Source organism: Paenibacillus sp. 01T431 (assembly GCF_056398625.1).
Genome location: NZ_JBFTPT010000019.1, coordinates 1 through 110,698 on the forward strand (window position 1 = coordinate 1; position 110,698 = coordinate 110,698).

Sequence of the window (110,698 nt, forward strand, 5' to 3'; positions counted from 1 at the left end):
AGCCAAGCGGTAAGGCAACGGACTTTGACTCCGTCATTCTCAGGTTCGATCCCTGAATCCCCAGCCATTTATATGCGGAAGTGGCTCAGCGGTAGAGCATCGCCTTGCCAAGGCGAGGGTCGCGGGTTCGATTCCCGTCTTCCGCTCCATTTATTTGGCGCCATAGCCAAGTGGTAAGGCAGAGCTCTGCAAAAGCTCTACCCCCAGTTCGAGTCTGGGTGGCGCCTCCACAGATTTCTTTTTGCAAAAAATATGTGCCCTTAGCTCAGCTGGATAGAGCGTTTGACTACGAATCAAAAGGCCAGGAGTTCGAATCTCTTAGGGCACGCCATCTTTACTGAAATGCCGATGTGGCGGAATGGCAGACGCGCGCGACTCAAAATCGTGAGGGAAACCGTGGAGGTTCGAGTCCTCTCATCGGCACCAACTTTTCTAACACAAACTCTTAAGATCATTATGATCTTAAGAGTTTTTTTGTGTTTTAGTTTTATAATAGGCAAAATCGACCTGAAAATTGCCCCTTTACATCTATTTAGACCTAGTGTACTATTTAACTAGAACACTAAGACGATGGAGGTAAGGAAATGATGAAATCATCTTCTGAAATAAAGGGAACAATCCCCGTACTTTCTTTAAAAAATGTAACCAAACGTATTGGAGGCAAAGCAATCGTAGATCGAATGTCATTTGATATTCACAAGGGAGAAATCGTAGGGTTGCTTGGGCCAAATGGTGCAGGCAAAACAACGACAATCCGAATGATTGTTGGTTTGATTCAAATGTCCGAGGGTGATGTGCTTATTCAAGGAAAAAGCATACGTAATGATTTTACAGGAGCCATTAGGCATATCGGAGCTATTATAGAAAATCCCGAGTTTTATCCATATATGACAGGGTATGATAATCTAAAGCAATATCAGAGAATGTCATCAGGCATTACGGAAGAACGGATAAAAGCAGTTACGGAGCTGGTAGGTTTAGAGGCAGCAATGAACAAGAAAGTAAAAGCATACTCTCTTGGAATGAGGCAGCGTCTAGGCATTGCACAAGCACTATTAGACAATCCATCGTTGTTAATACTGGATGAACCAACTAATGGCTTAGATCCAGCAGGCATTCGTGAAATGAGGCAATATTTGCAAAGAATAGCAGTCCAAGAAGGGATATCGATTCTTGTATCGAGTCATCTGCTCTCAGAAATGGAGCTCATGTGCAGCCGAGTCGTTGTTATTCAAGAAGGTAAATATGTGACTCATCGTTCACTAAGCGATAAGGAAGAGCAATCCAAGCAACTATCCGTTGTTGTTCGTGTAGATGATATTGAGCGAGCAAGCCAGATTTCTACAAGTATAGATGGGGTTGAAGTTATTCAGCTTTTAAAAGATAGCAACGAGCTTGTATTAGCTCTTCAGAATGAACTTATTCCTCAGGTTGTAAGCAAGCTAGGGGAAGACAATATTAAAATTTATCGAATCACTGAAACGAAGATATCACTGGAAGACGAGTTTTTGAAATGGACTGGAGGTAGTCGCATTGCTTAATTTTAACGGACTAGTATTAAATGAATGGTTGAAAATGTCAAAGAAACGCAGCTTCTTCATTGCATACGCAGTAATGCTCCTTACGATTGTAGGTTTCACCTATTTAATCTGGAAAATGTCTGGCGATCAATATCCAACTATGCTAGAATTTGCTGGATCGATCATGGCAACAAATGGAGTCGGACAGATCGTAACGATTGTAGCCATTATTTTCACAGCTGGTATCGTCGCAAAGGAACATCAATTAGGAACCGTTAAGTTTTTGCTCATACGAGCTCATGGTAGAAGCAAAATTTTAGCATCAAAATATACAGCAGTTATATTTTTTGTTTGTTCGCTCATCATTTTCACAATAGCTGCTGCTCTTGCAGCAGGAGGAATCGCATTTGGATTTGAAGCGACAGGGGAAGTATCCTGGTTGGATGTTGCGAAATCAATGTTATTTCAAACGGTTTATACAACCATCTATGTAACTTTAACGTTTATGTTCGGCATTTTAACAAGATCATCTGGAGCGACAATAGGAATAGGCATGACTGCTGTCTTATTGGAAGGCTTAATGAAAATGTTATTATCAAGCTACGATTTCTCCAAATATCTACTCTTTATGAATACAGATCTATCGTTATTTACAGGTAATGAATCGTCATCTGGCGGAATGTTATTCCCGAGTGTTGTGTGTGCAGCATATGTGTGTTTGTTTTTGGTCATTAGCTTTGTTACGTTTAAAAAACGGGATATTGCCTAACATGCAACGTTTTCGAGTGGGCAGTTGAGGGGAGAAGGACATATTGTGAGCATAGAATTTGATAATAATTTGCCAATCTACTTGCAGATCATGAATTATATTAAGAAAGAAATTGTCATTGGCAAGTTGAAGGCTGGGGATAAAATACCGGCGGTACGAGAACTTGCATTAGAACTACAAATCAACCCGAATACGATACAACGAACCTTTCAGGAGCTTGAGCGAGAACAAATCGTTGAAACGAAGCGCGGGCTTGGCCGATATGTCACTAGTGAGGAGTCGAAAATAATGGATATCAAAAAAGAAATGGCAGGAGATTTGCTCGGTCGCTTTATTCAAGGGATGCAGGAGCTGGGCTTTGCAAATAACGATATCGTAACGATCGTTTCACAAGCGGTAAAAGAAGAAGATAAAGAAAAGGAGTGATAGGACTGTGGAAAGCATTTTGAAGCTGACTGAGGTATCAAAGTCATTCGCCGGCAAGAAGGCGCTAGACCAAGTATCACTCACGTTGGCGCCTGGCAAGATTGTTGGTCTGTTAGGAAGCAATGGCAGTGGCAAAAGCACATTGATGAAAATAGCTGCAGGACTCATTCATCCAGGTTCGGGCACGGTAACGATTAACGGGCAACTTGTAAGCAACGAGACAAAAGCAATTACATCTTTTATGCCAGATCAACCGCTCACAGAGAGCTGGATGCGGGTAGAGGACGCAATAGATTTTTACAAGGATTTTTATGCCGATTTTGATCATAAGAAAGCAGATGAAATGCTTGCTTTCATGAATTTGAATAAACGCGATCGGGTAAGCGCGTTATCTAAAGGGATGAATGAACGTCTTCAGCTTACACTGGTATTATCACGAAATGCGAGGCTGTATTTGCTTGATGAGCCAATCGGAGGCGTAGATCCAGTAGCAAGAACGAAAATTTTGGATGCGATTGTTAACTACTATAACGAAGAAAGCAGCTTAATCATTTCAACCCATCTTGTACGCGATATTGAGCGGATCTTCGATGAAGTTGTTTTCATACGCGAGGGTAAGATTGTATTGCAGGATGAGGTAGAAAATATACGACTGACTCACGGTAAAAGCGTTGATGAAATGTTTAAGGCGGTGTTTGGGGAATGATTAAGCTGTTGAAATACGATTGGAAGCGAAGCAACGATGGTATCCTCAGCACGCTTGCAATCTTTATCATACTAGAAGCAGCGTTCAGTATTACGGGATTGACGCGCAACTGGGATGAAGGTCTTATTACTGCGTTTAGTATTTTCGGCTATGTAATGGTCTTTATCTTGTTGTTCATCCATTGCTGTCGGACGTTTGAACGAAACATTAAATCCTACAGCCGGCGCTTACTGCCGCTGCACCCAATCAATGGAATAGGTGCTGCTATCCTTCTAGGCTGGATCATCATGCTGCTCGTTTTGATTATAGCAGCTATTCATATCGCGATCTTCATTGCTTTTTCGGATATGGATATTCAATATTTTAAAGAACATGTTTCTTTAGAGAACGGCGCTTTATTCGGAATGGTAATAAGCTATATTTGGATGTACACCTCCTTTATGCTCTCGATTCTATGTTCCATTACAGTGGCACGCAGCTTCCGAGTGAAGCATTCTACATGGATCGGGATTGTCTTTTTCTTTGGAGTACAAAGCATTGCTTCTTGGTTAACGTATCAGTTATTTGACCAAAGAGAAGGTATGATGGGTATAGTTTCAGTCAATGTACCTCAATCGAATAGCGGATCAGTAACCTTTGGTTCATCATTTAATGTGGATTTTTTATTCGGACCATTTTTACTGGATTTAGCGTTTACTTTAGGTTACTTGTTTCTAATGATTTATTTGTTAAAAAAGAAAGTCGAGATTTAAAAAAGAATGACGTTGGCGCATGTGGGGTGAAAATCCTATATGCGCTTTTTTATGTTTTAAATAGATTTGAAAAAAGGGTAGGCATATCGATTTTAAGTGATTTCAAGAAAACGCTTTAAATGGTAATATGATTATGATTCAATCGATATTAGGGGGAAGCGGAGCGTGAGGTTCGGTAAATCGATTAGAACTCGTCTTATTATTGGGTTTATGGCAGTTATGCTGCCGGTAGTTATTTATATGCTCATTAACAACAGTTACTCACGTGAGATCGTTCGAGAGAAAGTATCTGAGACCTATCGAAACACACTCGATATTTACGTGGGGCAAACGGATCAAAATCTATTGCAGATTAATGATTATCTTTATAAAATGTCAGTGCTTGATACCGACGTAGGTTTGCTAATGTCCTTCCCTATGGATAGTGACGGTTATACGTTAACGAAAATTAGAATTGATGGGAAGCTAAATCGCGACGTTGGTGTCTATAATCTGATTGATGCTGTATTTCTATATCACGATAAAGATATTATTTTTGGAACAAAAAGCGTATATAACGATACAAAAAAAATAATAAAGACGCATATGGATTCAATGACAAAGGAAGAAAATCTGCTTATGAATGATCAACATTTATGGGAGGTCAGAGCAGATGAGCGGTTGCCAGGGAAGTTTTTTTTGATTAATTTCATTAAGGTGTCAGATGATTTATACGTCGGCGCAATCATTAAAGTACAGGATATAAACAGAATGTTATCGATTCAATGGAGTGACGGAGATATCGGCCATAACGGCATTTATTTACGCGCTGGCGATCAACTTGTTCAGTCATTGACGGAAAACTTAGCGCCGCTGGAACTCAGCTATAAAATATCGAAGAAACCGTATGAATCGCTAACTGATCGAAATACAGGCGAAACCTATCTTGTTATGAATAGAATGAGCGAAATGGTGGATATCGCTTATCGAGTCGTTATACCAGAGCGGACGCTGCTGCGTAATTTATTATTTTTTAGAAATGCGACGTTGTTTGCTCCAATTGGGTTTCTAGCTATTTTGCTTATTTATTTGTTCTTTATGAGGAATATGCTGTTTAAGCCGCTGCATGAGCTTATTCTAGGAATGAAGAAAATCTCTTTAGGAATGCTGGATGTTAGATTGAAGAAAAACAAATCGCTTGAATTTGAGTTTCTAGGAAACACCTTCAACATCATGGCTGAACAAATTAAAACCTTGAAAATTGATGTTTACGAGGAGCAGCTCCGCGTGAAGCAAGGAGAGCTTAAGCAGCTCCAAGCGCAAATTAATCCGCATTTTTATATGAACAGCTTAAATATTATTTATAATTTAGCAGCATTAGGCGATACGGAATCGGTGAAAAAGATGTCGCTGCATCTCGCTGATTATTTCCGATTTATTATGAAAGCCAATCGGGACACGATTACACTTAAGGAAGAACTAATGCATATCGAAAACTATATGACGATTCAAAAGATTAGGTTCCCTGAGAAGCTGCAATGTACCTATGAGGGAATCGATGACATTTTGCATTATCCAATTGCTGCATTAACCATTCAGCCTTTTGTAGAAAACTCCATCATTCATGGGTTCAAAAACAGGCGGCAGCTTTTCCAAATCAAAATATGTGCGGAAATGGACTCCGAGCATGGATTTACGTTATCGATCAGCGACAATGGTACGGGCTTTAGTCCTGAGGTGCTGGAGAAGCTGCAAAACAAAGAACCGCTGCAGGAAGGGGAATCGAGCAGCTTAGGCATCATGAATGTTATTCATAGACTACAGCTGCTGTATGGCGAGCGGACATCAATTACTTTCCGCAATCAAGCGGAGGGCACTGGAGCAATTGTCGTTATCGTATTTCCTAAGCTTACGGAGGGAGTGAAAGCAGTTGTATAACTTATTGGTTGTAGATGATGAGGAGATAGCAATTCGAGGCATCGTGAATGGCATAGACTGGTCAACGCTGCCGATTGCGAGTATTTATACGGCTATAGATGCGGAAGAGGCCCAGGCGTTGCTGACTGCGCATACGATTCACATTATGATATCGGATATTGATATGCCAAATCAAAGCGGAATCGAATTGCTAGAGTGGGCGAATGAGCATTCCCCTTCCAGCGTAACAATCTTTTTGACCGGTCATGCGGATTTTAAATATGCGCAGCAGGCGGTTCAGCTTGACTGCTTCGATTACTTGCTCAAGCCGATTGATCATAACGCTCTAAAAGCATGTGTGAATGAGGCGCTGGAAAAAGCTCGTGATTTGGAGCAGCTGGCAAAAATTCGCGGGACTTACAACTTATTTTATGAGCAATGGAGCAAGCAGCAGCCTATATTAATTGAGCGGTTCTGGCAAGATATCATTCACTATCGTTTATCAGCGGCATCGCAGCAGCTCAATTTCTCATTGCAAACCTATGGTTTACCGCTTGAATCGGACAGTTTGATTCGCGTCGTGCTTATCAGCATCGAGCAGTGGCGGGAGGAATGGTCGGCCCGTGATGAGGAGATCATGACATATGGTATTAAGAATGCAGCTGAAGAGATCGTGCTTCAAGGTGAATCTGGCCATATTGTTCAAGATGGCAGCGGGATTTTATATGCAATATTTTATAGTGGAGTGTTCGATGACAAGCAAGGCAATAATGATCTGCATGCCAGATGCAAAACATTTATTGATCAATGTAAAACGATGCTGAATTGCTCGTTATCCTGTTATATAAGTGAAGCAGCGGAAGTGAAGCAGCTCCGTACTACAATACAAACGCTGCTTACCTTAGAGAGAAGCAACGTCAGCAATACTTGTGCGATTATAATGGAGCGTGATCATACACAGAAGCAAGGACTGAATACACTTCAGCAAGCCCCCTTCGCTGACTGGGCACTATTGCTGGAGTCCGGCAAGCAGACGGAGTTGTCCTTGCGAATAGATGAATGCTTCGACCAGATGTTAGAGCTGAAAGTTGATTATACCCATATGGCATCGTTTTATTATGGATATATGAATATGGTGTTCCAATGGTTGAATAAAAAGTCGGTACAAATGACGGACGTGTTTGTACATAGAGAATGGGAGGTAGGCGAGAACATTCTCAAATCATTGCCGCGCATGCGAACATGGACACAGCAATTGAGCCAGCAGATAACGGACTATGCCAACCAAAACGGCAAGGACGTGTCACAAGTTGTGGAGAAGGTTCAGCGCTACATGGAAGAGCATATGGGAGAGGAATTCAGTCGTGAGCAAGCGGCAGAGTCTGTTTATTTGAATCCAGCTTATTTATCTCGTTTGTTCCGAAGGGAAACGGGTTACTCTTTAACGGATTATTTGGTTCGAATGCGTATAGCTAAGGCGAGAATCGAGCTTGAAAAAACAAATAACCGAATAAGTGATATTGCCATAAACGTGGGATATAGTAATTTCTCGCACTTTTCTAAGCTGTTTAAGAAAACGACAGGGCTTACACCGCAAGAGTATCGTAAAAACTTTCAGGATGTATGATTGAAAAGTCACTGTACCGTTAATATGGTCACGGCGCCGACAGATGTCGGCGTCTTTTTTTTATACAATTATACCTAGATGAAACACAAGAGTTTTAGAAAGAGGAGGGGGAAGGCGTTGGCGAAACATACGTCGGAAGCGATAACAACAGCTGCCTATATTCCGAAGAGTTCAATGAAAAAAATGTCTCAACTCCGTATTTTTCGCAAGTATTGGATGTTCTACCTAATGATGCTGCCAGCCATCGTATTGCTGCTGCTGAACAATTACATTCCGATGTTCGGAATCATAATTGCGTTCAAAAACATTAATTACGCGGATGGAATATTTGGAAGCGCCTGGAGCGGGTTAAGAAATTTTGAGTATTTGTTCAAAACGTCAGACGCTTGGATCATTACAAGGAATACGCTGCTGTACAACTCAGGTTTTATTGTATTGAACTTGGTATTCCCGCTCTCTTTTGCGATCATGCTTAATGAAATCAGAAGCCGTTTTCTCGCTAAGCTTCATCAAACGATTATGTTCCTGCCCTACTTTTTATCGATGGTCGTCATTAGTTATTTGGTCTATGGCTTCTTGAGCGATCAGCATGGGTATTTGAACACTTCGCTGCTGCCGGCGCTTGGACTTGAACAGGTTCAATGGTATTTCACCCAGAAAGTATGGCCTTACATTTTGCCAATCGTTAACACCTGGAAAAGCATGGGGTACTTTACCGTCATTTATATGGCAGCCATCATTGGCATAGATGATGAGTATTACGAAGCCGCAACCATAGACGGAGCAAGCAAGTGGAAGCAAATGACGAGTATTACGATCCCGCTCATCATGCCGATCATTACGATTATGACGCTGCTCCAGATCGGAAAAATATTTAACGCGGATTTCGGTTTGTTTTTCCAAGTGCCAAGAGAATCGGGTGTGTTGTTCCCGGTAACGAATGTTATCGACACCTATGTTTATCGCACATTCCTAACGGTTGGTGATATTGGCTTATCCTCAGCGGCAGGGTTGCTGCAATCCGTAATCGGCTTCGCATTAGTATTTTTCTCGAATTGGGTGGTCCGCCGAATTAATAAAGATAATGCGTTATTTTAGAGTCGTGCAATCGAAGTATATTTACGAAAATTTTGTTTGGAGGTGATCCTATGGAAGCAGCTGAGATTGAGAAAATACCTTCCGGATCTAATATCAAAAACCAATTATCACTTCCGGCTTCTCTAGGCATCAATATATTTTTTATAGTGTATTCGTTGCTTTGTATCGTACCGCTCATTTTAATTATTATGGTTTCGATCTCCGATGAAAGTACAATTGTCAGGGAAGGGTATCAATTTATTCCATCAAAGTTTGATTTGGCAGCGTACCAGTTCCTATTTAAGGATGCTACCCAAATTTTTCGATCCTATGGTATCTCTATCTTTGTAACGATTGTCGGAACTTCACTTAGCTTAATGATCATGGCGCTGTACGCTTATCCAATATCCAGATCAGACTTTCCTCATGCCAAGTTTTTTACCTTCTTCGTATTTTTTACGATGCTTTTCTCAGGGGGCTTAGTTCCTTGGTATCTCGTATATGTTCAAATGCTCGATTTGAAGGATACGATAATGGCTCTTATTGTACCGCTTTTAGTTGCTGCGTTTTTTGTTCTAATCATTCGAACGTTTTTCCAAACGACCATTCCTGTTGCCATTCTGGAGTCTGCAAAAATTGATGGAGCGGGAGAGCTGACGATCTTTTTCAAAATTGTTTTGCCGTTATCGCTTCCGGTACTTGCCACAGTAGCACTCTTCCAGACGTTAACGTATTGGAATGATTGGTTTCTCAGCCTTGTGTTTATAACGAAGGAATCGAACATAACTGTTCAATACCTCATGTATAAGACGATGCTGAACATTCAGTTTTTAGCTAATAACAGTACGGCGGCGGCGGCTATTATTGCGGCTGGAGGCACCTTTAAGTTTCCGAGCGAGACRGTTCGTATGGCAATGGTTGTTGTTGGAATCGGTCCTATCATTTTTGCATACCCATTCTTTCAAAAATATTTTGTAAAAGGGCTGACTGTCGGCGCTGTAAAAGGTTGAATTCATGGCTATCAGCAATCATACGGCTGTAATCGGCAACGCCGATTTAGCATATAATCCAAATTTTTGAGGGAGGTCCACCCGCTATGAAGCAAGTTAAACAAAAAACATCGATGCTTCTTCTCATGCTGATGTCCATCGTACTGATTGTATCCGCATGTTCAGGAAACAACGGGAAAAACAACGCAGAGCCAACAAAAGCGCCAGCTGCCGAAACGGATAAACCAGTCACTAAGGATGAAGAGCCGCCAGCATCAGATTTGAAGCCATATCAGATTTCTCTCGTATATCCTGGCACACCGCAAACGGATGAGAAAAAAGTAGAAGAAGCACTCAACAAGCTGCTTACTGAAAAAATCAACGCAACGATTGATCTCAGGCCAATTGATTGGGGTGCATGGGATGATAAAATCAATTTGATGGTTGCTTCGAGGGAAGAAGTGGACATTGTGTTCACGGCGCAGTGGAATGGTCATGCTAAATATGTTGCCAAAGGCGCATTTCTGGATCTAGGTGAGCTGATTGATAAATACGGTCAAGGCATTAAAGATTCATTAGACCCTGCGTTTCTGGAGGGGGCAAAAATTAGCGGCAAAAACTACGGTGTTCCAACGAACAAGGAACTCGCGGCTGCTGGCGGAATCGTCTACCGCAAAGATGTTACCGATGAGCTCGGCATTGATATGAGCAATGTGAAAACACCAGAAGATCTTGATGCTGTATATGCCGTCGTTAAGGAGAAAAAGCCGGAATTAATTCCGCTGTATACAACGGCAGGCGCTTTCAACTCGCACTTCTTCGCCAATTACGACTTCTTGGGCGATTCAACGATTCCTGGCGCCATTCTTAAAGATAAAGACGATACTAAAGTGATGCCTATGGAGCAGCTTGACCGCTACAAGCAATATTTAAATCTGACTCGTGACTATTTCAAGAAAGGCTACATTAATGCAGATGCTGCGACTACACAAGTTGCTTCAGCAGACGCTTGGAAGGCAGGCAATGTATTCTCTACGATTGAGCCAATGAAACCAGGCAAGGACGCAGAGATTGCAAGCGCTTCTAACCTGACTGGGAAGCTTGCTCAAATCATGATGACAGAAAAAACAGTCGCCACATCTGAAACTGCTGGTTCGATGCTAGGTATCTCTTCCACTTCTAAGGACCCAGACCGTGCGATGATGTTGATTAATTTGCTTCATACTGACAAGGAAATCAATAACTTGCTTAACTTCGGTATTGAAGGCGACCATTATACACGCAGTGGAGAAATCATAACAGCTACAGGAAATACAGCTAACTATAACCCAGGCTCGGCTTGGATGTTCGGCAGTCAGTTCTTGAACTATGTTTGGAATACAGAGGACCCAGATAAGTGGGCCAAATTTAAAGAGTTCAACCAAAATGCGAAGGTTTCTCCAGGCCTTGGTTTCGTATTCGACAGCGAGCCAGTGAAATCGGAAGTTGGAGCATTGGCAAACGTAATCCGTCAATATCAAAGAGCGCTTGAAACAGGCTCGGTCGACGTCGATAAAACGTTAGCTGAATATGATAAGAAATTGAAGGAAGCAGGCGTTGATAAAGTGGTTGCGGAGAAACAAAAGCAATTTGATGCGTTCCTAGCCAGCAAGTAAACAACCTGTTGTTACGATCAATGAAACCCGCGCCTTCTAAAGGCGCGGGTTTTTCTTGCTTGCAATTTTTTGTGTATTCCTTACAATTAAGCTAACAAATGCAATTCATCCATGCAGTAGGGGGCTATGCGGGTATGACTCGATCGATGTACCATTTGATGCGTGCAAGGATGCTCCTGCTGACCTGCTTCTTTCTAGTCATAGCTTGTTCAAATGAATCAGGCACAGAACCGGCATGGAGCAACAGTGAAGCCAAGAGCCAACTTGAAATCAATAATGAAAGCGTTTCATTGGATACGGGAGAAATGGATGAAGCTGATAACTCTGACATTCATCAATTAAAAGCGTACACGCTTAAGTTTGTATATACAGGTGCACCGCAGAAAGATGAAGAAGAAATAGAAGCGGCCATGAATGACTACTTATTAACGAAAATAAATGCAAAAATAGACCTCATTCCAATTGACTGGGGACCGTGGGACGATAAAGTCAATCTGATGATCGCATCACGTGAAAAGATTGATATTTTATTTACAGCGCAATGGAATAAACACGCGATTAATGTGTCAAAAGGTGCTTTTTTAGTCGTTGATGAGCTTCTAGATCAGTATGGTCAAGGCATTTTGCAATCGCTTGACCCTGTATTTCTGGCAGGCGCCAAGATTGAGGGACATAATTATGCCGTTCCAACAAACAAGGAGCTTGCTGCGCAGGGAGGCATTATCTATCGCGCGGATATAGCTGAAGAGCTTGGAATAGATATGACTAAAGTGAAAAGTATAGAAGACTTAGATGAAGTTTATCAGATTGTCCGAGAGAAAAAGCCGGAGATCACACCCCTTTATCTGAAGATGGGGGAATCATTTAATACACATTACATTGGGAATTTTGATGCATTAGGAGATACATCGATTCCTGGGGTCATTTTGAAGGATGGAGAAAGCACTAAGGTTTTGCCTGCCTATGAAGTGGGACGTTATATAGATACACTGCACGTAACACGCAAGTTTTTTCAAAAAGGGTACATTAATAAAGATGCGGCTACGAATCAGACGATGAACAGCGAGGCGCTGAGATCCGGCGATGTTTTTTCAATAACTGGCGCATTGAAGCCCGGCAAAAGTGAAGAGCTGGCGATTCAGACGGGTATGATTGGAAAGCTTGCACAGCTGCCGTTAAATGTGAAGACGATAGCAACGTCAGAGACCGCGGGGGCCATGCTGGCTATCTCTTCGACCTCACAAGATCCAGCGCGAGCGATGATGTTTATTAATCTGCTGCATACGGATGTTTATTTAAACAATTTATTGAACTACGGAATTGAAGGCAGGCATTATATAAAGGTTAGTGAGAATGTGATTAGGCCTACGGAGTATACGCAAAATTATAATCCAGGAACCACTTGGATGTTCGGCAATCAGTTTTTAAATTATGTATGGGAAAGTGAAGACCCAATGAAGTGGAATAGCTTCAAACAATTTAACCAAGAGGCAAAAGTTTCACCAGGTCTTGGCTTCGTATTTAATGGAGATACGGTAAGGGCTGAAGTAGCTGCGGTCGGCAATGTGGATAGGCAGTACCAAACTGCGCTTGAAACAGGATCTGTAGATGTGGATAAAATACTGCCCGAGTATATCGAGAGGCTGAAAGCGGCTGGTATCGAGAAAATAATAGCGGAGAAGCAAAAGCAATTCGATCAATTTCTTACAAGCAAATAAGCCTTCAAAGCTTATAAATTGTGCCGGCCATGCGCTTTCGTTGCTGGACCGGCACTTTTTAATGATAAGAAAACGGCTAGAGAGCGCTTCCGCCAAAAACAAAACGGTACTCCCAATGCGTATTGTCGATGTTGTCGATTCGTACACCGCCGCTTTCCTTAGAATAAGTATCCAGCATTTTTCCGTTGCCTAAATAAACGCCTACATGAGTAATCGTTTGTTTTGACTTCGTTAAACGCGAATAACCTGCCGTACTGCTGCCGTGATAGGACATAAAGAACATGAGGTCACCGCGCTTTAGGTTTTTCCAGTCTGTTTGAATCGCTGAATTTTTCTTAATATAAGCTGCTTGCAGAGCAGAGGTAGAAGGAAGCGTTACGCCCGCTGCTTTTTCAAATATGTGTTTGGTGAAATCTGAACAATCAAATGTTTTCGTTGTGCTTCGATCAGAGCCGAACTCATAGGGTGTCCCTAAGTATTTCATTCCTGTTGCAATTATTTTCTCCACCGATGATGATGCTGCATAGACATGTCCATTTGTTTGGAAAGGAATGGTCCCAGTATTTAATAATACGGTAGTCAAAAAGCCAGCTACAATGAGTTTCTTAATGGAATAGTTTTTCATTGGCAGCGTATACACCTCCTGTGTGATAATAACGTAACACAGGGATATTAGTAGTTTAAGCTGTAAAATATGGGTATTAACCCGCATTTGACCCTAGAGGCGGGCTGCCCACTCGACCTAAGTCTAGTGAGAAAACCGCCGAAAGTCCGTTTTATAAAAGGAGAAATTGATCTAAACTAAGTACATAAGCAAGAGCAACACACGTAAGGCAAGAAAAGAAAAATGAATAAATTCTAATAGTCGAAAGGAGTTGGAAATGGAGATGAATGGAAAAAGCGCTTTGGGCGTGTTGCTTGTCATCGTCGGCAGTATCGCGGTACTTAATTTTGTCGGAGTTCATTTCGGTGCAATATTCGGATTTTTGCTACCGTTCATACTAATCGGATTGGGGGTTGTCGGTTGGTCGAACAATAAGAAATGGATTGGCGGAATACTTATTGCAATCGGCGGCATGATGATTTTCGGTAAACTCGGCGGTATCATCTTACTGCTTCTAGCAATCGGCTTAATCGTTGCTGGTGTGAGCCTCTTTAAGAAAGACAAACGCAGAGCATTCTAGTTGCTGCGAATCATTATAAAATGTAAAGATAGATGAAGCTGGTTTTGCACCGCAAAACGTTAAGGAGGACATTGAATGAGCATTATGAAGCGAGTTCGCGACATTACTGTCGCTACATTAAATGAACGGCTTGAGAAATCAGAGGATCCAGTACGGTTGATTGATCAATTCCTCTGGTCGACAAGAGAAGATATTATCCAAGCTGAGAAGTTGTATCAGCAGTATGCAGGACATAGCAATCACCTGAAAGCACAATGGCTGCAAGCTGAAGAGCAAAAGGAACGCCGTGAGAATCAAGCGTTGACAGCTCTGAAGGCTGGCGAGGAGCAAATGGCAAGAATCGCATTGCATGAGAAAGCTAGCTGCGAAGAGCGTTCAATTCAATACCGTGAGCTGTTCGAGCAAAGCCGTCAAAACACGCTTGATCTTGAAGAACAGCTGCGCGAGATGCGCAGCGAATACCAATCGGTATATGACAAGCGTGAATATTATGCAGCTCGTATGGAATCACTAAGGCTTCAACAACGAATGAACGCTCGATATACGAGCGGCTTCGGTGATCAAGGCATTCAATCGGGTTCTGTGTTTAGAAAGCTGGAGGATCGTATAAGCGGCATGGAGCATGAAGCAAAGAGTCTTCGCGACATTCGCAAAATGGGTCAAGAATTCGTATCCGAAGCGGGCAATACATTGCAAACGGTTATTGAACGAGAGCTTGAGCAGCTGAAACGTAAGCTTGAGAAAGAGGGATGGTCGTCTTGAAAAAACTGTATCGATCTTCTCGAGACAAAAAATTATTCGGTCTTTGCGGTGGATTAGCAGAAATGTTGAATGTGGATGCGACGCTGCTGCGGATTCTACTTATAGTCGTTACGATCTTCACAAGCGGAGCTGTTATTCTGATCTATATTATTGCAGGCTTGGTTGTTCCTAAAGAACCGCCAGTCTACTCCGGCTTTGGTCCAAACGGCTTTGGTAACGGAAACGGAAACGGTTATGGCGGAGGTTATAACCCTGGATTCGATCAACATACAAATTCGCCTTTCGGCGGTCCTTACAAAAACCCGCCGCAAGCGCCAGGCTCTTGGAGTGCACCGGCACCTTCATCCCAGCCTACAACTTCGTCACAGTTCGATAGCATGATGGATGATTTGGAGAAAAAAGCACTACGTCGTGAAATTGAAGAATTGAAAGCCAAAATTGCTAAATACGAGAAGGGGGATTTTTAATATGGGAATTTTCAAACGCATGAAAGACATGACTAAGGCATCGGTAAATGAGGCATTGGACAAAATTGAAGATCCGATTATTATGTTGAATCAATACTTGCGTGACATGGAATCTGAAATTCATCAAGCTGAAGTAACAGTAGCTAAACAAATGGCGAATGAGCGCCGGATGAAGCAGCGCTTGGAAGAAACAGTACGCAGCGCGGCAGATCGTGAATCAAAAGCAGAAGCGGCTCTAAGAGCTGGACAAGAAGAACATACGCGCAAGCTGCTTGAAGAGAAGCTTTATTTTGACCAAAAGGTAACAGAATATACTGATTTGCACGCACAATCGAAGACTCAGGCTGAGGAATTGATGCAACAGCTGCACGCAATGAAAGAAGAGTTCTACCAGCTTCGCAACAAGCGCAATGAGCTTGCTTCCCGTGCACAAGTAGCAAAAGCTCAAAAGCAAATGGCGCAATTGACTACAAACAACACGATTGATAGCGGTTCGGCATCACGCGGCTTCTACCGGATGGAAGAGAAAATTATGCAGCTAGAGGCTGAAGCAGATGTATTGCGCACGCCTTACTCCTATAACAGCTCTTCGAACAGCTTTAATGCAGCAGATGCTGAGAAAAAAAATAAAGTGGATGAGCAGCTGCAAGCACTCAAAAACAAGCTAAACCCAACAACTTCATTAACAAAGGCTCCGACTGAAGAATAAGACTATAGGCTATGAAGGAAGCGGACCGTTTTGCGGTCTGCTCTTTCATATGTTTTTTGCTTCATCGTGGTTAAAATAGCGAAGAGAAGGAAGTGAGCCGTATGGAGCAAGGCAATAAGAGCGACCATTCGAATCATGCGGCCCGCAAGCGTCTGGTAACGGAAACGATATTGTGGCTGCTGATCATTGTCAGCTTGGTTGTTATCATATTGCAAGGAATCGGTTATGTTGATCTCTTCACGCTTCAAGGGAAATGGGCAATTATCGGACTAGCTTTCGTTGGCGCAGGTTTAGCGGCTGCTACATTAAACGGTTATTTGCAAAACTCCAAGCTAAAGGAATCGCTGAAGCGGCTGACCGAGCAGCAAAAAAAACGTCGATTTACAGTTACGCTAAGCAATGGGGAGACGACGGAAAACGAAATTTCAGAACAAGAGCAGGTTGATCCTAACTGGGCGAAGAAGGTCAAGTTCACCGCAGTAATCGAAGAGCGCCAGCGGCTTGCGCGCGAGCTGCATGATGCAGTAAGCCAGCAGTTATTCGCCATATCGATGACAGCGACTGCTGTTAGTCGAACGATTGAGCGAGATTGGGAGCGAGCCAAACGTCAGGTACAGCTTATTGAGGAAATGGCTGCCGTTGCTCAATCAGAAATGCGTGCGTTGCTGCTACATCTTCGGCCCGTCCACTTGGACGGAAAAAATCTGGGGCAGGCGCTTACTGTTCTAGTGGATGAGCTGAAGCAGAAAGTACCGATGAAGATTACACTTGAGGTTGATGATACGATCCTGCTTCCTCCTAATGCTGAGGATCATTTATTCCGCATCGCTCAGGAGGCATTATCGAATACGCTCAGGCATTCGAAAGCGGAAAGCATGGATATCAAATTGCTTCAATTCGGCAATCAAGTACACCTGAGTCTGAAGGATAGCGGCGTTGGATTCGATCTTGAGGCGAAGAAGCAAACGTCCTATGGCTTACTAACTATGGAAGAGCGGGTAATTGAAATTGGCGGCTCCTTGCAGATGATTTCAAGACCTGGCGAGGGAACTGTCATTGAAATTTGGGTGCCCACTGATGTTTCATAAGAGAATGTAATATAATTAGAGATAATGATGAGCTTTACGAAAAAATGAGGGCGGTGTAAGGTGTGGAAGCAACCCAGCAATTGAGTCGGCCTATAAAGGTTCTGCTTGTAGATGATCATGAGATGGTGCGCATCGGACTTGCAGCGGTGCTTGATACCGAGGATGGAATTGAGGTTGTCGGTGAAGCGAGCAACGGCTTGGACGGCATTCGATTAGCACAGGCATACAGACCGGACGTTGTACTTATGGATTTAGTTATGGATGGCATGGATGGTGTCGAGACGACAGCAAAACTGCTCGAGCTGTACCCGGAATGCAAGGTAATTGTATTGACGAGCTATTTGGATGATAGCAAGCTCTACCCTGTTATTGAAGCAGGCGCATTCAGTTATTTGCTGAAGACCTCGCGAGCGACCGAGATCGCGGATGCGATAAGGGCCGCTGCTCGCGGACAATCGGTACTGGAGTCGCAGGTAGCAGCTAAAATGATGAATCGCTTCCGGCAGCCAAAGCAGCAGGAGCAAGCTCCGCTGCATGATGAGCTGACTGAGCGCGAGATGGATGTATTGAAGCGGGTTGCACAGGGACGCTCCAATCAAGAAATTGCCGACGAGCTGTTTATAGGTGTGAAAACAGTGAAGTTTCATATTACTAATATTTTTAATAAGCTTGATGTGGATGATCGCACGCAAGCAGCCATTTATGCACATAGACAAGGAATTGCCGAATAAGTGTAGAGCTATGGCTTAGCGGATATCGATAATACTTTTTGGTATAGCTGCTCGATATCATCTACATCGATTACTGGGATGGACGGGTGAACTATTGTTCCAGAGCTGGCATTACCCCAAGCCGCGGCTGCAAGAGGGTTTGAAACACTGTGGAACAGCTCGGAATCTACCGCTGTTCGGATCATAATGATTTTTGGGTATGAGGCATCTTTGAAACCTTCGATAAGAATAACGTCGGCCTCGGTCATTTGTGAAATTAACAGCTGAAGCGGTTCAGCATGCTGTTTCATAATTGCTGTACGCTTTGAGGATGTGATAGCTGTTATATCAGCCCCTGCTTCTTGATGCCTCCATGTATCCGTTCCTGGTGTATCGATCTGAAAATCATGCGCGTCGCGTTTGATTGTCCCAACTTTATATCCTGCTTGTTTGAAGCGTTCTGTTAGCCGGCAAACCAATGTGGTTTTGCCGGTATTTTTGTATCCAACGATTTGAACGATTAATGGCATGGGCTTCTCCTTCATGGCGCTTGATGACCGTAATTGCCAATAGTTTAACATACATTGTAAAATGGATGCTGAACAAGCTGCCGAAGGTTACGTAAGGCGGCGAGATGAGCGGAGGTTGAATATGACTGAGAGTGGCGAGGCGAGCGGAAGTATGGATATGGTTGATCGTGGTGAGGCGAGTGGGAGTAGAGATATGGCTAATCGCGGTGAGGCGAGTGAGGGCATGGATAAGGCTGATCGCGGTGAGACGAATGAGGGCATCGATAAGGCTGATCGCATTGAGGTGAGCGGAAGTAGGGATAATGCTAATCGCATTGAGGCGAATGAGAGGAAACAGATGAGCCGGTTCAAACGGCAGGCTGTGAAGGTGGAAGAAGCGCAGCAGCGGCTGCTTGCAGCTGCGGATGGGCTAGCCCTCGGCAGCGAGCTTGTGCCGCTGCGGGCTAGCGGCGGCCGATGGCTTGCGCAGACGATAGCTGCGACAAGCGACTGGCCGCCCTTCGCGCGCTCGGGCCTCGACGGCTACGCCGTGCGCGCGGCAGATATCGCGTCAGCGTCGCCAGGTACGCCGGCGACGCTGCGCGTGGTTGATTCGGTTGCAGCGGGCGAGCTCGCCCTTGCGACCGTGCAGAAGGGCACTGCCGTGCGCATCATGACTGGCGCGGCTGTGCCTATGGGGGCTGACGCGGTCGTCATGCTTGAGCAGACCGCGGAAGCGATGCTGGCTGATGGCTCGCCGGCGGTGCTGATTAAGCACGCCGCCGCGGCAGGCCAGCACATTGCGCCCCAAGGCGAGGAGTTTCGCCTTGGGGGCGTTTTGGCTTGTCCCGGGACGCTTGTGCGACCGGGACATATTGCGCTGCTAGCCACCTTCGGCTATGCCGAGGTGGCGGTTGGCAAGCGCCCGCGCGTAGCGATATTTGCGACCGGCAGCGAATTGCTGGCGGTCGAGGCTCCGCTGGCGGCGGGGCAGATCCGCGACAGCAACAGCTTTATGGTCGCTGCTATGGTGGAGCAGAGCGGCGGAGTAGCGGTTATGTGCGGATCATTGGAAGACAAGCCTGATGCTGTTGAGGCTGCTTTGGCGAGTGTATGGGATGATGTTGATTTGATTGTCACAACAGGCGGTGTATCTGTAGGGGACTTTGATGTCATGTCAGACATCATAAGGTCGATAAAGAACAATAGTGTATCTGGCAGCGAAGATGCAAGCCGAGTGTTCTTCGACAAAGTTGCGATGAGACCGGGCAGTCCAACGTCAGCGGCAATGCTTAACGGCAAGCTGCTGCTCGCCTTGTCCGGCAATCCCGGTGCTTGTTTTGTTGGATTTGAATTATTCGTTCGTCCGGTGCTGCTGCGATTGCAGGGAGCAAGTGAAGCATTGCCTCGTAAAGTAAAAGCAAAACTGCGGACAGCTGTGAATAAGCCAAGTCCCCATGATCGTTTTGTGCGCACAACACTCATCAGCACGGAAGATGGAAGCTTGGATGCTGACCCGCTAGCCTATTCCAAATCGAGTATGATGGCTTCCATTCCGGATGCAGAAGGATTAGCAATCATTCCGTCAGGCTCGAGAGGAGCAGAAGCGGGTGATATCATTGAGGTCGTTCTTATCCCTTAACATGGAATTTAGTGAAAATAAAGGTTTTTATTATATAAAACGGGAGGATATAGTCGGTACGGAGCCGAATATATCACTTACATAGAGTGACAAGAAGCAGCTTTGCGAACGTGGCATGCCCTTTCGGATTTAACTTTAAAGGAACCGATTCAAGACTAATCCAACATATGGAATTGGCGAGTAGGTTTGCATAGAACTGTAGTAAGCAGCGTAAGGAAGAGTTGATGTTAGAGGTGACTGGAGCAGATCAACGGCCTTATGCTGCTCGGCATAGGTAAGTGCATATTTTATGCCAGTAAGCATACCTTCTGATCCAAGCATTAGCCTCTGCATACGGCTGGAAGAGTACGACAGCTTTTGTTTTTGCTCCATATGGATGGAAGTTGGCAGCAAACTCTTGCTGATTTCGTTCTGAACAGAAATAAGGCTAGCTGTTCGATCTCTATTTTCTGATGAAATGCTATAGGTAGAATCCGCAATCCACTTGCCGTCTGTTGTACTGCGTCGCAGTCCGATCTCCTCCGCTGCGGGATGCCTCAAAGCCAGCTCAATACTTTCCCACAGCTCTGGTTTCAAATCATCAGCATGTGCTCTGTAATGATCCTCCAACTGATTGAGCATTGCAGTAAGGCGATGCAAACTGCCTGCAATTGGCTTGTCCGTGTACAATTCGTTACTTAATTGCTTGTTTATCTGCTCGATGTCGTACTGAGCTTGTTTAGCCTTATTAAGCCAAGAAGCAGCACTGTTAGCAGCTTGCTGGAAATCGCGCGTTAAGCTCTTGTTATATTCTGGGGCTTGCTGAGCTTCGCCATCCCGATAAGGATAATAAGCATAAGGGCTAATGGCTTGTACGGTGGAGTATGCATAGGATCGTTCAATGCCTCGAATGGAACGTATCGATGTGCTCATTAGAAAACTCCTTTCTCACTCCATTGGTATATGTTGTGTCAGCGTACTATACGGTGATTAAAAAGACTGGCGAAAGCTGTCAGCAGCATCAATAAAATAAATAAGCGGCGCATCTCCGCTGAGCTCGCCGCTTTGCCATTTACAGCAATAGAAACAAGAATGCGATTGAAGCCAAATCAAGAGCGAGCGCGTCGCCCCATGGATAATAAGGCCGTTCTCCATAATAGTAAGGATCATAAGGGTAAGCTTGCGTTTGAACTTGCGTTGAAGCGGATTTATGAGCCATCTCTTTTTTACCTTTACCGCCTTTTTTGTTTTTTGAAACTTGCGGCTTTGCATTTGCGGTCGCGGCTTCCGTTTCGCCGGAGCCTGCGTTTAAATGCAATCTGCCGCTTTCGCAGGAGCTAAGTATGCCAAAGTGGCGCATGCCGTCATTCATAATCACACATACTGGATACCCGCAAAAACGACTGACGACTTCTTCGTGCAATGGATAAATGCGTTCCATTTGCTGATGACACCTCCAAAGTGTAATGGGAATAAAGCGCTTGAGCGTGTTGTTTTGGCATTTTGCTATGAGAGGCTAGACTCAAAGCATTTATTCCAGCATTCCTGCAACCAGTGTATTCACCTACAGGCAAACGTGTATGGATGTTTACCCATTTGGAAGAGGACAGGAGTGAATAATAATGTATATTCCGAAAAACACACCTCCCGCTCGCCACCGTATGTCAGCAAAGCAGCGAGCCAAACAAACGAAGGTTGGAATCATGCTAGCGATGCTCGTGATTTTGATATGTGCAGCATGGGCGATGTGGCAGGCCGACAGGGAACCGAAGGAAGCAACTTCAGCGGAACAGCTTCTTCAGCATGATTTGGGAGAGCTGTGGTTATGGAGCGACGACCAAATGAAAAGCAGCTCTGAGGGAGCGCAGTGGTCGATTCGATGGAATGTAACGGGCAAGGAAGGAGCCATGGAGGAGCTTACTCAGCAAATGTTTTCACAGGAACCGGGAAAAGCTAGCAGCATACTGGTGCAGAACCAGAATGAGGGCAAAACAGTCACTGGCGTTATCCCGTCATACGGCGGACAAGTTTCAATTAGTCTCACGCAGATCGACAGCAATGGCGAACAGCTTATGGTTATATTGGAAACTAAGCCAACAGAAATGACCAAAAAAAATAAGCTGCTGCAAGTGACAGCAGAAGTTTCCGCACAGATCGCACGTATTTCCCCTGCGTTTACGACGAGTATGAAAGTACAAGGTTATACGAAAAATAGTCAAGCCATTGAGCGTTTGGTTAGGCTGACAGATGCCAAAGCAGTGGATCATTATGAAGATAAAGGCACGACAAGCGACATGTTTTATACCCGAAAGCTGCATTCAACCATCACCGTTGAAAATGGGAAAACAGCCAATCTTCAAATCGCTTTGCATAAAGAGACAAATTCAGATCAAACGGCATTGACGATCGGTGTGCCTGTCATTACGGGTGAATACAGTGCCAATGCGACGGCAAGCCCATAGATGGGTATACTTTGATTAGAATTAGTAACGGATCTTATCAGTATTTTTTATGACATGTTGAATAGCGAATTAAAGTTGAATATGCTAAACTACATATCATGTAAAGTTGTATAAAAATACATAGGGAAAGAATGAGGCAAATGACATATAATAATAATCTTGAATCCGTCTCTGCAGAAGGTGCTGTATATTACCTCTTCGGAGCAACGGGCGATTTGGCTCGGCGCAAGCTGTTTCCAGCCCTTTTCAGTTTATATAAAGAAGGCAAGCTCACGGAAAACTTTGCCGTCGTTGGTCTAGCAAGACGTCCTCGTACGAATGAACAATTTCGTGCTGACCTTTATGAATCTATTGTAGAGTTTTGTCGTTACAAAGCGGACGATGCTGAACTTTGGAATCGTTTTGCAGAACATTTCGTATATATGTCACTCGATATTAACGATGTAGAAGGCTTCCGCGAGCTTAGCAAATTGTCTGAGCAGCTTGACGTGAAGTTCAACATTCCCGGCAACCGTCTTTTTTACTTGGCCCTTGCGCCTTCACTTTTCGGTCCGGTATCATTCAATTTGCGCGACGGCGGATTGCTTGAATCAAACGGTTGGCATCGCGTCGTAATCGAGAAGCCATTTGGCTACGATCTTCCATCGGCTCAGAAGCTGAATGAACAGATTAACCAAGTGTTTAAGGAAGAAGAAATATACCGTATCGATCACTATCTAGGCAAGGAAATGGTTCAAAACATTCAAGTTATTCGTTTTGCTAATGCTTTTTTTGAGCCTTTGTGGAATAATAACCATATTGCCAATGTTCAAATTACATTATCCGAAACGGTTGGCGTTGAGGATCGCGGAGGCTATTACGACAAATCGGGAGCTTTGCGCGACATGGGTCAGAACCATATGCTGCAAATGCTTACGATGATTGCTATGGAGCCGCCAAGCCGCTTGCACGGAGAAGATATTCGTGATGAGAAGGTAAAGGTGCTTCGTTCACTGCGTAATTATACGTCCAGTGATGAGGTTCGCTCGCACGTCGTACGCGGTCAATACAGCGAAGGCAGCCATCATGGCAAAGAGCTTACGGGCTACCGCCAAGAGGATTCTGTTGGCGAGGACTCCACGACTGAAACTTATTTTGCTGCCAAAGTATTAGTGGACAACTTCCGCTGGGCTGGCGTGCCTTTCTATATTAGAACGGGCAAACGTCTACCTGTAAAAACAACGGAGGTCGTCATCGAGTTCAAATCGATGCCGCAAAATGTTCTATTTGCGCAGCGTCATGATTTGGCGCCGAATTTGCTCGTTATTCGCGTAAACCCGCTTGAGGGCATATATATTAAAGTAAACGCAAAGACACCTGGTCAAAACAATTCGGTACAGCCAGTCGCCATGGAGTTCTGCCAAAGCTGCCAAATCGGCTTAAATACGCCTGAAGCGTACGAACGCCTCATTCATGATGCGGCACGCGGCGACTCCACTTACTTCACTCGCTGGGATGAAGTTTCCCAAGCATGGGCGTTTGTGGATCGAATTGCACAAGCATGGCGTGAAGATAAAAGCGATTTGAAGCTGTATCCAGCGGGATCATGGGGTCCAGAAGCTGCGGATGAAATGCTAAAAGAAGATGGTTTCCATTGGTGGCCGGTTAACGGACAAGAGGAAGATAACGTCATTTGGGTTTCGAACAGCGGGAAATAATCGCTGCCGCATACCTTACGTAATGAAGGGAAGACAAGCATGAGCCAATCGTTAAGTGAAGAAATTAAACAGGAAGTAGATAAGCGCCGCACATTCGCGATTATCTCTCACCCGGATGCAGGAAAAACGACCCTCACTGAGAAGCTCCTCCTATTCGGAGGAGCCATTCGGCTTGCAGGGTCAGTTAAGGCGCGCAAAGCGAGCCGTCATGCAACATCCGACTGGATGGAAATTGAGAAACAACGCGGTATCTCGGTAACGTCCAGCGTAATGCAGTTCGATTATTTGGGACATCGCGTTAACATTCTTGATACGCCTGGTCACCAAGATTTCAGTGAGGACACATATCGTACGCTTACCGCAGCCGACAGCGCCGTCATGCTTATTGACGTTGCCAAAGGTGTCGAGGCACAAACGATCAAGCTGTTCCAGGTTTGCCGCAAACGCGGCATTCCGATTTTCACTTTTATTAACAAGCTGGACCGTGAAGGGCAAAGTCCATTTGAATTAATGGAGGAGCTTGAGCGTGTCTTAGGCATTCGCGCTGTTCCAATGAACTGGCCAATCGGCATGGGACGTGAGCTTTGCGGTGTTTATGACCGAATGAAAACACAGGTCGAGCTTTTCCAAGGAAATGACCACTCGACAATCGAGGTTCGTCCCGTTAGCGATTATAATGATCCTGTCATTCGTGAGATGGCTGGAGATTATTTAACAGATCAGCTTATTGGTGATCTTGAGCTGCTGGATGTCGCTGGTGATCAATTTGATTTCGAGAAAGTGCAAGCGGGTGAACTGACGCCTCTTTTCTTCGGAAGCGCAGTTAATAACTTTGGCGTGCAAACTTTTCTAGAAAACTTCCTTCAGCTGGCTCCTAAGCCGACGTCGCGCAACAGCACGACAGGTCAGATTGAACCAACGAATGAGAAATTCACGGGATATGTTTTCAAAATTCAAGCGAATATGAACCCGGCCCATCGTGACCGAATTGCTTTCCTTCGGATTTGCTCCGGCAAATTCGAGCGCGGAATGAGCGTTCGTCATGTGCGTAATGGCAAGGACATTAAGCTTGCGCAGCCTCAGCAGTTTCTAGCGCAAGACCGTGATATCGTGGATACGGCGTATCCGGGCGATATTATCGGTTTGTTTGATCCAGGCATTTTCCGAATCGGCGATTCATTATCACAAGGCGGCGAAGTTGTGTTCGATGAGCTTCCAACGTTCTCGCCTGAAATTTTTGCTAAAGTAACCGTTAAAAATGCGTTGAAGCACAAGCAGTACCAAAAAGGCATTGATCAGCTCACGGAGGAAGGCACGATTCAAGTGTTCCACTCCACAGGCAACTTCGACGAGACGATTCTCGGCGTTGTTGGTCATTTGCAATTTGAGGTATTTGAGCATCGAATGAAAGCGGAGTACGGCGTAGATATTCAATTGCACCGGATGCAGTTCCAATTTGCCCGCTGGATCGTTGATGATAATATTGACCCTAGCAAATTCCGAATCAATACGACGCTCGTAAAGGACAAGAAGGGCAACTTTGTCGTCTTGTTCGAGAACGAATATGCGATGCGTACGGCAGTAGACAAGAATCCAACGTCTAAGTTTCTGGAAACTGCGCCTTAAGGGTAGGGATATAGGCACGTTTAAAGCATCCTCGGCCAATCGCGCAGCAGCGCTTGCGGCTGGGGATGCTTTTTATATCCATCTCCTTGAATTTCAGTGCTAAAACGAATCTTTACCCGTATAATAAATGGATAAAAAACGATAGGTGGCTAGTCATTCATGAAAACAATCATGTTCACCGGGGGAGGCTCAGCCGGACACGTTACCGTTAATATGGCCTTGATCCCGCATTTTTTGGAAGAGGGCTGGTCAGTCCAATATATCGGATCGGAGAGCGGTATTGAAAGGCAGCTTATCGCAACGATTCCAGAGGTTAAGTATTTTCCGATATCGACGGGAAAGCTGAGAAGGTACATGGATATTCAGAACATTAAGGACCCGTTCAAGGTAGTAAAAGGCCTTTATCAAGCTTATCGCCTCATTAAGCAAAATAAACCGAATGTCATCTTCTCCAAAGGCGGATTTGTATCCGTACCTGTCGTTATTGGCGCATGGCTAAACAAGGTGCCGCTGCTTATTCATGAATCCGATCTGACGCCAGGTCTCGCGAATCGGTTATCGATCCCTTTTGCTACAGGGGTATGTACGACTTTTCCTGAGACGGGCAGCATGCTGAAGGCTGATAAAAGCAGGCATGTAGGAGCAGTTATACGTGAGGAAGTGAAGCAGGGCAACGCGGATAGAGGCAGAACCTTTTGCGGATTTACCAAAAACAAACCTGTCATCTTGATTATGGGTGGAAGCTTGGGTGCACGCAAAATTAATCAGGCGGTCAGACAGTCATTAACAAGCCTTACCAAAAGCTTTCAAATCGTTCATCTCTGCGGTAAAAATCAAGTTGACCCGTCGCTTGCTATGCCTGGCTATAAGCAATTCGAATTTGTGAATGAGCAATTGCCGGATGTATTGGCGATGACGGACCTTGTGATTTCACGAGCAGGCTCTAATTCCATATTTGAGTTTTTATCCTTAAAGAAGCCGATGCTGCTTATTCCTCTAACACGGGAACAGAGCCGAGGAGATCAAATTTTGAATGCCCAGTCGTTTGAGAAATCGGGTTATGCCGACGTATTGTATGAAGAGAAGCTGACGGCAAGCACTCTTGTTGAGAGTGTCGAGCGTTTGTACCAAAACCGTAAATCCTATATTGATAGGATGAACATGAGTGAGGAAGCAAATGCGCTGTCCGCTGTTTTTGAATGGATTAATGAAATAGCGAAGAAGTAGGTAACTGCAAGAGACAACGAGAAAAAACGATCTGGGACGCCGATGCAAGCGTTCTGGATCGTTTTTTTGTAATGAGGGCAACGATAGAAAAATATGCAAAAAGTTTATTGACGCTAAAACGTTTTCATGCAATAATGTACGCGTGTACATTAAAATGAAATGACAACTTAGCATATTAGTTTTTCAGGAGGAAAATGATTATTAGCAGGAAAGAAGTTGCGAAACTAGCTGGTGTTTCAGAGGCGACTGTTTCGAGAGTGATGAACAGCGTCGGCCCTATCAAAGAGGAAACGCGTGAACGTGTATTACAAGCCGCGGCTGAGCTTGGATACGTGCCGAATGCGCTTGCTCAGCAATTTGCTCGAAGGAAGAGCGGGAATATTGGCGTCATATTGCCATTCGTGCCAAAGGTTCATTTGTTTTCCACTTACTATTTTTCGGAAATATTAAGTGGAATTGGTGAAACAGCGAAGCGCTGCGGCTATGACCTGCTTCTTATTTTTAGAGAACCGGATGGGGCGAGAGATTACGCTAAGCTATTTCGCACGCATAAGATTGATGCTTGCATCGTTTTAGGCTCACAAAATGTGCCTGAAGAAAGAGCCGCCCTTGCTGAGCTGAAGGCTGAAAACTTTCCTTTCTGCCTTGTGAATCAGCGGTTTGATGCGGAGCATTATCGTACTGTCGATGCTGATCATGTTTCAGGCAGCAAGGCAGCCGTATCGCATTTGTTGAGTCAGGGCAGCCGCAGTATTGCTTTTGTTAACGGCCCGCTGCAATATTCCAATAGTGCCGATAGGCAGGAAGGCTACAAAGCGGCTCTAATGGAAGCGGGACTTGCTTATGAGCCTAGTCTAATCTATCACGGTAATTACAGCCGAAAGAGCGGAGCGGAGCTCGCGGAGCAATTGGCGGAACAAATTAAAGAAGGCAATATCGATGCGGTATTTGCGGCTAATGATCGAATGGCAATCGGCCTGATGCAGCGCTTGCGGGAACTGGGAGTTGAAGCTGGCGAGCATTATGCGCTAGTTGGATATGATGACTCAGACGGCTCGCGCATCATTAGTCCAAGGCTTTCAACCGTTGCTGTTCCTTTCTATGAAATGGGTAAGCTTGCAGCTGCTAGATTGCTGGACCCGGATCAGAAAACGGAAACGTCAGATTCACAAACAGATGTTTTACCGGTCAGCCTGATCACAAGAGAAACGTCAAGACTCAAACGTTAAATCCTGAATACGAGTTTTTCTGCTCCATTCTATTTCAATTGCGGGACGCGATCTTATCGCTAGAGGCAGCATAAGGCGTTTACGCTTAAGAGAGGCGGATTATTATGGATAAAGTAAAAGTTGGCATGGTTGGTTATAAGTTTATGGGGAAGGCACATAGCAACGCATACCGCGCGCTTCCGATGTTTTTCCCGAATGCGATTAAACCGGAGATGACGGCCATTTGCGGACGTGATCCAGAAGGCGTTGAGCAAGCACGGTCACAATTCGGCTGGGAAAGTGCTGAAACGGATTGGAATGCGCTCGTTAACCGCGAGGATATCGACTTAATCGATATTAATGCACCAAGTGATGCACATAAGGCTATCGCTCTAGCAGCAGCGGCAGCTGGCAAACATATCTTTTGTGAGAAGCCGCTGGCGCTTACGCTTGAAGACTCCCGTGAAATGCTTGATGCTGCAGAAAAAGCAGGCGTGAAGCATATGGTAGGTTTTAACTATCGATTTGCACCTGCTGTACAGCTTGCCAAAAAATTGGTGTCAGATGGCAGGCTCGGTGAAATCTATCATTTCCGTGCTGTGTTTTTGCAAGATTGGATTATCGATCCGAGCTTCCCGCTCGTATGGCGTCTTCAGAAGGAAATTGCAGGCTCCGGCTCACATGGTGATTTAGGAGCACATTTGATAGATATGGCGCGTTTTCTCGTTGGAGAATTCAATGAGGTTATCGGCATGAGCGAAACTTTCGTTAAAGAGCGTCCGATTGCTTCAGCTATGACAGGCCTTAGCGCAAAGGGAAGCGAGGGTGGACCGCTCGGAGAAGTAACAGTGGATGATGCAACCATGTTTATGACACGCTTTGCTAACGGCGCGCTGGGCAGCTTTGAGGCGACTCGCTTCGCAGCCGGCCATCGCTGTACGAACGCTTTTGAAATTAACGGCAGTAAAGGAAGCATCAAGTTTGATTTTGAGCGGATGAATGAGCTTCAAGTTTATTTCACCGATGATGCCGAGGATGTTCAAGGCTTCCGCCGCGTACTTGCAACCGATCCATCGCATGCGTATATGGACGCTTGGTGGCCAGCTGGACATACCATTGGATACGAGCACACGTTTACACATGAAATGCATGAGCTGATGCAAGCTTTTGCTGAAGATCGTCAGCCCGTTCCGAACTTTGTAGATGGCGTGAAATGCCAAGAGGTTCTGGAGGCGGTAGATCGTTCGATTGCAGAACGCCGCTGGGTAGCAATTAGCGAATTATCGTAAGCCATATAGGGTATTAGTTAGGAGATTACTTAGCGCTTGGAGAGAGGCAGGAGAAGGTAATGAAAAAAGCACTAATCGTATGGGGCGGCTGGGATGGACATCAGCCGAAAGAGGTAGCTGAAATTTTTCGTGAGGTGCTTGCAGCTGAGGACTTCGAGGTAGAGGTATCCGATACATTGGAAGCATTTGCAGATGCAGAAAAACTGTTGGGACTTGATCTCATCGTACCCGTATGGACGATGGCACGGATCGAGCAGAAGCTTGTCGATAATGTATCTGCAGCTGTTCAAAGCGGCGTAGGTTTGGCAGGATGCCATGGCGGAATGTGCGATGCGTTCCGTGAAAATGTAGACTGGCAGTTTATGACCGGCGGACAATGGGTAGCTCACCCAGGCAATGACGGTGTTGAATACACGGTTAATATTAATAATTCATCCAGTCAGCTGACAGAAGGCATTGAAGATTTTGTTGTCAGCTCTGAGCAATATTATTTGCATGTGGATCCGGCAGTTGAAGTGCTGGCGACAACACGTTTTCCGCTGACACCGGGACCGCATTCCCTCAACAAGGCAGTCGATATGCCGGTTGTATGGACGAAGCGCTGGGGTGTTGGACGCGTATATTACAACTCGCTTGGTCATCAAGCTAATATTATCGAGATTGAAGCGGTGAAAGAGCTTATGAGACGCGGCTTCTTGTGGTGTGCGGAAGGTAAAGCAAATGCGCTGGCAGCAGGCAAAACAGCTTCTGCTTATAGCGGTATGGCAGATAATCAGTTGTAAATCGCAATTATAATAATCTTAGGATATGAGAAGAGGGACAAGAGATTATGGAAAAGATCAAAGCAGGCATTATAGGAACAGGCAATATTAGCGGCATCTATTTTGAAAACGGCAATCGTTTTGATGCCTTGCAGGTTGTAGCTTGCGCAGATTTAGATGTGGAGAGAGCCAAAGCAAAAGGCGAGCAGTTTGGCGTTCGCGGTTGTTCGGTTGAGGAGCTGCTTGCTGATCCGGAAGTTCAAATGATAATCAATTTGACGATCCCACAAGCGCATGCTTCGGTGTGCTTGCAAGCTCTTGAAGCAGGCAAACATGTTTATGTTGAGAAGCCATTTGCAGTTACTCGTGAAGAGGCGCAGCAGGTACTTGAGCTTGCTGAGAAAAAAGGTCTTTATGTTGGAAGCGCGCCGGATACATTCCTTGGCGGCGGCATCCAAACGAGCATTAAGCTGCTTGAGGACGGATGGATCGGTACGCCGATTGGCGCGACTGCATTCATGGTGTGCGGCGGGCATGAATCATGGCATCCGGCTCCTGAATTTTATTATCAAAAGGGCGGCGGCCCGATGTTTGATATGGGGCCATACTATTTAACCGCGCTTGTAGCGCTTCTTGGACCGATCACTCGTGTAACGGGTTCGGCACGTATCTCTTTCCCAGAGAGAACGATTACAAGCAAACCGAAATACGGCCAACAGGTAGAGGTTGAAGTACCAACTCATATCGCTGGAGTAATGGACTTTGCGTCTGGTCCAATCGGAACATTGCTCACAAGCTTTGATGTGAAAGGCGGCTCAACGCTTCCGCGAATCGAAATATACGGCAGCGCGGGCACACTTCTTGTCCCAGATCCAAATGGGTTTGGCGGACAAATTAAAATTTGGCGTGCGGGCTCAAATGAATGGTCAGATATTCCGCTTGCATACGGATACACAGAGAACGCTCGTGGTGTCGGTGCAGCAGATATGGCCAAAGCGATTCAAACCGGTCGTAAGCATCGCGCTAATGGCGAGCTTGCTTATCATGTACTCGAAGCTATGCATGGCTTCCATGACGCGTCGGAACAAGGCGTGCATTATGTTATGAAAAGCACTTGTGAGCGCCCAGCGCCATTGCCGCTTGGTTTGCAGCCATTCTGCTTGGATTAAGAAAGGCTGAAGAGCATTAACGGCTAGAATGTAAAGTCATTTTAAAAAAGAGCTGTCCCAAAAGTAGATGTATCTACGATTGGAACAGCTCTTGCTTTTTTGATGAAACATAGGCCGGACGATGTTCTCACTTTAACAATCTTATAGCTAACGAACCCAGCAGGTCTTATTCAAACCATTCGTAATAGATTTAAATTGTAATGAACTACAGAATCGTTATTTCGAGAAAAATAGCTCGGAACACCATGTATATCATGATATAACGTTTATCAGGTTCGTTAAAATGAAAGAAGAGTCGTTTTCTGCATAATAAGTATGATACAGTTCGCTAGAGAAATGATTAAGTTATTATGCAATGTCGGCGAGACCAATAATTGAATCCGCCGGGAATAGCCTTTGGTGTACTATTTTTTCATGCTCTCCAACATTTTGTCCAAAGTGAGCTATTGATCCATCGATCTGAATATTTTTGAGACAGCTTCTTTCGAATGTTGGCTATTATTTTATCCAAGCGGCAACCTTGTCAGGATTTTGCTCAACCCAAGCTTTAGCAGCTGCTTCTGGCGTTTCGCCTTCTTGGATTTTGATCATAACGGAAGCCATATCATCTGGCGTCCAATTAAACTGATCGAGGAATGCATAAGCTTCAGGAAGATCATCCTTTAGGCCTTGACGGGCGATTGTATGAATCTGTTCATCTCCGCCATATACATTTTTAGGATCTGCCAAATATTTCAGCTCCATCTTGGCGAACATCCAGTGCGGTGTCCAGCCTGTCACAACAATCGGCTCTTTGTTAGCATAAGCCTTCTCAAGCTGCTGAGTCATCGCTGCGGAGGAACTTTCAAGCAGCTTCCATTTATCTCGCAGATTATATTGATCTAATACTTTTTCTGTCGACATCATAAGACCAGCACCCGGCTCAATACCGATAATCGTATGATCTACTTCTGCGCCAACGGCATCGTTAAGCTCGTCAATGCTGTTAACATCCATATATTTAGGGACGACTAGACCAATTTTTGTTCCTTCAAGATTTGGTCCTAGATCATCAAATTTACCGTTATATTTTTCGATGTACGATGCATGTGTTGTAGGAAGCCATGCAGCTACCATCGCATCTGCACTGCCGTCAGAAATACCAGCCCACATAGGCCCCGCATCAACTTGCATCATATCAACTTTGTAATTAAGCTTCTGCTCAAGTACTTCCTTCACAACATACGTGCTTGCTATCTCAGAATCCCAAGCCACATAAGCAAGCGTTACTTTTTTCTTTGCGCCTTCATTGTTCGAAGAGCATCCAGCGACTAAAGCCATGGTCATAACAGCAGCAACAATTACACTCATTTTATTAAATTTCAAAAAATCACTCCTTAAAGTTTGCGCAGCAAACTAACATCGAAAGCATACGCTTAAATTTTGCGCAGCAAAATACTTCGTAAGCATGCGCTCAAATTTAACGCAGCAAACTAGCATTGAGCATGCGCTTAACGTTTATAAATTAGTTTAAGTGGTTTTGCTTTTACGAATAATTTGTTGGGTCAGTCGGTCTAAAATAATGGCTAATATAACAATGGCAAGACCAGCTTCAAACCCAACGCCGGTATTTCCTTGCGTCACTGCACGATATACATAAGCTCCTACACCTTGAGCACCAATCATGGATGCAATGACAACCATCGATAGTGACAACATAATGGTCTGGTTAATGCCGGCCATAATGGTTGGCATGGCAATAGGAAGCTGCAGCTTGAATAATTTTTGCGTTGGCGTAGAGCCGAAGGCATCTGCTGCTTCTACTAATTCGGCAGGGACTTGGCGAATGCCAAGATTCGTTAATCGTATCGTTGGCGGGATTGCAAAAATAATCGAAGAGATCACGCCAGGAACAACACCCAAGGAGAAGAACGTTACAGCTGGGAGCAAATAAACGAAGGCTGGCATCGTCTGCATAAGATCAAGCAATGGTGTAATGATTTTTTGGAAATTGGTGTAGCGAGCACACAAAATTCCAATAGGAACGCCAATCAGCACGGATATGAAAGCTGCAGTCAAAACGAGGGCTAGTGTCTGCATTGTTTGGCTCCATAAGCCGAGGTTTTCTATGATTAGCAATCCGATAAGTGTGAATATTCCCATTTTCCACTTGCCGATAAGCCAAGCCAAAATAGTGAATATCAAAATAAGCACTAGCGCTGGAAACCAATTGAGAGCGACATCCAAGCCATTTACAGTTTCGCCAACAACTGTGCGTATTAATTTGAAAAAAGGGTCGAAATGAGCTTCAAACCAAGCTTCCAGCCATTCGATCCAGTCAGCTAATGGGATTTTAGGTAGATTCAATACGTTCACCAGCCTCTAATACGGAATTTCCAGCTAATGCGGCTAGAACCGCGCCCTTGATGACGATGCCTTTAAGGCGCCCGTTTGCATCAATAATGGAAATGGGGAATTTCGAATTACTCATTAATTCAAACAACTCATTAAGCAGCGTATCCGGCTGTGCGAATGGTGCTTCTCGCTCCATTGCATCTTCAAGCTTTTGGCCGTTTTTAATTGCATTCGCCGCTTCTTCTGCCGTTATAACGCCAAGCAGGCGCATACCTTTGTCGACAACGTAAAGGCTCGATACTCCGCGGTCACGCATAAATTGCAAAGCAACACGCGGCCCTTTCTCGATCGTTATCGTTTCAGGCTTAATCATGACATGTGATGCTGTAAATACTTTGGATAAATCAACGTCCTCGACGAAACGCTCAACATATTTGTTCGCTGGCTGCATCAATATTTCTTCAGGTGATCCAATTTGCACGATGCTTCCGTCCTTCATCAAAGCGATTTGATCACCGATCCGCAGTGCTTCGTTTAAGTCATGGGTAATGAAAACAATTGTTTTCTTCATTTTGGATTGAAGCTCAAGCAGCTCATCCTGCATATCCTTCCGAATTAAAGGATCGAGTGCGCCAAATGCTTCATCCATAAGCAGAACATCCGGATCGTTAGCAAGTCCTCTTGCGAGTCCAACGCGCTGCTGCATGCCGCCGCTTAATTGGTCAGGATAGCTGTCTGCCCATCCTTTTAATCCAACAAGTTCTAGCGAATGCATCGCCATTTCTCTGCGTTTTTTCTTATCGATGCCCTGTACCTCTAGTCCGTATTCAATGTTTTGAATAACGGTGCGATGCGGAAACAGTGCGAACTTCTGAAATACCATACCTACATTTTTTCTTCTAAATTGCCGCAGCTGCTCTGGTGACATCTTAAGCACATCTGTCCCATTAAACAGGACTTGACCTAAAGTAGGTTCAATTAATCGATTGAGAAGACGTACAAGTGTCGACTTGCCGCTACCGGACAAGCCCATAATAACAAATATTTGTCCCTCTTCAATCGAGAAATTTGCTTGGTTCACCCCAACCGTAAGCTTTGTTTCTGCAAAAATTTTCTCTTTAGACCATCCTTTATCCAGCAGCGGGATCGCCTTTTTCGGATCTGTTCCGAAAATTTTGGTCAGCCTCTTGGCTTCTATAATCGCCATGTTGTGCCCCCTTTGGAATATTTCGACTCCCATAAGTTTAGTTGGTTATGTTTGTTATGGTCAAAAGGCGTGAGACTCTGTATACTACGTACAGTTATAACTTTACGAACTTTACATACTGTATACTCTGGATAACTCCCTTTTTCGTATCAAACGTGTTCTTTACATATGGATGGTCATTTGATTACAATAATTGATGTAAGAATGATAGGGGGAAAGACACTCCTCAGGAGGAACGACATGAATGAGCTTGCAGCATTAACAGATGAGCAGCTAACCAAGCTGCATAAAGCAAGGCGCCGCGTCATTGAATCAATTGGTGAAAACATGGATTTGTACGGCATTACGTTATCCATTGGTCATTTGTACGGCAATATGTACTTTAATCGTGAGCCAGTTACACTTGATGAGATGAGCCAGACGATGGGCATGAGCAAGACTTCAATGAGTACTGGCATGCGTACGCTGCATGATCTGAAGATGATAAATAAAGTATGGGGTAAAGGCTCAAGAAAAGACTTATATGAAGTAGAGCCGAACTGGCATCAAAACTTTACGGACTACTTCTCCATTAAATGGAGAAAAGCTGTCGAGCAAAATATGAGTGCCCTAAACCGATCAATGAAGGAAATCGATGCTCTAAAGCTTCAATACGAAAGCGAACAAGCTTTCCTTGATGTGCTTGATAATGATACACAAAAGATTGATGAGGCTTTAAAATATTACAAATGGCTGGATCGTTTAATCGATTCTTTTGAAAATGGAGATATTTACAAGCTAATACCTCTTGAAGAATAAAATGAGAAACGAAAGGCGACGACTCTTGCCTTTATTATGCTTCAAAGCCGCGAGGAATTATTCTTGCGGTTTTTTTGCTTGTTTCGAGCATAATATAGAGGCTTTAGATCTGTATAAAAGAGGAATTAATGTATTTTTTACAAATATCAAGGATCTAACTCCTAGGTATGTTTTTCTAAGTAAAATATGGTAAAATCATTACAATCATTTTAGAGCGGGGGAAGTGTATATCGATGGATAATCGCTTGAGAGCCAGCACTGAGCCTATGATCATTACGAACGGAAAGATCGTTTTGCCTGGCCAAATGGCTGACGGGGCAATTGCTATTAACGATGGGCGAATAACTGCTGTGCTACACGATGAATTGGCAATCAGCAATTGGATAAAGCTGCACCCCCAGTCTATAAACATAGATGCGAAGCAGCAATACATAATTCCAGGTCTAATTGACATTCATTGCGATGCGATTGAGAAAGAAGTGCAGCCGCGTCCCAATACATTGTTTCCTTTGGATATGGCATTGCTGGAGTTTGAACGGAAGCTTCCGGTGCATGGCATAACTACGATGTATCATTCATTATCGCTTGGGGTAGGGCTTAGTCTGCGTGGAGATCATTTGCTAACGGGGATGATTGAGCATATTAACAGCTATCGCAATAAACGATCGATGATTCGCAATCGTATACATTTGCGCTTTGAGGTTTCACATCTGGCAGGTATGCCCATTGTAGAAAGGTTTTTGAATGAGAAATCGATTGATTATTTATCGTTTATGGATCATTCACCCGGGCAAGGCCAATATCGTGAACCCGGCTCATTTGAGCGTTATGTAATGAAGAATCAGGGTGTAGGCGTCGTAGAGGTACGTGCAATTGTTGATAATCTCATTCAGCAAAGGCAACTGGTAAACGGTGGCCATTTGAAGAATTTGAGCAAACTAGCAGCTAAAGCTGGCATAGCCGTTGCCTCACATGACGATGATTCGGTGGAGAAGGTAGATGAGTCACTTGATTATGGGGTTTCTGTCTGTGAGTTTCCAATTAATATGGTTACGGCAAAATATGCTTCTAAGCGAGGGCTTCATGTTTGTGTAGGTGCACCTAATGTGGTTAGAGGCGCGTCTCATGACAACAATTTAAAGGCGGTCGACGCAATTGCTGCTGGTGCTGCCCACATTTTATGCTCAGACTATCATCCATCTTCTATGCTGTCAGCTGTGTTTAAGCTTGCAGATGAAGGGATTGCCGCTTTGCCAGCTGCGGTACGGATGGTCTCATTACATCCAGCGCAGGCATTGGGCGTGGATGGTGACATTGGTTCCATAGAGCTTGGCAAAGCAGCGGATTTAATTATTGTGAATCGTTATGATGGCCTGCCTTGGGTAACAGCTACCATTATCGGAGGCCAAATTGTTTATTCTGCAGCTGTGCGTTACTGAGACGGATTAGCATGCTCAGAATGATGAAGATGCCTATATAAGGAATCAACCATTCGCTCTTGCTCTAGCTCAGTGGATTGCTGCCAGATCATCTCAAAAAGTACACCAAGCCCCGGCAAAGCACGCTCATCCGCGCCAATTGAGTCTTCAATGACTTCCGATAGATCTTTCGCAGAGTTATCCTGCACACGCATAACGATTGCTTGACGCAGATCAATTTCTTTCAAACTAAACAGCCTCCTGCCCATTGGGATTTACTTATTTACTATGTCCAGTGCATGCTTCTTTCATCCGAATGAGCAAGCTATGGTATACTGTCTAAATAACTGCAGCAATCATCCGCGTAAGGAGGATTATGTATCGATGGCAAAGAAGCAATACGCAGTAATTGGAATGGGGCGTTTTGGCTCCAGCATTGCAAAAGCTTTGACAGATATGGGCTTTGAGGTATTAGCTATTGACTCGAACGAACAGCGAGTACAAGAAGTCGTTAATTTTGTAACTCATGCAGTATCCGCTGATTCAACGGATGAGGAAGCGCTTCGAGCGCTCGGTATTCGGAATTTTGATGTTGTCGTCGTTGCCATAGGACAAGACATTCAGTCAAGCATTTTGACGACGCTCATTTTGAAGGATTTAGGAGTAAAAACGTTAATCGTCAAAGCTCAAAACGAGCTTCATGGTAAAGTTGTAGGCAAAATTGGTGCCGATAAGGTCGTTTTCCCCGAACGGGATATGGGCCTGCGCGTTGCGCATCATCTTGTGTCGCCTAACATTCTCGATTATATCGAGATATCAGACGATTACAGCATCATTGAAATTAAAGCTCCCGAGCCAATGATTGGACAAAGCTTGAAGAAGCTCGATATAAGGGCGAAGTATAAATGTAATGTTATGGCTATCAAAACAGGCTCTACCATGAACATCGCTCCATATGCAGACGATTTAATTGGCAGGGACGATATTCTTGTTATTGTAGGAAAAAACTCAGATCTAACAAATTTAGAAATTGCATATTCGGAAGGTTAAATCAAACTATGAATGAAAATTTTGATTCTTTGCTATCATCTGTACAAAATGACAGAGTCAAGCAGTGGGCATCGCTGCTAGACAAAAAATACCGTGATCGCAGCGGCCAATTTCTGATTGAAGGCGTTCATCTCGTATTGGAAGCGCTGAGAGGTACAGCAAAAGTAACGACGATTGTTTATGATGCAGAACGTGGTATTCCCGCAGAGCTTAAGCTGGAGCGAGAAACGAATGATACGGAGGCAACACTCGGTTTGGAGTGGGTTCAAGCTTCACGATCGGTCATGTCAAAATGCACAGGAACGGATACGCCTCCACCTGTATTTGCTATTTTGTCAAAGCTGTCCGTACATAAAGAGGCATTATATCGCAAAAACGGGCTTGTCGTTGTGCTTGATGGCGTACGAGATCCTGGAAATGCGGGAACGATCATCCGCAGCGCGGATGCGGTTGGCGCAGATGCTGTTATTTTGGGCAAAGGCTGTGTGGACCTCTACAATCCGAAAACCGTAAGATCTACGATGGGTTCTTTATTCCATCTGCCTATTATAGAAGCGGATTTAAAAGAACTTCTGCCCGAAGCAAAAGAAAAAGGCATGAAGCTTATTGGGACAAGCCTGCAAGCAGAGCATACCTGCTATGGCTACGACTGGACACAGTCAACATGGCTGCTGATGGGCAGCGAATCAGATGGGCTGTCTCCTGAAGTTCACGCGCTCGTGGATGAATCGGTCATTATTCCGATGGTTGGACAAGCAGAGTCGTTAAATGTAGCGATGGCAGCAACGGTTTTACTGTATGAAAGCTTGCGTCAGCGGGCTTATAACAAATAAATATCGAGATCAAAAAAAGGCTGTTACAAGGTTATTTCCTTGTGACAGCCTCTCGTTTTTCACGCTAGCTTATTGGATAACTCCGCAAGCGATACGATTGCCAGAATTTCCGGATGGATCGGTAACATAATCATCTTCTTTTTCATGGATGATAATGGATGTGCCGCCGTCCTTTAATAAGGAATTTGGTTTGCCTTTCAAGAGCGTCACATCGCTGCTTACGATATCAGCCTTCACTTTACCGTCGGCATCTACCGTAATATTGGGGAGGTCTCCGTTATGGTAGCCTTTTGGATTGTTAAAGCCATGCTGCTTATTCACTGGATTGAAATGAGCTTCAGCTGTTTTGAAATCAGGAGTATCGCATTTGCCCACGCTGTGAAAGTGAATACCATGCTTGCCTGGAGGAAGCTTCTCCGCTTCAATGTGCAAATATACTTTGTCAGCTTTTTGGGTGAGCTGAGCGGATCCAATATGTTGGCCTTCGCTGTTAATTATAGTGACAAGTACTCCAGCAGGTTCAGCATTTGGATTTGGATGTGCTGATACAATTCCAAATGTTTGGGTCAGGAATAGCAAACAGACTAACATTGATATTTTTCTCATCGTATTCTCCCATTCATCATGTTTTTGTTTTGACCGTATAGAAAACGGCAATATGCTTATAGTGTGCAAAACGATTACTTTTATACATAAAAATCCAGCTGGAGGAATGAGTATGAATATTAGAAGGTTCCTTGAAGAGGATATTAGTGAGGTTGTTTCCCTATTCTATGAAACGGTGCATGAAGTAAACAAACAACATTATTCAAAAGATCAGCTTAACGCTTGGGCTCCACTAGATGAGACAGACCAAAAAATCGAAGCTTGGAAGGAATCCATGGTTCGAAATATTACTTTTATCGCTGAGAACAGCGGTCAAATTGTAGGATTTGCTGATATGACATATGGAGGGGAACTGGATCGAATGTATGTCCATAAGGATTATCAGAGAAGAGGCGTAGCTTCAGCCCTATTGAAAAAAATTGAAGCTGAAGCTGGTCGACTAGGGGTAAATGAGATAAAAACAGATGCGAGCATAACAGCAAAACCATTTTTTGAACATCATGAATACCGGGAAGTCGAGTCACAAGTCGTGGAACGGAGAGGTGTGGAATTAAACAATTTTAAAATGATCAAAAAGCTGTAAAACTACTCATACGAAGAAGAATACTATGTAGCTGCTGTGTTTGTCGCAGCCTTCTGAATGCTATGAACACCCATCACGACTGCAATAAGCTCATAGCTATTAAGCTCGGTTGAGAGATTGTGGAGACGGAAAGCTCCCGACTGGAGCCAAGTGCTCGTTTTTTCAAAGGAAGCAACCTCTTTCCCTGACGTATCCATGATCGAATAAACATAAGAGAAGGCAGGGGATTCAATTTGAAAAAGACCTCGCTCTCCGGCGTCGTATTCATATCGTTTGCTGAAAAAAGTAAATCTGGTTCTCAGCACACCAATGATTGAATCTGCGGCGTCACGAACTTCCCATTTACTAGAGAAAAGACGGAATTTTCCACTGTAGAGGAGTCTAAGGTCGGATTCATAAACAGAAAGCATCGCACTGAACATGCTTTGTAAGTCTATAGTTCCAGCAGAGGCTCCATTTGCATCCATAATCGTTGTTTCTCCAGCATTAAAGAAGTTGCCTTTAAAATAAAGCTCCACTTGAATACCACCTTTCCGTTTAATAATAAGGAATGTACGGCTAGCCAAATATATTTTTTACAAACGGAGTTACGGGCATATCTATTAAATCACGCATAGGAATCCACTTTGCGCCTAACGAGTCTTGACCATCGCCATCCGTTCTTAAATTAAATGTATCATCTACTAGTTTTACATCATAAATAATGCCGATATGATGCATCTCTTCTAATTTATCCGCTTTAAAGGGCCAGATCAGCGTATATGACAATGTCGTTTTGATGGTGCCAGTTAACGCTGAAATTCCTGTCTCTTCTTCAAACTCTCTAATGAGTGTTTGATAAGGCTCTTCTCCAAATTCAATCGACCCTCCCGGGAAATCCCACTTCCCTGTATGCGGCCCTCTGCCTTTTTTGATGAGCAATACTTTATCGTCTTTCTTCAAGATGCCGTAAACCCCAAGATGTGTAAATCTATCCATATATAAGCCTCCTTCACAATGTCATCTTCGACATCATGTACGCTTACTCCTTGTAAATACAAAATTTGGTTTGGCTATTGCAAGAATACTTGCCCTTATGTTATTTTAAAAGGAATGAATGAAAGGGAGGTGAAGTAGGTGAATCACGAAATGGTCAATAACCGTATTAGCCAGCTGCCGATTGCTATGGCTGGCATTGTTCATACATTTTCCGCGAACGGGAGAGGTCTGTCCAATTATGCTCATACGATTAAACCATTCGCGAGAAGACGCCTACTTTAACCACTACGGATAGCTTTACCATCCGAAGGGTCGCAGGCTTGTTGCTGCGGCTCTTTTTTTGTTGTGTTTAAGAGTCAGGGTCTTCATCTAACAGGAGGCTCTTCACATGATTATTGTTAATATACAGGAAATAAAGAAATACCACGCCGCGAATCTGATATTTGATGGACTTACGCTGCAAATACAAGCAGGCGAAAAGATCGGGTTGATTGGCCGCAACGGAAGCGGAAAATCGACATTGCTTCGCCTAATTTCAGGTCATGATCAGGTAGATGAGGGAATGCTTACAGTACAGAAGGAGCTGGCAATCGGATATTTGCCGCAGACACCTGCCGAATTTGATAAGCTGACCGTGTATGAAGTTTTGGCTTATGGCTATCAAGACTTAATGGCGTGCAAGCATCAGATGACGCAGATGGAAATAGAGATGTCGAGTCCGCAAATGCTTGCTGATTCAGCTGCTTTAGAGCGTTTGCTGAAAACATACTCGCTGGCTCAGGAAAGGTTCGAGAGAAGCGGCGGTTATGAGATGGATACGGCAATTGAGCAGGTCGCAACGGGCTTGCGTATCGACCGAGCTGTTTATTCACGAAGCTTTGGCAGCCTGTCCGGCGGTGAGAAAACGCGGATTGCACTTGCCTCCCAGTTGATTGTCCGACCGGCTTTGCTGCTGCTTGATGAACCCACGAACCATCTGGATTTGCGGGGGATGGAGTGGCTGGAGCAATTTATTCAGCAGTATGATGGCGCATGTGTCATCGTATCGCATGATCGTTATTTTCTTGATGAGGTGTGCTCCAAAATAATCGAGCTTGAGGATGGTACAGCACAAACCTTTCTTACAAACTATAGCGGATATGTGAAGGAGAAAGAGGAGCTTCTCTTGCAGCAGTTTGCGAATTTTCAAGAGCAGCAGAAACAGATAAAGAAGATGAAGGAAACGATTAAGCGCTTGGAGGAATGGGGGCGTATCGGCGACAATGAGAAGTTTTTTAAACGCGCCGCTTCCATGCGCAAAGCTTTGGAAAAGCTGGAAATGATTAAACGACCGGTTCTTGATCCGAAGACCGCTGATTTCGAGCTTACAGCGCTTGATCGCTCTGGACGTAAGGCGATTACCTTTGAGAATGTAACTAAACAATTCGGTGATCGGGTTATTTTGGATAAAGCTGAGGGCAGCTTATTCTATGGTGAGAAGGTTGTGCTGGTCGGGGACAATGGCTCAGGCAAAACGACGTTGTTTAAGATGCTGCTTGGCGAGCTTCAGCCAGATGATGGACAGCTAGTCCTAGGAGCCCGTCTTCATATCGGCTATTTGGCTCAAGAAGAGAAGGTTGACGATAAGCAGCTCAGCGTACTTGAATTTTTTAAAACGGAGGGCGGTTTAGAGGAAGGCGAGGCAAGGAATATACTGGCCAGCTATTTGTTTTATGGAACGGATGTATTTAAACCACTTCATTTGCTGTCAGGCGGGGAATGGTCACGACTTCGGCTCGCGCTGCTTATTCGCAAAAAACCGAATTTATTGCTGCTGGATGAACCAACGAATCATCTTGATGTCAGCTCCCGCGAGGCGCTGGAGGAAGCATTGGAAAACTATGATGGAACGGTGCTGGCGATCTCGCATGATCGATATTTTATCAATCGGCTGGCTGAACGAGTTTGGGAGCTTAATGAGGGAGCCATTCACACTTACTTGGGCAATTACGATGACTTTAAGTCGAAGCGGAAGCCTTATAAAACGAACGAGAACAATGTTACCGTTAAAACAGATCATGTTGTGCGAGATCCGAGGCAATTAGCTGAGCATACCAAGCCGAAACATGGTGGAAGAGTGGAGCGTACGAAGGAACAGCTGGAACAAGAGATCGCGAGGCTTGAAGCTAGTCTGCTAGAGGGCAATATGGAAATGGAGCAAATCGCGGCAATGGGTGATCCAGCTGCGCTTGAATCCATTTGGAATATGCAGGAGGAGCGCCAAAAGCAGCTGGATCAGCTAATGGAAGTATGGTTGGAACTATAATTCATAAAATGCCGTTATGCTAATATAACATGCTGTTATGTGTAACCCATGGTGTGATTCTTGTTTTGTAATGGTTGTAGTACACCATTTTACGAGAATCTCCCTTGGGTTATTTCTTTTTCTATGTGCAGCTAGCTGCGTTCACGATTTCAGTCGCTAGACGTATTGTTAATCAAAGTTACGGGTTGTATGATTATTTTGCTATATAAATAAGGATAAGTAGGTGGAAAATGGTAATAAAGGAAAGAAGGTTTATCTCGAATATATTACTTGTGAGTATGATATTGTGCAGTGTTTTAACGAATTCCGGCTGTACTGCAGCCACTAGCGAAAATAAAGCATTGTCCTCGAAAGCTCTTCCAGCAGCGCGTGTGGAAAAAATGACGATGAATAGTGAAGCATTACATAAAGATATGAAACTGCAAGTTTATTTACCTGCTGGATATACGGAAACCGTTGACTATCCTGTCCTTTATTTGCTGCATGGTCGAGGAGGCAATGAGAAAACGTGGAATAAAGATATGAGCTTGTCCGATAAGGCGACTCAATTGATCAAGCTCCAGAAAATCAAGCCATTAATTATAGTTATGCCTCAGTATGACAACAGTTACGGCACGAATTACGCTGATCAAACGTATTCCAAGGATGGACGTCAATACGGGCGATATGAGGATTACTTGACCAAGGATTTGATCGGTTATGTGGATTCCCATTACAGTACGATCGCCGATAGAGAAGGTCGATATATTGGAGGACTCTCTATGGGCGGTTTTGCAGCGTTGTTTTTAGCATTTACGCACCCGGATTTATTCAGCAAAAGTGGTGGACATAGTCCAGCCATGTTTATGGACTCTACAGAGAAGTTAGGCTGGTTATTCAAAGATGAAGAAATGAGAAAGCAGACAGATCCGCTTTATCTTGTAGATCAGCTGGAATTGAAAAATCTAAAGGTTTATTTGGATTATGGTAATAAAGATATGATGCATGTTATTAATTCTACCGATCAATTATATGCAAAGCTTAAAGCAAAGGGCATTGATGTACAATTTCATACCTCATCTGGCGGCCATGATCGTAATTATTGGAAAGCGAATACAGATCAATATTTAATGTTTTATGCTGGATTTTAAGATAGCTGTACAGGACTTGATTTTGAAAAAGCCAACCGATTAGCCTTTCTAATCCGTTGGCCTTTTCTATGTATTCTCATCTTTCTAATTTTAATAGACCCTTCCTAAATAAGATATGGTAAACTAAATGTTGGAAACGTCAATTCCGAGGGAGTGAAGTCATGGAACAGTTGATCGGGAAAAAAATGAAATATGATATTTTGAACGCATATGGCGTTACGATTGTACCAGCTGACTCTGTTCTGACTAGTGAATCATTACAAATATTAATAAACCATCGGATAGATTTATCATCGATTGCCCTTGCTTATGAGCATAAGCCGATTCAGCAATCAAGCATTCAAATTGGTGAGCTTGTTCAGCAAACGGTGAATATCTCAAAAGAGCTGTTTGAATCGATCTTAGTATCACGTAAGGTCCCGTTAATGGAGATTCGCAATGAGGTGCTGCCAGCTATTTTGCAGCTATCCAAAAATCAGGATATTTTCGAATTATTCGAAGCGGTGAAAGCCAAGGATGATTATGTATATGAGCATAACGTAGGTGTGGGCGTCATATCGACGCTTATCGGAAGATGGATGAATCTGGACAATTCAGAGCTTTCGATTTTGTCGCTTGCTGCTACCCTACATGATGTTGGCAAAGTAAAGCTTCCGCTAGAGGTTTTAAACAAGCCGGGCAAGCTGAATGAGGTTGAATTCCAATTAATTAAGAAGCATACCATTTACGGTTATGAGCTGCTCAAGGGTACGACGGGCTTAAGCCTCCGAATCGCTCGTGTTGCGCTTCAGCATCATGAACGCGAGGACGGGAACGGCTATCCACTCGGACTGAAAAAGGAAAATATCGATTTATTCAGCTCTATCGTAGCAGTTGCGGATATTTTTCATGCGATGTCCTCCAAGCGTCCTTATCACGAGCCATTATCCTTTCATGAAATTGTAAATCAGATGACAGATGGGAAGTTTGGCGTTCTTAACCCGCAAATTATCTCGGTATTTATTGAAAACCTGATGAAGCGATTAGTCGGCAAACAAGTGCTTCTGACGGATGGCCGAGAAGGCGAGGTCGTGTACATCAACCCGCACAATATTGAGACGCCTCTTATCAAGCTGGCAGATTATTTCTTGGATTTAAGCCAGGAGAGAAATATACATATCAAATCTATTATCGCTTAAAATATACCATCCTAAGTGCTGCTAACCAACATCTGTTGACTAGCAGCATTTTTTTGTATGAAGTATGTGTATTTCTACGATTATGCTCTATTGCCGCTTTTGAAAAGGGTAGATCTAGCCACTCTGTTTGGCTGTTTTTTTTGCTATAGTACAATTATTAACCGGAGGTGCCTGCATGCGATCGGGTCTTAGCAATCCTTTGACAAAATTGAACATAAAGCAGCAATTGATACTTTTGTTTCTCGTGATGGTGAGTCCGATTTTTCTACTGCATTGGTACGGCAATATGAAAGCAGAGCATTTGCTCAAAAACCATGTGACGAGCGCATATGTGGAGCTCATTAAACAAAACGATACCGTCATTAATCGTGACATGGATACGATCAGCAAAATAACGACGACGATTATTCAAAATCCAATTACGCAGCAGCTTGTCCCTACTGGGGCTGAGACGGTTATTGAGAGAGTACGGAAATACGATAAGGTCGACAAGCTGCTTGCGAGTAATTCGATTCCTCTTAATGGAGGAGAAGCCGTATATTATTCGCTGTATATTTATGACCCGAATGATTACTATTTTTTTGCGCCGAAGCGTCAGTTGACACAAACCGGGGTTTATTTTTTCTCCGATGCAGAGAAACCGAGCTGGTACGATGATGCGGTCAGTTATAAGAGCAAAGGTTACATGGAAATTATTGATTCAAATGTAGGGTTATCGCAGATCAGCACGCTTGCTTATATTCGTGCCGTTAGCAATGTATCTATTGGAAACGGTATCATTGGCGTTTTGGTCGCAACAAAGATGGATATGAAAATTAGCGAATCGCTGAAATCCGTTTCACTGCCAGACGGCAAGATCATGTTTATGGATTGGTCGAACCGCGTGCTCGCAGCGACTGATTCAAGTCTGATGGGGAAGACGTATGTACTGCCTGCTGCAACAGAGATTAAGGATGGGATGGAAGCGGTCGGCACTTTTGATGTCATGACCTCTGATTACATCTATGTGGTCAATTATAACCGCAACTTGAACAATAAACTTGTCTATCAAATTCCGATCAGCTCGTTATTAAAGCAGCAAAGCGAGCTCAAGCATGTCATCCAGCTCATTTCTATTGCTTATATATTGTTCGGCTGCGTCGTTGTTGTTTATTTCTGGCGCTCGCTTATGACGCCGCTTCAGAAGCTGGCGCAATTTGTTCGCACCTATGAGCCAGGCAGGCTAGTGCCGGAGACGCCGGGAAAAGGCCGGAATGACGAGGTCGGTGTACTCTTTGCCGCTTTGTATGACATGGCCCGCAGGCTGAATGTGCTTATTCATTATAAATATCATATGGACATCAAGCAGAAGGAGTCGCAGCTTCAGCTGCTTTACCAGCAAATTAATCCACATCTACTATACAACACGCTTGAGAGTATTTACTGGAAGAGCTCGCTTGAAGGCAATACGGAATCGGCTGAAATGATTAAGGACTTATCGAAGCTGATGAAAATTGGACTAAGCAGAGGGAGAGAGCTCATTCCGCTGGATGAGGAGCTTGAGCATGCATCCGCTTATGTCAGCTTGCAGCAGAAGCGATACAAATATGAGTTTCAAGTGCATTGGAACATTTCCGATGCAGCAAGAATGATTATGATTCCGAAAATATCGCTGCAGCCGCTTATCGAAAATGCGATTATCCATGGCGTTAAATTTATGGGCGAGGATGGCGAAATCCAAATTTCGGCCGTAGTTGAGGGCGAGCGGGTTACGATCAAGGTGGAGGACAACGGACATAAGGAAGTTGATTATGCCTCAATTGAGCGTTTATTAAGCAATGACAAGTCGGATCATAGTTTAGGTTATGGGATTCGTAACATCCAACAACGAATTCAGCTTCATTTTGGCAATGGATATGGAATGAGCTACAAGCGCGGGAACAACGGCGGCACGACGGTGACGATTATTTTGCCAACGAGCTATGATGAGACAAAGTGAGCATTGGGATGCGGACGGGGAGGATTATAAATGTACAATATATTGATCGTAGATGACGAGCCTTTAATATGTGAGGGCTTATGCAGTTTATTGTCTGCTTCCGGCATTAGTTTAGCAAATGTTTATATGGCGCACAGCGGATATGAAGCGCTCGATTATTTGAGAATTGAAGAAATTGACCTGCTGATCACAGATATTCAAATGGGTTCGATGAATGGAATTGAGCTAATGCATCAGGCTAAGCTGCTGAAGCCTTGGGTTCAAACGATCATCATTTCCGCATATGAAACCTTTCAATATGCTCAAATGGCGATTCGACTCGGTGCAAAGGATTATATGATTAAACCGCTTAATAACGATCAATTTCTGGATTCCGTCCGAAATGTGCTGCTCAAAATGAATAAGCCTGCGGCAACGGAGGATCAGTTCTTATCCAAGCTGCAAGAGCATTTCCATATGGAGGAGCCGCTCCCGAAGCGAACGGAGCTGTTTAATCAGCTGCTGTCAAGCTCCGAGGAGACACCCGAGGAAATAGCGAAGAAGCTGTATGAGCGCTACGCAATCAAGCTGAACGGGCCTTATTATGCGGTCATTAAGCTGCGCCTTAATTTATCGGATAAGGATCGGCAGATCCAAAGTAGGGATGCACTGCTGCTGCAATATGCTGCATTGAACATTGCGAACGAGCTGCTGGATAAGGAATGGAATCATGTGGCCTTTTATTCTCCCAATCAGGAGATTAGTGTACTTATTCAATGGGACGAGAACGAGTTTGGAGAAGCTAGTGTCAACAAAATTAATCAATTGGATATGATCGGGCGCAGCCTCTATTACAACATTCATAAATTTATCGGGCTGCACTGTGTCATTGGCATTAGTCAAATTGTGCGAGGCATTGGTTTCGTGGGCATGCTCAGCGAACAAGCGCGCAAAGCGATCTTGTGGAACCGTGAGCATCGTGATCATTATGTTTTTTATTACGGTGATTTTAATTGGAGCACCTATACGCAGGACCCTACTGCCGAAGAACTAAGCGAACAGAATAGCCTCATTGTAGAGAAGTCGAAGGCCTATATCGATCGCAACTTTGCTCAAAAGGGACTGACGCTGCATGAGGTCGCCCAAAAAAATCATGTCAGCCCGAATTACTTAAGCTATTTGTTCAAGAAGGATACAGGCTATAACTTATGGGAGTACGTAATAAAGCTTCGAATGGAGGAGAGTCGGAAGCTTATTTTGTTTACCGATTTGCGAAGATACGAGATTTCGGAGCGCGTCGGCTACGAATCTCCTGAGCATTTTAGCAAAATATTTAAAAAATATTATGGGATGAGCCCAAGCGAGCTTAAGAAGGACGACAAGAAATAAGATGAAGTAAAAATAGCTATCATTGTCTTAGTTTTGCACATTACCAGTTAGCCGCCTTGCTTCTAGAATGGTATAGAGCAATAGAAAAGAAATGAGGGAAACTCAGATGGAACAATCCGTTGTAGTAGGCGAGCCGCTCGATAGCAAGGTGCAGAGGAAGGCTGGCAGGTGGAAAAGACATATTTCGGGCTATTTGTTTCTGCTGCCCGCAGCTATTATTTTTATTTTATTTTTGTGGGTGCCGATCACGAAAGGCATTATTTACAGCTTTTACACGATCGATTTTGTAAAGGGAAATACGTTCGTGGGGTTTGATAACTACAAGACGATTTTTAACGATCCTGATGTATGGATTGGTGTCAAAAATACGCTGTACTACATGTTTTTATGTATGGTTATCGGCTTTTGGGTTCCTATTCTGTTTGCAATCGCGATATCAGAGCTGCGTCGCTTTCAAGGCTTCGTTCGCGTGGCGGCATATTTGCCGAACGTCGTGCCTGCTGTTGTGTTATACGGCTTATGGAGATGGTTCTATGATCCGGTAGGTCCGATTAACGGATTGCTGACGGAAGCGGGGCTTGATCAAATAGCCTTCCTAACGAATAAAAGCTGGTCAATGATTTCGCTTGTCGTCATGGAAACATGGCAGCAGTTCGGTTCAGGCATGCTCATTTATTTGGCTGCTGTTCTTAGTATCCCGCGGGACTGGTATGAGGCAGCAGAAATTGATGGCGCAGGCATATTCCGCCGTATCTGGCATATTACGCTTCCGTCGATTCGCGGCTTGATTCTGCTTCTGTTCCTCTTGCAGTTGATTGCAACGACGCAAGGTTTCCAATCTCAGCTGGCCTTGCTTGACGGCGGTCCGAACAAAGCAACGCTCACTTACTCGCTGTTTATCGTTAAATATGCATTTACGAAGCTTGATTACGGGGTAGCTTCTGCGCTGGGTGTACTTATGTTCGTCGTCCTTGGCGGATTGGCACTTTTACAATTCAGGCTGAACAACAGGGGGGCGGGCAAGTGATGAAGAGCTTAGACAGAGGGATATTATCCAGTCACGATTTGCGCAGAAATAAAAACAAGGTAGGTTTTCTGCTTATTATCCTTGTCATTATTGCAATGGTTGCCTCGATGCTTTATCCCATTGCTACTGCATTGTTTAACGGTTTGAAAGCAAACACCGAAGTGAACTCGTTTCCACCGCACTTTTTGCCTTCAGAATGGCATTTCGACAACTACCGAACAGGCTGGAATTTTATTAACCTGCCGCAGTTTTTGAAAAACACGCTTATGATTTTTGGCGGCAACATGATTATGACCATCGTCGTGCTCGGTTTAGCAGCCTTTAGCCTATCCAAGCTTAATGTTCCGTATCAGAAGGGAATCTACTTTTTTTTCATGATTACACTTTTCATACCGCCGAGCACTTATATCATTCCGAACTTTCTTAATCTGAAGGATCTTGGTTTGCTTAATACGTATGCGGCTTTCTGGCTCCCTGCCAGTGCGAGTGCATTTTATCTGCTGCTGCTTAAAAATTTCTTCGATGGTATCCATCATGAAATGATTGAAGCGGCTCGAATCGACGGTGCGTCAGACTGGAAATGCTTCAGCCTTATCGCGATTCCGCTTTCCATTCCTATTTTCTCCACGCTCGCAATATTTGTTTTCTCAACGGCATGGAACGATTGGTTCTGGCCTTCGCTTGTGATGCACAGCGATAAGAAATATCCGCTTGCGACAGCCGTATATAAATACGTCATCAGTGCGCAAAGGCTCAATCTGAATATTCGTTTCGCTATCCTTACGATGGTGATGCTGCCGCCGATTCTCGTGTTTCTGGCGTTCCAAAAGTTCATTATGCGGGGACTTCATCTTGGCGGGGTTAAGGGATAAGCAGTTCGTAGACATACACATGATCGGAATAAGAATACACCTCGCCCAAATGAAAACGTCTCCTTTATGATGAGGATGTAGTAAAAATACGAATGGTGAAGGGGAATATCGATGCTAAAGAAAAACGTGGCAGTGTTGATTTGTTTGATCATGATATGCTCAATTCTTGCAGCTTGCAGCGGTGGCAGCAAGGAGACCAACGATCCAAAAGAAACCGATAAACCAACGAATGCAGCGACAAACAATGCAGGCAGCAAGGAAACAGATCTTCCGAAGGAAGATATTAAAGACAAAAAAATTACGATCAGCATTTATTATCCATTGCCGGATCAGGTTGAGAACCGCAAGCTGGAAGATGACAAAATCAAACGTTTTAACGAGGTTTATCCTAACGTGGAAATCGTAAAAAGCGACTGGCACTACAACCCAAGCGAAATTGGCATCAAAATGGCAGCAAACGAAGCGCCGACATTTTTCAACACTTGGGCAACAGAAGCTAAGTTTTTGCAGGAGCGCGGCTGGGTAGCCGATATTACGGAGCTGTGGGAGAGTTATCCATTCAAGGATCAAATCAATCCCGTGCTGCAAAGCCAATTTATCATTGGCGGCAAGGTGTTCGGGGTATCCCAGAAAGCCTATGTTACAACTACGGTTGTAAACAAGAAGCTGCTTGACGAGAAAGGTGTACCGATTCCATCGTATGACTGGACATGGGACGATATGTACAACACTGCGAAAGCAGTAGCTGATCCGAAGAAAGGCATTGCAGGTATTGCGCCTATGGGCAAAGGTACAGAAGCAGGCTGGAACTGGACCAACTTCTTGTTTGAGGCAGGCGGCGATGTTCAGACGATCGCTGACGGCAAAGTAACAGCAGCCTTTAATTCTGCGGCAGGCTTGAAGGCGCTAGAGTTTTACAACAAGCTGAGATGGGAAGCAAATGCAATTCCGCAGGACTGGGCACTTGGATGGGGCGATGCTGTCGGCGCTTTCGGACAAAGCCGTACGGCTATGGTTATAGCGGGAGCTGAGGGTGTACTTGAGCAGGCACTCAACCAAGGCGGCTTGAAGCCAGAGGATGTACTGACATTCCCGATGCCGGCAGCAGAGAAAGGCGGCAAGCATACAGGCGTGCTTGGCGGCGATTACCTCGTCATCAATCCAAATGCGACGAAGGACGAACAAGAAATTGCTTTCCGCTATATTACATTCGATTACTTTACGGATAAAGGTCTAGAGTCTCTTGAAACCGATATTCAAAAACGCCAAACAGAAGGCAAATATTATATTCCGCCACAAATGAACTATTACAGCCCTTCATCGGAATATGGACAAAAAGCACAGGCTATATTTGATAAATACGATAACGTCTACAAATATAACGCAGAATCCGATTCTTTGCTTGACGGCAAACCTGAAGCGCAATACAACACGCAGGATTACTACGGCGAAGTAACGAATGTGCTGCAAGAGGTTTTCTCCAAAAAAGGTTCAGATCTTCAAGGCTTGCTCGACAAGTCTGCCAAGGTCGTGCAAGAGAAGTTTTTTGATTCTATTAAAGTCGAATAGCTAAACGGATTGATCGAAAGAAAGCCTCCCCAATTCATCTTTAAAGGGGAGGCTTTTTATTGTTTTCTAGCTTTCTAAATCTTCTGTTTTCGTATGCACGCTGTCTTCTTCATTATCCCGAATGGTCTTTTGCAAAACGAGGCAAGAAACGATTAAGAAAGCACCGGCAATCGCGTAGTAGCCTTTGACGTAAAGCGGCTCCTCTAGTGTGTAAATACCTATATATTGAGCGAGAATGGCAATGATAAAGCCGGCCCAAGCCATGAACGAAAAGGCGGAGGTATTGCGGCTTCTGTAGCCCGGGTTGTAGTCTTTGAGAAACTTATCCTCGTCGTTGTCGCGCGCAACCTTCTGCAGAAGAAATGAAGTGATAATTAAAAGTATGCCGGTTACAGCGTAATACCCTTGCACAGACATTGGTTGTTTAAGCGTGTAAATACCGATGAATTCGAAGCCACATGCTATAAGAAAAGCTGCCCAAGCCATGAAGGTATACGTTGGGGTATTGCGGCGGCGATAAAAATTTGCTGGTTTGCGTACTTGCATCGTTTCCATTTTTTCCATTTGAGAAAGCCTCCCGAATCGATTTGTTGTTCATGTCTTTAGTTTACATCATATGCCAAAACGTAAAAGTACCAACTTATTGTAGTACCAGGTACTAGTAAGAAAGGAATTGACAATGAGAATGGTTATCATTAGAATGCTTATTAATATGCTCTGCAAGGAACCATACATAAAAGGATGAACCATCATGATCAAGTAGTCGGCTTTTTCTTCGGTCGATCTGTGAGCAGCACAAAGTAAACGCTAGAGGAGCTGAACTCGGAAAGTGGAGTGGAATGATCTTATTAGGCTTTGGAACCACGCCTCAATTAAGGTGTTGGATGTTCGTCACCATAGGATGAAACTTGGCGATAGGCTGCAATCCTACCGTCTTCCAGCAAGCGGATTTTTATATACGACAATTGGCAGCGCAAATGTATGTTTGGACGGTCATCCATATAAGGCGGAGCGATTTCATGTGCTGCATGGGGGCAAAGGAATGTGCTTGGATATAGACAGGCTGGAGGAGGATTTTGATTATTACTTAATCTTCTATAAAGCACTTATCCCGCATCCTTGCAGGCAAGAGATTTTATCTCTTATTGAAAATAACAACCCGTTCCATATGCAATATGGCTTCGCCCCGCAATACCCGATCCCACTGTTTCGAATTGTTAACGCAATGGCACAAGAGTGGCAAATATCGCATTCTTTGGAGAGATTTCATGTCAATACGTTATTTCATCAATTTGTTTATGAGGTATTCATTCAGCTGCAAAAGCAAGACATATCTCTATCGAAGCCCGACCTAGCAGCTCAAGCGCTTCGTTATATTCATAATCATTATATGGAGCCGATTACGCTTGAACAGTTGGCGCAAACCTTAAGCTATAGCGCCAAAAACTTGTCCAAGGTGTTTAAAAAGGAAACAGGGCATAGTCTCATTGATTATGTCATTCAGGTGAGAATTGATCATGCGAAGGAGCTAATGAAAAATACAAGCGCAACCATCCAGGAAATTGCGGAAAGCGTTGGTTATTTCGATCGCTTATATTTCACACGGATATTCAAAAAGGTTGCTGGCGTTTCGCCAGGCAGGTATAAGGACGGTTTGAAAAATACTAGAAGCGGGGCAAATCGTCTATATAGATCGAGCCGATTGTCCATTGTTCCAGGGAGGCTCCGGCGTTACAATGTGTATCGTTATGATAATCATTATCAATACAAAGGAGAGAATCAATTGCCCATGTACAAAGGATTGAAATTATCAATGGCGGCAACCCTGTTGTTTTGTTTTGCTTTATTTATGAGTGCATGTTCTACGGGGACGTTAAATACAAATACGGCAACCGTGGAATCAAAATTAACGACGAAGGGGGAAGCAGCTCCTTCCAATAAGCCGCAAACGGAAGCTCAGACTAGAGTAATCACAACGATAAAAGGTGATATCGAAATTCCTTCGCATCCCGAACGGATCGTTGTTGATCTGTACTTGGGCAGTTTTATTGCACTTAATGTCAAACCAATCGGAACGCCAGAATTGAATTTGAAAAATCCGTATTTTTCAGAGGCGCTTGCAGGTGTGGAGAATATTGGAGAATACGAGAGTGTATCGCTAGAGAAAATAATAGATTTGCAGCCGGATATGATCGTTACAGGAAATGAAGCAGCTTATGAGCAGTATAGCAAAATTGCTCCGACGATCGTTGTTCCTTATGGCGAACTAAAAAATACGCATGAAGAATTGACCTATTTCGGCAAATCGTTAGGGAAAGAGGCAGAAGCGGAAGCATGGTTAGCTGATTACGACCAGCGTATTGCAGCAGCCAAAGCAAAGGTTGAAAGTGCCATTCCAAGCGATGCTGTATTTTCAGTCATGCAGGATTGGGGAGGGAATACGGGCGTATTCGGCGATAATTTCGGCAGGGGCGGACAAGCTGTATATCAAGCACTTGGACTTAAGCCGCCAGCTAAAGTAGCGGAGCAGCTGATGAAGGAACAAATTGTTGAGGTTTCTGGAGAGAAGCTGTCTGACTTTGCTGGCGATTATATTATATTAACGTCTGATACGCTAACGCTTGCAGAATTGAAAACCGAGCCGATTTGGAAGCTGATTGATGCAGTTAAAAATGATCGCGTCTATATTTGGAGTAAGGAACGCTCATGGTATTTTGATCCGATTGCTACGCTATCACAGACAGAGGAACTAGCTAATTGGCTCGCAGGTGCGAAATAAACGAATCGTTGAAAGCATTGATAGAGATAACAAAAGTCAGTTTTGTACAAAAAAATGGTGACTTTTGTCCATTGTCACAATGAGGATGGTATCCTACACTTTAATAAGTGATAGTGATAATCAATATCAAAAAATAAATTGATCATGACTGACGTTTGGAGGCAAACGATGAACGAACAATTGGAGCTCTATGATGTAACGATAATTGGTGGTGGCCCAGGGGGGTTATATACCACTTTCTATAGCGGCATGCGCGATTTGAAAACGAAATTAATTGAAGCGCAGGATCAACTCGGCGGGCGAATGCTCACTTATCCTGAGAAAATTATTTGGGATGTAGGCGGGGTAACACCGATTCGCTGCGAACAATTAATTGCGCAATTGATCCAACAAGCCAAAACCTTTGATCCGACGATCGTGCTAGGACAGCAAATTACGGACTATGAACGATTGGCTGACGGAACTTTTATGCTGACTTCATTAACTGGCGAGAAGCATCATACAAGAACGGTCATTATGGCAATCGGTTACGGAATAAAAAAATTAGCGAAGCTGGAGATTGAAGGGGCTGACCGCTATGAAGTAACGAACTTGTACTACACCGTACAGGAGCTGGAAAAATTCCGCGATAAGCGAGTGCTCATTTCTGGCGGCGGCGATTCCGCAGTAGACTGGGCTAATGAGCTGGAATCCATTGCAGCCAGCGTAACGGTCGTGCATCGCCGCGACAGCTTCGGCGGGCACGAGAGAAATGTTTCCAGGATGAAACAATCCTCTGTAAATGTTCTTACGCCATATCAAGTGCTTGCGCTTCATAGCAGTAATGGGGAAAGTATCGAGAAGGTAACGATTGCACATATGGAAACGGAGGAAAGCAAGCAGATTGAAGTCGATGCTGTCATCGTCAATCATGGAATGAAGAGTGATTTTGGACCTATCCGTGATTGGGGTCTTGATATGGGAGTATGGAATGCGAACGTTGGGGAGCGGATGACTACTAATATTCCGGGCATCTTCGGCGCAGGCGATTTCGCGAGTTTTGGCAGCAAGGTTGGACTTATTGCAGGAACGTTTACGGATGGCGTCTTGGCACTCAACAGCGCGAAGCTGTATATGGATCCGGAAGCTCCAGAGATGGCTTATGTTTCTTCTCATAACGAGCGTTTTAAGGAGAAAAATCGGGAGCTTGGCGTAGTAGAAGAAGAATAGTATACCATTCGATTAGAAGGCGAGTGCTTCACAGCAATCAGCAGATTACCCATATAAGTATAGAAACCCTCTGTCTAAGACAGAGGGGTTTTTGCATGCCTCTACACTTCGTAATATAACACCTATTATTTCTAGAAATGCACATCGATATGTAAGCGATTCCAAATTATGATGAAAGAGAATGAAGGATTTACATAAGCGAGTGCTTCCGAGATGCGTTTGCACTTGTATACCTTTGGGGAGGTTTGTGCAATGAAACGTGCAAGGTCTATATTGGCATTCATGCTGGCGCTGCTGCTTATGCTTATGGCGGTTCCGGTCTATGCGGATGAGTTGGCAGTGGTATCGGAAGGCGGGGGGCAGCCCGAGGCGGCTGTGTCATCCGTAACGGAATCAACCTATGTTCGTATCCAGAACAAATGGCAAAGCAATTATTTGTATGAGGATGAAAATGGTATCGTACGGTACGGTTTTCCAAGCTATGAAGATGAGTCCTCGCAATGGCTCATCGAGGAGCATGATGGCAATAAGCGAATTCAAAACCGTGCAACCGGACATTACATTACGGTCTCAGAGGTTGGGAAGAGGCGCGATGCACTGACCAGCCGCGAGATAACGGAGAGTACGCTTGCAGACCAATGGACCATTCATGCGTCCAGCCGCGAGGGTTATGTGGTCATTAAAAGTGCAACTGTGCCGGAGAATGCCAATCTCGTTATTCATCAAGAGGATTTGCTCGGCTTTGCAGAAGTAAGCAATGACATCAATATAACATTCGAGAGTCCGCAGTGGGCGCTCGAGCCGGTGGAGTCTGCTGCTCCAATTCGTCTTGCCAACAAGTTCCGAGCAGGACAATATTTGTACGAGGGAGCTAATGGTTTCGTTGATTTTGGCGAGGTGCCTGCTGCGGATCGCAAATCTCATTGGGTGCTTGTCCCGGGAGCAACGCCGGATTCCTATCGGATTAAAAACCGTGCAACTGGTCATTACATTACGCAAGGAATAGACAAAGAGCCTATTAAAGCGATAGGGCTGGACAATACGAATAAAAGCGAGTGGCTGGTAGCTAACACAGCGGGTGGAGATTTTATCACCTTTCAGAACGTTGCAGCTTATCAGGAGGTTCCTTCGACCATTTACGTATTGAATACGCAGTTTCCTGATGACAAACATGTACGCTCGAACAGTTGGTCCGTCCTGGATCGAGACAATGCACACTGGCGAATAGAGCTGGCGCCGGATACGCAGCCATACCGTATCGTGAATTTTACAAATGAGAAGGTAGGTACTGCTTATTTGTATGAAGATGCTGGGCTGGCAAAGGTTGGCGCGCTGACAACACAGGCAGGCCAGAAGTCATTTTACCAGTGGGTAAGGGAAGATTTTAACGGCAAAAAACGGCTGCGCAACCTAGCAACTGGTCATTATGTTACGCGTGCAGGAGTTAATGAGATCAGTGATCCGCTTAAGGTATCTTCATTAACGGAAAGCTCTGCAGAGGATCAATGGTCCTTTAGCAAATCAGCCATTTATGATGACTATCAAAGCATTCAGAGCTATGTTGGTCAAGGCGAATATTTGCATATTCAAGACAATACGGGCGCAGCCCAAGCAAGTGCAATTCAGCCAAATGAGAATGCGGCGCAATGGTTGTTTGAAGACCCGGCATTTAGCGGGGATGGCTCGCCGCAATATATTCGAATTCAGAATGAATGGCAAAATTTCTTCTTATATGAGGATGCAGCAGGACAGCTGAAATACGGCAATGTCTCTGAAGGCGATTATAAGGGACAATGGTTAGTTGAACGTTTTAACGGTCGCAAACGCATCCAGAATAGAGCAACAGGCCACTACATTAATTTGCAAAATATGAAGGATGGACGCATTGATGTGACTGAGGTAGCTGATGACTGGACGAGTGCGATTTGGGTCATCGAAGATGCCGGCGGCTCAAAGCTCATTCACAGCTTGCAGGATGCTAATGATGTTATTGGACAACAAAAGTATATTAGCTTGCAAAATCTGACGAAATACGCGGAATACGGCGTAATTAATCCAGGATGGGGAAGCCCTAAATGGAAGTTTATACCTGTGACAGACGCGGCGTTAACGAATGTAAGACTTAAGAACAAGCAAACCGGCAGTTATTTGTATGAAGTGACCGCTGAGGGTGATGATCAAGGCAAGGTTAAGTATGGTGATCTTCCAGAAACGGATCTTAGCTCAGTTTGGTTTTTGGAGCGCACGGGCGATGGACCGACCTCGATGCGGTTGAAAAACCTCAAGACTGGCCACTATGTGTCAATGGAGCACGTAGGCGGGGATGTTGAAAAGGATGCCCCGACTCAGCAAATTATTGCACAAGGCGGCATTCACGAGAGCTGGGGCAGCGTGAAGTGGAACATGGAGCCTGGATCTTCTGATAAATTTGTAGTGCTGCGGAGTGGGTGGGCTCGTCATTTTCTATATTCAGATGGTGAGGGATATACGAAAGTGAGTAAGCTTGTTGCTGATTCGGATAGCGCACAATATGCAGTTGAGCCGCTAGCACTTCCAGCGAAACCTTTGCCAGAGGCTCCGATTCGTATAAAAAACAAGGCGAACGGCCAATTTTTATATGAAAACAATGGAGGAATTGTTCTTTATGGCAACTTGGCAGAGAACAACGGCTACAGTCATTGGATTATAGAGTCAGAGGGCGGGAAACAAAGGTTGAAAAACCGTGCTACAGGACATTACATGACAATGACCGGGGATTATGCCTTTATTGAGAGCAAGCAAGCCATTCAAGGCGATGCGTTCTTAGAGTGGGCAGTTGAAAGCACGCCGAGCGGTGCGGAATATATGATTCGCAGCTTGAATGGGAAATACGATGATGAGCTCATTCATGTTCAAAATAATGCAGGCTACGCAGAACGTGGATTGTACCCAGCATCATTTGGATCGGTGCAGTGGACGTTTGAGAGTGCGTCGGAGCAATTCGAGACGCCGCCAATGGGCGAGGAGAAGACGAATGACACGGCTACCCCAACATTTGACGACACGAACTATATTCGTATTAAAGAAAAGTCAGGCACAGGGTATTTATATGAAAACAGCGGCAAGGTGCTCAGCGGCTCAGTGAGGGCAGATAACGCGAGCTCCCAATGGCTGCTTCAGGATTTCAACGGCCGGAGGCTGTTGAAAAACAAAGCTACCGGACATTTATTGACGCTACATGCAGATGGTCTGGCGGCAATCGCAGGTGAGGCTAGAGGCATTGATGCGGCACAATGGACGATTGAGGATCGTGCTGGCTATAAACGGATTATAAATGCTACGCAGAAAGACGGATTGCTGCTGCTAACGGCTGGCAAGCTGCAATACGGTACGCCGAGTCAAGCGGATGAGGCACTTTGGCAGTTTGAGCCTGTTGCCTCCAATCAGCGATATGAAGCAGAGAACGCTTTTATGTCTGGCGGCATTAAAGTAAGTAAGGAGTTAACAGGCTTTAAAGGTGCTGGGTACGCTGGGAACTTCACTGAAACAGGAGATAAAATCAGCTTTACCGTTCATGCTGGGGCAGCAGGCAGCTATTTAACGGAGCTTAGTTACTTGAACGTCACCGATGCGCCAAGCCAGCTTAGCCTGTATGTGAATGGCATACGGATCAAACAAGTGGCGTTTAATGCAGCTGGAGAAAAACAAAGCTGGTCCGAAGCGGTTATTGAAATGCAGCTGCGCAGCGGAATTAATACGATTACGCTGCAAAAGGATTCAGCGGATTCAGGGCAAGTATGGCTGGGTAGCCTTCTAGTCAGACAAAGCATCGGCATTGCTTACCGCGGAGCGACAGTTCCATACATTACCTATGAAGCGGAACATGGATTAACGAACAGTGAGCTGATTGGACCGTCGCGCAGCTACCGTGAAATCGCTTCTGAGGCATCGGGCAGGCAGGCGGTTAAGCTGGTAGATGAAGGTGATTATGTACAATTTACATTAGCAAAGGCGGCTAATTCACTTGTGCTGCGTTATGTCATCCCAGACAGCGCAGACGGGGCTGGTCGAAACGAAACGTTGGGCCTCTACGTAAACGGAGAATTTAAGCAAAATTTAGAACTCAGCTCGAAGCATGGCTGGGAGTACGGCAGCTATCCATGGTCTAATGATCCAAAGCAGGGCAATGCACATCGTTTCTTCGATGAAATACATGCTTTGATCGGTGATATACCCGCAGGAGCTACGATCCGTCTGCAGAAGAATGCGGAGAACGCGGCAGATTATTATGTCATTGACCTTGTCGATATGGAGCAGGTGGAAGGTCCGTTTGCAAAGCCTGATGGATTCCTGTCAGTTGCCGAATACGGAGCTGTACCTGGCGATGGCATTGATGATTCGGCAGCGTTCCACTCTGCAATGAATGCAGCGAAAGAACAAGGGAAAGGCGTATGGTTCCCTCAAGGGGTATTTGAGCTTAAGACTGATGTGATTGAATTGGATCAAATCACGATTCGCGGTGCAGGGATGTGGTATACATCGCTGATCGGTGCGAGGTTTATTGGCAAAGGCGCTAATATTGGCGTGTATGATCTACTCATCGACGGCGACCTGAATATCCGTGATGATGAAGCGCTGACCCATGCTTTTTATGGCGGCTTCGGCAAAGGCTCGGTCATTCAGAATGTTTGGGTCGAGCATTCAAAAACAGGGCTATGGCTGTCCAAGGTAAGGGGCAGCGACGAAATAACGGATGGCCTGCATATGGTTGGCCTTCGTTTGCGCAATTTGATGGCCGACGGCATCAACTTCTCCGTGGGCACGAGCAATAGTGTGATGGAGCAATCGGATATCCGCTATCCAGGTGACGATGGTTTGGCGATGTGGTCGGCGGAAGGACGCGCAAGCATCAACAATACGGCGCGTTTTAATACGGTGGCTTTGCCTTGGCTGGCCGATAACTTCGTTATTTTTGGCGGGCAAGACAATAAGCTTCAAGATAACATCGGTACGGATACAATTACGAATGGAGCGGGCATTGCCGTATCGACACGCTTTAATCCTGTGGCATTCAGCGGCACAACGGTAGTGGAGCGCAATACACTGGTTCGCACAGGCAGCGCCGACTCTGCGTACAACATTAATCTAGGTGCGATCTGGATTTTTGCTGGCGAGAAGGATTTGAACGGCGAGGTCATTGTACGGGACAACGTCGCACTCGACAGTACGTATGCCGGTTTAATTGTACACGGCGGCGGATTCAGCATTGATCATGTGAAGCTGCAAAATATCGTGCTCGACGGAATGGGGACAAACGGAATTGACGTGACAAGCGGAGTGTCAGGCAATATTCAGGTGGACAATGTCATTGTGCGTGGCGAGCGGATAGCGATACTAGCAAGCTCAAATGATCAATTATCGTTCACCGAGCAAAATGAAGGTTTTGCCAATCGTCCGAAGCCATTCCGCATAGCTCTTGAGAATGGCGATAGAGGACCGCTGTCGTTGACTGTGGGTGATACAAAAGCCATAAAGGTGTTTGATCAAGCAAGCGTCGATGTCACAGCGGATGCGATCATAACGATGGCCCAATCAGACATTGCAGCAATTAGTGAAGATAAACAGCTTAGTGCGCTAAAGATCGGCCAGACGACATTTACTGTGACTCATGGTTCGCAAAGCAGAATCTATACGGTGGAAGTGAAGGCGGTCGTTGTGCCAGAGGAAGGAAATGAAGGCAGCACTGGCGGTTCAGGGTCAGGCCAAATCGGCGGTGCGATTAATACAGCGCAAAATGACAGCAAGCTGAAGACAGATGCTGCAAGCAAGCTTGAGCGGATCATCTTCGCCAAAGGTGCGTTAACATCAAATGGAGAACTCTCCTTCTCCGCACAAGCTCTTCTTGACGCGCTTAAGAGCAGTCCAAATGCGGTAGTCGTCATGGAGCAGGGTACAGCGTCGTATGAGTTCCCGCTGGCGCTTGTAAACGGCGTTCTGGAGGAGGCAAAGCTTGCGAATAACGGCAATCTAATTGTAACTTTCTCAATCAAGCCGGTTAGTCAACTGGTGCTTGATAACATTCGAGCTAAAGCTAAAGCCGCAGGCTTTGAGCTTGCAGGTGATCCTGTTGATTTTATTATTTCCGTCTCGGATGGAAGCACATCAGCAGAAGTACACAGCCTTGGCGGCAAATATGTGAAGCGTACGATGACAGTAGACCGTGAACTGGATGCCAAAACAGCAACAGCGCTCGTATTTGATCCGGCAACGGGAGCTTTCCGTTACGTTCCGGCTTTGTTCCGATCAGCTGAAGGGAAAACAACTGTCACCATTTTGAGTACTAGCAACAGCAGCTACGTAGTCGCTTTAAATCCCAAAACTTTTGCAGACATTAGCAGCCACTGGGCAAAATCGAATATTGAGCTGCTCGCTTCCAAACAAATTGTGAGCGGTACAACGGCGTCGAGCTTTGCTCCTAACCGTACAGTTACGCGCGCCGAGTTTGCGTCAATGCTTGTAAGAGCGCTTGGCCTGCAAAATAGTGGAGGCAAGCAGGCGTCGGCGTTCAGCGATGCTGCGCCGGGCGCTTGGTATGCGGATGCGATTGCAACAGCTGCAAGATTTGAACTGATTAAAGGCTTCGAGGACGGAACCTTCCGTCCGAATACGACCATTACGCGCGAGCAAATGGCAGTAATGGCAGCAAGCGCATTAAAATTTGCGGAAGCAGCAGGAGCTAACGTCAAGAAAACAGTTAATGAGGCTGCCAGCTTTAAAGACGAAGCAGCTATACATGGCTGGGCGCTTGATGCGGTTGCTCAGGTTGCAGCAGCAGGTATTTTAGAGGGCAAAGGAAATCAATCATTCCTGCCTCTAGATCTAGCAAGCCGCGCCGAAGCGGCAACGATGATCACACGGTTATTGCAGTTCGTAGAGCTGCTGGATAAGTAATATGCAATGAAAAACGGTGTCTACCTGTCCCGCGAGGGCTAACAGGGCGACACCGTTTTTTTTGTATAACCTAGCGTTTTCTAAGTAGAAAAAACTCGCATTCTTTTCGGTTATGATAGGCAATATCGCTAACCCCCGATTGGGTCACAATCGTGCTATCATCAAACCGCACAACCAGCGAGCTGGCATCGATGAGCTGATTGTCTTGAAACACGCGAATGCGCTGCTGCAGTTCGATAACCTCTTCAAAGTCCTGATCGGTGCTGAGTCGTCGATTAATGGCCATATATACTCCTTTAATACGGAAAATGATTTCTTATAGTCTATCCCATGTTAGATCGTGTTGCAAAGTTGTCTTTGTTTCTCTTTGTCCCCTCAGGGCAACCTATGTTACATTGTATTCACGAAAAACGAATTGTCAAAAGGAGAAGGAGATACGAGTATGTCCATTCGCGTTCGGCTGCTATTGTCCTACAGCTGTATTCTTATCGTTACGATCGTATTGTTTCTTGCCGCTGCTCTGCTCTTTGTAGTAGCGATAACAGGCGATGTGCGAAGCGTAAAGGACTTTTACAATATTCATTATTCCGTTAATCCATTGTCTGAGCAGGAGGAAACGATTTTCCTTGATCTAAAGTATTTGGCGAAAAATGAACCCGACTCGCTTCTTGATCCTACACTGCTCGATCAATATAATTACAAGCTTCGTTCGGTACAAGCGGAGCTGGTTATAAGAAAAGGCGACGAGGCGATTTATTCATCCTTGTCCGTAAAACAGCCCCAATTCATCACGTTTTTGCCTGACTATGAGATGGAAAACAATGCAATCCGCAACACCCTGCAAATAGGGGACCATTTTTATGCTTATGCGAAATTTGATTTTCGTTTTCCAGATCAATCCAAGGGAAGCGTGCTCGTTGTAAGGGAGCGCAGTCCGTTTGCAGAGGTTGTTCGTACACTTTTGCCTATTATATTAGGCGTGCTGTTTATCGTGCTTTTGCTCATGAATATGCTCCTTTATTATTTTTTGACGCGCAGTATTATTAAGCCGCTTGATCTGCTTCGGAAGTCGACAGAGCGTATTAAGGAAGGTGATTTGGAGTTTGAGCTGCAAGCGGTAGGCAGCGATGAGATTGCAAGGTTAAGCGAAGCCTTTGAAGATATGAGAATGAAGCTGAAGCAATCGGTAGAGAAGCAGCTGCAATATGAGCAAAATCGCAAGGAGCTTGTCGCGAACATTACGCATGATCTGAAAACGCCGATTACTTCAATTAAAGCAAGCATTGAAGGCATTCGGGACGGTGTACCGGATACGAAGCAAAAGATGGAGCGTTATGTGAATACGATTTTGACGAAGGCCGAGCATATGGATCAACTGATTGACGAGCTGTTTCTTTACTCGAAGCTTGATTTGAAGCAGCTGCCATTTACATTCGAGGAAATCAGCTTGGGGCAATTCATAGAGGACTATGCCGAGGATTTGCATTTTGATTTGCAAGACAAAGGCGTTGCGCTGACGTGGGACATTGTTCATTCGGAATCTACTAATGTGCTTGCCGACCGGGATAAGCTGAAGCGGGTACTAACCAACATTATGGACAACGCCATGAAATTTATGTTGGACGAGCCAAAGCAAATAGCGATATCGCTTAGTGTGGAGACTGATTTTGTTAGATTAATGATTAGCGACAGCGGCTCAGGAATATCGGAGGAAGCTCTCCCGTTTATTTTTGAACGTTTTTTCCGCGAGGATCTCTCACGCAGCCAGCAGACTGGTGGAAGCGGCCTAGGACTTGCGATTACGAAACAAATTATCGAAGGGCATAACGGCAGCATTCATGCTGAGAGCAAGCTTGGAGCAGGAACTAGTATGATCATCAAGCTGCCGCTCGCGAGGAGCATAGGAGGACGAACATGACGAGAATTCTCATTATTGAAGATGAAGTGTCGATAGCTGAGGTGGAAAAGGATTATTTTGAGCTGCATGGTTTTTCTGCGGACATATGCTTAACAGGAACAGAGGGGCTCCGCGCTGCTGTAGAAGGTGAATATGATTTGATCGTACTAGATTTGCAGCTGCCAGGCATGGATGGGTATGGGATTTGTCGTCAAATCCGTGCGGTAAAGGAGGTTCCTATCCTTATCGTATCTGCCAAAAAAGAAGAGATCGATAAAATTCGCGGGTTAAGCTTAGGGGCGGATGATTATATAACGAAGCCGTTTAGTCCAAGTGAGCTGGTCGCCCGGGCGAAAGCACATTTGCAGCGCTACAAGCGATTGATGGGAAACCGCGATACCAAAGCCTCAAATAAGATCCAAATACGCGGCTTGCAGATTGATACCTCATCCCGGCGCGTTTACGTCAACGACCAAGAGGTGCAGTTCACGACAAAGGAATTTGATCTGCTGTCCTTTCTAGCGTTGAACCCCAATCATGTATTCAGCAAGCAAGAGCTGTTTGAGCAGCTGTGGGGGATGGATTCACTGGGCGAGATTGCGACGGTAACCGTTCATATTCGCAGGTTAAGAGAAAAAATAGAAGCGGATCCTTCGAATCCGCAATATATTGAAACCATTTGGGGCGCAGGGTATCGGCTCACGATTTAGACGGATTAAATAGACTATTCCGGTACGCTATAGTTATTTAATTATTTAACCAGTGGAAGGCTTGTTCAGCATCACTAAAAAATTGTACAGACGGTTTGGTATTGGTTTGCTGCAAGTGATTCAGAATTTCACCATCTTCCAAGAGGAATGCGATGGCTTTGCTATGACTCAAAATGCTTTCATTAAAAAATTTATCTTTCCATGCTTTTTGAACCGAAAAATGGTCGGGTGTATAGCCTTTTCGATCCACTAACAAACGGTATTTTCGCCCCTCTTTAATGAATGGCTGACACACCTGCTCGAAACCATTAAACCAGTCATTAACGTCATCTGTGCTTATTTTTCCAATCAGACGAGTAACAATTAAATCTCCTGAAACGGTTGTGCTAATATTGCGTTCACTCAACTAGATTCATCTCCCTTAGTTACAATTATGTATATCGTTTCCATAATGTCAATAAGGCTGCAACTTGCTGAGGTCGTCTTCTTTTTTGACCAAGTTCTGCATAAGTATGGGTAATAAAGAGTGTGCAGCTTGGTGCGGGAGGGGATCGGATTGGCGAAATGGGGAAGGCGAGGCTGGCATTTTCGAGGATTTGGCGGCAGCCGTATGCAGCTTTGGTCTGGCCGTCCATTCTCTAAAGTAAAATCAGTCACTTGGGGCAGTCGTGGGAGCTCAGCTTCATCAAGGCCAGCACCAAAGAAATGGGGTTCAGGAGCTCGTTCAAGCGCAAGCAGCGGAAAATGGGGCATTAGGCGTCCAGCAGTAAAATACAGCAGCAGCCGAAGCAGCGGCAATGGCGGATCAGGCGGCATTTGGGGCTCTCGCCCTGCAAAGCCTCGTATAAGGCGACGCACAATCTTTATTATAGCCCTGCTTGTTTTTATGGTTTTTTCGATCCAATCCTTTGTCTATATTGAGAAAAATTTGCGGCCGCCGCTGATGAATATAGCGAAAATCAGAGTAAAGCAAATCGCCACGCAGGCTATCAATAAAGCGATAACCGAGCAGGTAGCGAGCCGATCGGACAGCAGTAACCTTATTGACTGGAAGATGAACAGCAATGGGAAAATATCTGGTTTCATGCTTAATTACGCGGAGCATATGAAAATTACATCGCAAACGATAAACACCGTACAAAATACATTAAATGAAATGAAGGATATACCGGAGCATATTCCGATCGGGCATGCGCTCAATAGTGCAATTATTTCCTCATACGGACCAAGAGTACCCGTCAAATTCGAGCCGGTTGGGGCTGTTAAGGTAGATCTTAGCACGCGTCAGAAGGATGCCGGCATCAATATGATTTTGGTTGAGGTATACATTCGCATAATAGCGGAGGTTACGATCATTATTCCGTTTGATACCGAGCCGGAGCTGGTCGAAACGGATATCCCGATTTCATATTTGCTAGTAGTTGGCGACGTGCCGATGTACTATTACGACAATACGGGCAAACCTGTAGGCGAGTCGGCTGCGCAGGCGCCAAACATTTCGGTTCCGCTCGGCGAAGGTGCGGGAGGCGGAGTTACATCCAGTCCGCAAAACAACAATAATGGAGAGTCTTCAGGCACTGGAGCCTCTAATACAGGACCGTCAACAGAAGCAACGAACGAAGGCACTAATCATTCTAAAGGTTCTAACCAAGGATCAAATAGTTCGGGCAATTCATCCTCTGAATAGCATACATATAAAAACGACTTTATTGTCTTCAGCAAAGAGGACGATAAAGTCGTTTTATATTTTTTGCTTTAATTTCCGGAACGCATTCGTTTACGCTCGGCTTGCTCCCAGCGGCGCAGCATCGGATATGGATCAAACGACCATTCAATTAAACCGCGGTCGCTGTATACGCCATAATGCAGGTGAGGAGGAAACTTTCCCTGCGTCCCGGGTTTGCCGTAACCAGAGCTTCCTACCCATCCAACAACCTGTCCAGGCTTTACGACATCGCCTATATTAACGGTTTTGTCAAAGCCGGACAAATGTGCGTAATAGTGGTAAAAATTGTTTAGATCACGAATGCCAATTCTCCATCCGCCGTATGGATTCCAGCCCTGCACCTCAACAATGCCATAACAGGTGCTCCGAACAGGGACACCATGCCTTACGAAAATGTCGGTACCTTCATGGGTACGCCTGCCGCCCCAGCTTCGCCCGGTTCCCCAGGTGCTGTTATAGGCATAATGAGTGCTGATAGGCAGCGGGAATGCATGCTCGAACAAATCAAGCTGGCCAAATGCTTCATAGATTCGGGCGAACTGCTGGATGCGCTGCACTGAACGATTATTTTGATAATACTCCCAAAGTCCGATTGCGAAATCATCATTGGAGATACCGTACGCGGCAACGCGGCTAACAAGTGAATAGAGAAGATCGATGTCGCTTGTTCGTTCCGCTTGTCCATTCCCGTCACCATCACGGCCAATCCCGTTAAAAAAGTTGATCGATACCGGCGAGCTGTCATCCGTATTCGGATTGAGCGGGCCGACCCAGCGTTCCTGGTCGATAAACACGCCAACGGTGTTACCAAGCATTGGACGAGCCTTTGGACGTGCTTTAGACATGGATCGCTCATACTGATCGATGGCTGCGATCCAGAACCAAGGCACTTCGGTAAATAAGCTTAATTTGTCATACAACCCTCTTCTAACGGAAAAGGGATCGGTCTCAGCATCGACGGTTTGCTCATGGGCCTTATCAGTTTTTTGTTTGACAGCAGGAGCTGCTCTTACAGAACTGACGGGCGTGACAATGAACAGAGAAGCTGCGGTTATTGCTGCAACAATAGGAATAGTCAGTTTCAAACGTCTCACCCTTCCAAAAGCATGACGGTTATAACGTTATGTTTTGCAAATCATTGGTTTTTATACGAAACATGTTATAATAAACGCATGAGTTTAGGAATTATAAATGAACTTGAAAGCAGGTAATCCCTAATGAAACAACAAGAAACACTCAAAAAGCCTGATTGGCTTCGAATAAAATTAGCGACAGACGGTAACTTTGCCGAAATTAAAAATATGATGCGCTCAAAAACGCTACATACGGTTTGTGAGGAAGCACGTTGCCCAAACATTTATGAATGCTGGTCGAATCGAACAGCCACATTTATGATTTTGGGTGATATTTGCACGCGCGCTTGCCGTTTTTGTGCGGTTAAGACAGGTATGCCGACTGAACTGGATTTGGACGAACCAGAACGGGTAGCAGAGGCAGCAGAGCAAATGAATCTTCAGCACTGTGTTGTAACATCGGTTGCCCGCGATGATCTTAAGGATGGCGGCGCATCCATATTTGCAGCTACTGTACATGCGATTCGCAAACGTATGCCGTTTTGCCGAGTTGAAGTGCTTATTCCTGACTTCTTGGGAAATAAAGATGCGCTTCAAATTGTAATGGATGCAAATCCGGATATTCTAAATCATAACGTCGAGACGGTGGAGCGGCTTTCGGATCGTGTTCGTGCCAAAGCCAAATACAGCCGTACGATGGAGCTGTTGAAGCGCGCCAAAGAAATGAAGCCTAAGATTCCAACCAAATCGAGCATTATGCTTGGCGTAGGTGAGGAATGGGATGAAATTTTGCAGACGATGGATGATCTTCGCGCCAACGACGTAAATATTTTGACATTAGGTCAATACTTGCAGCCAACGCCGAAACATTTAAAGGTCGTACGTTATGTCCACCCAGACGAATTTGCAAAACTAAAAGAAGAAGGGCTGAAGCGCGGTTTTAGGCATGTAGAATCCGCACCATTAGTACGCAGCTCTTATCATGCACATGAGCAGACCGATTCGGCACACGCAGCAATGGCAGCGGAAGCCGAAGCGAGCCGTGAGATTTCTTCCGGTGCTTGCTCGAGCAGCTTGTAACTGACGCTCAAGATGAGGTGGAAAATATGGCTTTGATTCATATCGGCGGAAAATCTTATGAAATTGTGCTTGAAAATAGGAATGGCTGGAATCCTGAAGCATTTCGTGATCGATACAGCGAAGTACTTGAGCGCTACGATTATATTGTCGGCGACTGGGGCTATAGCCAGCTGCGGCTGAAAGGTTTTTTTCGTGACAGCCATCAGAAAGCCACGAAGGAAAGCAATCTATCTGGCATGCCGGATTACATCAATGAGTATTGCAACTTTGGCTGCGCTTATTTTATTTTAGAAAAAACAAACAGTACCGTTCGTGAGCCAGACGACTATGACTTGGATGCAGACGAAGAGCGTCCGCGTATAGAAGCAGCTGATCTTCTTGCAGCAGCTGCCGGTTTTGTGGATATTTCTGAAGGTCTTGAACATGATGAGGTTGCGAGTGCAAAGGAAGAAAGCGGCGCTCCAACACATGAAAGGCATACTCGCAATCACACAAGGGAAAATCGCCATAGAAGCTCCAATCGCAATAAAAACGACGCGGATAAAGGCAACGACAGCGCGAATAGTGCTGGCGAAGGTAAAAATAGCAGCGAGCAGCAGCAGGGCAGTGGGAAACGTGAGCAGCAACAGCAGCGTAAAGGCGGCTATAAAGGCAATAACGATAACCGCTCCAAGAAACCGTTCCGCCTTGCAGCCAATGAAACCGCGGCTTCATCTGCAGAAACGAATCGACCAAACAAAAAAGACACAGAGCGCGTATAATACGCTCTGTGTCTTTTTTTGGTTTTAAATGATGGTAACAAATCTTATCGGACGTCGTAACCAAGGAATGCTTCACGTACTCGGTTCCAGAAAGGAAACGGCCGATATCGTGCAAAGCTTACTTTACGGCTGGATACACTGCAGCGGATGGAACGAATATCGCTGCTCATGATGCTGATGTGATCAATTGCGAGCTGCAGCCGCTGCTCTTTCTTAGAGATAATATCGCAGTGATGATGCTGCGGCAGCAGCACGGATGATCCAAGTGTACGATATACACGATTATTGATCGAAGCGATTTCCGCAATTTGCAGCGATTCTATCGATGGATGGACAATCGCTCCACCTAAGCTTTTGTTATACGCGGTGCTTCCCGAAGGGGTCGAAATGACAATGCCGTCACCGCGGAACATTTCAAACATCTCATCATTTATATTGATTTGGGCGACGAGCGTTCCGTCAACGCCTTTTAATGTGAATTCATTTAATGATAAGTAATGACGGGTCTCGCTTGGTGTCTCAACTTCAATCTCGGCAAGTGGATACCTAACGATTCGTGGTGTTTCCTCTGCCATCATTGCGACGAGATCTTCAAGCTCGTCTGCCTTCCAGTCGGCGTAAAATCCAAGATGGCCGGTGTGAATGCCGACAAATGCAACATTCGTAATTTGATCAACATATTTATGAAAAGCGAGGAGCAGTGTACCGTCCCCTCCGATGGAAATAACGATTTCCGGTGATTCATCATTCCGAGTGAAGCCTCGCTCCCCGGCTAGTTTATGAAATTTTTCTGCTAACGATTTAGATAAATCATCGCCTCGATCAATTACCGCATACTTCAAAAGTAAATCTCCTTCCGATCTCCATAGTACTTAAGATGATAAAGGAAATTGTGTTTAAATTCAATGAGCGGCTCTAATCATGGCCCAAGCCACCCCCATAACAAGTAAACGAGAGTCATTGCAATTAATCCATGAATCATTCTAGCTATAAAAAAAGGACGATAGCGCAAATCTGTTTTGCTGAGCAGGCTTGCTACTTGGGCATGGACTGATAAGCCGCCCCAAGAGAGCACCCAAGCAGCGATTGCAGCTTGATGCATGAGTCCAGTACCCGCTGTACCTGCCGAACGAGAGCCTAATGTGACCTCGAACAATCCGAATATCCCAGCGTCTGCAAGCGGCTTAGGCAGGCCGATTAAACCAAACAAAAATCGCAGAGCTTCAGCCATCGCCTCAATGATGCCTGCATGCGTCAGCATCTCCATTACGACGGAGAAAAAAACGACGAGTCCGCCAACGACGATCATTAGCCGCAGCGCCGATTGAATTGAATCCTGCAGCAGCCGTCCTAGTCCGCGCCCATCCAGCAATCGAGCCTCATGCATCGCCTTGAGTGCTTCGGAGATGCGAGAGGGCCGTCGTTTTCTGAACCCCTCCCTTGCAATCGCCGTTTTTTTGGTTCCAGATGAAGGGGCATGTCTATCGTGAAAGCGCATGAGAAGACCGATAAGAAGACCGCCTCCGTAGTGCGCAGCAGCGAGTATAGGAGCAATCGCTACATTTTGGAAGAAACCAACGGAAACGGCGCCAATTAGGAAAATAGGATCAGAAGTAGTCGTAAAGGCAACAAGCCGCTCACCTTCTGCTCGGTTGACGAGCCGCTGCTCAAAGAGCTGTGATGTTAGCTTTGCGCCTACCGGATAACCGGAAATGTAACCCATCGTCACGACAAAACCTCCGATGCCGGGAAGCCGAAATATAGGTCTCATGAGCGGATCAAGCAGCTTGCCGAAAAAATGTACAATACCGAAGCCGAGCAGCAATTCCGATATGACGAAGAAAGGGAACAACGCTGGAAAAAGCACCTCCCACCAAATAGAAAGCCCACGGAGCGAGGAGTGAAGGGTTTCTGTAGGAAAGACAGTCATTAAAAGCACGATTATAATTGCGCCAAGCGCGGTTATAGATAAGGGATGAATGATCGTTCGCAGCAGATAGACCGCCTCCTCAAATAATTAGAAAGGGGAGCCGAGCAGATGCCATAAGATGCTGTACAACCCCTCCTAAACGTATATGTAGGAATAAGGATATCCATCACTGGATATGCTTTAAAAATAAATAAGTTTGACAAAGAAAACGCTTGCAAAACGCTGGATTCCTGTTTTTTTTATGGTACAATGGAATTACCTTTGAAACGGTTGGAGTGATGGGTATGAGTATAATCGCTGGCATCTTGGTCTGTGCTTTCGTCTATGTCATTCGAGAATCTCTTACAGCACCAGGGGAAGAGGACTATGAAGGTTGATGGGTAATACGCACTATATGATGAGCCCCGGATAAGCATCCCGCGGGCTTTTTTTTGTTAATTCCGTACTTTTATTTGTGATATAATACTAAATACCTACACAATGGAGATGAATTTGACGATGAATAGGAATATAAGCCTTTATGAGGCTTTAGGTGGATCTGAGACTTTAAGGCTGATTGTTAACTCTTTTTATCCTAAGGTACAAGCCCATCCGTTAATTGGGCCTTTGTTCCCGCAAGATATTGATCCTGTTATAGAAAAACAATATTTATTTTTGACGCAATTTTTTGGCGGGCCTTCTTTATATTCTGATGAATATGGACATCCAATGATGAGAGCAAGACATATGCATTTTCCAATAACCCCTGAACATGCTGGCGCATGGCTTGACTGCATGCAAAGAGCATTGCAAGAGGTAGGCATAAATGACGAGCTGCAAGAGATCGTTATCAACAGACTATCCGGACCTGCACACCACTTTGTAAACACATCTGAAGAGGAGACGTGATTGTATGGAACCGCTCTACCTATCCAAAATCATATGCATTTGCTGTGAAAAGACTTTTATGACTTCGCGCGTTAGACCGAGCTTCAAAAGAGCAGCTAGAATGGACTCTGACTTTTGCGGATATTATAAAACGGACGTAAACCCTGATTATTATGTTGTACGGGTTTGTCCTAATTGCGGCTTTGCCTCAACTGAGAACGGGATGGAGCGGTTGAATGATCGGCAAAAAAAGAACTATCATGATGAAATCGGAATGCATTGGAACAATCAAGATTATGGCGGGGAACGCGATCTGAAGAAGGCGATGGCCAGCTACAAGCTAGCGCTTTTATCAGCCCAAGCCATTGACGAGAAGGATCGCGTGCTTGCTGGTATTTTGCATCACATTGCTTGGCTGTATCGTTATGAAGACAATCAGAAAGACGAGAAACGGTTTCTTACGTTTGCACTTCAAGCCTATATTCGTGTATATGAGGCAGAGGGTGTTGCGCTTAACAATGCGAAGCTAATGTTTTTAATAGGGGAGCTGAATCGTCGTATCGGAGAATTAAACGATGCTGTACGTTGGTTTTCCCGCGTGGTGAATGATAAAAAAATCGTGGATGCTGCAATGATTCGTGCGAGCCGCGAGCAGTGGCAGCTTATACGCGAGGAGATGGAAGCCAGATCGAAACATGCATCCGGCAACACTTCTCCTGACGACGGCACAGATTTATTGAAGCAGTCGGTCTCTTCTACCGCTTAGCGGAGCGCCTTTTTTAGAACACGGTTTGTCAGCAAATAATCGCGATCTGCATCAACAATAGTCACTTTATTATGGCAGCAAGGGAAAACGAGCAATCGTTTCGTACCGCCTTGTATGTCTCGGAGCTCTTCTGGTTTTACTGGAAGCAGCACGTTTTCTGCATGGCAGAAGGGACAGCTCGATACATAAAGGTCGCCCATAATAATGTCATAAGGCCACGCTTTTTCGAACGGAATCATGATTTGTTTTCGCTCTCAGGTGCAGCGTTAGGCTTAGCAAGCTCGGCGAGCTTTTGCAATAATATATGGCGCGGCATATGCATTAAGTGCTCTATTGGGACGCCAAGCTGCTCGGAAAGCTTAACAGCTGTATCAGCAGAAATCTGCAACGGTTTAGACATGGTGTAATTCCTCCAATCTGGATATAATTAAGTTATACACTGCCGAGAAGGTTTGCGCAAATAAAAACGCGGCCGCATCTTGGCTTTTTTTATGGAAGAGAGGATGAGAGCAATGAATACGGGATATCCGCAAAGTTGGGATTTAGATGTTTTTTATGAGGGTGGCTCAAGCTCAGCAGCGTTCTTGCAGGAGCTGAAGGGCATGGATGAGGACATTGAGAAGCTTGATGCCGCACTTTTAACGGAAGCAAGCATTGGAGCTTCTGAAATTGCGGCGATGACGGAGCTGCTGCAAAGCATCATCATTAGGCTGCGTGAAACAGAGTCGTTTGTTTCTTGCTTGTTGGCTCAGAATATGCGAGACACAGCCGCGAACTCACAAAGCGATCGCGTAAAGACGCTTGCTGCGAAGTTTCTAGGGGTGCTTACCCGCTTTGACAACGTACTGCGAGGTCTTGATGATAGTGAATGGGAAAAGCTGCTGACGCACCCACAGCTCGCTGAGGTAGCGTTCAGCTTGACTGAACGCCGCGAGCTTGCAAAGCAGAAAATGGCTCCTGAGCTGGAAGCGCTGGCTGGAGATTTAGCGGTAGACGGTTACCATGGCTGGGGCGATTATTACAACGTCATTGTATCCAGAGCGAAATTTAACGATGTAGGAAAAGACGGGGAGAAAAAAGTTTTATCCGCTGGTCAAATGCATAACCGCTTATCCGATGGAGACCGCGATGTTCGGAAGGCTGCATTCACAGAGTGGGAGCGGGAATGGGCAGAGCAGGCGGATTTATGTGCAGAGACGTTAAACCGAATTTCAGGCTTTCGTTTAAAGCTGTACGACAAGCGCGGCTGGGATTCGGTGCTGCAGGAGCCGCTGCAAATGAACCGGATGAGCGAAGCTACACTGCAAGCGATGTGGTCTGCAATCCAAGAAAGCAAACAGGTACTCGTTCGTTATTTAGATCGTAAAGCGAAGCTGCTCGGTGTAGAGAAGCTGGACTGGCATGATGTAGAAGCGCCAATTGGAGCTGCGACAAAAACAATTCCTTATGACGAAGCGGCAGCTTTTATAATCGAGCAGTTCAAGACGTTTAGTCCCGATCTGGCGGAATTCTCAGAGCTTGCCTTCAAAGATGGCTGGATTGAAGCTGAGGATCGTCCAGGGAAGCGTCCAGGCGGGTTCTGCACAGCTTTTCCAAAGAGCGGTCAAACTCGTGTATTTATGACGTATTCAGGTACGGCTTCGAATATTTCGACGCTTGCGCATGAGCTGGGTCATGCTTACCACCAGCATGTCATGAACGATCTACCAGCGTTGTCTCAAGAATACGCGATGAATGTAGCTGAGACCGCTTCGACGTTTGCGGAGCTGATCGTTTCGGATCAAGCACTTAAAACAGCAACGGAGGACGAAGAGAAGCTTGGATTGCTTGAAGATAAAATTCAGCGGTCTGTTGCATTTTTTATGAACATTCATGCGCGCTTTTTATTCGAGACTCGTTTCTATGCGCGTCGCAGCGAAGGTTTAGTATCCGTTGAAGAGCTTAATTCCTTAATGGAAGATGCACAGCGGGAAGCTTATTGCGATACGCTAGGTGAGGTGCATCCTCATTTCTGGGCATCGAAGCTGCATTTTTACTTAACGGATGTTCCTTTCTACAACTTCCCTTATACATTTGGCTATCTATTCAGCGCGGGTATTTATGCAAGGGCACTGAAGGAAGGTTCAGATTTCAAAGACAAGTATGTTGCATTGCTTCGTGACACTGGCCGCATGACCGTAGAGCAGCTTGCTAAAGAGCATCTTGGCGTAAATGTGGAAGAGATGGACTTCTGGCGCGAGGCGGTTGCATTGACAGCTGTTGATGTAGATCAGTTCATCGAAATGACAAACGAGTAAAGCGCTTCTTCAGAAGTGCTGTAATAGCAATGGCAGTAGCCGTAGGCATGGGAAACCATTGGTCTACGGCTTTTTTTATATGGAATTGGGATGGATAGTATTCTAGCTACTGCAAAAACTTCTGCAAAACAGGAGTGCATTTCTTTGATTTGTGGGAAGCGAGGCAGATTATATTATAATAAGATTATGTTCGACTATTGAGAAACACAGAGAGGCGGAATGGAATTGAAAGAGCAAGAAAACAAAAAAGTTGTTGGATTTATTGGAACGGGTATTATGGGCGCAAGCATGGCGGGCCATTTGCTTGATCACGGATATGAAGTGAATGTGTTCAACCGAACGAAATCAAGAGCAGACCTCTTGGTATCAAAGGGTGCTGTTTGGCAGGATTCGCCGAAGTTGGTTGCGGAGCAATCGGATATTATTATTACGATGCTAGGTTATCCGGCCGACGTGGAAGAGGTTTATTTTGGAGCTGATGGTTTATTGCAAAATGCTAGGTCCAATGCGGTGCTTATTGATATGACTACCTCAAGTCCTGCTCTTGCCAAACGAATTGAGGCAGAGGCTGGCAACAGAGGACTTATGGCGCTGGATGCCCCAGTTTCTGGCGGTGATGTAGGTGCGAGGGAGGCTAGACTGTCAATCATGGTTGGAGGCTCGGAGCAAGCCTATAATGCGATATTGCCATTGTTCATGCTCATAGGTAAAAACATCGTTCATCAAGGTGAGGCAGGAGCGGGTCAATTTACTAAGATGTGTAATCAAATCGCGATTGCATCCAATATGATTGGCGTGAGTGAAGCTCTTGCCTATGCCCAAAAAGCGGGGCTCGAGCCTAGCAAAGTATTGAAAAGCATTGAAGCCGGCGCTGCGGGAAGCTGGTCCTTATCCAATCTAGGACCTCGCATTATCAACGGAGATTTTGCTCCGGGCTTTTACGTAAAACATTTCGTGAAAGATATTAAAATCGCCATCGAGTCAGCTGATGAGATGGGTCTTCCTTTGCCAGGACTAGCATTAGCACGTTCTTTATATGAGCGACTTATTTCACTTGGTGAAGAAAATAGCGGTACACAAGCGTTATATAAAGTTATTTTTAAAGAGTAGGACGACCATATATTGTACATTATTTGTTAATATGATATATTATTTTTAAATAATAGTACTATATAATACAAGTATGACTCATATAGAGGACGGGGGAGAGTACGATTCAATTATCTTCGCGGCAATTGGAGCTTCTTGAGCTTGTGAAGAGGCATGCGCCGATTACCGGTGAGCAGTTGGCAGAATCTCTAGGTGTCAGCAGGCCCACACTGCGCTCGGACTTATCACTTCTCGTCATGCTTGGATTGCTTGATGCGAAGCCCAAAGTTGGTTATTTTCTAGGCAACACCTATCGCTCAAGCAGCGAGCCTTTGCAGCAATTGAACAATATGAAGGTGAGAGAAGTACAAGGTGTTCCCGTTAATGTTCCGGACTCATTGTCCGTGCATGACGCTGTTATTACGTTATTTACTGAAAATGCAGATACTCTTCTAATCGTTAATGAGCAGAAACGTTTTGTTGGAATCGTAACACCGAAGGATTTGCTGAAAATAACGCTTGGCAACGCTGGTGCTGCATCTATTCCTATCAGTATGGTGATGACCCGCTATCCTAATATTGTGACACTAATGCCCGACGAATCTGTGATGGAAGCGATTCGCAAAATGTCGCTTCATCAAGTAGATTGTTTACCAGTTATCGTTCCGCGCGAGGATCAGGTGACTGATCCAGAGGTTACTGGCTGGGTATCGAAGTCGAACATTATACGTCTTATGGCGGACATCGCGATGGATGGGAAATTGGGGGAGCCAGAGTTATGAAACAGCAGATCATTTATGTATGCTCCGATGCTGTTGGTGAAACGGCGGAAGCAGTTGCAAAGGCGACTTTACGTCAATTCTCCTCAGAACAAGTGAAAATAAAGCGTTACGGCCATATTAAATCCGAGGATGAAATTATTCGTATCGTGGCTGAGGCAGCTAGTACTGGCGGTTTTATAAGCTATACGCTCGTCCAGCCGGAGCTTCGGGAGCAAATGAAGGAAGAGGCTTTTAGAGCTGGAGTTAGAGCCGTTGATGTCATGGGACCGATGATGCAAGCATACGTAGATACGTTTGGGAGTTTCCCGAAGCGTGAGCCGGGGCTGCTGCACTCCATTGACGATGCTTACCATCGCCGAATGGATGCTATTGAGTTCGCTGTGAAATATGATGACGGCAAGGATGCTCGAGGTTTTGTACAAGCGCAGGTCGTCCTGATTGGCGTATCTCGAACGTCGAAGACGCCGCTGAGCATCTTTTTGTCCCATAAAGGAATTAAGACGGCTAACCTGCCGTTAATGCCCGAGGTTAATCCTCCCGAAGAATTGAAGCCTGCACCTGGCAGGCTCATTATAGGTTTAACGATGCAAGCTGAGCATCTTCTGGAGATCCGCTCTGAACGGCTTAAGACGCTGGGACTTCCGGCATCTGCGCAGTATGCGACAACCGAGCGCATTCAAGAAGAGCTTGATTATGCAGAGTCCGTCATGAAATCATTGAATTGTCCTGTTATAGATGTTACAAATCGTGCTATTGAAGAGACTGCAGGTATTATTACTGAATGGCTTAACAAATAAATGGCTATACCGATAGAGACAAAGGGGGATTCAACATGGATAAAACGTTTGTAATGGTAAAGCCAGATGGTTACGCGCGTGGTTTAGTAGGTCGTATTGTTGCTCGATTTGAAGAGAAGGGCTTTAAACTAGTAGATGCAAGGGTAATGCGCCTATCAAGAGAGCAAGCCGAGACACATTATGAGCATTTGCGCTCAAAGGTGTTTTTTGACGAGTTGGTCGATTTTATCGTTTCGGGGCCTGTATTTGCTATGATATGGGAAGGCAAAGACGCTATTAAAAACGCAAGGAGTCTTATTGGCGCAACGAATCCATCTGAAGCCCTTGCAGGTACAATCCGTGGAGATTTTGCAATCGATGTAGCTAGCAATATTATTCATGGATCTGACTCTATCGAAAGCGCAGAGCGCGAGATCAAAAACTTTTTCCAATAGTCAACGGAATTGTAAGTTAAAGAAATAAGATAAACAGTAGAAAATTCCTTAGTTGACGAATGGAATATGGGTATGGTAAATTTTAAACAAAGTTAATGATCAAACACGGAAGCACCGTATAAGGACGCAGATATCTGCGCCTTCTACGGTGCTTTTTTTGTGTTTTCTAAGCGGAAGGAAGGTGAAAGGGCTGAACAAATATCAACTTGCTGTGGCGGTAAGGGAGCCGGAATACTTGAAGCGGCTGGCTGATTATATGCAAGGCAGCAAGCTTGGCGAGCAATGGCAGATTATCGCGTTCACGCACGCAGATTCTTGGAAGCTCTATGTGAAGCAAGGCTACAAGATTGACTTATTGGCTGCTCAGCCTGAGCTGCTTGCAGAAATGGATGCAGAGCAAGCGGGTATTCCTGTAATTGCTCTAGTGCTACAGCTGGGAGAGAGCAAGGAGAAGCATGAGCTTTTGCAATATCAACCCATTCCCCAGCTGCTGAAGCGTTTTTCGGAGATTCATTCCCAAGCGATAGGACATGCGGCCTCTTCGTCAGGCGCTTACGAGAGGCCGTCTGGCATGAATATTATATCTGTTTTTTCGGCATCGGGGGGAGTTGGGAAGACGGCTTTGGCGCTGCATTTGGTACAAGCTGCAAGTGTGCATCAATGTCGTACCTTTTATCTGAACCTTGAGCGGTGGAACTCTTCTGAAGCTTGGCTGCGCAACCAGCAATATACAGATGGCCTCAGTGAAGGAGAGGTGAAAGAGGAGGGTTTGTCAGAACTGCTTTATGGACTCAAGGCACAGCCGGAGCAGTCGGTCAATTGGCTTATGGAGCATCGAAAACGGGATTCGCAGCTTAAGGGTGATTATTTAGCCCAGTGCACCAATTTGGAGGATCGATTGACGCTTAATGAGGAAGATGCGGCCGGAATAGTGAGTACGGTTGCTCGAAGCGGGCAGTATGACCTGATTGTCGTTGATTTGGAGAGCGGTCTGGATGAGCTGCACCTTGCTATTTTTGAACGATCAAATCATGTGCTTTGGGTTGCAAGCGATAATCCGTCTGTGAGGGATAAACAAAAAATGGCCCTGCGTTATGGAGCGCAAAAGTGGAGTGATCGCTTTAGCTCTTTGTCCAATAAATTCAAATGCGTAAAGAACCATATGGTTAATCCGAAGCATACCGTTCATAACGAGATTGATGGCATGGCATGCGCCAAGGTGGGGCTGCCGGAAATTCCAGAATGGCGAGGAGCAAGCCATGTTGCTCTGCTGTCATCGCCGTTATATCGAGCAGCTGCAGATCAATTATTCAAGCAGCTTTATTTGGAAGGAGGCGGATCGATTGCTGAGCGATGAAACGGTGCTTGAGCTGCGCAACAAGGTACGAGCCAAAATTGATTTTAGCGGATCACTGTCAGATGAAAGCCTGATGAGAATAGCAGAAGAGATCGTCTTCGAATGGTGCGATCTTCATCCTCTTACCGCAACCGAGAAAGTGAAGCTTGTACGGAGGCTGTTTCATTCGTTTAGAGGTCTTGATATTTTGCAGCCGCTAATGGAGGATGCCTCCATTAGTGAAATTATGATCAATCATCATGCAGAAATATTTGTGGAGCGAAGAGGGAGAATGACACTTTTGCCGGTTTCTTTCGAAAGTAGAGAACGGCTCGAGGATCTAATCCAGACCGTTGTTGCGAGTGTGAATCGTGTCGTTAACGAGTCTACGCCGATTGTTGACGCCCGTCTGAAAGATGGCTCTAGGGTGCATGTCGTATTGCCGCCGGTTGCGCTCAAAGGACCATGCATGACCATTCGGAAGTTTCCTGATCAGCCTCTCACGATGGAGGAGCTAGTAGCATTCCACTCGCTCTCGCAGGAAGCGGCATCGTTTTTGAAAGAGCTTGTCGGGGCTCAATACAATATGTTTATAAGCGGCGGAACAGGAACAGGCAAAACAACTTTTTTAAATGCATTGTCGCAGTTTATCCAGCCGGATGAGCGGATTGTTACGATCGAGGATTCCGCTGAACTGCAAATTCGCTCCATTCCTAACCTAGTAGCGATGGAAACGCGCAATGCGAATACAGAGGGGAAAGGGGAGATTACGATTCGCGACCTCATACGTGCCTCGCTTCGGATGCGTCCTAATCGCATTATCGTCGGTGAGGTGCGGGGAGGAGAGGCTCTTGATATGCTGCAGGCATTAAATACCGGCCACGCCGGAAGCATGTCTACGGGCCATAGTAATGGCGCGAAGGATATGATGGCTCGGCTGGAGTCGATGGTGCTAAGTGCAGCAGAATTGCCAGTGATCGTTATTCGTCAGCAAATCGCCTCAGCCATCGATATTGTTATCCATCTATCAAGATTCCGTGATCGCACCCGCAAAGTGACGGAGATATGCGAGGTCATTGGCGTTGAAGATGGAGAAATATTGCTTAATCCACTGTTTATTTTTGAGGAGGAGGGAGAGCGGAATGGCAGAGTGCTTGGCGGGCTAAAACGTACAGCGAATCCGGTAATGAGAATGGACAAATTGACGCTTGCTGGGAAAAGAACGGTCGAAGGAGTGGCGATATGAACAATTCAAGCGGCGTGAATAAAAGCAGCAGCCTTCATCGTCAACATGGGGGACGGATAGAGAGAATGCTCTTATGGTGCGGCTGGGAAAGCGATGCGACGCTAGCGAATCTTCGAGCTGGCCGAACCCTTACCAATTATGAACAATACCCACTTAATCGAAACCAGTTTATCACTACGTCCTTAATCGCAGCTGTGATTTTCTATGGTGCTGTCTTTTTATTTTATCATTCTGTGTTCCTTTCATTTGCAGCGGCAAGCTTCGGTATACTCGCTCCTAGAATTAGACGAAAATTTCTTCTGGAACAGCGCAAGGAGAGACTGAAGCTGCAATTTAAAGAAGCTTTATTTTCACTGACATCCTCGCTTGCAGCAGGGCGCTCTCTTGAAAATGCATTTTTATCTACTCACGATGATTTGAAGCTAATTTACCCTGATGCTCGAACGGAGCTGCTGCTGGAGTTTCAAATCATTCGCTTTCGTCTAGATAACGGCGAGCCCTTAGAATATGCGCTGCGCAACTTTGCTAATCGTGCAGGAATTGATGAGATTACTCAGTTCGTTGATGCATTAGCTGCTTGCAAGCGCTCTGGAGGAGATTTGCTTGAGGTGATGAAACAAACCTCGATCATCATTGGAGAGAAACTAGAAATTGAGCAGGAAATTGCAGTTATGGTTGCTCAAAAAAAATTCGAAGGTCGAATTATGATGGCGGTGCCTTTTGTTTTTTTAGCGTTTTTAAGCTTAGCTGCACCCGACTATATGGCTCCTTTATATGGAGGAATCGGATATTTGCTATTGACGGGAGCGCTGCTGCTTTTGCTTCTCTGCTTTTGGTTGATGGCAAAGATGATGAGTATCCGAATGTAAGATGAAAGGGGACAAAGCATGCTCGCGGCAATTGCACCGGTTACTTTAACGGCGATTTGGGTGTACTTGGCAGGCAAAGGAGCATTGTATGCCATATGGCGTCAGCTAATGGGTAGAAAACAAACGAATGACCAAACGCGGCAGCAGCTTATGCAGCTAAGTTTGATTGATCCATTTATGCATGTGCTAGAACGGTTCAAGCTTTTTGATACGCTGCATCTGCCTATGAGCAGCTACCATATGAAGCTCCTCTTATTGAAGGATAGCAGCTGGTCAATTGAGCGGACAAAAGGTGAAGCAACTGCTGCTCTAGGTACGGGATATGCTGCTTTAACAGGTTGTGCTTGGATGAGTTTACTTGGACAGGAGCCTACATTGTTAGTCATGGGGGTAGTATTCGGCATCGTGCTAACGATACGCCCTTTCGTAGATGCAAGGCGGCAAGTTGAGGAACGAAAGCAGCAAATCATTATGGAGCTCCCCGTTATGCTCAGCAAGTTGATGCTGCTGGTCGGTGCCGGTGAGACAGTACAGCAAGCGCTAGCAAGATGCTTGGAGGGAAAGGAGGCTACCCAGCATCCTCTCTACAAGGAATGGGGAGAGACGGTATCTATGCTTCGCAACGGTCAATCGTTCAGTACGGTAATGGAGCGGTTTAATAGAAGATGTGCGGTGCAGGAGGTTTCGATCTTTACAACGGTGCTCTTATTGAATTATCGCCGCGGTGGAGAGCATTTTATTCTTGCATTGCGAGAGCTCTCTTACACTTTATGGGAGAAGCGCAAGGCAATCGCTAGATCGCGCGGGGAGCAAGCCTCCTCAAAGCTTGTATTTCCGCTTGTAGGTATTTTGTTAGTACTCATGATTTTGGTAGCTGCACCCGCAGTACTGCTCATGTCTTAACTTAAATTAGGGAGGAAGATGAAGGATGAGAAAAATAAGCCAATCGCTACGTTCATTTTGGAAAGAGGAGGATGGTTTAGGGACGCTTGAAATTATTTTGATTATTGCGGTTGTCATCATTATTGCACTGTTGTTTAAAGACTGGATTATTGAGCTGATTGAGCGCTTGATGGGCAAAGCAGATGACGAGGCGGACAAAATTTTCAGTTAGCGGGTGAGGCTTTTGAACAGATTGCGAATAAATGCAGGGCTGCTTCGCTTGCTTAAGAAGGAGCAAGGCAGCTTTACGCTGGAGTCTACGATCGTATTTCCAATGCTGTTCGGGCTTATATTGTTGTTTATTTTATTTGGAATGTACATGTACGAGAAGGTCATTGTCTATTATGCAGCGTCTTCAACAGCAGAGCGTGCGGCTTTCAGCTGGGATAACAGTAATCGAGATGCAAGAAGTGGCATGCTCAATGAGCCAAGTTATGATGGTTTATATTGGCGTATTGGCGAGGATGGCGTGCTCAGCAGCTTGTTTGGACTGAGAGGAGAAAATGATGCAGCGAAAGTCGTGCTCCCACTTGCAGAGACGGGTGATGGAGAAAAGAATGCTTTAGCTATTCGGAAAATAGAGCAGTCTGCTAGATGGTTGGGACAAGCAGGCCTAACATACGAAGGAGAAATCAGCTATTCAAGCAGCATTCTGAGAAGAGTGATCAAAGTCAAACTGAAGGAGCCTTTATCGGCTGAATCCATTGAGAAAAGCTGGTTGAAGCGTGAACCCAAAAGTGCAGCCTCTTCCACGGTTGTTGATCCAACTGAGTTTATTCGGAGTGTTGATCTCGTACGCTATTATTCATCAAGGTTTGCAAATCGGGCTGGAGGAGCGGGGCAAGCAAAGTCTCAGGCTGGTCAAGTGCTGGATACTTATAAAGGTAAGGGGAAGGCGACAAAGCCATAATGTAGCGGAACAGATAAGGCTTGAAAGGTTCCGATGGAGGTGCAGGCAGCAGTGAGCATAAAAAAAGATTTGAAGCATCGTTATCGGCAGTTTGTTTGCAAGCTTTTCTTTCGAGAAAATGGGGCAGTGACCGTGTTTTCGGTTATTGTTTTATCCTCGCTGCTTTTGTTTTTCTCTTTGCTTATTGATTATGCCCGAATTGCGGCTCTGCATAAGTTAACAGAGGATGCTGTAAGGTCAAGCGTAAGATCTGTACTCTCTGCTTATGATGCTGTTCTATATGAGCGATATGGTTTATTCGGCCGTGGTGGTACAGACGGTCAAATCATATTCGAGGAAATGATGACGGCGAATACAGAAACAGCAGATGACTCGGGTCGATCAGGGATGAAGCTGGTTCGCGCTAAGTCAGATGCTGCCGCACTGCACGCAGCGACGTTTCTAGGCAGCCATAATGTATTCTCAAGACAGGTGCTCGAAGAAATGAAGTATAAGGCGCCAGTAGATTTTACATTGGATCTCGCAGCAAGGTTTGTACCTATGGCAGGTGCAATGAAGGAGGCATCGATTGCAATAAGTTTGCTGGAGAGTATGAGGAAGCTTTATGAGAAACGGGAAATTCATCTAGCGAATGTACTTCAATTGCAAAAGCAGATGGCTTCGACGATAAGTGGAAACAGTATTTCTATGTTAATTCCTGTCCAGCCAGATGTAGTAGCAATAGAGGGGAATTCTGCTCTGAGCATTGCGGGGGAATACAGCTCATATGCAGCCAAAGTTATATATAATCAATCGTTAACTGCCGGGCAGAAAATAATGTATACAGCTGAAATAGAAGCATACGAGGAGAAAGTGAGAGCTTTTGCTATGGAGCTGCGCAAAGTGAGTGATGAAATACATAGACAGCATGTGAAGCTTCAGGGAGAAGCAATACAGGAGCTGGAAGCTGCAAGGGCATTAAATGACGATATGCTGAGAATTGTTCAACAAGCTAATCAACAGCCTCAGCATAGTGGATATGATACGGTGTCCAAGCATAAGGCAACGAATACTGAACAGCATCAGGTTCCCGCTGATGCTGCTTCCGACATTGAGCAGGTAAGGAAAGCTGCGGATGAGCTTGTAAAGACGGATGGATGGTTCACGGAGTACCGTCAGGAGGTGGAGGCGCAGGGCTTGTCTGCTGCTTCAATCGATATGGAAGCGGGGGCTTATCAGTCCAGCAGCCTTGCCTCTATAGTTAAGCCGGTTAAGAGCATAACTGCTGATACGTTGCTTGAAAGCGTCACAAGCCTCCGTCTTGCTTATGGGGCATATGAACAGAAATATATTCGACCTGCTAGTATCATCGTTGATCGACAGAAAGCACTCGATCAGGGTCAGATATCAAAACAGCTTAAACAGCAAAAGGAGCAAGCCGGTTCTCTCTGGAATCAGGCACGCAGCTTGCTGCATGGACTGACAAGTATCCCGCAAATGGAAGAACATCAAAAGGTGTTCGAACAGGTACAGCTTCGTTATAACGATAACCTATTATTCAATGAGCAGACTGATGAAGCAACAGAGATTGTCGACATGGAGAAGGCTAGTGATGCGCATATGGCAGCTGAACAGTCTAATACGCTTATGGGTGGATTGTTCTCAGGTATGGCCGGGATGCTGGAGAAAACGAGAGATTCATTATACTTTGGTGAATACGTTATTCAACGCTTCACTTCTTTTGCTCCTCAGCATTTACGTTCAATGATGACTGGAGGAGATATATCAGAGTTGTCACATGCCATTTCATTTCATAATCAGGAAGCGGAATATTTTATTTATGGCTTCAACAACCCAGTAGGGAATATAGCTGCTGCATATGGTGAATTATTTGCGGCTCGACTGGCTGTGAGAACGATGGAGGGGCTGCTTGAAAGCAAATCATTAGGCCATCCATTGCTTATCTTATCAGCTGCGCTTATTTATGGATTAGAGAAATCGATCGAGGATATGCTTGCTTTCTCTGAACGAGGAACTGCTCCACTTTCCAAATACATAAAAGTAGAGCTTTCATATACGGATTATTTACGTCTTTTTATACTGATGCATGGTGCCGATGATGGGGCAAGTCTGGCCCGGATGATTGCAGCCATCGAACTAAACAGTGGGACGATTCTCTCTGCAGTCCCGAGCGGAGTGACAGGAGAAGCAGCCGTTTCGATGGAGCTTTGGTTCATACCCGGATTAATTCGAACGCTGGGAGCAGTCGGACTTCTGGAAGGAAAGGTTGTAGGCAACCGTTATGAGACGACACAAACGATGGGCTGGTCTTATTAAATGTCGACGCCTTAAGCAGGAACAAGGTTCGATAGTCGTAGAAGCTGCATTAGTTATGCCTATGGTTATAGTTGTGCTGCTAGTCTTCGTCATGCTCATTCGTTTATGTGCGGTACAGTTGGCACTGCATTCTGCTGCTTCTCAGACCGTAAGGCAAATAGCGGCACATATATATCCAGTAGAACTTGCCTGGCAGCAGGCATCAGCCGTCGTTCCGCTGCCTTCCAAAGGAAATATTCCTTTGTCTTCATGGAGTGAGATTGCCGCAGAAGCGGCTGAATGGCTGCCTTCACCCGCAGGAGCTTTGGTTTCATCTACATTGCGAGGAGATTTTCGTCCGATTCAAAATATGGCCGCTACTGAAATAGGCAGATCTGTTATTCAGCCGTTAATAAGTGAACATACTGATGCAGCCATTATTGATCCCCAGAAGATAAGGCTGAGCTGGTTATCGCTTCCGGATCTAAATAAGGAGCATGAGCCATATTTAGCTATCGAGGTGGAATATGACTTTCCATTAAAGCTGCCTTTTTACAGTAAACCGATTGTCCTTAAAGAGCAAGCCTCCGAACGTGTTTGGATAAGTGACGCCGCACCAGCAAGATATGGTGAAAACAAAAATGATCAAGAAAACATTCCGATACAAATCGTTTCTATTGAGCCAAATCCGCTCCGACCTGGCAAGAAAGCTGCCGTTACAGTGAAAACGCTGCCGGGTGCTGCGATTTCTTTGGGTGTTACTTATAAAAGCGGCTCAAGCAAAGCGAAACATCTTGGTGAAGCAGTTGCCGATGCAGATGGCTATATCAAATGGACATGGCATGTATCCGGAAATACAACTCCTGGCACATGGGAGCTTAAAGCTTCAGAGGTGAATAAGGAAAACAATCAAGTGTCGATGCATTTTGTCGTTGAGAAGAGCAGCGATAGAAAGTAAGGAAAGACTTAGCCGCCTTGGAGGGGAGTCGCCATGGAGTTTATTGTAACAGCTGTTGTTGCAGTGTTTTTAATGATCGCTCTCTATACGGATTTAAAGGCTCAAATTATACCGAATTGGCTGACTGTGACTTTTTTCTCTGCTGCATTTATTTATCATACTGGTATCAGCGGTTTGGAAGGAGCTGCAATTGCAGCAGTTGGCGCCTTAACCGGATTTATTCCTTTGCTGCTGCTTCATCTTGCCCGAGGAATAGGTGCTGGCGACGTAAAGCTGTTTGGCGCATTGGGAGCTTGGGTGGGAGTATGGTTGGTGCTGCAGATGATGTTTTATGCCATCTTATATGCTGGTGCAATTGGCGTGTTTCTTGTCAGTGTAAATCGTGCATTCGGGAAAAGAATGGCTGCTGACGTAACGGCATTTGTTGTGCCAGTGGCAGGGGATAGGAAGCTTCAGTGGCTGCAATGGGCGGAATCAGGTAAAAAGTTTCCTTTTATGCTGGCGGTTGCACCCGCTGCTGTTACGGTATGGTCCATTTTCAGCTAAGTTTTCATGTTACAAGGGGGAATTTGAGAAATGAAAAGCTTTCGGATTGATTTTGCTATGAATCAGTCGCATGAGATGATTATTGATCGAGAGAGCGGCTTGTATAGAAGCGAGCTTGATGAAATTGAGCTTCATATGCTTCATAGCGAGCGAATTCCCTATCTGCTGCCTATTGATTGGTTCGAGCTGGATAGCAAGGTTACATTCCGATACAAGCTTTCAGGAATGAGAATGCTTTTGCACAGACTGCAGCAACAGCAGCTCTCGATGGAGCAATACTACATGCTATTATTAGGCGTTGCGGATGCATTATTCGAATGCAGGCATTATATGCTGCGGCCAGAGGGCTGTCTGCTTGATGAACAATATATTTTTATTGGAGAAAAGCTTCATGATATACGGCTTGCTTATATTCCAATAATGGAGGGGACTGCTGAACAAACAAAAGGAGCGGGCGATCTCTTGGCGTTAATTGTACGTTTCACCTCTTATGTAGACCGCATTGATGGGGAAGGATTAAAGCGTGTGCTTCAGCATTTCGGCAAGAGATGGCCTCTTGAAGAGCTGCGGGCGACGCTGTTGGAACTCATAGGGGAAGCTTCATCTTCATCGAACCAGCGATACGAGGCAATAGAGAAGCCGGAGATGCAGCAAGCAGCAAAACCTGCTCCAACGCAAAAAAATCCACTATTAGATTGGCAGCAGCGATCTGAGTTGACGAATAGCGATGAAAAAGGGCGGGTTCAAATACCAAACCCTTCATTGCGTTCATACTCCGCCCCGATAATGGAGGAGTTTAAGGATCATGAATTATTTTCAAAACAGTATGCTGACCCTTTGGATAGGGAAGCGGATGAGCCGGAAACAAAGAAAAAATGGATCGGAACAGCAATTATTGTCGTAGCACTTGCATGTGTTTGGCGATTTGTTTATTTTGAAGCTGCTGGTAGGCAGAGCTTACTGATCAGCTCGGGCATTTCCTTGCTGTTATTAGCAGCCGTTATGCTAGTTTGGAAAAAGAAAACAAATGACGAAGCAGACTACGACGAATCGAAAAAAATGATAGAAGAGGCATCGTTCCACTCTGGACTATTTCCAGGGCTTAATCGTGCTCATGCAAATGATGATTCTGTCGAGGCGCCAGCTATTAAACCGCCTGAGGATCAGAGCGAATTATTCGAGTCTCAGTCGGCGGCCTCGCTGCATGTTGTTGCAGCAAATCCCGTTTCTCATATAGCAGAACCAACAGTATTGCTAGGAAATAATCAGTCATTGGGGGGGTTAGGTGAATCGTCAGTATGGCTCAAAAGGAGATGGAAGAGTCAGGAGAACAGGATAGAATTACAAGAAGGAAGCTTTAAAATTGGGCGTTCGGGAGAGCAGGTGAGTTATGCAGAGGGGGCAAGCGGTATATCGCGGCTTCATTTGGAAATTGAAATCTTAGCGGGTGAATATAAAGCGAAAGACTTAGGTTCCCGGAATGGGAGCCTGCTAAATGGACAAATGATGATCCCTTATAAAAGCTATAAGCTATCGATAGGAGATGTCATCCATCTTGCAGGCGAGCAAGGACCAGCGTATGTGCTGAAATCGGAATAAGAAATGAAGCTAACCTTGTCCTACAAGTTCTTCCATTGCACTATTTACCGTTGGATAGCGGAACACAAACCCGTTTTCAAGCGCTCTGCTTGGCAAAGCTCGCTGTCCGTCTAATAGAAGTGTGGACATTTCACCAAATAAAGTTCGCATCACAAAAGCTGGAACCGGGAACCAATGAGGCCGGCCCATTGCTTTGCCAATGGCTCGACCAAATGAATCATTTGTTACAGGTTCAGGTGAAGAAGCATTGATGGGTCCATCAATAAAGTTGTTGTCCAAAATAAATAGGATTAGCCGAATCATATCCTCGAGATGAATCCAAGACAGCCATTGTTTGCCGCTGCCGATCTTACCTCCGCCGAACAAGCGATAAGGCATAGCCATTAAAGGAAAAGCGCCTTCCTTTTTGTCTAGAACAACGCCCACACGAAGCTTAACAAGCCGCTCAGCTGGTATGCTGTCTGCGGCCTGTTCCCATTTCTGAACGACTTCGGATAAAAAATCGGTAACTTTAGTCGGGCTTGATTCATCAAAAATACCGTCTGCTGATATGCCATACGCAGAAATGCCGGATGCATTAATGACAAGCGGCGGCTTGTGCTCGAGCGATTGTACAAGCTTTGAGATGCGGGCGGCTGCTGTTAGTCTTGAGTCCATGACACGCTTCTTGGCAGCTTGATTCCATCTTTGATTAATGGATTCACCTGTGAGATTGACTATGGCATCTATGCCTTCCAGCAAAGCAGGAGCAACTTCGAGTTCATCCCAAGTTAATTGGTTAAACCCAGTGCGATTGGATTGATTTTTAGAACTAGTTCTGGAAATAATCCATACCTCATCATTTCTCTCAAGCAAAGCCTTGGTAAGCGCACTTCCGATAAACCCAGTTCCTCCAGCTATTGCAACCCGCATCCTCGTTCGCTCCTTCAATTCACCCATTACTTCAGTTCATTGATTACTTTATTTCTTCAATTTTAACTAACCAATTTTGTTTGAGGGTCGCTTCACCTTCAATGGCTTTTTCCGAATACTCAAATTTCACTTTAGCATCGTCCGGCAATGCTTCTAACGTGCTTTTTTGGTCATCTGTTACTTGAAGTGCAATTGCACCGGCAGCTGTTTCTATTTCTATAGAGTGCGAGTCGCTTAGACCGCTATAAATACCTTCATTCACTTTGTTTGGCGCTGCTGGATCCTCGATCGTACCGTTATTGTTTGTTGCAGTATCTGTCGGTTCCGGTGAAGAAAGATCAGGATCAATGACACCATTATCTTCTGGCAACTGAGTAATAACTGGTCCGTCGGTTGGACTGCCTTGCTGTTCGTTTCCTGCATTAGTATTGCCACCGCCACATGCGGATGTTGCGAGCATAACAGCGAGAAGAACGGCTCCTGCTGTAGCTGCTTTTTTGTTTCTTCTTCGCTTCGATGAGTTCATCATGAGAACCACCTCCTGTAATTAATAACGAAATAGATGAGTATTAGGTTACATTTTTATATATAACCATAAAATACGAGTATGAAGCATGTATATAAGGGGGGCATTAATTGATGATTAAATATAAATAAGTTTAAGCCGCACTGATGCGGCTTAAACTTATTTATTAAGTAGATGCTTATAGGGAGTATAGTCGATTCCTTGACGGTCAAGAAAAGTAACAAGACTACGGTAATCACGTTTAGGAGTTGCTCGTATGTAACCTTCGATACAATGCTCGCGCGTAACGGATGATGCGCCATGTTCAATCGCCACTTGACCAATCTTGGCTGCGATAGAATGTTTAGCTATATCACGAAAAGCGCTTGGCACTGGGGAAACAAGCTCGTCCAGCAAACTTTTGGAATCATCATTCCACATGCTGCGACTGCGATCTACCCAGTAGTTTTGCCAATCGAGCTTAGACTTGCCGTCTCGCATCGGAAGCACCTTGAGAAATTTTCGAAACATGAAAAATCCGCCAATCGACATAGCCGCAACCATGACGACCGCCCAAAAAACGATAAAATACATAAACCAGTCGGGGGCAACTTTCATACGTGTCTTTCACCTCAATAATGAATTATACCGTATTCCTAGATTTATTTCGACATTCCTTGTAAAATAAGGTTTGATCAACCGAAAGGGGCGTAATATTTATGTTGAAAATAGGTTCCCATGTATCATTTTCGGACAAGGGGCTGCTCACTGCAGCACAAGAAGCAGTATCGTATGGCTCAAGTACATTTATGATCTACACCGGCGCACCTCAGAATACAAGAAGGAAGCCGATCGATTCGTTATATATTGAAGAAGGAAAAGCGCTTATGGAGCAATCCGGTATTAATGAGATCGTGGTTCACGCGCCTTATATTGTGAATCTTGGCTCGTATAAGGATTCTACGTACGAGCTTGCGGTTTCTTTTTTACAAGAAGAAATTCGCCGTACCGATTACATCGGTGTACGTAATATTGTTCTTCATCCAGGTGCCTATACGGACAAGGATGCAGAATATGGCATCGCTCGTATAGCTGAAGGCTTGAATGAAGTGCTTGCAGGCACAAAAGAAACGAATGTTAACATCGCTCTTGAGACGATGGCAGGCAAAGGCACAGAAATTGGCCGCAGCTTCGAAGAGCTTGCGGCGATTATTGACAAAGTTCAGGATAACGAACGGTTAACTGTATGTATGGATACTTGCCACATGCATGATGCTGGTTACGACCTTGTTCATGATCTGGACGGCGTTCTTGAGCAGTTCGATCGTGTTGTTGGATTAAACCGCGTTGCCGTTGTTCACGTGAACGATAGCAAGAACTCACGCGGTGCTGGTAAAGACAGACATGCTCCAGTTGGCGCAGGCTGGCTTGGTCACGATGCCATTCAAAGAATCGTTGAACATGAGGGCCTTAAGGGGCGTCCATTTATACTGGAAACGCCTTGGATTGGCAAGGAAGACAAGACTGAACGTCCGATGTATGAAGCGGAGATCGCTTTGCTGAGCGGCAATGGCAGAGCTCGCTTAGGTGAAAGCTTCTTTGAAGATGTGGAGCGCCTGCATCATTTCTTCGGCAAGCAAGAAATTGATTCCAGAGGTTTTGTACTCTCTACTTGGGATTTGCTAAAAAATGATGCAAAAGCAAAAAAAGCAGACCCGCGCGAGCCGATGGAGCGTCTGTTCGATCTTGTAATGGCAGGCGAAGCATTGCCGGCAGGACTAACAGAAGAACAAATCAATCAGCGTATTACGGCTTGGTTTGGCGGCAAAGAGCTGCTTGCTAGACTTTAATTAAAGTTAACATTAATTCATATAGATCATTGCGAAAGGAAGTTTGAAGTCCATGTCATCACCATCCACCCCATCTGAAATAACCGTTGAAGCAGGTGGAAAGAGCGGGCGTGCGCGCATGCTTATTTCTTGTCCGGACCGCCCGGGCATCGTAGCTGCTGTTTCTCATTTCTTATATGAGCACGGGGCTAACATCGTTCAATCGGATCAATATACGATGGACCCGGAAGGCGGAATGTTTTTCATCCGTTTTGAATTTGATCTAGTTGATCTGGACAAGGAGCTTCCACTTCTCATGGAGGACTTCACCAGAGTAGCCGATCGGTTTGATATGAAATGGCATACATTCCGTGCCAGCCGCAAGAAACGTCTTGCTGTATTCGTGTCGAAAGAGGATCACTGCTTGCTAGAGCTGCTTTGGCAGTGGAAGGCAGGGGATCTTGATGCCGATATTTCAATGGTTATAAGCAACCACCCTGATATGCGTGAACTGGTCGAATCTTTTGGCATTCCTTATTACCATATCCCGGTTACAGCGACTACAAAAGAAGAAGCTGAGCGCAAGCAAATGGAAGTTGTTGCAGATAAAGCGGATATCATTGTATTGGCGCGTTATATGCAAATCATATCGCCAAAGTTCATTGAACAATTTCCAAATCGGATCATTAATATTCACCACTCATTCCTACCCGCTTTCGTTGGGGGCAAGCCTTATGCGCAGGCTTATACACGCGGCGTAAAAATTATCGGCGCGACAGCGCATTATGTAACAGAAGAATTAGACGGCGGGCCGATTATCGAGCAGGATGTTCAACGCGTCAGCCACCGTGACAACGTCGATGATTTGAAAAGAATCGGTCGGACAATTGAAAGGGTCGTTCTCGCAAGAGCTGTGAAATGGCATATTGAAGATCGTGTAATCGTGCATAATAATAAAACTGTTGTATTCAACTAACTGTATTTTTATGCGAATTATCTATTTTTTTTGATGGAAAACGAGCATGCAGAGTGATACAATATTCAAAGTTATTGCGTACTGGTATGACGCTGTATCGTTGTTTTTAGAAACCATATAACGAGATGAAATTAGACAAGCTTAGACCATAGGAGGAAATTGTAATGTCAGTCACACAAAAGTCGGTTGAACAGCTTTCTATCGATACGATCCGTACACTTGCGATCGATTCCATCGAGAAAGCGAAATCAGGTCACCCTGGTATGCCAATGGGCGCTGCTCCAATGGGCTATCAATTATTTGCAAAAAACATGAAGCATAATCCATCGAACCCTACTTGGGTAAACCGTGATCGTTTTGTTTTGTCTGCGGGTCATGGCTCTATGCTGCTTTACAGCTTGCTTCACCTCTCCGGTTATGATTTGCCGATGGAAGAATTGAAAAACTTCCGTCAATGGGGCTCCCTAACACCAGGACACCCTGAGTTTGGCCACACGGCTGGCGTTGATGCAACAACGGGTCCACTTGGACAAGGTATCGCTATGGCGGTTGGTATGGCAATTGCGGAAGCACAGCTGGGCGCTACTTACAATAAAGAAGGCCACGAGCTTATTAACCACTTCACATACTCCATTTGCGGCGACGGCGACTTGATGGAAGGCGTCTCTCATGAGGCTGCATCCTTCGCAGGCCACCTGCAGCTCGGCAAATTGGTCGTTCTATATGATTCCAACGATATTTCGCTTGATGGCGAATTGAGCCTTTCTTATTCCGAGAGCGTTCAAAAACGTTTTGAAGGCTACGGCTGGCAAGTGCTTCGCGTAGAAGATGGAAACGATCTAGATGCTTTGTCCAAAGCCGTTGCTGAGGCGCAAGCAGATCTATCCAAACCAACTTTGATCGAAGTAAAAACAGTAATCGGCTATGGCAGCCCGAACAAAGGCGGAAAAGGCGGACATGCTGGTCCTCACGGATCACCGCTTGGTGCTGATGAGACAAAATTGACGAAACAAGCTTACGGTTGGTCTGAAGAGCTTCAGTTCCACGTGCCTGACGAAGTTCGCGCTCACTTTGCAGATGTGAAAAGCAGCGGCGAGCAAGCAAATGCACAATGGGATGCAAGCTTCGCAGCTTATAAAGAAGCTTTCCCTGAGCTTGCAGCTCAGTTCGAGCTTGCTATCTCTGGCGCAATGCCTGAGGGCTGGGATGCTGACCTTCCTGTATACACAACTGCGGACAACGCGGTTTCAACTCGTGTAGCTTCAGGAAATGCACTTAACGGTCTTGCGAAAAACGTTCCGACTATTTTCGGCGGATCGGCTGACCTTGAGAGCTCGACAATGACTCATCTGAAAGGTTTGACGCAGTTCAAACCAGGCAGCTACGATGGCCGCAATCTTTATTACGGCGTACGTGAATTCGGTATGGCTGCTGCCATGAACGGTATTGCTCTTCACAGTGGTTTGAAAGTATTCGGCGGTACGTTCTTCGTATTCACAGATTACCTTCGTCCTGCTGTTCGTCTTGCTGCATTGATGAAGCTGCCTGTCGTTTATGTATTGACGCATGACAGTATCGCAGTTGGCGAAGACGGTCCTACACATGAGCCGATTGAACAGCTTGCTTCGATTCGCATCATTCCTGATCTAACGGTTATCCGTCCAGCTGATGGCAACGAGACTTCCGCTGCATGGGCTTATGCTGTAGAGAACACTGGCAATCCAGTAGCGCTTGTGCTTACTCGCCAAAACTTGCCGATTCTTGAAGGCACAGTGAACGGTGTTCATGAAAACCTGCGCCGCGGCGCATACGTTGTATCTGATGCAGCAAATGGCAAGCCGCAAGCACAAATTCTTGCAACGGGCTCCGAGGTTCAACTTGCTGTTGCAGCTCAAAAAGCTCTTGCAGAAGAGGGCATTCAAGTACGTGTTGTCAGCATGCCAAGCTGGGATTTGTTCGAGAAGCAATCGAAGGAATACAAAAATTCCGTCATTCTTCCTGAAGTTAAAGCCCGCCTTGCGATTGAAATGGCTCATCCATTTGGCTGGGAGCGTTACACAGGAGATCAAGGCGATATTCTTGCTATCGACCGTTTCGGCGCATCAGCACCTGGCGATCGCGTAATCAAAGAGTATGGCTTTACGGTCGAAAACGTTGTTAGCAAAGTGAAAGCATTGCTGTAATAGCTTGTTCAATAGATCATCAAAGCTTTAGCATCCGATATATAAGGGAGATTACGTCTACGATGTCTCAATTCGAAAATGTATCGATCGTCAAGAAGGCAAATGTTTACTTCGACGGTAAAGTAACAAGCCGCGCTGTACTGTTCGCTGACGGCACCAAAAAAACACTCGGCATCATGCTGCCAGGTGACTATGAGTTTGGAACAGACTGCGTTGAAATCATGGAAATTTTGGCTGGCGATTTGAAGGTGCTACTGCCTGGTGAAACCGAGTGGCTGCACATTCAAGGCGAAGGCGAATTCACTGTGCCTGCGAACACAAAATTCAAGCTTCAGGTTGCTGAAGTTTCGGATTATTGCTGCTCGTATATTTACGAGTAAGCACTAAATATTGAAAAAAAGGCTTCTTCGCTTCGGCGAAGAAGCCCTTTTTTTTGTTCGTTCGCAGCATTGACTTATAATATTCGTTAATTCGTGACAAAACTTGTTCAAAGCGAATTGTTTTGAGGTGTAGAATCGGATAAAGTTAATTTATATGCACCGTATTCCATGACTGGAGGATTTTTTGGATGAAGGAAAGAAACTATACACCGCTCATATCGATCTTAACAATCGTCCTTGTCGGGCTGATAGCTGTTTTGTTTTTTCTGCCGGCGTACGAGGGAGAAATTCACTTTGACGTAACGATTTTGCCATTGCTGAATGCGATTTTTAACTGCTTTACTTTTATTGCACTCTGCATAGCGCTAACGGCGATTATGAAAAAAAATGTTCGGATGCACCGTGCGTTCATCAGCGCTGCATTTGTCTCCACAACGTTGTTCCTAATTTCCTATGTAGCGTATCATTATCTAACGGAATCAACGAAATACGGAGGAGAAGGCATTCTTCGCTCGATTTATTTCTTCATCCTCATTACACACATCCTGCTAGCGATTGTTGTCGTTCCTCTAGCCCTAATATCGGTTGTACGCGGGCTGCAGATGAAAGTGGAGAAGCATCGAAAAATTGCTAGATGGACGATGCCGATTTGGCTGTATGTAAGTCTTACTGGCGTAATTGTTTACTTAATGATCTCGCCATATTATTAAGCAGTATTTCAATGAAAAAGGGGTTGTCCACAGTGATTCATACACGCGGACAACCCCTTTTTAAATTAATCCAGTCCGCTAAGCTTGCGGCCGATCCATTGCTCGTAAGCTTGGCCTACGCTCGACATATCAAGCTGGCTTAGTCCCATTGCATCACCAATTTGGAATAGGCTCTTCGTTGCTTCCAGCAGAGGAGTCGGCACATGCAGACTGTCCGAGAGGGCAGAGGATAACCTTAAATCCTTTAACATCAGCTCGAGCGAAAATTGAACGTCGTAATTGCCTTCAAGCAGCTTTGGTCCCTTCATTTCAGCTGCCCTGCTTGCTGCACCGCCAGATTGAACGAGCTCGACGAACGAGCTGCCGTCAATGCCGCCGCTTGCTGCTATCGCCATGCCTTCTGCAAGTGCCACAACGTTGATGCCAACAATCGTATTGTGGGCGAGCTTGGCAATGGAGCCGCTGCCGCTTGGGCCCATTGAAATGACTTTACGTCCCATAGCGAGCAAAACGTCTTGGACTTCTTCAATCTTGCCTGCATCGCCGCCAGCCATAAATACGAGTGTACCGCCTTCAGCGGCTGGCTTGCTGCCTGTAACCGGCGCATCTAGGAATACTGATCCAATAGTATCCGCCGCTGCGGCAAGCTCCTTAGCAAGCGTTGGAGATATCGTGCTGCTGTCAATTAGCGTAATGCCTGCGCGAGCACCTGCAAAAATACCGTTTTCGCCAAAGTAAACTTCACGGATTGCAGCATCATTACTAATCATTGTAATGACGATTTGTGCAGCACGCGCAACGTCAGCCGGTGATTCAAGCTCGGAGGCACCTAAGGCGAGCAAGGACTCTGCTTTGCCAGGAGTTCGATTATAAACGACAACTTCAAATCCTTTGCGCAATAAATTAGCAGCCATTCCCATTCCCATTACGCCTAACCCGATAAATCCGATCTTCTTCATAATCATATCCTCCACTTTGAATCGATTTTTGTTTAATTATACAGACACTTCATTAATTTTTCATCGTTTGTTGCTTGTTTTTATAAGGCAAATCCGATATTGTAGATGCTAAGTTGAAAAGCATTTTCAGGTGTAGAAGCCACATTGGTTTACAACATTCTAGGAGGTTTCCATTTACATGAGCAAAACAGTTCAGTTTGACTACAGCAAGGCTTTAGCATTCGTTGGCCAGCATGAAATCGATTATTTGACAGAATCCGTTCGTCTCGCACACGAGCAATTACATAACGGAACAGGTACAGGATCAGATTACCTTGGTTGGATCGATCTTCCGACTAACTACGATAAAGAAGAGTTCGCTCGCATTCAAAAGGCTGCTGAGAAGATCAAATCGGATTCCGAAGTTCTAATCGTTATCGGTATCGGTGGATCTTACCTTGGTGCACGTGCAGCTATTGAGGCGCTGTCGCACTCGTTCTACAATATTTTGCCAAAAGAACAACGTAAAACACCGCAAGTTTTGTTTGCCGGCAACAACATTAGCTCGACTTATGTGACTCACCTTTTGCAATTGGTTGAAGGCCGCGACTGGTCGATTAATGTAATTTCGAAGTCAGGCACGACAACTGAGCCTGCGATTGCATTCCGCGTATTCCGTGCTGCACTTGAGAAACAATACGGCAAAGAAGAAGCGCGCAAACGCATTTACGCAACGACAGACAGCGAGAAGGGCGCACTGAAGAAGCTTTCCTCTGAGGAAGGTTATGAATCGTTTATTATTCCTGACGATGTTGGCGGTCGCTACTCCGTGCTTACAGCAGTAGGCTTGCTGCCAATTGCAGCTGCAGGCATCAATATCGAATCCATTATGCAAGGTGCAGCAGACGCATCCAAAGAATACAGCAACCCTAATCTTGCAGAAAACGAAGCTTACCAATATGCAGCAGCACGCAACGCGCTGTACCGCAAAGGTAAAGTGACTGAAATTCTCGTTAACTACGAGCCATCGCTTCACTTCGTTTCCGAGTGGTGGAAACAGCTGTTTGGCGAAAGCGAAGGCAAAGACTTCAAAGGAATCTTCCCAGCAGCTGTAGATTTCTCAACAGACCTGCACTCGATGGGCCAGTTTATCCAAGAGGGTAACCGCAATATTTTTGAAACTGTTATTCAAGTTCAAGAAGTGTCTGAGCATATCGCTATCGAACACGATGCAGCGGATCTTGATGGCCTCAACTTCTTGACTGGAAAAACAATGGATTTCGTTAACAAGAAGGCTTTTGAAGGAACGCTTCTTGCTCATACGGATGGACAAGTTCCGAACTTTATCGTCAACATCAAAGACATGACGCCATACACATTCGGCTATCTTGTGTATTTCTTCGAAAAAGCATGCGGAATCAGCGGTTACCTGATGGGTGTTAATCCATTTGACCAACCGGGTGTTGAAGCATACAAAAAGAACATGTTCGCTTTGCTTGGCAAACCGGGCTTCGAGAAAGAAAAAGCCGAGCTGGAAGCAAGGCTGTAATCAACCGGCTTGAACGGTATACGGGAGTCATAGCCTATGCTTGAGAAGTATAGAACAGTCAGGTCGCAGGCTAGCGCAGAGATCGTCATCAAAAAGTCGCGTTTCATCGGGTATGCGAAGCCAGTGGAAACCGAAGAGGAAGCCGTTGCATTCATCAATGAGATTAAGCAGCTGCATAAGCAGGCGACCCATAACTGCTCGGCTTATATGGTGGGTGAGCGAGACCAGTTTCAGAAGGCATCGGATGATGGTGAGCCAAGCGGTACAGCGGGCAAGCCGATTCTCGAGGTTATCAAGCATAAGGGGCTTAAAAATGTCGCTGTCGTTGTGACGCGATATTTTGGAGGCATTATGCTCGGAGCAGGCGGACTCGTTAGAGCTTATACGGATGGTGCTGTAGCTGGCATTGAAGCAGCAGATGAAATCGTCAATGTGCTTCACCGCGAAGTATTTGTTGATGTGGACTACACTTGGTATGGCAAGCTGGAAAATGAGCTTCATACGAAGGGAACACGCGTTGGCGGGACGGATTTCACCGATCGAGTCAACGTGCGCTGCCTGCCGGAAGAGCCTGAAGCAGATACTTTTATCGCTTGGGTAACCGATCTGACACAAGGACAAGCGATCCTCTCTGAAGGAGAAAAGGTCTATTATATTGAAGGCGAATAAGAAGAAGAGGAGTATCGGCTTAGGCTGATACTCCTCTTCTTTGTACTCAGAGGCTTGTATAATAAACAATCATAAGAAAAAGCTATAAAAGCAATAAGAATTTCCAAATTTATTATTGACTTAATCCCAGTTTGGATGCTACATTATCAATACCTAGTATCTTAATAGGAATTATGTTTTTAATTGTTTTGTTACACCTACGGCACGAGCCGATGGTCTGGAGGTAAAGTCACAGTGAATGCTTTGTTTCGTGGTAAAGGGTGGAGTTTTGGTTTTCGAAGCACCATAATGCTTTATTTTGTCATCTTAATTATTTTACCAATCGTTGGCATTTACACGCAATCATTTTCGCTTGGATGGACCCCTTTCTGGGAAAGCGTATCCGATCCACTGGCTTGGAAAGCGGTGCTGCTTACAGTAAAGTTGGCTGTTATCGCAACGATACTCAATATGTTTTTGGGGACGATGATCGGATGGGTGCTTATTCGTTACCGTTTTCCCGGACGTCGTTTGCTCAACAGTCTAGTTGACTTGCCGTTTGCATTACCTACAGCAGTAGGCGGACTTATGATCTTGCTTCTGCTAGGGCCTAATAGTTTAGTAGGCGGCCTAGCCCAAAAGATTGGCATCGAAATCGTGTTCCATGAGCCGGCAATTGTTGTCGCTATGCTGTTCGTTACCTTTCCTTTTGTTATTCGTGCCATTCAGCCTTTACTTGAGGAAATGGATAAATCAGAGGAAGAAGCAGCCTATACGCTAGGCGCAACGCGCGCGAAAACGTTTTTTAGCGTTATTTTTCCTACGATGCTGCCAGGAATTTTGAGCGGCGCTATGCTGGCTTTCTCCCGCGGAATTGCGGAGTTTGGCGCAGTTGTGCTCGTTGCAGGCAATATTCCAGGCAAGACGTTAATTGCCTCCGTTTATATTTTTGGAGAAATTGAAAGCAGTAATCCGCAGGGAGCCGCCGCTGTATCGGTGCTGCTGCTCACGCTATCCTTCCTCATCTTATGGACGGTCAACCTCATTCAAGGCAGGAGGGGCGACCTATGATGAGAAGATTGTGGATTACATTAACTTATATTATTTTTGGATTGCTGCTCATCGCGCCATTGATCAAAATCTTTACAGGCTCTTGGGCAGATGGCTGGAGCGGCTTTATAGAAGGCATTACTAGGCCGCAGTCGCTGCATGCTCTTATGATGACGGGAATTATCGTTGTTGTCGTTACAGCCTTAAATACGTTGTTTGGCATTATGCTAGCAATGTATCTCGTCCGGGCCGAATGGATTGGGAAAAGGATGAAGCGGCTGCTTAACAGCTTAGTCGATTTGCCCTTTGCGGTATCACCAGTTATCGGCGGTTTGATGATCGTTCTTATTTTGGGACCTAATACAATTATCGGTGCATTGTTTGAGGATGCGGGCTTCAAAATCGTCTATGCGCTGCCAGGGATGATCTTAGCGACATTGTTCGTCACATTCCCGCTAATGGTACGCGAGGTTATGCCCGTGCTGCAGGAGATTGGAGCACAGCAGGAGGAAGCGGCATCAACGCTCGGCGCTTATTCCTGGTACACGTTCTGGAAAGTAACTTGGCCATCGATTCGGTGGGGTGTTATCTACGGCGTAGTATTGACTGTTGCACGGTCACTGGGAGAATTCGGAGCTGTACTCGTCGTCTCCGGCAATATTATGAATAAAACACAAACAGCCACTACACTCGTTTATCAAGATGTTGAAAATTTTAACGTTGTTGCCGCCAATGGCGTGGCTCTAGTTCTTGCGGCATTTTCAGTTGGACTGCTGCTGCTAATGGAATGGGCGAAAAAACGAAAGGAAGTGCATTAAGCCATGCATATTGAAGTACGGAACTTGAATAAAAACTTTGGCGATTTTCATGCAGTGAAGGATGTAAGCTTTGAAATCGAAAAAGGTCATCTGATCGGCTTGCTCGGACCGAGCGGCGGTGGTAAAACGTCCATACTTCGAATGCTGGCGGGGCTCGAGTCTCCTTCCTCAGGCGATATTCTGTTCCACGGCAAACGTGTGAATGATCTTCCGCCGCAGGAGCGCGGCATCGGTTTCGTATTTCAAAACTATGCGCTCTTCAAGCATATGACCGTATATGACAATATCGCATTTGGCTTAAAGGTGAAGAAGCAATCGAAGGAGCAAATTCGCGAGCGCGTTATGTACTTGGTAGAGCTTACGGGGCTAAAAGGTTTCGAGCATCGTTACGCCCATCAGCTGTCAGGAGGCCAACGCCAACGTGTTGCTTTCGCTAGAGCGCTCGCGCCTGAGCCGCAGCTGCTGCTCCTCGATGAGCCGTTTGCTGCTATCGATGCGAAGATCCGGACCGAGCTTCGCACATGGCTTAAAGAAATGATTGAGCGTGTCGGCATCACATCGATTTTCGTTACGCATGATCAAGAGGAAGCGATTGAAGTTGCCGATGAGATCATGATTATAAGCAAAGGCAAGTTAGAGCAAAAAGGCAGCCCATGGGACATTTACAAAAATCCAGAGACACCGTTTGTAGCAAGCTTTATTGGCGAATCTACTATTGTAGACAATATCGCGGAGCTTAAAGGTTTTGAGGATGCAGCGAGCCGTCCGGGCACTAAAGCACTTATCCGGCCTGAATATATTGAGATTGGCAAACCGGGCGAGATCAAGCTGGCTTCAGCTACGCTTGCCGGTAAAGTAAAACAGCTGCATTTCCGCGGCAGCGAGTGGATGGTTGAGCTGCTTGTTGGCGATACGAAGCTGATTACGTACCGTTCGCTGGAGCAAGAAGTGCTTCATCCCGGAGATGAGGTAAGGGTACTCGTCCATCGGGCTTATTTATTCAATGACAACGAAAGCTGGATTGCGGAAAATAAGCTGAAGGTTGACCCCATGCCTATTCATATTTAACCAATATGCTACGTAGAAAGAGTTGTATGCGAATATGAAAATCAATCTGGTAACAAGTCAGCGCATGCTCGTGCTGCTGCTTGCTGCGGTTATGCTGATCGTATCGGCAGGCTGCAGTAAAGAGGAGCAGACGAGTAACCATGCGGCTGGGTCTACCGTACAGGACGGCGATGTTACACTTGTAATCGGTGCGTATTCGGTAGTGAAGGATGCTTTCGCGGATTTGCTGCCTGCATTCCAAAAGTATTGGCTGCAGGAAACCGGGCAAAAGGTCGTATTTCAGGAATCGTATGAGGCTTCAGGCACGCAAGCCAGGGCGATCGCTGGAGGTTTTGAAGCCGACGTTGCCGTGTTAGCTATGGAAGGTGATCTCGACAAAATAGCGAAGGCGGGTTTCATTACGCATGACTGGAAGGCACAGAGCAATAATGGCATGATCACGAACTCCATCGTTGTATTGGGGACTCGTACCGGCAATCCGCTCGGAATTAAGGATTGGAATGACTTAACACGCGAGGGTGTGAAGGTGCTGTATCCGAATCCGAAAACTTCCGGCGGCGCTCAGTGGGACATTAACGCCATATATGGCGCTGGCCTTAAGCAGTCAGAGGAGCAGACGGGTACAAAGGATGCCGAATATGCGAAGCATTTTCTAAAAGCAGTCCATGCCAATGTGGAATCGCTTGATAAGAGCGGTCGCGCATCGATGGCAGCCTTCGAATATGGTGTAGGCGATGTCATCGTCACTTACGAGAATGAGCTGCTCGCTCGAATTAAGAAAGGCGTCAATTATGACATCGTTGTCCCAAAAGACACGATATTAATCGAGAATCCAGCAGCGATCGTGGATAAAAATGCGGATAAGCATGGCGTTCGCAAGGTAGCCGAGGCTTTTATTGCCTTTTTGCAAACGGAGCAGGCACAGCGGCTTTTCGTGGATCATGGATTCCGCTCCGTAGACAAGAAGGTAGCTGAGGGTACGAAAGACCGTTATGTGGTGCCGGAAGGATTGTTTGACATTTCTTACTTAGGCGGCTGGTCTGAGGTTAGAGAAAACCTTTATTCCAAAAAAGGTGTCTGGTATCAAGTACTCGCTGATCTTTAATACGATGTGTGAGGAAAGATCTTAATAAACCTCTGTGCTTTATGTCTCTCGTTTAAACGAGAGACATAAAGCACAGAGGTTTTTTTGATGAAAGCATGATGCTGCCATCGACTAAACGAAATATGAGCGATTTGTTTACGATTGTTAAAATAAGTCTAAAAGATGCTGGGGAGCAGGCAAAGTTTCCGGGCTTTTTTTGTGCGTAAAGGCACTTCATGGGCCGAACGTACTAAAAATGCTACTCCGCTGCGAATGATGTAGAAACGAGAGAAGCAAGGGCAAGGGGGAGAAATGATGAAAAATACTCAAACATTGAACAAGAAAAAGAAAAGGATTAAATACTTTTTGATCATAAGTATAGCTTTGTTGATCATCGTTGCTTTGGGCGGATGGGGGACATTTCGTTACCTGATCGGCAAGCAGGATATTGGACAGCTTGAGGTGCCGCTGCCGGCAGCTACGATTTTGTATGATCAGCACGGTACGGAAGCCACCCGTATTTCTTTCAATAAAATTGATGAGATTGCCTATGAAGACATACCAAAACATATGGTTGATGCCGTTGTTGCGGTAGAGGACAGACGTTACTTCGAGCACGAAGGAATGGATATGCGGGCAATTAGCCGAGCGATTTGGACAAATATAACATCAGGCGGGACAGTACAGGGCGGAAGCACGATAACACAGCAGCTCGCGAAAAATGTCTTTTTGTCGCAGGAGAGAACCTGGTCGCGGAAGTGGGATGAGCTGCTTTTGGCGAAAAAGATTGAGGAAAGCTACAGCAAAGAGGATATTATGGAGAAGTACCTCAACCAGATCTACTATGGTGATGGAGCATGGGGAATCGATAGAGCGGCGCATACGTATTTTGGCAAGCAGCCAAATCAGCTTAGCGTAGCGGAGGCAGCGCTGCTAGCTGGTCTAATCAAGGCGCCATCCGCCCTAACTCCTTATAAACATCTAGAAAAAGCGATTGATCGAAGAAATGTGGTTCTTCAGCTTATGAAGGATCAAGCGCTAATTAGCGAGGATATATACAATAAGGCCATTCATGAGCCTGTGAAATTACTGAGCGCAAAGCCTAATCGAGTAGATGATATCAACTATCCTTATTATGTGGACCAGATCATTCGTGAGGCGATGACGCAATATGGGTTATCGGAAAATGAAGTGCTGCAGGGCGGACTTCGAATCTATACCGCATTGGATACGAAAATGCAGCAGTCGGCGGAACAGGTGTATGCGAAGGAATCTATATTCCCAAATAGTGCTGCAGACCAGCTCATTCAAAGCGGTGCTGTTCTGATTGATCCGCGTGACGGCGGAATTCGGGCGATGGTTGGCGGCAGAGGGGAGCAGCCATTTCGCGGCTTTAACCGAGCGACACAGCTAAGCCGTCAGCCAGGCTCAACGATCAAGCCCATCGCTGTATACACGCCTGCGCTGGAGCTTGGCTATAAGCCAAGCGATGATCTAGTTGATGAACCGATCAATATTAACGGCTATGAGCCAAAAAACGCAGACGGCTCCTTTCATGGCAGAGTGTCACTTTATGAAGCGCTTATTAACTCTTACAACATACCTGCTGTGAAGCTGCTTAACGAAATGGGTATTGAAAAAGGAATGGATGCGGCGGCGCGTTTCGGTATTCCTCTGACAGATGAGGATCGCTCGCTGGGGCTTGCGCTCGGCGGTCTTCATCAGGGTGTATCGCCGCTTCAGATGGCCGAAGCTTTTGGCGTATTCGCAAGTGACGGTGTTCGTAATCATGCGCATACCATTACTCGCATCGAATCGGCAGACGGCAGCGTACTAGCTGAATTCAAGCAGAGTGAAGGCAGTGTGAAAGTAACGGAGCCAGAAATTGCCCGAACGATGACAGCTATGTTAGAGGGAGTCATAAAGGATGGGACGGGTACTGCTGCAATGCTTGAAGGCCGCCCAGTTGCAGGGAAATCTGGAACGACACAAATGCTAGGCACGACAGGCTACGGCGCAAAGGACAATTGGTTCGTTGGCTACACTCCGCAGCTTGTAGGCGCGGTGTGGCTTGGGTACGATCAAAGCGACAGCAGCCATTATTTGTCGACGAGCTCAAAGGCTGCGGCTGTTGTCTTTCAAGCTATATTCGCAGATGCATTAAAGGATGAGCCGGTTATACCGTTTCCTAAGGCACCAGATCTTTTGCCGAAGAAGAAGGATAAGGAAAAAGAAAAAAATAATATATCGAACAAAGATGATGATTCTGATAAGAAACGAGATTGGAAAAAGGAAAGGGAAGAAAGAAAAAAACAGAAGGAAAAAGAAAAAGAAAAAGAGAGAAAGAAAGAGAGGCACAAGGATAAAGATAAGGATAAGGATAAAAACTGAGGAATAGGGCGTGATAATGTAAAAGGGAATTGGTGGAATAATAAGACCAACTAGGGTGGATCAAGTTATTAATAATAGAAGTTTATTCAGGAAAAATGCAATTGTTGGACAACCATTGTATAATGAATAGGCTATTAACTATTCTTTCTATGGTTAATTAATTTTCGAATGAAAAAGGGGAGTATTATCCTATGTCAACAATGAATGTATTTGTTACAAACTGGTTGAATCATCGTAAAGTATTGCTTGCTATGCTTGATACTGTACAAAATGAAAACCTCCAATATAAGCCTTGGGAAAAGGCAATGTCGTTGTCAACTCTTGTTCTCCATATCAATGGATCAATGGACATGTTCGCACAAACGGTAAAAAACGGCGTGTTCACGCCACCTTCAACAGCTAAACAAGCTGAAACGATTGAAGAGCTGAAAGCGATCGTAGCAGCAGATACCGCTTCAACGAAAGCATTGCTAGAATCTTTAACGGATGAGCAATTGGAAAAAGAGATCGACTTCCATGGCATGAAAATGGCTGGAATCGTTTTGCTCGAGAATGGCAAGGATCATGAAATTCATCACAAAGGTCAATTGTTCATTTATCTGCGCTTGCTGGGCATCGAAACATTGCCGTTTTTCGTAAGCAGATAATAGGAATTGTATTATAAGGGGAGGAGTTCATACATCAGGCCGTTGGTCTCATGAAGCAACTCCTCCTTTTTATTAACTCCTCCTATCTGGCAACTCCTATCAAATTTATAGAATAGGAATGAAGAGACGATGATCAAAATAAACAGTTCAGAATTGAACGCTGCTTTTCAAGCATTTATTGGCAAGGAAGTTTATATTCATAGTGAAGCGACCTCTTTCGTCTTTGTCCGAAACTTCAAGGTTAGCCTCACTGAAGCTCATATTGCTGGTGAGGGTTCATACCGGATAGCTCTTCGCTTTGATGAGCTTGGCTGGCTGCGTACAGAAGCACTCACCCATTATGAAGTAACGGTGGATGAGAAGCTATTACTGGCGGGTTACGATGATAAAGGCAGAATGAACGTTGCTCTGCAGCTTGGAAAGGAGCCGTTTCCGGAATGAGTGAAAAAGCAGTTAAAAAGCTATTAGCTGTGTTTGCGCATCCTGATGATGAATCTTTTATTTGCGGAGGAACATTGGCAAAGTATGCAAGCATGGGAGTTGAAATTACTCTCGTAAGTGCGACAAAAGGCGAAATGGGACGTCGAATGGGAAACCCGCCTTATGTGAATCGAGAGACTATGCCTGATATTCGGGAAAAAGAGCTGCGAAACGCTTGCGAGGCACTTGGCATTCAAAATCTTATTTTTTTTGATATCCGTGACAAGATGGTTGAATTTTACGATTCAGAGAGCCTCATCTCAAAAATAGGCGTACTCATGGATGAGATCAATCCGGATGTAGTCCTTACTTTTCATGAAATTTTAGGCGGACATCCTGATCACTGTGCAATTGGAAAAGCAACAACTACCGCTTTCCACCGCAGCAAGCAGCCGGGTGCGCTCTATTTCATCAGTTTCGGCGATATGATGAATGCTCCGGAACGATTTGGTTACACGAAGCAGGACATTGTCAAAATTGATGTTCGTCATCAGTTAGAAGCTAAGCTTGCTGCGTTTCGTGCGCATCGCTGTCAAACCGAAATGGACGAATGGGTATGGGAAGCAGACAGCGCAGCATTGGCGCATTTTGGCAAGTTTGAGTATTTTATAAAAGGAAATCAAACAATGATCCCAAAAACTGCGGATGATCTTTTTTAAAAAACGTACATACGAAACAGGCAGTCTTCAAGCAGCTTAATCTGCTGAAAGACTGCCTGTTTTTATTTTGTTTAAAACATTGGAAATACATATCGAACAAGAAAGTAGAGAGCCCCGAAGAAGATAATAATGTAGGCAGCATATTTGATGAATGTAGACGCCACTAAACTTGAATCTGATTTTTTTTCAACATGTCTTTCTTCAATCTCTAAATTTTGTTGCCTTGTCGTCATTTGAATCACTCCCTCAGTGAGTTTGATAATATTGAATACCCTTCTGGGGTAATGATGAATCAATGGCGTACAGAAAATCGTTTATATATCGATGTTTTTCGATCATTTCTTGGGAAATAGTCGAGATAGGTAAATGGTAACCTAATCATTTTGTACCATTGAATCTGTCATGAGGAAGATGGATAATAACGGAAATAGCTTTTCTTTTTTTGCAGCGAGTAAAAAGGGTTTATCCCTTTTTTTGAGAATTGAGGTTCTTTTTTACGAAGGTCTGAATATCTTAGTTAACGAAGCCCTATTGTTGCAGGTACACCTTTATTTTGCAAAACAATAGAATAGGGCAACAGGAGGCATATAAGTTGAAAGAAGCAAGGAAGCCTTTACAGCTAAGTACACAGATGAGCCATAGCCACAGGGACATCCTACTTGAAATTGAGGAAACGATTGCGGAATTGGAAATCTACTTGGAGACAAACCCGGATGATGAGATCGCTTTGGTGCAATATGAGCAGTTTTTGAATAAACGCGAGGATTTCACTTATTTTTTGGCGGAGCCGTATGGGAAAGCATCTCAATCTGTCATGCAGGCGTAATCAAATAGAGCAAGGATGTCAATAACATGGACATGCATGGTTCGGAAGAGCTGCTTGATTGCAGCTAGGCTATGGGGAGATAAAGATTAGATCTGGCAATATGAGTAAAAAGGCTGTCTCAACGGGGACTGACCCCCATTTGTGAGACAGGGATCAAAACACCTTCAAGTTTAAACGGCCAGTCGCCTGTAATCAATCGGCGACTGGTTATTTAGTTTCGTTTGAATACGAATTGCGTTATAGTAAGTGATGTAGTCTCGAACGGTCTGTTCAACGATTGCAGTCGTTGTATGGGTCAACCCTTCGAGGTAGAACGTTTCAGACTTTAGTGTGGAATGAAACGATTCAATGGGGGCATT

General features: G+C 45.1%; 105 protein-coding genes, 4 tRNA genes and 1 pseudogene. 85 read left to right on the forward strand and 25 right to left on the reverse strand.

Annotated elements, in window-relative coordinates; genetic code table 11:
• Nucleotides 1-74 precede the first annotated feature (74 nt).
• The 15 genes from AC1DM9_RS27895 (at nucleotide 75) to AC1DM9_RS27965 (ending at nucleotide 13,135) form a co-directional block, all read left to right on the forward strand.
• Nucleotides 75-149 (forward strand) — tRNA-Gly (locus AC1DM9_RS27895).
• 7 nt (nucleotides 150-156) lie between these two features.
• Nucleotides 157-230: transfer RNA gene (locus AC1DM9_RS27900), tRNA-Cys, on the forward strand.
• 24 nt (nucleotides 231-254) lie between these two features.
• A tRNA-Arg gene (locus AC1DM9_RS27905) sits at nucleotides 255-331 on the forward strand.
• 13 nt (nucleotides 332-344) lie between these two features.
• Nucleotides 345-426 (forward strand) — tRNA-Leu (locus tag AC1DM9_RS27910).
• A 158-nt stretch (nucleotides 427-584) separates the two neighbouring features.
• A complete protein-coding gene (locus AC1DM9_RS27915; RefSeq protein ID WP_477551939.1) occupies nucleotides 585-1,541 on the forward strand; it encodes an ABC transporter ATP-binding protein in 957 nt (318 codons plus the stop codon).
• The gene (locus tag AC1DM9_RS27920) at nucleotides 1,534-2,289 is read left to right on the forward strand and encodes an ABC transporter permease (protein WP_477583356.1); all 756 of its coding nucleotides are present in this window, start codon (nucleotides 1,534-1,536) and stop codon (nucleotides 2,287-2,289) included. Before AC1DM9_RS27915 ends, AC1DM9_RS27920 begins: the two co-directional genes overlap by 8 nt.
• A gap of 45 nt (nucleotides 2,290-2,334) precedes the next feature.
• On the forward strand, nucleotides 2,335-2,715 hold the full coding sequence (locus AC1DM9_RS27925) for a GntR family transcriptional regulator (protein ID WP_339207450.1): 381 nt from the start codon (nucleotides 2,335-2,337) through the stop codon (nucleotides 2,713-2,715).
• A gap of 7 nt (nucleotides 2,716-2,722) precedes the next feature.
• Nucleotides 2,723-3,421, forward strand: coding sequence for an ABC transporter ATP-binding protein (locus AC1DM9_RS27930; protein WP_477511599.1), 699 nt, complete (start codon nucleotides 2,723-2,725; stop codon nucleotides 3,419-3,421).
• Complete coding sequence (locus AC1DM9_RS27935) at nucleotides 3,418-4,173, forward strand: hypothetical protein (protein WP_477511598.1); 756 nt, start codon at nucleotides 3,418-3,420, stop codon at nucleotides 4,171-4,173. Before AC1DM9_RS27930 ends, AC1DM9_RS27935 begins: the two co-directional genes overlap by 4 nt.
• A gap of 165 nt (nucleotides 4,174-4,338) precedes the next feature.
• Nucleotides 4,339-6,090 carry a sensor histidine kinase gene (locus AC1DM9_RS27940; RefSeq protein ID WP_477511597.1) on the forward strand — a complete coding sequence of 584 codons (1,752 nt, stop codon included), beginning with the start codon at nucleotides 4,339-4,341 and terminating at the stop codon, nucleotides 6,088-6,090.
• Complete coding sequence (locus AC1DM9_RS27945) at nucleotides 6,083-7,696, forward strand: helix-turn-helix domain-containing protein (RefSeq protein WP_477511596.1); 1,614 nt, start codon at nucleotides 6,083-6,085, stop codon at nucleotides 7,694-7,696. Before AC1DM9_RS27940 ends, AC1DM9_RS27945 begins: the two co-directional genes overlap by 8 nt.
• A 174-nt stretch (nucleotides 7,697-7,870) precedes the next feature.
• Nucleotides 7,871-8,794, forward strand: coding sequence for an ABC transporter permease (locus tag AC1DM9_RS27950; RefSeq protein ID WP_477583437.1), 924 nt, complete (start codon nucleotides 7,871-7,873; stop codon nucleotides 8,792-8,794).
• A gap of 50 nt (nucleotides 8,795-8,844) precedes the next feature.
• Nucleotides 8,845-9,783, forward strand: coding sequence for a carbohydrate ABC transporter permease (locus AC1DM9_RS27955; RefSeq protein WP_477583359.1), 939 nt, complete (start codon nucleotides 8,845-8,847; stop codon nucleotides 9,781-9,783).
• 86 nt (nucleotides 9,784-9,869) lie between these two features.
• A complete protein-coding gene (locus AC1DM9_RS27960) occupies nucleotides 9,870-11,417 on the forward strand; it encodes an ABC transporter substrate-binding protein (protein WP_477583361.1) in 1,548 nt (515 codons plus the stop codon).
• 134 nt (nucleotides 11,418-11,551) lie between these two features.
• Nucleotides 11,552-13,135 carry an ABC transporter substrate-binding protein gene (locus tag AC1DM9_RS27965; RefSeq protein ID WP_441879405.1) on the forward strand — a complete coding sequence of 528 codons (1,584 nt, stop codon included), beginning with the start codon at nucleotides 11,552-11,554 and terminating at the stop codon, nucleotides 13,133-13,135.
• Between the two features lie 76 nt (nucleotides 13,136-13,211).
• Here AC1DM9_RS27965 and AC1DM9_RS27970 read toward each other — a convergent pair whose 3' ends face one another.
• A complete protein-coding gene (locus tag AC1DM9_RS27970; protein ID WP_076270982.1) occupies nucleotides 13,212-13,760 on the reverse strand; it encodes a C40 family peptidase in 549 nt (182 codons plus the stop codon).
• A gap of 262 nt (nucleotides 13,761-14,022) precedes the next feature.
• On the opposite strand from AC1DM9_RS27970, the gene AC1DM9_RS27975 reads away from it, so the two are divergent.
• From AC1DM9_RS27975 to AC1DM9_RS28000, 6 genes are all read left to right on the forward strand, one after another.
• Nucleotides 14,023-14,319 carry a LiaF transmembrane domain-containing protein gene (locus AC1DM9_RS27975; protein WP_076271055.1) on the forward strand — a complete coding sequence of 99 codons (297 nt, stop codon included), beginning with the start codon at nucleotides 14,023-14,025 and terminating at the stop codon, nucleotides 14,317-14,319.
• 75 nt (nucleotides 14,320-14,394) lie between these two features.
• Nucleotides 14,395-15,081 (forward strand): PspA/IM30 family protein, encoded by a 687-nt coding sequence (locus AC1DM9_RS27980; RefSeq protein WP_441879403.1) that lies wholly within the window; start codon nucleotides 14,395-14,397, stop codon nucleotides 15,079-15,081.
• Nucleotides 15,069-15,548 carry a PspC domain-containing protein gene (locus AC1DM9_RS27985; protein WP_441879401.1) on the forward strand — a complete coding sequence of 160 codons (480 nt, stop codon included), beginning with the start codon at nucleotides 15,069-15,071 and terminating at the stop codon, nucleotides 15,546-15,548. The genes AC1DM9_RS27980 and AC1DM9_RS27985 overlap by 13 nt, the downstream gene beginning before the upstream one ends.
• 1 nt (nucleotide 15,549) lies before the next feature.
• Nucleotides 15,550-16,257: a PspA/IM30 family protein gene (locus AC1DM9_RS27990; protein ID WP_076270985.1), complete on the forward strand. Its 708-nt coding sequence runs from the start codon at nucleotides 15,550-15,552 to the stop codon at nucleotides 16,255-16,257.
• Between the two features lie 101 nt (nucleotides 16,258-16,358).
• Nucleotides 16,359-17,345, forward strand: coding sequence for a sensor histidine kinase (locus tag AC1DM9_RS27995; protein ID WP_477583364.1), 987 nt, complete (start codon nucleotides 16,359-16,361; stop codon nucleotides 17,343-17,345).
• Between the two features lie 80 nt (nucleotides 17,346-17,425).
• Nucleotides 17,426-18,076: a response regulator gene (locus AC1DM9_RS28000; RefSeq protein WP_477551941.1), complete on the forward strand. Its 651-nt coding sequence runs from the start codon at nucleotides 17,426-17,428 to the stop codon at nucleotides 18,074-18,076.
• 8 nt (nucleotides 18,077-18,084) lie between these two features.
• Here the strand turns inward: AC1DM9_RS28000 and mobB are convergent, their stop codons facing one another.
• Nucleotides 18,085-18,600, reverse strand: coding sequence for a molybdopterin-guanine dinucleotide biosynthesis protein B (gene mobB, locus AC1DM9_RS28005; protein ID WP_477583366.1), 516 nt, complete (start codon nucleotides 18,598-18,600; stop codon nucleotides 18,085-18,087).
• Nucleotides 18,601-18,706: 106 nt separating this feature from the next.
• On the opposite strand from mobB, the gene AC1DM9_RS28010 reads away from it, so the two are divergent.
• Nucleotides 18,707-20,206, forward strand: coding sequence for a molybdopterin molybdotransferase MoeA (locus AC1DM9_RS28010; protein WP_477583368.1), 1,500 nt, complete (start codon nucleotides 18,707-18,709; stop codon nucleotides 20,204-20,206).
• Nucleotides 20,207-20,341: 135 nt separating this feature from the next.
• On the opposite strand, the gene AC1DM9_RS28015 is transcribed toward AC1DM9_RS28010, so the two are convergent.
• Nucleotides 20,342-21,118 (reverse strand): hypothetical protein, encoded by a 777-nt coding sequence (locus AC1DM9_RS28015; protein WP_441879393.1) that lies wholly within the window; start codon nucleotides 21,116-21,118, stop codon nucleotides 20,342-20,344.
• A gap of 139 nt (nucleotides 21,119-21,257) precedes the next feature.
• The gene (locus tag AC1DM9_RS28020; RefSeq protein WP_477511590.1) at nucleotides 21,258-21,626 is read right to left on the reverse strand and encodes a hypothetical protein; all 369 of its coding nucleotides are present in this window, start codon (nucleotides 21,624-21,626) and stop codon (nucleotides 21,258-21,260) included.
• A 181-nt stretch (nucleotides 21,627-21,807) separates the two neighbouring features.
• Here AC1DM9_RS28020 and AC1DM9_RS28025 point away from each other — a divergent pair, with 181 nt between their 5' ends.
• The 8 genes from AC1DM9_RS28025 to AC1DM9_RS28060 all read left to right on the forward strand — a co-directional run bounded on the left by AC1DM9_RS28025 (nucleotide 21,808) and on the right by AC1DM9_RS28060 (nucleotide 31,624).
• Entirely contained in the window at nucleotides 21,808-22,647 is an 840-nt protein-coding gene (locus AC1DM9_RS28025; RefSeq protein WP_477583371.1) for a YwmB family TATA-box binding protein, read from the forward strand.
• Between the two features lie 140 nt (nucleotides 22,648-22,787).
• The gene (gene zwf / locus AC1DM9_RS28030; protein ID WP_441879387.1) at nucleotides 22,788-24,344 is read left to right on the forward strand and encodes a glucose-6-phosphate dehydrogenase; all 1,557 of its coding nucleotides are present in this window, start codon (nucleotides 22,788-22,790) and stop codon (nucleotides 24,342-24,344) included.
• A 39-nt stretch (nucleotides 24,345-24,383) separates the two neighbouring features.
• On the forward strand, nucleotides 24,384-25,970 hold the full coding sequence (locus tag AC1DM9_RS28035) for a peptide chain release factor 3 (protein WP_441879385.1): 1,587 nt from the start codon (nucleotides 24,384-24,386) through the stop codon (nucleotides 25,968-25,970).
• 159 nt (nucleotides 25,971-26,129) lie between these two features.
• Complete coding sequence (locus tag AC1DM9_RS28040; protein WP_441879383.1) at nucleotides 26,130-27,197, forward strand: undecaprenyldiphospho-muramoylpentapeptide beta-N-acetylglucosaminyltransferase; 1,068 nt, start codon at nucleotides 26,130-26,132, stop codon at nucleotides 27,195-27,197.
• Nucleotides 27,198-27,391: 194 nt separating this feature from the next.
• Nucleotides 27,392-28,426, forward strand: a complete 1,035-nt coding sequence (locus tag AC1DM9_RS28045; protein WP_441879381.1) for a LacI family DNA-binding transcriptional regulator — start codon at nucleotides 27,392-27,394, stop codon at nucleotides 28,424-28,426.
• Between the two features lie 104 nt (nucleotides 28,427-28,530).
• Nucleotides 28,531-29,694, forward strand: a complete 1,164-nt coding sequence (locus AC1DM9_RS28050; RefSeq protein WP_441879379.1) for a Gfo/Idh/MocA family protein — start codon at nucleotides 28,531-28,533, stop codon at nucleotides 29,692-29,694.
• A gap of 59 nt (nucleotides 29,695-29,753) precedes the next feature.
• On the forward strand, nucleotides 29,754-30,476 hold the full coding sequence (locus tag AC1DM9_RS28055; RefSeq protein WP_076270996.1) for a ThuA domain-containing protein: 723 nt from the start codon (nucleotides 29,754-29,756) through the stop codon (nucleotides 30,474-30,476).
• 47 nt (nucleotides 30,477-30,523) lie between these two features.
• Nucleotides 30,524-31,624: a Gfo/Idh/MocA family protein gene (locus tag AC1DM9_RS28060; RefSeq protein ID WP_179089922.1), complete on the forward strand. Its 1,101-nt coding sequence runs from the start codon at nucleotides 30,524-30,526 to the stop codon at nucleotides 31,622-31,624.
• Nucleotides 31,625-32,122: 498 nt separating this feature from the next.
• On the opposite strand, the gene AC1DM9_RS28065 is transcribed toward AC1DM9_RS28060, so the two are convergent.
• The 3 genes from AC1DM9_RS28065 to AC1DM9_RS28075 all read right to left on the reverse strand — a co-directional run bounded on the left by AC1DM9_RS28065 (nucleotide 32,123) and on the right by AC1DM9_RS28075 (nucleotide 35,165).
• Nucleotides 32,123-32,989 (reverse strand): glycine betaine ABC transporter substrate-binding protein, encoded by an 867-nt coding sequence (locus AC1DM9_RS28065; RefSeq protein ID WP_305953912.1) that lies wholly within the window; start codon nucleotides 32,987-32,989, stop codon nucleotides 32,123-32,125.
• A 144-nt stretch (nucleotides 32,990-33,133) separates the two neighbouring features.
• Complete coding sequence (locus AC1DM9_RS28070; RefSeq protein WP_076270998.1) at nucleotides 33,134-33,970, reverse strand: ABC transporter permease; 837 nt, start codon at nucleotides 33,968-33,970, stop codon at nucleotides 33,134-33,136.
• Nucleotides 33,957-35,165 (reverse strand): quaternary amine ABC transporter ATP-binding protein, encoded by a 1,209-nt coding sequence (locus tag AC1DM9_RS28075; protein ID WP_441879374.1) that lies wholly within the window; start codon nucleotides 35,163-35,165, stop codon nucleotides 33,957-33,959. The genes AC1DM9_RS28070 and AC1DM9_RS28075 overlap by 14 nt, the downstream gene beginning before the upstream one ends.
• 240 nt (nucleotides 35,166-35,405) lie before the next feature.
• Here AC1DM9_RS28075 and AC1DM9_RS28080 point away from each other — a divergent pair, with 240 nt between their 5' ends.
• A complete protein-coding gene (locus AC1DM9_RS28080; RefSeq protein WP_339207472.1) occupies nucleotides 35,406-35,963 on the forward strand; it encodes a GbsR/MarR family transcriptional regulator in 558 nt (185 codons plus the stop codon).
• Nucleotides 35,964-36,196: 233 nt separating this feature from the next.
• Nucleotides 36,197-37,402, forward strand: a complete 1,206-nt coding sequence (locus AC1DM9_RS28085) for an alpha-D-ribose 1-methylphosphonate 5-triphosphate diphosphatase (protein WP_477583376.1) — start codon at nucleotides 36,197-36,199, stop codon at nucleotides 37,400-37,402.
• Here the strand turns inward: AC1DM9_RS28085 and sspI are convergent.
• A complete protein-coding gene (gene sspI, locus AC1DM9_RS28090; protein WP_144376885.1) occupies nucleotides 37,396-37,629 on the reverse strand; it encodes a small acid-soluble spore protein SspI in 234 nt (77 codons plus the stop codon). The genes AC1DM9_RS28085 and sspI overlap by 7 nt on opposite strands.
• 79 nt (nucleotides 37,630-37,708) lie before the next feature.
• Between sspI and AC1DM9_RS28095 the strand changes: the two genes are divergently transcribed.
• Nucleotides 37,709-38,431, forward strand: coding sequence for a potassium channel family protein (locus AC1DM9_RS28095; protein WP_076271060.1), 723 nt, complete (start codon nucleotides 37,709-37,711; stop codon nucleotides 38,429-38,431).
• Nucleotides 38,432-38,439: 8 nt separating this feature from the next.
• The gene (locus AC1DM9_RS28100; protein ID WP_477583378.1) at nucleotides 38,440-39,264 is read left to right on the forward strand and encodes a TrmH family RNA methyltransferase; all 825 of its coding nucleotides are present in this window, start codon (nucleotides 38,440-38,442) and stop codon (nucleotides 39,262-39,264) included.
• A 69-nt stretch (nucleotides 39,265-39,333) separates the two neighbouring features.
• Here the strand turns inward: AC1DM9_RS28100 and AC1DM9_RS28105 are convergent, their stop codons facing one another.
• Nucleotides 39,334-39,870 carry a superoxide dismutase family protein gene (locus AC1DM9_RS28105; RefSeq protein ID WP_477583380.1) on the reverse strand — a complete coding sequence of 179 codons (537 nt, stop codon included), beginning with the start codon at nucleotides 39,868-39,870 and terminating at the stop codon, nucleotides 39,334-39,336.
• Nucleotides 39,871-39,982: 112 nt separating this feature from the next.
• Between AC1DM9_RS28105 and AC1DM9_RS28110 the strand changes: the two genes are divergently transcribed.
• Complete coding sequence (locus tag AC1DM9_RS28110; RefSeq protein ID WP_477583382.1) at nucleotides 39,983-40,453, forward strand: GNAT family N-acetyltransferase; 471 nt, start codon at nucleotides 39,983-39,985, stop codon at nucleotides 40,451-40,453.
• Between the two features lie 23 nt (nucleotides 40,454-40,476).
• Here AC1DM9_RS28110 and AC1DM9_RS28115 read toward each other — a convergent pair whose 3' ends face one another.
• A complete protein-coding gene (locus tag AC1DM9_RS28115; protein ID WP_477583384.1) occupies nucleotides 40,477-40,971 on the reverse strand; it encodes a hypothetical protein in 495 nt (164 codons plus the stop codon).
• Between the two features lie 40 nt (nucleotides 40,972-41,011).
• The gene (locus tag AC1DM9_RS28120) at nucleotides 41,012-41,431 is read right to left on the reverse strand and encodes an NUDIX hydrolase (RefSeq protein WP_477511579.1); all 420 of its coding nucleotides are present in this window, start codon (nucleotides 41,429-41,431) and stop codon (nucleotides 41,012-41,014) included.
• Nucleotides 41,432-41,569: 138 nt separating this feature from the next.
• Here AC1DM9_RS28120 and AC1DM9_RS28125 point away from each other — a divergent pair, with 138 nt between their 5' ends.
• The 9 genes from AC1DM9_RS28125 (at nucleotide 41,570) to AC1DM9_RS28165 (ending at nucleotide 52,858) form a co-directional block, all read left to right on the forward strand.
• Nucleotides 41,570-41,713, forward strand: a complete 144-nt coding sequence (locus AC1DM9_RS28125) for a hypothetical protein (RefSeq protein WP_179089924.1) — start codon at nucleotides 41,570-41,572, stop codon at nucleotides 41,711-41,713.
• Between the two features lie 106 nt (nucleotides 41,714-41,819).
• Nucleotides 41,820-43,736, forward strand: coding sequence for a ribosomal protection-like ABC-F family protein (abc-f, locus tag AC1DM9_RS28130; RefSeq protein WP_477511578.1), 1,917 nt, complete (start codon nucleotides 41,820-41,822; stop codon nucleotides 43,734-43,736).
• Nucleotides 43,737-44,014: 278 nt separating this feature from the next.
• Nucleotides 44,015-44,866, forward strand: a complete 852-nt coding sequence (locus tag AC1DM9_RS28135; RefSeq protein ID WP_477551940.1) for an alpha/beta hydrolase — start codon at nucleotides 44,015-44,017, stop codon at nucleotides 44,864-44,866.
• A 161-nt stretch (nucleotides 44,867-45,027) separates the two neighbouring features.
• Nucleotides 45,028-46,044 (forward strand): HD-GYP domain-containing protein, encoded by a 1,017-nt coding sequence (locus AC1DM9_RS28140; protein ID WP_441879355.1) that lies wholly within the window; start codon nucleotides 45,028-45,030, stop codon nucleotides 46,042-46,044.
• Nucleotides 46,045-46,219: 175 nt separating this feature from the next.
• Nucleotides 46,220-48,022, forward strand: a complete 1,803-nt coding sequence (locus tag AC1DM9_RS28145) for a sensor histidine kinase (RefSeq protein WP_477583387.1) — start codon at nucleotides 46,220-46,222, stop codon at nucleotides 48,020-48,022.
• A gap of 30 nt (nucleotides 48,023-48,052) precedes the next feature.
• A complete protein-coding gene (locus AC1DM9_RS28150) occupies nucleotides 48,053-49,390 on the forward strand; it encodes a response regulator transcription factor (RefSeq protein ID WP_441879352.1) in 1,338 nt (445 codons plus the stop codon).
• Nucleotides 49,391-49,496: 106 nt separating this feature from the next.
• Nucleotides 49,497-50,417 (forward strand): carbohydrate ABC transporter permease, encoded by a 921-nt coding sequence (locus tag AC1DM9_RS28155; RefSeq protein WP_339207481.1) that lies wholly within the window; start codon nucleotides 49,497-49,499, stop codon nucleotides 50,415-50,417.
• Nucleotides 50,417-51,289 carry a carbohydrate ABC transporter permease gene (locus AC1DM9_RS28160; RefSeq protein ID WP_076271011.1) on the forward strand — a complete coding sequence of 291 codons (873 nt, stop codon included), beginning with the start codon at nucleotides 50,417-50,419 and terminating at the stop codon, nucleotides 51,287-51,289. Before AC1DM9_RS28155 ends, AC1DM9_RS28160 begins: the two co-directional genes overlap by 1 nt.
• 111 nt (nucleotides 51,290-51,400) lie before the next feature.
• Nucleotides 51,401-52,858: an ABC transporter substrate-binding protein gene (locus AC1DM9_RS28165; protein WP_477583390.1), complete on the forward strand. Its 1,458-nt coding sequence runs from the start codon at nucleotides 51,401-51,403 to the stop codon at nucleotides 52,856-52,858.
• Nucleotides 52,859-52,924: 66 nt separating this feature from the next.
• Here AC1DM9_RS28165 and AC1DM9_RS28170 read toward each other — a convergent pair whose 3' ends face one another.
• On the reverse strand, nucleotides 52,925-53,122 hold the full coding sequence (locus AC1DM9_RS28170; protein ID WP_256711064.1) for a YiaA/YiaB family inner membrane protein: 198 nt from the start codon (nucleotides 53,120-53,122) through the stop codon (nucleotides 52,925-52,927).
• 84 nt (nucleotides 53,123-53,206) lie between these two features.
• Nucleotides 53,207-53,422 (reverse strand): annotated as a pseudogene (locus AC1DM9_RS28175) (YiaA/YiaB family inner membrane protein); the annotation flags it as partial.
• A gap of 265 nt (nucleotides 53,423-53,687) precedes the next feature.
• Here AC1DM9_RS28175 and AC1DM9_RS28180 point away from each other — a divergent pair.
• From AC1DM9_RS28180 to AC1DM9_RS28190, 3 genes are all read left to right on the forward strand, one after another.
• Nucleotides 53,688-55,637, forward strand: coding sequence for an AraC family transcriptional regulator (locus tag AC1DM9_RS28180; protein WP_477583392.1), 1,950 nt, complete (start codon nucleotides 53,688-53,690; stop codon nucleotides 55,635-55,637).
• Between the two features lie 168 nt (nucleotides 55,638-55,805).
• The gene (locus tag AC1DM9_RS28185; RefSeq protein WP_477511571.1) at nucleotides 55,806-56,846 is read left to right on the forward strand and encodes an NAD(P)/FAD-dependent oxidoreductase; all 1,041 of its coding nucleotides are present in this window, start codon (nucleotides 55,806-55,808) and stop codon (nucleotides 56,844-56,846) included.
• A 252-nt stretch (nucleotides 56,847-57,098) separates the two neighbouring features.
• The gene (locus AC1DM9_RS28190) at nucleotides 57,099-63,776 is read left to right on the forward strand and encodes an S-layer homology domain-containing protein (RefSeq protein WP_477583395.1); all 6,678 of its coding nucleotides are present in this window, start codon (nucleotides 57,099-57,101) and stop codon (nucleotides 63,774-63,776) included.
• Nucleotides 63,777-63,846: 70 nt separating this feature from the next.
• Here AC1DM9_RS28190 and AC1DM9_RS28195 read toward each other — a convergent pair whose 3' ends face one another.
• Nucleotides 63,847-64,062 (reverse strand): hypothetical protein, encoded by a 216-nt coding sequence (locus AC1DM9_RS28195; RefSeq protein ID WP_339207486.1) that lies wholly within the window; start codon nucleotides 64,060-64,062, stop codon nucleotides 63,847-63,849.
• Nucleotides 64,063-64,218: 156 nt separating this feature from the next.
• Here AC1DM9_RS28195 and AC1DM9_RS28200 point away from each other — a divergent pair, with 156 nt between their 5' ends.
• Together AC1DM9_RS28200 and AC1DM9_RS28205 are read left to right on the forward strand one after the other, a co-directional pair.
• Nucleotides 64,219-65,694, forward strand: a complete 1,476-nt coding sequence (locus tag AC1DM9_RS28200) for a sensor histidine kinase (RefSeq protein ID WP_477511569.1) — start codon at nucleotides 64,219-64,221, stop codon at nucleotides 65,692-65,694.
• Nucleotides 65,691-66,383, forward strand: coding sequence for a response regulator transcription factor (locus tag AC1DM9_RS28205; RefSeq protein ID WP_477583397.1), 693 nt, complete (start codon nucleotides 65,691-65,693; stop codon nucleotides 66,381-66,383). The genes AC1DM9_RS28200 and AC1DM9_RS28205 overlap by 4 nt, the downstream gene beginning before the upstream one ends.
• A 37-nt stretch (nucleotides 66,384-66,420) precedes the next feature.
• Here AC1DM9_RS28205 and AC1DM9_RS28210 read toward each other — a convergent pair whose 3' ends face one another.
• Nucleotides 66,421-66,789, reverse strand: a complete 369-nt coding sequence (locus tag AC1DM9_RS28210) for a SpoIIAA family protein (RefSeq protein WP_477511567.1) — start codon at nucleotides 66,787-66,789, stop codon at nucleotides 66,421-66,423.
• A gap of 150 nt (nucleotides 66,790-66,939) precedes the next feature.
• Here AC1DM9_RS28210 and yunB point away from each other — a divergent pair, with 150 nt between their 5' ends.
• Nucleotides 66,940-68,070, forward strand: coding sequence for a sporulation protein YunB (gene yunB, locus AC1DM9_RS28215; RefSeq protein ID WP_477511566.1), 1,131 nt, complete (start codon nucleotides 66,940-66,942; stop codon nucleotides 68,068-68,070).
• A gap of 68 nt (nucleotides 68,071-68,138) precedes the next feature.
• Here the strand turns inward: yunB and AC1DM9_RS28220 are convergent, their stop codons facing one another.
• Nucleotides 68,139-69,194 (reverse strand): M23 family metallopeptidase, encoded by a 1,056-nt coding sequence (locus tag AC1DM9_RS28220; RefSeq protein ID WP_441961455.1) that lies wholly within the window; start codon nucleotides 69,192-69,194, stop codon nucleotides 68,139-68,141.
• 132 nt (nucleotides 69,195-69,326) lie between these two features.
• Here AC1DM9_RS28220 and lipA point away from each other — a divergent pair, with 132 nt between their 5' ends.
• Complete coding sequence (lipA, locus tag AC1DM9_RS28225; protein WP_076271021.1) at nucleotides 69,327-70,262, forward strand: lipoyl synthase; 936 nt, start codon at nucleotides 69,327-69,329, stop codon at nucleotides 70,260-70,262.
• 26 nt (nucleotides 70,263-70,288) lie between these two features.
• Entirely contained in the window at nucleotides 70,289-71,023 is a 735-nt protein-coding gene (locus AC1DM9_RS28230; RefSeq protein WP_477583400.1) for a YutD family protein, read from the forward strand.
• Nucleotides 71,024-71,067: 44 nt separating this feature from the next.
• On the opposite strand, the gene AC1DM9_RS28235 is transcribed toward AC1DM9_RS28230, so the two are convergent.
• Nucleotides 71,068-71,865: an NAD kinase gene (locus AC1DM9_RS28235; RefSeq protein ID WP_076271022.1), complete on the reverse strand. Its 798-nt coding sequence runs from the start codon at nucleotides 71,863-71,865 to the stop codon at nucleotides 71,068-71,070.
• Between the two features lie 77 nt (nucleotides 71,866-71,942).
• Nucleotides 71,943-72,953: a sporulation integral membrane protein YlbJ gene (ylbJ, locus tag AC1DM9_RS28240; RefSeq protein WP_477583402.1), complete on the reverse strand. Its 1,011-nt coding sequence runs from the start codon at nucleotides 72,951-72,953 to the stop codon at nucleotides 71,943-71,945.
• 498 nt (nucleotides 72,954-73,451) lie between these two features.
• Here ylbJ and AC1DM9_RS28245 point away from each other — a divergent pair, with 498 nt between their 5' ends.
• Complete coding sequence (locus AC1DM9_RS28245; RefSeq protein WP_076271024.1) at nucleotides 73,452-73,841, forward strand: globin domain-containing protein; 390 nt, start codon at nucleotides 73,452-73,454, stop codon at nucleotides 73,839-73,841.
• A gap of 4 nt (nucleotides 73,842-73,845) precedes the next feature.
• Nucleotides 73,846-74,586, forward strand: coding sequence for a DUF2225 domain-containing protein (locus AC1DM9_RS28250; protein ID WP_477583404.1), 741 nt, complete (start codon nucleotides 73,846-73,848; stop codon nucleotides 74,584-74,586).
• Here the strand turns inward: AC1DM9_RS28250 and AC1DM9_RS28255 are convergent.
• Both AC1DM9_RS28255 and AC1DM9_RS28260 read right to left on the reverse strand, forming a co-directional pair.
• Complete coding sequence (locus AC1DM9_RS28255) at nucleotides 74,583-74,825, reverse strand: hypothetical protein (RefSeq protein ID WP_477583406.1); 243 nt, start codon at nucleotides 74,823-74,825, stop codon at nucleotides 74,583-74,585. The genes AC1DM9_RS28250 and AC1DM9_RS28255 overlap by 4 nt on opposite strands.
• Nucleotides 74,822-74,986, reverse strand: a complete 165-nt coding sequence (locus tag AC1DM9_RS28260) for a YycC family protein (protein ID WP_076271027.1) — start codon at nucleotides 74,984-74,986, stop codon at nucleotides 74,822-74,824. Before AC1DM9_RS28260 ends, AC1DM9_RS28255 begins: the two co-directional genes overlap by 4 nt.
• Before the next feature lie 112 nt (nucleotides 74,987-75,098).
• Between AC1DM9_RS28260 and AC1DM9_RS28265 the strand changes: the two genes are divergently transcribed.
• The 15 genes from AC1DM9_RS28265 to AC1DM9_RS28335 all read left to right on the forward strand — a co-directional run bounded on the left by AC1DM9_RS28265 (nucleotide 75,099) and on the right by AC1DM9_RS28335 (nucleotide 90,686).
• Nucleotides 75,099-76,883 carry a M3 family oligoendopeptidase gene (locus AC1DM9_RS28265; protein WP_477583408.1) on the forward strand — a complete coding sequence of 595 codons (1,785 nt, stop codon included), beginning with the start codon at nucleotides 75,099-75,101 and terminating at the stop codon, nucleotides 76,881-76,883.
• A gap of 219 nt (nucleotides 76,884-77,102) precedes the next feature.
• Nucleotides 77,103-77,993: an NAD(P)-dependent oxidoreductase gene (locus AC1DM9_RS28270; protein WP_477583410.1), complete on the forward strand. Its 891-nt coding sequence runs from the start codon at nucleotides 77,103-77,105 to the stop codon at nucleotides 77,991-77,993.
• Nucleotides 77,994-78,118: 125 nt separating this feature from the next.
• A complete protein-coding gene (locus AC1DM9_RS28275; protein ID WP_339207504.1) occupies nucleotides 78,119-78,754 on the forward strand; it encodes a CBS domain-containing protein in 636 nt (211 codons plus the stop codon).
• Entirely contained in the window at nucleotides 78,751-79,551 is an 801-nt protein-coding gene (locus tag AC1DM9_RS28280) for a pyruvate, water dikinase regulatory protein (RefSeq protein ID WP_076271031.1), read from the forward strand. Before AC1DM9_RS28275 ends, AC1DM9_RS28280 begins: the two co-directional genes overlap by 4 nt.
• A 35-nt stretch (nucleotides 79,552-79,586) precedes the next feature.
• Complete coding sequence (gene ndk / locus AC1DM9_RS28285; protein ID WP_076271032.1) at nucleotides 79,587-79,985, forward strand: nucleoside-diphosphate kinase; 399 nt, start codon at nucleotides 79,587-79,589, stop codon at nucleotides 79,983-79,985.
• Nucleotides 79,986-80,166: 181 nt separating this feature from the next.
• Nucleotides 80,167-81,342: a P-loop NTPase family protein gene (locus tag AC1DM9_RS28290; protein ID WP_477583413.1), complete on the forward strand. Its 1,176-nt coding sequence runs from the start codon at nucleotides 80,167-80,169 to the stop codon at nucleotides 81,340-81,342.
• Nucleotides 81,332-82,567 carry a TadA family conjugal transfer-associated ATPase gene (locus tag AC1DM9_RS28295; protein WP_441879437.1) on the forward strand — a complete coding sequence of 412 codons (1,236 nt, stop codon included), beginning with the start codon at nucleotides 81,332-81,334 and terminating at the stop codon, nucleotides 82,565-82,567. The genes AC1DM9_RS28290 and AC1DM9_RS28295 overlap by 11 nt, the downstream gene beginning before the upstream one ends.
• Nucleotides 82,564-83,436, forward strand: a complete 873-nt coding sequence (locus AC1DM9_RS28300) for a type II secretion system F family protein (protein WP_477583415.1) — start codon at nucleotides 82,564-82,566, stop codon at nucleotides 83,434-83,436. Before AC1DM9_RS28295 ends, AC1DM9_RS28300 begins: the two co-directional genes overlap by 4 nt.
• A gap of 18 nt (nucleotides 83,437-83,454) precedes the next feature.
• The gene (locus AC1DM9_RS28305) at nucleotides 83,455-84,339 is read left to right on the forward strand and encodes a type II secretion system F family protein (protein WP_477583417.1); all 885 of its coding nucleotides are present in this window, start codon (nucleotides 83,455-83,457) and stop codon (nucleotides 84,337-84,339) included.
• 25 nt (nucleotides 84,340-84,364) lie between these two features.
• On the forward strand, nucleotides 84,365-84,550 hold the full coding sequence (locus tag AC1DM9_RS28310; RefSeq protein WP_441879304.1) for a Flp1 family type IVb pilin: 186 nt from the start codon (nucleotides 84,365-84,367) through the stop codon (nucleotides 84,548-84,550).
• A gap of 12 nt (nucleotides 84,551-84,562) precedes the next feature.
• Entirely contained in the window at nucleotides 84,563-85,288 is a 726-nt protein-coding gene (locus tag AC1DM9_RS28315) for a TadE/TadG family type IV pilus assembly protein (RefSeq protein ID WP_477549623.1), read from the forward strand.
• A 51-nt stretch (nucleotides 85,289-85,339) separates the two neighbouring features.
• A complete protein-coding gene (locus AC1DM9_RS28320; RefSeq protein ID WP_477583419.1) occupies nucleotides 85,340-87,604 on the forward strand; it encodes a hypothetical protein in 2,265 nt (754 codons plus the stop codon).
• Nucleotides 87,605-87,659: 55 nt separating this feature from the next.
• Nucleotides 87,660-88,541 carry a hypothetical protein gene (locus tag AC1DM9_RS28325; RefSeq protein WP_477583421.1) on the forward strand — a complete coding sequence of 294 codons (882 nt, stop codon included), beginning with the start codon at nucleotides 87,660-87,662 and terminating at the stop codon, nucleotides 88,539-88,541.
• 33 nt (nucleotides 88,542-88,574) lie between these two features.
• Nucleotides 88,575-89,087 (forward strand): A24 family peptidase, encoded by a 513-nt coding sequence (locus AC1DM9_RS28330; protein WP_477583423.1) that lies wholly within the window; start codon nucleotides 88,575-88,577, stop codon nucleotides 89,085-89,087.
• 30 nt (nucleotides 89,088-89,117) lie between these two features.
• Entirely contained in the window at nucleotides 89,118-90,686 is a 1,569-nt protein-coding gene (locus AC1DM9_RS28335) for a DUF6382 domain-containing protein (protein ID WP_477583425.1), read from the forward strand.
• A gap of 9 nt (nucleotides 90,687-90,695) precedes the next feature.
• Here the strand turns inward: AC1DM9_RS28335 and AC1DM9_RS28340 are convergent, their stop codons facing one another.
• The 3 genes from AC1DM9_RS28340 to AC1DM9_RS28350 all read right to left on the reverse strand — a co-directional run bounded on the left by AC1DM9_RS28340 (nucleotide 90,696) and on the right by AC1DM9_RS28350 (nucleotide 92,721).
• Nucleotides 90,696-91,598 (reverse strand): TIGR01777 family oxidoreductase, encoded by a 903-nt coding sequence (locus AC1DM9_RS28340; protein ID WP_477511551.1) that lies wholly within the window; start codon nucleotides 91,596-91,598, stop codon nucleotides 90,696-90,698.
• Between the two features lie 43 nt (nucleotides 91,599-91,641).
• Entirely contained in the window at nucleotides 91,642-92,127 is a 486-nt protein-coding gene (locus tag AC1DM9_RS28345; RefSeq protein ID WP_339207515.1) for a hypothetical protein, read from the reverse strand.
• Between the two features lie 156 nt (nucleotides 92,128-92,283).
• Nucleotides 92,284-92,721 (reverse strand): DUF2621 domain-containing protein, encoded by a 438-nt coding sequence (locus AC1DM9_RS28350; protein WP_076271042.1) that lies wholly within the window; start codon nucleotides 92,719-92,721, stop codon nucleotides 92,284-92,286.
• Between the two features lie 101 nt (nucleotides 92,722-92,822).
• On the opposite strand from AC1DM9_RS28350, the gene AC1DM9_RS28355 reads away from it, so the two are divergent.
• The 5 genes from AC1DM9_RS28355 to AC1DM9_RS28375 all read left to right on the forward strand — a co-directional run bounded on the left by AC1DM9_RS28355 (nucleotide 92,823) and on the right by AC1DM9_RS28375 (nucleotide 98,181).
• Entirely contained in the window at nucleotides 92,823-93,953 is a 1,131-nt protein-coding gene (locus AC1DM9_RS28355; protein ID WP_339207516.1) for a deoxyribonuclease IV, read from the forward strand.
• A gap of 52 nt (nucleotides 93,954-94,005) precedes the next feature.
• Nucleotides 94,006-94,908, forward strand: a complete 903-nt coding sequence (purU, locus tag AC1DM9_RS28360; RefSeq protein WP_339207517.1) for a formyltetrahydrofolate deformylase — start codon at nucleotides 94,006-94,008, stop codon at nucleotides 94,906-94,908.
• Between the two features lie 164 nt (nucleotides 94,909-95,072).
• The gene (tkt, locus tag AC1DM9_RS28365; protein WP_441879287.1) at nucleotides 95,073-97,091 is read left to right on the forward strand and encodes a transketolase; all 2,019 of its coding nucleotides are present in this window, start codon (nucleotides 95,073-95,075) and stop codon (nucleotides 97,089-97,091) included.
• 62 nt (nucleotides 97,092-97,153) lie between these two features.
• On the forward strand, nucleotides 97,154-97,471 hold the full coding sequence (gene ppnP / locus AC1DM9_RS28370) for a pyrimidine/purine nucleoside phosphorylase (protein ID WP_076271046.1): 318 nt from the start codon (nucleotides 97,154-97,156) through the stop codon (nucleotides 97,469-97,471).
• Between the two features lie 188 nt (nucleotides 97,472-97,659).
• A complete protein-coding gene (locus AC1DM9_RS28375; protein WP_477509464.1) occupies nucleotides 97,660-98,181 on the forward strand; it encodes a DUF420 domain-containing protein in 522 nt (173 codons plus the stop codon).
• Between the two features lie 65 nt (nucleotides 98,182-98,246).
• Here the strand turns inward: AC1DM9_RS28375 and AC1DM9_RS28380 are convergent, their stop codons facing one another.
• Entirely contained in the window at nucleotides 98,247-99,146 is a 900-nt protein-coding gene (locus AC1DM9_RS28380; protein WP_477583428.1) for an NAD(P)-dependent oxidoreductase, read from the reverse strand.
• Nucleotides 99,147-99,318: 172 nt separating this feature from the next.
• On the opposite strand from AC1DM9_RS28380, the gene AC1DM9_RS28385 reads away from it, so the two are divergent.
• From AC1DM9_RS28385 to AC1DM9_RS28435, 11 genes are all read left to right on the forward strand, one after another.
• Entirely contained in the window at nucleotides 99,319-100,668 is a 1,350-nt protein-coding gene (locus AC1DM9_RS28385) for a glucose-6-phosphate isomerase (protein ID WP_076271049.1), read from the forward strand.
• A 36-nt stretch (nucleotides 100,669-100,704) separates the two neighbouring features.
• Nucleotides 100,705-101,337, forward strand: coding sequence for a YigZ family protein (locus AC1DM9_RS28390; protein ID WP_477509463.1), 633 nt, complete (start codon nucleotides 100,705-100,707; stop codon nucleotides 101,335-101,337).
• Nucleotides 101,338-101,625: 288 nt separating this feature from the next.
• On the forward strand, nucleotides 101,626-102,387 hold the full coding sequence (gene cysT, locus AC1DM9_RS28395; protein ID WP_430057824.1) for a sulfate ABC transporter permease subunit CysT: 762 nt from the start codon (nucleotides 101,626-101,628) through the stop codon (nucleotides 102,385-102,387).
• Nucleotides 102,387-103,184, forward strand: coding sequence for a sulfate ABC transporter permease (locus AC1DM9_RS28400; RefSeq protein WP_441879435.1), 798 nt, complete (start codon nucleotides 102,387-102,389; stop codon nucleotides 103,182-103,184). Before cysT ends, AC1DM9_RS28400 begins: the two co-directional genes overlap by 1 nt.
• A gap of 3 nt (nucleotides 103,185-103,187) precedes the next feature.
• Nucleotides 103,188-104,252 carry a sulfate/molybdate ABC transporter ATP-binding protein gene (locus tag AC1DM9_RS28405; RefSeq protein ID WP_076271051.1) on the forward strand — a complete coding sequence of 355 codons (1,065 nt, stop codon included), beginning with the start codon at nucleotides 103,188-103,190 and terminating at the stop codon, nucleotides 104,250-104,252.
• 34 nt (nucleotides 104,253-104,286) lie between these two features.
• Nucleotides 104,287-105,357: a sulfate ABC transporter substrate-binding protein gene (locus AC1DM9_RS28410; RefSeq protein WP_477509462.1), complete on the forward strand. Its 1,071-nt coding sequence runs from the start codon at nucleotides 104,287-104,289 to the stop codon at nucleotides 105,355-105,357.
• Nucleotides 105,358-105,648: 291 nt separating this feature from the next.
• A complete protein-coding gene (locus tag AC1DM9_RS28415; RefSeq protein WP_477583430.1) occupies nucleotides 105,649-107,727 on the forward strand; it encodes a transglycosylase domain-containing protein in 2,079 nt (692 codons plus the stop codon).
• A gap of 191 nt (nucleotides 107,728-107,918) precedes the next feature.
• Nucleotides 107,919-108,374: a DinB family protein gene (locus AC1DM9_RS28420; RefSeq protein ID WP_441879274.1), complete on the forward strand. Its 456-nt coding sequence runs from the start codon at nucleotides 107,919-107,921 to the stop codon at nucleotides 108,372-108,374.
• 129 nt (nucleotides 108,375-108,503) lie between these two features.
• Nucleotides 108,504-108,815, forward strand: a complete 312-nt coding sequence (locus AC1DM9_RS28425) for a DUF1806 family protein (RefSeq protein ID WP_477583432.1) — start codon at nucleotides 108,504-108,506, stop codon at nucleotides 108,813-108,815.
• Nucleotides 108,812-109,513: a PIG-L family deacetylase gene (locus AC1DM9_RS28430; RefSeq protein ID WP_441879270.1), complete on the forward strand. Its 702-nt coding sequence runs from the start codon at nucleotides 108,812-108,814 to the stop codon at nucleotides 109,511-109,513. Before AC1DM9_RS28425 ends, AC1DM9_RS28430 begins: the two co-directional genes overlap by 4 nt.
• Before the next feature lie 592 nt (nucleotides 109,514-110,105).
• Nucleotides 110,106-110,339: a hypothetical protein gene (locus AC1DM9_RS28435; RefSeq protein WP_441879268.1), complete on the forward strand. Its 234-nt coding sequence runs from the start codon at nucleotides 110,106-110,108 to the stop codon at nucleotides 110,337-110,339.
• A 170-nt stretch (nucleotides 110,340-110,509) separates the two neighbouring features.
• Here AC1DM9_RS28435 and AC1DM9_RS28440 read toward each other — a convergent pair.
• Nucleotides 110,510-110,698: IS3 family transposase (locus AC1DM9_RS28440; RefSeq protein ID WP_477583435.1), on the reverse strand; the 189-nt coding region annotated here is incomplete at its 5' end.

Excerpts from the sequence above, each read along its gene's own strand:
- AC1DM9_RS27915 (WP_477551939.1), top strand. The coding sequence starts at position 585 with ATGATGAAATCATCTTCTGAAATAAAGGGAACAATCCCCGTACTTTCT.
- AC1DM9_RS27935 (WP_477511598.1), top strand. The coding sequence starts at position 3,418 with ATGATTAAGCTGTTGAAATACGATTGGAAGCGAAGCAACGATGGTATC.
- AC1DM9_RS27950 (WP_477583437.1), top strand. The coding sequence starts at position 7,871 with ATGAAAAAAATGTCTCAACTCCGTATTTTTCGCAAGTATTGGATGTTC.
- AC1DM9_RS27960 (WP_477583361.1), top strand. The coding sequence starts at position 9,870 with ATGAAGCAAGTTAAACAAAAAACATCGATGCTTCTTCTCATGCTGATG.
- AC1DM9_RS27965 (WP_441879405.1), top strand. The coding sequence starts at position 11,552 with ATGACTCGATCGATGTACCATTTGATGCGTGCAAGGATGCTCCTGCTG.
- AC1DM9_RS27970 (WP_076270982.1), bottom strand. The coding sequence starts at position 13,760 with ATGAAAAACTATTCCATTAAGAAACTCATTGTAGCTGGCTTTTTGACT.
- AC1DM9_RS27975 (WP_076271055.1), top strand. The coding sequence starts at position 14,023 with ATGAATGGAAAAAGCGCTTTGGGCGTGTTGCTTGTCATCGTCGGCAGT.
- AC1DM9_RS27980 (WP_441879403.1), top strand. The coding sequence starts at position 14,395 with ATGAGCATTATGAAGCGAGTTCGCGACATTACTGTCGCTACATTAAAT.
- AC1DM9_RS27985 (WP_441879401.1), top strand. The coding sequence starts at position 15,069 with ATGGTCGTCTTGAAAAAACTGTATCGATCTTCTCGAGACAAAAAATTA.
- AC1DM9_RS27990 (WP_076270985.1), top strand. The coding sequence starts at position 15,550 with ATGGGAATTTTCAAACGCATGAAAGACATGACTAAGGCATCGGTAAAT.
- AC1DM9_RS27995 (WP_477583364.1), top strand. The coding sequence starts at position 16,359 with ATGGAGCAAGGCAATAAGAGCGACCATTCGAATCATGCGGCCCGCAAG.
- mobB (WP_477583366.1), bottom strand. The coding sequence starts at position 18,600 with ATGAAGGAGAAGCCCATGCCATTAATCGTTCAAATCGTTGGATACAAA.
- AC1DM9_RS28010 (WP_477583368.1), top strand. The coding sequence starts at position 18,707 with ATGACTGAGAGTGGCGAGGCGAGCGGAAGTATGGATATGGTTGATCGT.
- AC1DM9_RS28015 (WP_441879393.1), bottom strand. The coding sequence starts at position 21,118 with ATGAGCACATCGATACGTTCCATTCGAGGCATTGAACGATCCTATGCA.
- AC1DM9_RS28020 (WP_477511590.1), bottom strand. The coding sequence starts at position 21,626 with ATGGAACGCATTTATCCATTGCACGAAGAAGTCGTCAGTCGTTTTTGC.
- AC1DM9_RS28025 (WP_477583371.1), top strand. The coding sequence starts at position 21,808 with ATGTATATTCCGAAAAACACACCTCCCGCTCGCCACCGTATGTCAGCA.
- zwf (WP_441879387.1), top strand. The coding sequence starts at position 22,788 with ATGACATATAATAATAATCTTGAATCCGTCTCTGCAGAAGGTGCTGTA.
- AC1DM9_RS28035 (WP_441879385.1), top strand. The coding sequence starts at position 24,384 with ATGAGCCAATCGTTAAGTGAAGAAATTAAACAGGAAGTAGATAAGCGC.
- AC1DM9_RS28040 (WP_441879383.1), top strand. The coding sequence starts at position 26,130 with ATGAAAACAATCATGTTCACCGGGGGAGGCTCAGCCGGACACGTTACC.
- AC1DM9_RS28045 (WP_441879381.1), top strand. The coding sequence starts at position 27,392 with ATGATTATTAGCAGGAAAGAAGTTGCGAAACTAGCTGGTGTTTCAGAG.
- AC1DM9_RS28050 (WP_441879379.1), top strand. The coding sequence starts at position 28,531 with ATGGATAAAGTAAAAGTTGGCATGGTTGGTTATAAGTTTATGGGGAAG.
- AC1DM9_RS28055 (WP_076270996.1), top strand. The coding sequence starts at position 29,754 with ATGAAAAAAGCACTAATCGTATGGGGCGGCTGGGATGGACATCAGCCG.
- AC1DM9_RS28060 (WP_179089922.1), top strand. The coding sequence starts at position 30,524 with ATGGAAAAGATCAAAGCAGGCATTATAGGAACAGGCAATATTAGCGGC.
- AC1DM9_RS28075 (WP_441879374.1), bottom strand. The coding sequence starts at position 35,165 with ATGGCGATTATAGAAGCCAAGAGGCTGACCAAAATTTTCGGAACAGAT.
- AC1DM9_RS28080 (WP_339207472.1), top strand. The coding sequence starts at position 35,406 with ATGAATGAGCTTGCAGCATTAACAGATGAGCAGCTAACCAAGCTGCAT.
- AC1DM9_RS28085 (WP_477583376.1), top strand. The coding sequence starts at position 36,197 with ATGGATAATCGCTTGAGAGCCAGCACTGAGCCTATGATCATTACGAAC.
- AC1DM9_RS28095 (WP_076271060.1), top strand. The coding sequence starts at position 37,709 with ATGGTATACTGTCTAAATAACTGCAGCAATCATCCGCGTAAGGAGGAT.
- AC1DM9_RS28100 (WP_477583378.1), top strand. The coding sequence starts at position 38,440 with ATGAATGAAAATTTTGATTCTTTGCTATCATCTGTACAAAATGACAGA.
- AC1DM9_RS28105 (WP_477583380.1), bottom strand. The coding sequence starts at position 39,870 with ATGAGAAAAATATCAATGTTAGTCTGTTTGCTATTCCTGACCCAAACA.
- AC1DM9_RS28110 (WP_477583382.1), top strand. The coding sequence starts at position 39,983 with ATGAATATTAGAAGGTTCCTTGAAGAGGATATTAGTGAGGTTGTTTCC.
- AC1DM9_RS28120 (WP_477511579.1), bottom strand. The coding sequence starts at position 41,431 with ATGGATAGATTTACACATCTTGGGGTTTACGGCATCTTGAAGAAAGAC.
- abc-f (WP_477511578.1), top strand. The coding sequence starts at position 41,820 with ATGATTATTGTTAATATACAGGAAATAAAGAAATACCACGCCGCGAAT.
- AC1DM9_RS28135 (WP_477551940.1), top strand. The coding sequence starts at position 44,015 with ATGATATTGTGCAGTGTTTTAACGAATTCCGGCTGTACTGCAGCCACT.
- AC1DM9_RS28140 (WP_441879355.1), top strand. The coding sequence starts at position 45,028 with ATGGAACAGTTGATCGGGAAAAAAATGAAATATGATATTTTGAACGCA.
- AC1DM9_RS28145 (WP_477583387.1), top strand. The coding sequence starts at position 46,220 with ATGCGATCGGGTCTTAGCAATCCTTTGACAAAATTGAACATAAAGCAG.
- AC1DM9_RS28150 (WP_441879352.1), top strand. The coding sequence starts at position 48,053 with ATGTACAATATATTGATCGTAGATGACGAGCCTTTAATATGTGAGGGC.
- AC1DM9_RS28155 (WP_339207481.1), top strand. The coding sequence starts at position 49,497 with ATGGAACAATCCGTTGTAGTAGGCGAGCCGCTCGATAGCAAGGTGCAG.
- AC1DM9_RS28160 (WP_076271011.1), top strand. The coding sequence starts at position 50,417 with ATGAAGAGCTTAGACAGAGGGATATTATCCAGTCACGATTTGCGCAGA.
- AC1DM9_RS28165 (WP_477583390.1), top strand. The coding sequence starts at position 51,401 with ATGCTAAAGAAAAACGTGGCAGTGTTGATTTGTTTGATCATGATATGC.
- AC1DM9_RS28170 (WP_256711064.1), bottom strand. The coding sequence starts at position 53,122 with ATGGCTTGGGCCGGCTTTATCATTGCCATTCTCGCTCAATATATAGGT.
- AC1DM9_RS28185 (WP_477511571.1), top strand. The coding sequence starts at position 55,806 with ATGAACGAACAATTGGAGCTCTATGATGTAACGATAATTGGTGGTGGC.
- AC1DM9_RS28190 (WP_477583395.1), top strand. The coding sequence starts at position 57,099 with ATGAAACGTGCAAGGTCTATATTGGCATTCATGCTGGCGCTGCTGCTT.
- AC1DM9_RS28195 (WP_339207486.1), bottom strand. The coding sequence starts at position 64,062 with ATGGCCATTAATCGACGACTCAGCACCGATCAGGACTTTGAAGAGGTT.
- AC1DM9_RS28200 (WP_477511569.1), top strand. The coding sequence starts at position 64,219 with ATGTCCATTCGCGTTCGGCTGCTATTGTCCTACAGCTGTATTCTTATC.
- AC1DM9_RS28205 (WP_477583397.1), top strand. The coding sequence starts at position 65,691 with ATGACGAGAATTCTCATTATTGAAGATGAAGTGTCGATAGCTGAGGTG.
- lipA (WP_076271021.1), top strand. The coding sequence starts at position 69,327 with ATGAAACAACAAGAAACACTCAAAAAGCCTGATTGGCTTCGAATAAAA.
- AC1DM9_RS28230 (WP_477583400.1), top strand. The coding sequence starts at position 70,289 with ATGGCTTTGATTCATATCGGCGGAAAATCTTATGAAATTGTGCTTGAA.
- ylbJ (WP_477583402.1), bottom strand. The coding sequence starts at position 72,953 with ATGACTGTCTTTCCTACAGAAACCCTTCACTCCTCGCTCCGTGGGCTT.
- AC1DM9_RS28245 (WP_076271024.1), top strand. The coding sequence starts at position 73,452 with ATGAATAGGAATATAAGCCTTTATGAGGCTTTAGGTGGATCTGAGACT.
- AC1DM9_RS28250 (WP_477583404.1), top strand. The coding sequence starts at position 73,846 with ATGGAACCGCTCTACCTATCCAAAATCATATGCATTTGCTGTGAAAAG.
- AC1DM9_RS28255 (WP_477583406.1), bottom strand. The coding sequence starts at position 74,825 with ATGATTCCGTTCGAAAAAGCGTGGCCTTATGACATTATTATGGGCGAC.
- AC1DM9_RS28260 (WP_076271027.1), bottom strand. The coding sequence starts at position 74,986 with ATGTCTAAACCGTTGCAGATTTCTGCTGATACAGCTGTTAAGCTTTCC.
- AC1DM9_RS28265 (WP_477583408.1), top strand. The coding sequence starts at position 75,099 with ATGAATACGGGATATCCGCAAAGTTGGGATTTAGATGTTTTTTATGAG.
- AC1DM9_RS28270 (WP_477583410.1), top strand. The coding sequence starts at position 77,103 with ATGGAATTGAAAGAGCAAGAAAACAAAAAAGTTGTTGGATTTATTGGA.
- AC1DM9_RS28280 (WP_076271031.1), top strand. The coding sequence starts at position 78,751 with ATGAAACAGCAGATCATTTATGTATGCTCCGATGCTGTTGGTGAAACG.
- ndk (WP_076271032.1), top strand. The coding sequence starts at position 79,587 with ATGGATAAAACGTTTGTAATGGTAAAGCCAGATGGTTACGCGCGTGGT.
- AC1DM9_RS28300 (WP_477583415.1), top strand. The coding sequence starts at position 82,564 with ATGAACAATTCAAGCGGCGTGAATAAAAGCAGCAGCCTTCATCGTCAA.
- AC1DM9_RS28305 (WP_477583417.1), top strand. The coding sequence starts at position 83,455 with ATGCTCGCGGCAATTGCACCGGTTACTTTAACGGCGATTTGGGTGTAC.
- AC1DM9_RS28310 (WP_441879304.1), top strand. The coding sequence starts at position 84,365 with ATGAGAAAAATAAGCCAATCGCTACGTTCATTTTGGAAAGAGGAGGAT.
- AC1DM9_RS28325 (WP_477583421.1), top strand. The coding sequence starts at position 87,660 with ATGCCTATGGTTATAGTTGTGCTGCTAGTCTTCGTCATGCTCATTCGT.
- AC1DM9_RS28330 (WP_477583423.1), top strand. The coding sequence starts at position 88,575 with ATGGAGTTTATTGTAACAGCTGTTGTTGCAGTGTTTTTAATGATCGCT.
- AC1DM9_RS28335 (WP_477583425.1), top strand. The coding sequence starts at position 89,118 with ATGAAAAGCTTTCGGATTGATTTTGCTATGAATCAGTCGCATGAGATG.
- AC1DM9_RS28340 (WP_477511551.1), bottom strand. The coding sequence starts at position 91,598 with ATGCGGGTTGCAATAGCTGGAGGAACTGGGTTTATCGGAAGTGCGCTT.
- AC1DM9_RS28345 (WP_339207515.1), bottom strand. The coding sequence starts at position 92,127 with ATGATGAACTCATCGAAGCGAAGAAGAAACAAAAAAGCAGCTACAGCA.
- AC1DM9_RS28350 (WP_076271042.1), bottom strand. The coding sequence starts at position 92,721 with ATGAAAGTTGCCCCCGACTGGTTTATGTATTTTATCGTTTTTTGGGCG.
- AC1DM9_RS28355 (WP_339207516.1), top strand. The coding sequence starts at position 92,823 with ATGTTGAAAATAGGTTCCCATGTATCATTTTCGGACAAGGGGCTGCTC.
- purU (WP_339207517.1), top strand. The coding sequence starts at position 94,006 with ATGTCATCACCATCCACCCCATCTGAAATAACCGTTGAAGCAGGTGGA.
- tkt (WP_441879287.1), top strand. The coding sequence starts at position 95,073 with ATGTCAGTCACACAAAAGTCGGTTGAACAGCTTTCTATCGATACGATC.
- ppnP (WP_076271046.1), top strand. The coding sequence starts at position 97,154 with ATGTCTCAATTCGAAAATGTATCGATCGTCAAGAAGGCAAATGTTTAC.
- AC1DM9_RS28375 (WP_477509464.1), top strand. The coding sequence starts at position 97,660 with ATGAAGGAAAGAAACTATACACCGCTCATATCGATCTTAACAATCGTC.
- AC1DM9_RS28380 (WP_477583428.1), bottom strand. The coding sequence starts at position 99,146 with ATGATTATGAAGAAGATCGGATTTATCGGGTTAGGCGTAATGGGAATG.
- AC1DM9_RS28385 (WP_076271049.1), top strand. The coding sequence starts at position 99,319 with ATGAGCAAAACAGTTCAGTTTGACTACAGCAAGGCTTTAGCATTCGTT.
- AC1DM9_RS28390 (WP_477509463.1), top strand. The coding sequence starts at position 100,705 with ATGCTTGAGAAGTATAGAACAGTCAGGTCGCAGGCTAGCGCAGAGATC.
- cysT (WP_430057824.1), top strand. The coding sequence starts at position 101,626 with ATGCTTTATTTTGTCATCTTAATTATTTTACCAATCGTTGGCATTTAC.
- AC1DM9_RS28400 (WP_441879435.1), top strand. The coding sequence starts at position 102,387 with ATGAGAAGATTGTGGATTACATTAACTTATATTATTTTTGGATTGCTG.
- AC1DM9_RS28405 (WP_076271051.1), top strand. The coding sequence starts at position 103,188 with ATGCATATTGAAGTACGGAACTTGAATAAAAACTTTGGCGATTTTCAT.
- AC1DM9_RS28410 (WP_477509462.1), top strand. The coding sequence starts at position 104,287 with ATGAAAATCAATCTGGTAACAAGTCAGCGCATGCTCGTGCTGCTGCTT.
- AC1DM9_RS28415 (WP_477583430.1), top strand. The coding sequence starts at position 105,649 with ATGATGAAAAATACTCAAACATTGAACAAGAAAAAGAAAAGGATTAAA.
- AC1DM9_RS28420 (WP_441879274.1), top strand. The coding sequence starts at position 107,919 with ATGTCAACAATGAATGTATTTGTTACAAACTGGTTGAATCATCGTAAA.
- AC1DM9_RS28425 (WP_477583432.1), top strand. The coding sequence starts at position 108,504 with ATGATCAAAATAAACAGTTCAGAATTGAACGCTGCTTTTCAAGCATTT.
- AC1DM9_RS28430 (WP_441879270.1), top strand. The coding sequence starts at position 108,812 with ATGAGTGAAAAAGCAGTTAAAAAGCTATTAGCTGTGTTTGCGCATCCT.